The sequence below is a fragment of the Actinomycetospora lemnae genome (assembly GCF_028737315.1).
Lineage (GTDB): Bacteria > Actinomycetota > Actinomycetes > Mycobacteriales > Pseudonocardiaceae > Actinomycetospora > Actinomycetospora lemnae.
In genome coordinates this window covers 1-98,505 of record NZ_JAQZAO010000016.1, presented here as the reverse complement: position 1 = coordinate 98,505, position 98,505 = coordinate 1, and the positions used below count along the sequence as shown (strand labels likewise).

Sequence of the window (98,505 nt, the reverse complement as noted above, 5' to 3'; positions counted from 1 at the left end):
CTCAAAGAAACCCCACGACACCACACACACGCCACCAACGACGCAAGCATGATGCCGACGAGGACAAACACACCAAACATTCAGCACACTGTTGAGTTCTCAAAGGACAACCACACACGCCTCGCCGCGACCGATTCGGCCGGGTTCTTCGCGGTGATCCCACCCTACACGATCCACCGTGGTGGACCAGCCGGTAGGGCGACCTCCTAGCTTAGTTGTCCGCAGGGCCCGGGGGCAACCCCCGTCCTTGCGATGACCAGAACTCTACACACGCCGGAAACCCGCCCTGCACCGGGGGGTCGATCTGGGCGTCGTTGCTGGTCACGCCTGGTTCCCGACCCGAGGGCCCACGAAACCCCCGGTCAGGACCCCACGAGCTCCACGCCGGCGGTGTTGCGCTTGCCCCGGCGCACGACGAGCCAGCGGCCGTGGAGCAGGTCGGCGTCCGCCGGCTCCCAGTCCTCGGTCTCGATCTTCGTGTTGTTCACGTACGCGCCACCCTCGGCGACGGTCCGCCGCGCCGCGCCCCGGCTCGCGGACAGGCCGCTGCCCACGAGCAGGTCGACGATCGTCGGCTTCTCGGAGCGGGTCGCGGTGAACGACGGGATCTCGGCGACCGCCGCGGCGAGGGTCGAGGCGTCCAGCGCGGCGAGCTCCCCCCGACCGAACAGCGCCCGGCTGGCGGCCTCGGCCCGCTCGACCTCGTCCTCGCCGTGCACGAGCGCGGTCACCGAGCGGGCCAGCGCCCGCTGCGCCTCGCGGGCCTGCGGCTTCTCCTCGGTGAGGCGCTCGAGCTCGGTGATCTCGTCGTGGGACAGCCAGGTGAACGCGCGCAGGTAGGTGCCCACCATCGCGTCCTCGGCCTGGATCCAGAACTGGTAGAAGGCGTACGGGCTGGTCAGCTCGCGGTCGAGCCAGACGGTGCCGCTCTCGGTCTTGCCGAACTTGGTGCCGTCGGCCTTGGTGATCAGCGGTGTCCCGAGCGCGTGCAGCGACCGTCCCTCGACGCGGTGGACGAGGTCGGTGCCGGCCGTGAGGTTGCCCCACTGGTCGCTGCCGCCGGTCTGCAGCGTGCAGCCGTAGCGGCGGTACAGCTCGAGGAAGTCGTAGGACTGGAGCAGCTGGTAGGAGAACTCGGCGTAGCTGATGCCCTCGTCGGACTCCATGCGCCGGCTCACGGCCTCCTTGGCGAGCATCCGCCCGACCCGGAAGTGCTTGCCGACGTCGCGCAGGAAGTCCAGCGCCGAGAGGCCCTCGGTCCAGTCCAGGTTGTTGACCAGCAGCGCGGCGTTCGGGGCCCCGGAGGAGAAGTCGAGGAACGGGCGCAGCTGCGCGCCGAGCTTGTCCACCCAGCCGGCGACCACGTCGCGGTCGTTGAGGGTGCGCTCCGACGTCGGCTTCGGGTCTCCGATGAGGCCCGTCGCCCCGCCGACCAGCGCGATCGGGCGGTGACCCGCCTGCTGGAAGCGGGCGAGCGTCAGCCACTGCAGCAGGTGCCCGATGTGCGCGCTGGGGGCGGTGGGGTCGATCCCGGAATAGAGGGTGACCATGCCCGCGTCGAGGTCCCGGCGCAGCGCGTCGAGGTCGGTGCTCTGGGCGATGAGGCCCCGCCAGGCGAGGTCGTCGAGGATGTGCGGTCCGGTCACGCGTCCAGTCTGCCGAACCCGCTCACCAGTCCGGCCCGTCGGCCCGGGCACGCCCCGCCTTGTACGGCGTCACGGCCGGCGAGCCGGCGACCCAGAAGCGCCACGGCCGCTGCTGACCGGCGGCGACGCCGACCCGGGGGCCGGTGCGGATGTCGGCGTCGGGGACCCGCGCCCCCGCGAGCAGGCGCACCGGCGACGACGGGGAGAGCACGTCGACGCCGTTGGCCTCCCGGTCGAGCCCGAGCAGGGTGCACAGCCGTGCCGGCCCCCGCGCGAGCTCGGCGTCGCGCCCGCGGGCCGTCGGTCTGCGGACGTGCGCCGCCCCGACGTCGGACAGCACCTCCCCCGCGCGCAGCAGCACGGCGCCGGCGACGCCGTCGCGCAGGCAGACGACGTTCGCGCAGAAGTGCATGCCGTAGACGAAGTACACGTACAGGTGGCCGGCCGGGCCCCACATGACGGCGTTGCGGGCCGTCTGGCCGCGGTAGCAGTGCGAGCCCGGGTCGTCGGCGCCGCGGTAGGCCTCCACCTCGACGAGCCGGACCCGGACCTCGCCCTGCGGCGTGTCGGCGGCGATCTCGCACCCGAGCAGCCGCCGCGCCGCGGGCAGGACGTCGTCGGACAGCGCCGATCGGTCGAGCAGCATCGCCGGTGATCCTCCCCCAGCGGACCGGGCGGTCAGCGCGCGAGGTAGTCGACCGCCCGCACGGGCTCGGCCTCGTCGTACCCGACGGGCAGGTGCACACGGCCGGCCGTCGTCCGGAAGTAGACCTCCCAGGCGTGGAAGGCCAGGTAGGAGCGTTCGTCGTCCTGCATGACGGTGGCGTAGGCGCGGACGGCGCGGACGTAGCGCTCGTCGTTGTTGTACCGGCGCAGCGCCCGGTCGAGCCCGTTGGCGGTGGCGCCGCCGTTGGCGCGCAGGTAGTTGGCCGCGCCCAGGATCGCGTCGTGCGGGTCGGTGACGTCGCCGCCGAGGCCGTAGCTCGCCCAGGTCGCGGGCATGAACTGCATCGGGCCGCGCGCGCCGGCCTCGGAGTGCGAGGCGATGCGGCCCATGCGGCTCTCGACGAGGTTCACCGCCGCGAGCACCGTCCACGGCACCCCGAACCGCTCCTGCGCCTCGGCGTAGTGCGCCCGCAGCTGCTCGGGCGGCAGCGGAGCGGCGATGCGCCAGGCCGGGAGCATCTCGCCGGGCCCGCGCTTCGCCATGGCGAGCAGGTCGCGCCCGGCGCCGACGATGCGGCCGGTGGCCTCGGCGGTCTCCGGGGACAGCGCAGCGAGGACGGCCGGGAACCGCTCGGGGCGGAAGGCGAGCTCCTCGTAGGCGACCTGGGCCGTGCGCCCGGCCGCCGCGACGTCCTGCGGCGACCGCGCGGGGTCGGCGACGGTGCGCCGGGCCTCCTCGAGCACGGCGGCCAGGGCCACGGGGTCGGTCGGGACGCTCGGGCCGTGGGGGCCGATGGGGCCGGACGACGTCGACGGTGGCGGCGGCGACGGGGCCGACGGGGTGGCCGGCGTGCCCGCGGCAGCGGGGGGCGCGGGGCCGTCCGCGCAGCCGGCGAGGGCGGCCAGCAGCGCGACGACCACCACCCACCACCGGCCCCCGCGCACGAGGAATCAGCCTAGATGCCGGGAGATCCGCGCGGTGATCGAAGTACCGATACGGACGTTGAGTGTCTGCAACGGGACTTCGCTGACACGAGCGTCAGCGGCGCTCGATCGGGCGGCCGGCCCAGGCGTGGGCCTCGATCGTGGCAGCGAAGACGCGGTCGAGCTGCTCGGACACCCGCTTCGGGGCCGTGCCGCCGTGGGCGTCGCGCGAGGCGATCGAGCCGGCGACGGTGAGCACCGCGCGGACGTCCGGGGTCAGGGCCGGGTCGCACGCCGCGAGCTCGTCGTCGGTGAGCTCGTCCAGCCCGACCCCGCGCGCCTCGGCCGCCCGGACGCACGCCCCGGCCGCCGCGTGGGCCCGGCGGAACGGGACGCCCTCGCGCACCAGCCACTCGGCGAGGTCGGTGGCCAGCGTGAAGCCGGCCGGGGCGAGCTCGGCGAGGCGGTCGGTGTGGAAGGTCAGCGTCTTGATCATGCCAGCCATGGCCGGGAGCACCATCGCGAGCTGGGCCGCCGAGTCGAACAGCGGCTCCTTGTCCTCCTGCAGGTCCCGGTTGTAGGCCAGCGGGAGGGCCTTGAGCGTCGTCATCAGCCCCGCGAGGTTCCCGACCAGCCGCCCGGCCTTGCCGCGGGCCAGCTCGGCGACGTCGGGGTTCTTCTTCTGCGGCATGATCGACGACCCGGTCGACCAGGCGTCCGCGAGCGTCACGTACCCGAACTCGGCGGTCGCCCAGAGGATGACCTCCTCGGCGATCCGCGAGAGGTCCACCGCGATCTGGGCCAGCACGTACGCGCCCTCGGCGGCGAGGTCGCGGGACGCCGTGCCGTCGATGGAGTTGTCGACGGCGTCGACGAACCCGAGGTCGCGCGCCACCGCCGCGGGGTCGAGGCCCAGCGACGTCCCGGCGAGCGCCCCCGACCCGTAGGGCGAGTACGCCAGCCGCCGGTCGAGGTCGCGGCAGCGGCCGACGTCGCGCAGCAGGGCCTGGGCGTGCGCCGCGAGGTGGTGGGCCAGCAGCACCGGCTGGGCGTGCTGCAGGTGCGTGCGCCCCGGCATCGCGGCCTCGGGGTGGGCGTGGGCCTGGATGAGCAGCGCGTCGACCACGCCCGCCACGCCCCGCACGACCTCGCGCAGCTCGTCGCGCAGCCACATCCGCAGCTGCGTGGCGATCTGGTCGTTGCGCGAGCGCCCGGCCCGCAGACGCCCGCCGACGTCCTCGCCGACCCGCTCGATGAGGCCGCGCTCGAGGGCGGTGTGCACGTCCTCGTCGTCCTCGGCGGGCTGGAACGCCCCGGAGTCGACGTCGTCCGCGAGCCGGCGCAGCCCGTCGAGCATGGCCTCGAGCTGCTCGTCGGTGAGCAGCCCGGCGCCGTGGAGCACGCGGGCGTGGGCCCGGGACCCGGCGATGTCGTACGGCGCGAGCACCCAGTCGAACTGCGTCGACTGCGACAGCGCCGCCATCACCGCGTCCGGGCCCGACGCGAACCGCCCGCCCCAGAGGGCAGAGCCTTCCGGCATCAGCCCTGGTCTCCCCTGCTCAGATCACGCCGTGCGGCGATCTTCGACGGCAGACCCCAGAGCTGCACGAAGCCCTTGGCCAGCGACTGGTCGAACAGGTCGCCCTCGTCGTAGGTGGCGAGGTTGAAGTCGTAGAGCGACTGGGCGCTGCGCCGGCCCGTCGGGACCGCACGCCCGCCGTGCAGCGTCATCCGGATCTCGCCGGTGACGTGCTCCTGGGTGGTGTCGACGAACGCGTCGAGGCTGCGGCGCAGCGGCGAGAACCACAGGCCGTCGTAGACCAGCTCGCCCCAGCGCTGCTCGACCTGGCGCTTGAACCGCGCCTGCTCGCGCTCGACGGTGACGTTCTCCAGCTCCTGGTGCGCGGTGATGAGCGCGATGGCGCCCGGCGCCTCGTAGACCTCGCGGCTCTTGATGCCGACCAGGCGGTCCTCGACCATGTCGAGCCGCCCGATCCCCTGCGCGCCCGCGCGCTGGTTGAGCTGCTCGATGGCCTGCAGGACGGTCACGCGGGCGCCGTCGATCGTCACCGGCACGCCGGCCTCGAAGCCGACGACGACCTCGTCGGCGTCGCGCGGCTCGGCGGGGTTCGCGGTGTAGGCGTAGACGTCCTCGATCGGTCCGTTCCAGATGTCCTCGAGGAAGCCGGTCTCGACCGCGCGGCCCCAGACGTTCTGGTCGATCGAGTACGGCGAGCGCTTGCTGACGTCGATGGGCAGCGCGCGCTCCTCGGCCCACTGGATCGCCTTCTCGCGGGTCCAGGCGAAGTCGCGGACCGGGGCGATGACGTCGAGGTCCGGGGCCAGCGCGCCGACGCCGACCTCGAAGCGGACCTGGTCGTTGCCCTTGCCGGTGCAGCCGTGGGCGACGGTCGTCGCGCCGTGGGCGCGGGCGGCCTCGGCCAGGTGCTTGACGATCAGCGGCCGCGAGAGCGCCGAGACCAGCGGGTAGCGGTCCATGTAGAGCGCGTTGGCGCGCAGCGCCGGCAGGCAGTACTCCTCGGCGAACTCGTCGCGCGCGTCCGCGACCGCGGCCTCGACCGCGCCGCAGTCCAGGGCCCGCTTGCGGATGACCTCGAGGTCCTCCCCGCCCTGGCCCACGTCGACGGCGACCGCGACGACCTCGCGGCCGGTCTCCTCGGCGATCCAGCCGATGGCGACCGAGGTGTCGAGGCCCCCGGAGTACGCCAGCACGATCCGCTCGCTCACTGCTCTCTCTCTTCCTGCTCGTGCACGTTCGCATCAAATGGTCCGGCTCCGCTGCGCTGCGCGTCCGGAGTGGAGGACGACCGCCCTGTCGTCCGGGTGCCCAGGGTCCGCAGGCGGGCTGCGAGCCCGGCCCCGTCGAGGGGCTCGCGGGCGACGACGAGCACCGTGTCGTCACCGGCGATGGTGCCGACCACCTCGGCCAGCGCCGCCCGGTCCAGCGCGCTGGCGAGGTAGTGCGCGCCCCCGGGCGGGGTGCGCAGGACCGCGAGGTTGCCGGAGTGGTCGGCGGAGACCAGCAGCTCGGCGAGCAGCCGGGACAGTCTGTCGGTGCCGCCGGTGACGCCGCGCACCGGGCTCCCGTCGTCGGGGACGACGTAGCGCCCGACACCGCCGTCGGCGCCGCGCAGCTTCACCGCGCCCAGCTCGTCGAGGTCGCGCGAGAGCGTGGCCTGCGTGACCTCCACGCCCTCCGACGCGAGCAGCGCGGCCAGCTCGGCCTGGCTGTGGACCTCGCGCTCGGTGAGGAGCGCGACCACCCGGGCCTGCCGGGACGCCCGACTGGTGACGCCTTTCGCGGTCTCGGTCACGAGTGCTCCAGCAGCCACGTCAGCACCGCCTTCTGGGCGTGCAGGCGGTTCTCCGCCTCGTCCCACACCGCCGACGCGGGGCCGTCGATGACCCCGGCGGTGATCTCCTCGCCGCGGTGGGCGGGCAGGCAGTGCAGCACGGTGACGTCGGACGCCGCCCGCGCCACCGCCTCCTCGTCGAGGCGGAAGGGCTCGAGCATCGCGCGGTCGCGGCCGTCGGACTCCTGGCCCATCGAGGTCCAGGTGTCGGTGGCCAGCACGTCCGCGCCCGCGGCGGCCGCGGCGGGGTCGTCGGTGACGACGACCGAGCCGCCGGTCTCGGCGGCCCGCGTCCGCGCGTCGGAGACGACGGCCGGGTCGGGCGTGAAGCCCGCCGGCGCCCCGACCCGCACGTGCATGCCGGCGGTCGCCCCGCCGAGCAGCAGCGAGTGGGCCATGTTGTTGGCGCCGTCACCGAGGTAGGCGAGCACCTGGCCGGCGGTGCGGCCGCGGTGCTCGACGATCGTCTGCAGGTCGGCGAGGACCTGGCAGGGGTGGAAGCCGTCGGTCAGCGCGTTGACCACCGGCACGGTCGCGTACGCGGCCATCTCCTGGATGCGTTCCTCGGCGCCCGTGCGCCAGACGATGGCGTCGACGTAGCGCGAGAGCACCCGCGCGGTGTCGGCGATCGTCTCGCCGCGGCCCAGCTGGGCGGCCTGGCCGTCGATCATCACCGGGGTGCCGCCGAGCGCGGCGATGCCGACCTCGAACGACACCCGCGTGCGGGTCGAGGCCTTGTCGAACACGACCGCCACCGCCCGCGGGCCGTCCAGCGGGCGGAAGCGGAAGGGGTCGGCCTTCATCGTGGCCGCCAGCTCGAGCACCTCGGCCTGCTCGGCCGGGGTGAGGTCGTCGTCGCGCAGGAGGTGACGGACGCGGGTCCCCGTCGTCGTCACGAGCCCGCCGCCTCCGCGGCCGCGGCGCCCTGGTCGAGCACCTCGGGCAGGGCCGCGAGGAAACCGTCGACCTGCTCGTCGGTGACCACGACCGGCGGCGCGAGCCGGACGCGCTCCGGGACGGCGTTGTTGATCAGGTAACCGGCCTCGCGGCCCGCGGCGGCGACCTGGGTCGAGACCGGCTCGACGAGCGCGATCCCGATGAGGATGCCGACGGCGTCGACGTGGTCGACCAGGCCGTGGCCCAGGCCCTCGACCCGGCCGGCGACGTCCCGGCCCAGGGCGGTGGCGCGGTCGAGGAGCCCCTCGGACGCGATCGTGTCGAGCACGGCCAGGGCGGCCGCGCAGCACACGGGGTTGCCGCCGAAGGTCGTCCCGTGCTGGCCGGGGCCGAGGAGGTCGCCGGCCGCGCCGACGCCGATGCACGCCCCGATCGGCAGCCCGCCGCCCAGGCCCTTGGCCAGGGTGACGACGTCCGGGACGACGTCGGTGCGCTGGTGGGCGAACCAGTGCCCGGTGCGCCCGACCCCGGTCTGGACCTCGTCGAGCACCAGCAGGGCGCCGCGCTGGGTGGTGATGTCGCGGGCGGCACGCAGGTAGCCGTCGGCCGGGACGATGACGCCGGCCTCGCCCTGCATCGGCTCGAGGAACACCGCGGCCGTGTCGTCGTCGACGGCCGCGCGCAGCGCCTCGACGTCGCCGTAGGGCACGAACTCCACCCCGGGCACGAGCGGCTCGAACGGCGTGCGCTTGGCCGGCTGCCCGGTCAGCGAGAGCGCGCCCATGGTCCGGCCGTGGAACGCGTTCTCCGCGGCCACGACCTTGGTGCGGCCGGTGCGCCGGGTGATCTTGAACGCGGTCTCGTTGGCCTCGGCGCCCGAGTTGCAGAACAGCACCCGCCCCGGGTGGCCGAGCAGGTCCAGCAGGCGCTCGGCGAGCTCGACGGTCAACGGGTTGATGACGAGGTTCGAGGTGTGCCCGAGCGTCGCGACCTGCCGCGAGACCGCCTCGACCACGGCCGGGTGGGCGTGACCGAGCAGGTTGACCGCGATGCCCCCGAGCAGGTCGAGGTACTCGCGCCCGTCGGCGTCCCACACGCGGGCGCCCTCGCCGCGCACCAGGCTGATCGGCGGCGTGCCGTAGTTGTCCATCAGCGAGGCGCTCCAGCGTCGGCGGAGGTCCTCACCCGAGAGGGTCTGCGTCATGGTCAGGCCTCCTTCCCGTCGGCGTCGACGGTCGAGCTCCGCTTCGCTTCGTCTGCGGGGCCGACGACCATCGTCCCGACGCCGGCACTCGTGAACACCTCGAGCAGCACCGAGTGCGCCACCCGCCCGTCGATGACGTGCGCCCGCGGCACGCCGCCCTGCACCGCCCGCAGGCAGGCCTCCATCTTCGGGATCATGCCGCTGGAGAGGGACGGCAGCAGCGCCGCGAGCTCGACGTCGTCGATCTCCGAGCGCAGGCTCGAGCGGTCCGGCCAGTCGGTGTAGAGCCCCTCGACGTCGGTGAGGACGACGAGCTTGCGCGCGCCGAGCGCCTCGGCGAGCGCGGCCGCCGCGGTGTCCGCGTTGACGTTGTGCACGACGCCGTCGACGTCGGGGGCGACGGTCGAGACGACGGGGATGCGCCCGCCGGCGACGAGGTCGAGCACGGCCGCCGGGTTGACCTCGACGACGTCGCCGACGAGGCCGACGTCGACCTGCTCGCCGTCGACCGTCGCGGTGCGGCGCGCGGCGGTGAACAGGCGCGCGTCCTCGCCGGAGAGCCCGACGGCGTAGGGACCGTGGGCGTTGATCAGCCCGACGAGCTCGCGGCCGACCTGGCCGACGAGCACCATCCGGACGACGTCCATCGTCTCGGGCGTCGTGACCCGCAGGCCGCCGCGGAACTCGCCCTCCATGCCGAGCCGGCCGAGCATGCTCGTGATCTGCGGGCCGCCGCCGTGGACGACGACCGGGCGGATGCCGGCGAGGCGCAGGAAGACCATGTCCTCGGCGAACGCGCGGCGCAGCGCGTCGTCGGTCATGGCGTTGCCGCCGTACTTGACCACGACCACCGCGCCCTGGAAGCGCTGCAGCCACGGCAGCGCCTCGGCCAGGACACCGGCCTTGGCGGCGGCCTCGTGGTAGCGGTCCGGGACGTCGGCGGGGACGGGGATGGAGGTGAGGGTGAGGTCCTCGTCGGTGTCGGTCATGTGGGAGCCAAGATCATGATGAATACGCGCTGTTCTCCTCGACGTACGCGTGCGAGAGGTCCGTCGTCAGCACCGTGGCCCGGCCCTCACCGAGGCCGAGGTCGACCTCGACGGTGACCTCGGGGCCGGAGAGGTCGGCCTTGCTGCGGTCGCCGACCGCGGTCGCGGCCTCGCAGAGCAGCACGCCGTTGACGGTGACCGCGAGGCTCTCGGGCTCGACCTTCGCCTCGCTCGCCCCCACCGCAGCGACGATCCGGCCCCAGTTCGGGTCGGAGCCGAACAGCGCGGTCTTGACGAGGCTGTCGCGGGCGATCGCGCGGGCGCCGACCAGCGCGTCGTGGTCGTCGCGGGCGCCGGTGACGGTGACCGCGATCCGCTTGGTGACGCCCTCGGCGTCGGCCTGCAGGCCCGTGGCCAGCTCCGCGCAGACCTCGGTGACGACCTCGGTGAACGCGTCGGGATCCGCCTCGACGCCCGAGGCGCCGGAGGCCAGCAGCAGCACGGTGTCGTTGGTGCTGGTGGAGCCGTCGATGTCGAGGCGGTCGAAGGTCTGCGCGGTGGCCGTGCGCAGGGCGGCGTCGGCGGTGGCGGCGTCCACGATCGCGTCGGTCGTGACCACGACCAGCATCGTCGCGAGGCTCGGGGCCATCATCCCGGCGCCCTTGGCGAAGCCGCCGACCGTCCAGCCGTGACGGCTCGCGGCGGCCTGCTTGTCGACGGTGTCGGTGGTGAGCACGGCGGTGGCGGCGCGCGTGCCGGCCTCCTCGCCGTCGGCGAGCTCCTCCGCGGCCGCGTCCACCCCGGCCAGCAGCCTGTCGATCGGCAGGCGCTCGCCGATGAGGCCGGTGGAGCAGACGGCCACCTCGATCGCGCCGCAGCCGAGGACCTCGGCGACGTGCTCGGCGGTGCGGTGGGTGTCGCCGAAGCCGTCGGGCCCCGTGCAGGCGTTGGCGCCACCGGCGTTGAGCACCACCGCGCGCAGGTCCTGCTCGCGCAGCACCTGCTGCGACCACAGCACCGGCGCGGCCTTGACCTGGTTGCGCGTGAACACCCCGGCCGCGACTTGCTGGGGCCCGTCGTTGACGACGAGGGCGAGGTCCGGCCGCTCGCCGTGCGCGCGCAGGCCGGCGCGGACCCCGGCGGCCCGGAAGCCCCGGGGGGCGGTGACGCTCACGGGTGCAGTCCCGTCGTCGGGAGACCGAGGGTCTCGTCGAGGCCGAGGGCGAGGTTGACCGACTGGAAGGCGCCGCCGGCCGTGCCCTTGGTGAGGTTGTCGATGACGGCGGTGACGACGAGACGGCCGGCGTCGGGGTCGACGGTGACCTGGACCTGCACGCTGTTCGACCCCACGACCGACTTGGTCTGCGGCTGCACGCCGGCGGGGAGCAGGTGCACGAACGGCTCGGCGTCGTAGGCCTTGGCGTAGGCCTCGCGGGCCTGGTCCTCGGTGACGCCGTCGTCGGCCAGCGGGGCGCTCGCGACGGCGAGGATGCCGCGCGGCATGGGCGCGAGGACGGGCGTGAACGACACCCGCACGGGCTGCGCGCTCACGGTGCTGAGGTTCTGGGTGATCTCCGGGGTGTGCCGGTGCCCGCCGCCGACGCCGTACGCGGTGGCCGAGCCCATGACCTCGGCGCCCAGCAGGTGCGGTTTCGCGGCCTTGCCGGCGCCGGAGGTCCCGGAGAACGCGACGATGCTGACCTCGGGCTGCACCAGGCCGGCGGCGACGGCCGGGAACGCGGCCAGCGTGCTCGCCGTCGGGTAGCAGCCGGGGACGGCGATGCGCCGGCTCCCCCGCAGCGCGTCCCGGGTCCCGGGCAGCTCGGGCAGGCCGTAGGGCCACGCCCCGGCGTGCTCGCCGCCGTACCAGCGCTGCCAGGCGGCCGGGTCGGTGAGCCGGTGGTCGGCGCCGCAGTCGACGACGAGCGCGTCCGCCGGCAGCTGCGCCGCGAGCTCGGCCGAGCGCCCGTGGGGCAGCGCGAGGAAGACGGCGTCGTGCCCCGCGAGCTGCTCGGGCGTGGTCTCGCCGATCACACGATCGCCGAGCGAGGGCAGGTGGGGCTGGTGGGCACCCAGGGCGGTGCCGGCGGACTCCCCCGCCGTCACCGCCCCGATCTCGACCTCGGGATGGCCCAGGGCGAGCCGCAGCACCTCACCCCCGACGTACCCGCTGGCTCCGGCGACCGCGACGCGCATACGCATCACTATGCACGTTCACGGAAATCCATGCAAACGAGCGGTCAGTTCTCCCGCAGCGAGTGCCGGGGCTTCCTGGTGGACGGGTAGGGCGCGCGGGGGCCGTCGTCGGACGTGGGCCGGGGCGCCGACGGGAACGACGGGTGCGGCTCCCGGAACGAGCCCGAGGGCGCCGGCTCCCCGAAGGACAGCGACGGCGCGGGCTCGCGGAAGGGCTCCGACGGCACCGGCTCGCTGAACGGTCCGCTGGACGGCTCGCCGGACGGCTCGCTGAACGGCTCGCTGGACGGCTGTGACGGGTGCGGCTCGCGGACGCTCGGGAAGCCGCCGGACTGCGTCATCGCGATCTGCAGCGCCGGGATGCCCTGCGAGTCGGTGGCACTGCCGCTCGGGACGCGGGTCCCGGACGGGGGCGTCGAGGGCGTCGAGCGGGCCGGCGGCGCGGCGGGCGCCTGCCGGACCGCGGGCCGCGGCCCGGTCGCGGTCGGGTCGGCGCCCCAGGTGGGCACGACCGGGGTCGCCCCGGTCGGGAGGTCCGCCGGCTCGACCTGCCCGGCCGGCCCGGCCGGCCCGGCGGCGGGGGCGGCGTCCGCGACCCGCGGCGCCACCGTGGGCGGGGCGTCGGTGTCCGGCACGGGGGCGGCGTCGCGGCGTCCGACGGCGACGAGGTCGCGGCCGAGGAGCCCGGAGACGAGCCAGTCGAGGGCGATGCGCACGGTCCGGTCGGCGGTCGGCATGGCCCACAGGTGGTAGGCGCGGTGCAGCACGAACGCGGGCCACCCGGTCATGCGCAGCGGGCCGATCTGGGCCGCACCGCGCCGGCGGCCCAGACCGGCCACGGCGCCGGCGTTCTGGTGGCGGTAGCCGCGCAGCAGCCGGCCGGCGAGGAAGGCATCGACGTTGCGCGCGAGCAGCCGGGCCTGGCGCACGGCATGCTGCGCGGTCGGGGCGGTGGTCACCGGCTCGCCGTCGCGCGGGGCGGGCACGGTCACGTCGGGCACCGCGGCGCAGTCGCCGGCGGTGAACACGTGGGCGCGGTCGCGGACCTGCAGCGTCGTCGCGCAGCGCACCCGGCCGCGCGGGTCGAGGGGCAGGTCGGTGCGCTCGAGCAGCGGGTTCGGCACGGAGCCGGCTGCGACGACGATCGTGTCGGTCGCGAAGGTCGGCCCGCCGGCGAGCACGACGCGCCCGCCCTCGGCCGACGTGATCTTCGCGCCGACCCGGACCTCGATGCCGCGGCGCAGCAGCTGGGCGTGCACGCGGGCGGCGAGCGCCGGGCTCACCTCGGGCATGATCCGCCCGGCCGCCTCGAGGAGCACCCACTGGATCTCCTCGGCGATGTGCCCGGGCTGGTGCTTCGCGGCGCGGCGCGTCATGTCCTCGAGCTCACCGAGCACCTCGAGGCCCGCGAACCCGCCGCCGATCACCGTGAAGGTCAGCAGGCGCCGGCGCTCGCCCGGGTCGGTCGTCGACGACGCGGCGTCGAGGCGGGACAGGACGTGCTCACGCAGCGCGAGCGCGTCGGTGACCGAACGGAACGGCAGCGCCCGCTCGTCGAGACCCGGGATCGGCAGGCGCCGGGGTGACGTGCCGGGGGCGACGACGAGGACGTCGTAGCCGATCTCGCGGGTGCCCCCGTCGGGCAGGCTCACCACGGCGCGGCGGGAGGCGTCGTCGATCGCCGCGACCGAGCCGGTGATGACGTCGCAGCGGCGCAGCACCCGGCGCAGCGGCACGGTGAGGTGGCGCGGCTCGATGGCGCCGGCGGCCGCCTCGGGCAGGAACGGCTGGTAGGTCATGTGCGCCTGCGGGTCGACGACCGTGATGCCGGCGATGGCCGTCGACGCGTCGCCGGGGCCGAGGTGCCGCCCGCCGCGGGTCCCGCCGGGCAGGCGGGCCTGCAGCGCCCGCGCCGCGACGAGACCGGCGTAGCCGCCGCCGACGACCAGCACCCGGGCGCCGTCGGCGGCCGCGGCGGCGCTGCGGACGCGGAGCCGGAGGAGGAACACCACCGCCACGGCGCACAGGAACCCGCCGAGCGCCGCGGCGCCCCAGGCGGGCAGGGCGCCGAACACCCAGAACAGCGCGACGATGATCGGCCCGATGACCAGCAGCACGCCGCGTCCGACCACGAAGTCCGCGGTGGACCAGGTGCCACCGGCCTCCTCGGCCGGTTCCGGACCGGACGGTTCCTGCGGCTCGCCGGGCGCGCTGGACATGCGTGAGGGCTCCTCGCTGTGCGGGGTCGAGGGATGCCGGCCCGGGCGAGGGGGAGCCCCCGGGTCACGACCAGGTCACGGTACGGAGGCGGACGACCCCGCGGGGCGGAGCTGAGAACCCGGCGCGCCACCGGCCGTCGATCACGCCGCACGGCGCGGTCACCGGTCGAGCGATCCCCCGAACGGGTCAGTCACCGACCGCCGGGCTCTCAGCTCGACGACGAACGGTCCTCAGGGAAGGCGGGCGTGCGCCCGGGCGACGGCGGCCTCGGTGCGGGCGTCGAGGGTCCCGAACGGCGTGACCTCCAGGCGACCGCGGGGCGCCGTCCACGTCCCCACGATCCGTCCGCGGTGGACGATCGTCGGGCGGAACACCCCGTTGCCGCCGGGCACGATCCGGTCGAGCTCGTCGGGGGCGAGGACGTGACCGCGCTCGGCGTACCCGAGCACGAACTCGTCGAAGCCCGGCAGCAGGTGGACCCCGAGCGCGGCGCGGCGGTGGGCGGCGAGGCGGTCGGGCACGGCGGGGTCGAGCAGGTGCTCGGTGCCGTCGACGTCCATCGACGCCAGGTCGGGGCGGGCGAGCCCGATGCCGGTGTCGACGTCGGCCATGGGGATGCCGGTCCAGCGGGCGAAGTCGGTGCGCGTCGCGGGGCCGTGCGAGCGGAAGTACCGCCGTGCCCACTCCCCCAGCGCCTCGTCGCGCTCGAGCACCCGCGGCGACGGGATCCACCGCGCGACGTCGACGATCACCGGCTCGCCGTCCCGGGCCGAGCTCCGCTCCGCTGCGTCTCCCTGGTCGCGCAGCGGCCCGAAGCACAGCACGCCGGTGGACGCGAGCTCGGCGAGCAGGTGGTAGCCGCGCCCCTTGACCGGGTCGAGCCCTGCGGCCTCCCACGCGGCGAAGAGCTCCGCGCGCGTGGCCGGCACGGTGGCGAGGGCGAGCTCGCGGGCCCGGTCGACGTCGGCGTCGACGAGACCCAGCTCGCCGCGCCGCCGTACCGCCTGGGCCCGCGGCCGCGGCGTGCCGAGCGGCAGCATCCAGCCCAGGTCCTCGGCCGGCACGAGGTGCAGCGTCCCGCGCATCGGCCAGCTGCGGACGACGGCGCCGGCGTCGCACGCCGCGGTCACCGCCTCCCGGGAGCGCGACGCCGTGCGCAGCGCGAGCGACGTCAGCGCGCCCGGCAGATCCTGGGCCTGGACGGCGCCGAGGTGGCGGACGACGGCGGCGACGTCATCGGTCGTGGGCGCCACCAGCCCCAGCGCCACCAGCCGCAGCAGCCCGACCTCGGAGACGCGCCGACCGCTCACGGAGCGAGATGCTGCCGGAACCACGCCACGGCGTGGGCGTCGACCTCCGCGGCGTGCGGCGTCTGCGGCGCGGGCTCGAGCCCCGGCTCCTCGGCGAGCGCGTGGCCCATCCCGTCGACCACCACGACGTCGGCGGGCCCGGCCACCGCCTCCGCGAGGTCGCGGGCGGGCTCGAGGAAGGCGCTCGGGTCGTCCTCGGACCCGACGATCAGGCGCAGCGGCGTCGTGCCCAGCTCCGCGGCGCGGGCCGGGTAGTCCATGCGCGCGGCCACGGCGTCCGACTCCGGCGACCACCGGTAGTCGACCCCGAAGAGCGTGCCGAGCACCGAGACGACCGGCCGCAGCGCCACCATCGGGCTCACCGCGACGAGCGCCGCGACGTCCGACCGGCGCGTCGCCACCTCCAGCGCGACCCCCGCACCGGCCGAGCCGCCGAACAGCCCGAGCGGGCCCGTGATGCCGTACCGCTCACGCAACGCCGTCAGCGCCGCGTCGAACTCGTCGGCGGCCTGCGCGTTCACCGGCCCGTGCACGAGCAGCACCGCGTCCTCGTAGCCGCGGCGCATGACCTCGTCCATCCCGCCCTCGGGCAGCCGCGCGCCCATCATCGGCAGGCCGAGGTAGACCTTCCAGGCGTCGAGCCCGGCCAGCGGCAGCGCGGCGGCGAACGCGGCCTCGCTGCGCGGCGCGTCCATGAGGTGCCAGCCGACGACGACCGGCGCGTCCGTTCGACCCGACGGGTCGAGCCCCGCGCCGCTGCGTCTCCCGCCGCCCTCCGGCGGCACCACCACGCAGGGCACCCCGGCTGCGGTCCCGACCTCGGCGTTCGTGGCGATCACGGCGACTCCTCCCGGAACAAGCTGTACGGTGTCCAACTTACTGGACGCTGTACAGTTCGTCCATGCCCCGCTCCCCCGGTCAGCGTGCCGGACTGACGCACGAGGCGGTCCTCGCCGCGGCGCGGGAGGTGTTCGCCGAGCGCGGACTCGCCGGGCTGTCGATGCGCGCGGTCGCCGCCGAGCTGGGCGTCGCCCCGAACGCGCTGTACAGCCACGTGGCCGACAAGACGGCGCTGGTGGACGCGCTGCTCGACGACCAGCTCGCCGCGCTCGCTCCCCCGCCTCCGGACGCCGAGCCCCGCGACGGGCTGCGCGAGGTCATGCTCGCGACCTACGACCTGCTCGGCCGCCACCCCGACCTGGTGCCGCTCTACCTCGCGCGCCAGGGCGCCCGCGGCCCGCAGGCCCGGGCGCTGGGCGCGGCGATGACCGTGCTCCTCGGCCGGCTCGGCCTCGCGGAGGCGGAGGCCGGGCGGGTCGTGCGCGCGCTCATCGTCAGCACGCTGGGCTACGCGGCGCTCGCCACCGCCGACGACGCGAACCTCCGCCCACCCCAGCTGCGTGCCGACCTCGAGGTCACGCTCGACTGGCTGCTGCGCGGCGCGACCGCCTAACGCAGCCGGGCCCCGTGGCGCTCGGCGGCGGTGGCGACCGCGGCGTCGCGGCGCGCCGAGGCCTCCTCGAGGGTCAGCGTCCGGTCGGGGGCGCGCAGGCGCAGGGCGAAGGCCAGCGAGCGCTTGCCGTCGCCGACCTGCGGGCCGGTGTAGACGTCGAACAGGCGCACGTCCTCGACGAGGTCGCCGCCGCCGTCGCGCAGCGCCGTCATCACCGACGCGGCCGGGACGTCCTCGTCGAGCACCAGCGCGACGTCGAGCAGCACCGGCGGGAAGGACGACACCTCGGGCCGGGGCCGGTCCTCGACGAGCGGCAGCCGGTCGAGCTCGAGCTCCATCGCGCAGGTGCGCGTGGGCAGGCCGAGGGCCTCGATCACCTTGGGGTGCAGCTCGCCCGCGTGCCCGACGAGGGTGTCCCCGAACGTCAGCGCCGCGCAGCGGCCCGGGTGCCACGGGGCGTGCCTGTCCGCCGTCACGGTGAGCTCCGCCCCGTAGACGCGGCCCACGATCCGCGCGGCCTCGATCGCGTCGGCCCAGTCGGCCGCCCGCCCCGGGCCCCACCAGCCGGCACGCTCCCACGCCCCGGCGAGCACGGCGCCGACCCGCAGCGGCTGGCGCGGCAGGCCCGCGAGCACCGAGGCGATCGCCGCGTCGTCCGGCCGCGCGTCCACCGGCAGCACCGGTGCCGCCGGCGGCTCGTCGGGACCGGGCCGCACCACCTGGCCGACCTGGTAGAGCGCGAGGTCGCGCAGGCCGCGCGAGACGTTGCGGACCACCGCGTCGAGCAGCCCGGGCAGCAGCGTCGTCGCCATCAGCGAGCGGTCGGCGTCGAGCGGGTTGGCCAGACGCAGGGCGTTCCGGCGGTCGTCGTCGGCGTCGAGGCCGAACGCGTCGAACACCGTCGGCGGGATGAACGGCGAGGGCAGCACCTCGTCGTACCCGGCGTCGGCGAGCGCGCGGGACACCTGGCGGCGCCGGCGCTGGGCCAGCGTGAGGCCGGTGCCCGGGTGCGCCCTGGGCAGCTCGGACGGGATGCCGGCGTAGCCCTCGAGGCGCAGGACCTCCTCGACGAGGTCGGCCGGGCGCGTCAGGTCGGGGCGCCACGTCGGGGGCACCGCACGCAGCCCGGCGCTGCCGCCGTCCCCGGGGTCGGCGCCCGCGACCTCGACCTGGCAGCCGATCTGGGTCAGCCGCCGCACCACCGCACCGCGCTCGTACCGGGTGCCGGCGACGCGGTCGGGCAGGTCGAGGGCCATGGTCACGGGCTCGGGCGTCGGCACCCCGCCCTCGTCGGTGACGCCCGGGTCGACCGTCGCACCGCCGTAGTGGGCGAGCAGCCACGCCGCGCGGTCGGTCGCGGCGCGCGCCACGCCCGGGTCGACCTCGCGCTCGAAGCGCCGGGCCGCCTCGCTGGGCAGCCGGTGGCGGCGCGCGGCCCGCGCCACCGACGGCGCGTCCCACGTCGCGGCCTCGAGCAGCACGTCGGAGGTGGTCGGCCCGACCTCGGTGCTCGCGCCGCCCATGATGCCGGCGAGGCCGATCGGGCCGGAGTCGTCGGTGACCACGACGTCGTCGGGGTCGAGCACGCGCTGGGCGTCGTCGAGCGTCGTGATCTTCTCGTCCTGCGTGGCCCGCCGGACCACGACGTCGCCGCGCACAGTCGTCGCGTCGTAGGCGTGCATCGGCTGGCCGAGCTCGAGCATGACGTAGTTGGTGACGTCGACGGCCAGCGAGATCGGGCGCACCCCGCACAGCAGCAGCCGCCGGCGCATCCACCACGGCGACGGCGCGGTCGGGTCGAGGTCGGTGACGCGGCGGGCGACGAAGCGCCGGCACTGCGAGGACGGGTCGAGGCGCACCGGCCACGCCTCGCCCTCCGGGGCGGGCAGGTCGCGGCCGACGAGCGCCGGGTCGCCGTACGCGACGTCGAGCGCGCACGCGAGCTCGCGGGCGAGGCCGCGCACCGAGAGGCAGTAGCCGCGGTCGGGCGTGACGGCGATGTCGAGCACCGCGTCGTCGAGCCCGAGCAGCACGGCAGCGTCGTCGCCCGGGTCGGCGGTGCCGGGCGGCAGCACGAGGATGCCGCTGTGGTCGTCCCCGAGGCCCAGCTCGTCGAGCGCACAGATCATGCCGTCGGAGACGTGGCCGTAGGTCGTGCGCGCGGCGATGGTGAAGTCGCCGGGCAGCACCGCACCCGGCAGCGCGACGACGACGAGGTCGCCCTCGACGAAGTTGGTCGCCCCGCAGACGATCCCGCGGGTGCCGGAGTCCTCGTCGTGCTCACCGCCGACCTCCACGGTCGAGCTCCGCCGCGCTCCGCCTCCCACGTCGACCCGGCAGTAACGGATCGGCTTCTTGAACTCGGTGAGCTCCTCGATCGCGGCGACGCGACCGACGACGAGCGGGCCGGTCGAGGCCGGGATCGGGAGCACGTCCTCGACCTCGAGCCCGACGCGGATCAGGGCCTCGCCGACGGCCTCGGCCGTGACGGACTCCGCGGGCAGGTCGACGTGCTCGAGGAGCCACGAGACGGGGACGCGCACGAACGTGCCTTTCCGGTTGCGAGCGGCGGGCGGGGCCGGGGATCAGGGTTCGACGGCGAAGGCCGAGGTGAACCGCACGTCGCCCTCGACCATGTCGCGCATGTCGGGCAGGCCGTTGCGGAACATCAGGGTGCGCTCGAGGCCCATGCCGAAGGCGAACCCGGAGTAGACGTCGGGGTCGACGCCGCACGCGCGCAGGACGTTGGGGTCGACCATGCCGCAGCCGCCCCACTCGACCCAGCCCGCGCCGCCCTTCTTCTGCGGGAACCAGACGTCGGGCTCGGCCGACGGCTCGGTGAACGGGAAGTACGAGGGCCGCAGCCGGATCGTCGACTCCTCGCCGAACATCGCCCGCGCGAACGCGTCGAGCGTGCCCTTGAGGTGGGCCATGGTCAGGCCCTTGTCGATGGCCAGGCCCTCGATCTGGTGGAAGACCGGGGTGTGCGTCGCGTCGAGCTCGTCGGTGCGGAACGTCCGCCCGGGGCAGACGACGTAGACGGGCAGGTCGCGCTCGAGCAGCGCCCGGATCTGCACCGGCGAGGTGTGGGTGCGCAACACCTGCCGGGCCGCGGCGGGCTCGACGTGGAAGGTGTCCTGCATCGTGCGCGCCGGGTGGTCGGGCAGGAAGTTCAGCGCGTCGAAGTTGAACCACTCCGACTCGACCTCGGGACCCTCGGCCACCTCGTAGCCCATCCCGACGAAGATGTCGGCGATCCGCTCCGAGAGCTGTGTGAGCGGGTGCCGGCTGCCCCGCGGGTGCCGGTCGCCGGGCAGCGTGACGTCGACGGCCTCCTCGGCGAGCACCCGCTCGTCGCGCTCCGCGGACAGCACCGCGTGGCGCTCGTCGTACGCCGTCTGGATCGCGACGCGGACCTCGTTGACCCGCTTCCCCGACTCCGAGCGCGCCTGCGGGGGCAGCGCCCCGATCTCGCGCCGCGCGGTCAGCACCGGCGAGCGGTCGCCGAGGTGCGCGGGCTTCAGCGCGGTCAGCGCGTCGAGCGTCGTGGCCCCCGCGAACGCCGCGCTCGCGTCGGCGCGGGCGGCGTCGAGGGTCTCGGGGTCGAGCGCCGCGACCTGTTTGGGGTCGTAGAGGTCGTTGGTGCCGGACATCGAGGTCGTCTCGCTCCTGGGCTTCTCGGGTGCCTGCCGATGGTATCGGAGCAGGTCGAGCGCGTTCGGCTAGTGGTGCGCGCGGGCCGAGGCGTAGAGGCACACCGCGGCGGCCGTGGCGAGGTTGAGGCTCTCGGCGCGGCCGTGGATCGGGACGCGGACGCGGTGGTCGGCGAGCCGCGTCGTGTCGTCGTCCAGACCGTGGGCCTCGCTGCCGAACAGCCACGCCGTCGGCGCGGCGAGCAGCGGGTCGGCTGAGGCGTCGAGCACCGTCTCGCCGTCGCCGGCGGCCGCGAGCAGCGTCAGCCCGCGCTCGCGCAGCGCGGCCACGACGGCGTCGACGTCGCGGGCCACCGCGAGGGGCAGGTGGAACAGGCTCCCCATCGTCGCGCGCACGCACTTGCCGTTGTGCGGGTCGACCGGCTGGTTCCTGCTGTCCCCGGCGAGGACGACGGCGTCGGCGCCGGCGGCGTCGCTGGTGCGGATGACGGTGCCGGCGTTGCCGGGGTCGGCGACGCCGGCGAGGACCGTGACGAGCCGGGGGTGCTCGCCGAGGGCGGCGTCGAGCCCGACGGTGACCGTGGAGCACACGACGGCCACGCCCTGCGGGGTCACGGTGTCGGAGAGCCCGGCGGCCGCCTTCTCGGTGACGCGGGCGACCCGGACCCCGGCGGCGATCGCCCGGTCCTCCAGCGTGGGGTCACGGTCGGCGACGGCGTCGGTGAGGAAGAGGTCGTGCACGCGGCCGGGGCCTTCTTCAGCCCACGTCAGCGCGTCGTGCACCGGACGGACGCCCTCGACGAGGAACCGCCCGGCCTCGAGACGCGACGCGCGCCGCAGCAGCTTGCGGGCTGCTGCGACGCGCGGCGTGCGTTCGGTGAGGACTGCGGTCAGGCCGCGTCCTCGTTCTTCGCGTTCTTGTCCGCCGGCACCGCGGCCTTCGCGACCTCGACCAGCGCGGTGAACGCGGCCGGGTCCGAGACGGCGATCTCGGCGAGGTTCTTGCGGTCGACCTCGACGCCCGCGAGCTTGAGGCCCTGCATGAACCGGTTGTAGGTCATGTCGTTGGCGCGCGCGGCCGCGTTGATGCGGGTGATCCACAGCTGCCGGAAGTCGCCCTTGCGCTGCTTGCGGTCGCGGTAGGCGTACGTCAGCGAGTGGAGCGTCTGCTCCTTGGCCTTGCGGTAGAGCCGGGAGCGCTGGCCGCGGTAGCCGCTGGCCATCTCCAGGGTGGTGCGACGCTTCTTCTGCGCGTTGACCGCGCGCTTCACGCGTGCCACGTGGTCCTGCCTTCGATCAGATCAGGGAGCGGAGCGGATCCGGTCCGGATGGGGTCGAACGGTGGGGAGGCTCAGGCGCGGCCGAGCAGGCGGCGCATGCGCGAGCTGTCCTGCGGCGCGACCTCGTCGTTGCCGGAGAGCGCGCGGGTCTTGTGGCTGGACTTCTTCTCCAGCAGGTGGCGCTTGCCGGCCTTCTCGCGCAGCAGCTTGCCGCTCCCGGTCACCTTGATGCGCTTCTTGGCGCCGCTGTGCGTCTTGTTCTTCGGCATGTCCTGTCCTTGCTCCTCGTGCGGACCGACGTGCTCCGCCGGGGGTGGGCGACGCCCGTCCCGCCGTCGGGTGACGACGGTACGGGCGCCCGGGGGCCCGGCCGCACCCGGAGGGTGGGTGCGGCCGGTCGTGCAGCCAGCTCGGCCGCTCAGCCCGCCGGCTCGGGGGCCGGCTCCTGCTGCGCCTCCTGCTGGGGGCGCGGGGCCTTCTGCGGCTTCTTGTTCGGCGCCAGGACCATGGTCATGTTCCGGCCGTCCTGCTTCGGCGTCGCCTCGACGTAGCCGAGCTCGCCGACGTCCTCGGCGAGGCGCTGCAGGAGGCGGAAGCCCAGCTCCGGGCGCGACTGCTCGCGACCACGGAACATGATGGTGACCTTGACCTTGTGACCCTGCCCGAGGAAGCGGGTCACGTGACCCTTCTTCGTCTCGTAGTCGTGCGGGTCGATCTTCGGCCGGAGCTTCTGCTCCTTGATCACCGTCTGCTGCTGGTTGCGCCGCGACTCGCGGGCCTTCTGCGCGCTCTCGTACTTGAACTTGCCGTAGTCCATGAGCTTGCAGACCGGCGGGCGGGCCTGGGCGGCCACCTCGACCAGGTCGAGGTCGGCCTCGCGGGCCAGGCGCAGGGCGTCCTCGATCCGGACGATCCCGACCTGCTCGCCGTTGGGGCCGACCAGTCGCACCTCGGGAACGCGGATGCGCTCGTTGATGCGGGTCTCTGTGCTGATGAGCTCTCCTCGGGTCCGTGACACAGTCTCTGCGACCCGGCTGTCGGAGCCCCGATGGACGTCGGGCCCCGCGCCACGCGAGGTGGCGGCAGGGCCCACGGTCGACCGATCCACGTCCCCTCACGGCAACGCTGCCGCCGACGACGCTCACGCACCGCGACGGCCGGACCGGAACCCGCTCACCTGTGCGGTGGACGGGTGGGAGCCGGGGCTCCACTTGCCGCTCGGCGGACGCGCTGCACCCACCGAGCTGGTCGCTCTCGGCACAACGTACCACTGCCCCGCGGTGTTCCCGGTCGGCGGGCCCCGCACCTTCCTTGACGGGCCGGGCCGTCCGGCCACACTTCTCCCACGCCACGAGTCTCGTCCGCACCGGTCCGCGGGGGTCGCCATGTCCTCACTCGTCCACCTCCCCGGCGCCGGACGCCCGGTCGGGCCCGGCATTCGGATCAAGGTCGAGCCGGGCGACAACGAGGGCTTCGCGGTGTTCGAGTCGGTGCTGCCACCGGCCTGGGAGGGCCCGCCCCCGCACCGGCACCTCGCCGACGACGAGGCGTTCTACGTCCTCGAGGGCACGGTCGCCTTCCTGCTCGACGGCGTGTCGCACCACTGCGGCCCCGGCTCCGCGGTGTCGGTCCCGCGCGGTTCCGCGCACGCCTTCGCCAACCCCGGCAGCGAGCCCGCCCGGGTCCTGGTGATCACCACACCGGAGGCGACCCGCCTCGTCGAGGCCATCAACACGCTCGTCGAGCGCGACCCGGAACCGTCGCCCCAGATCGTCCGGGCCCTCTACCGCGCCCACCACACCGAGATCACGGGCTGAGCCGGGACGGCGCGTCACCCACCGACCGCGCGTCCGCCGGCTCGGCCTCCCGCTCGAGGAGGGCGAGGAAGCCGTCGCGGTCGACGTACATGGGCCAGTGCGACGTCGGGACGCGGACGACCCGGTCCGCGGACGCCGCCATGGCCTCCTGCGCGGGTGGCGGCATGGCGGCGTCGCGCTCGCAGAGCACGTAGGTGGCCGGGTGGGTGGGGTCCGGGGCCGTGGCGGCGTCGGAGAGCGCCGCGTTCGAGCTGAGGAGCCCCATCTGGTGGGCGTGCCACGGCGCCCACTCCTCCGGGGTCATCTCGGCGCAGAACGTCTGCCGGGTGACCTCGGCGTCGTCGACCGTGCCGAGGGCGAGGCCCGAGGGGTGGGCGACGGTCCACGACGGCAGCGCGCCCCCGAACAGGTCCCCCAGCGACCTGCCGCGCGCCGGTCGCGCGGCCGCCACGTACACCGACCTCGCCACGCGGGGATCGTCGGCGAGCTCGGTGAGCACCACGCCGCCGTAGGAGTGGCCGACGAGGATCACCGGGCCGTCGGAGGCGTCGGTGCTGTCGATCAGCCGCCGCACCTCGGCGACGTCGTCCCCGAGCCCGCCGAGGTCCTCGGGCGAGCGCCCGGTGCTCGGGAGCTCGGCGACGAGCGCCCGGTGCCCGGCCGCGGTGAGCCCCGCGGCGGTGTCGCCCCAGAAGGAGCCGTCCGTGAATCCCCCGTGCACCAGCACGAACGTCGCCATCTCGTCCTCCGTGTCCTCGGCGCCGTTGCCGGGGACACGGTGACGAACGGCGTTGCGCGGCCGTTGCGCCGCGCCGGACGTCCCGCCCCGAGGGGTCAGCCGGCCTTCTTCACCCGGCTCTTGCGGACCGGGCCGGCGTCCGGCGTGACCAGGCTCGCGAGGAACTGGCCCGTGTAGCTGCCCTCGACCGCCGCGACCTGCTCCGGCGTGCCCTGGGCGACGACGGTGCCGCCGTTGTTGCCGCCCTCCGGACCCATGTCGACGACCCAGTCCGACACCTTGATGACGTCGAGGTTGTGCTCGATGACGAGGACGGTGTTGCCCTTGTCGACCAGGCCGTTGATGACCCCGAGGAGCTTGCGGATGTCCTCGAAGTGCAGGCCCGTGGTCGGCTCGTCGAGGATGTAGATCGTCCGGCCCATCGAGCGCTTCTGCAGCTCCGAGGCCAGCTTGACGCGCTGCGCCTCGCCGCCGGACAGCGTCGGCGCCGGCTGGCCGAGGCGGACGTAGCCCAGCCCGACCTCGGTGAGCGTCTGCAGGTGGCGGTGGATCGCGCCGATCGGCTTGAAGAACTCCGCGGCCTCCTCGATCGGCATGTCGAGGACCTCGGCCACGTTCTTGCCCTTGTAGTGCACCTCGAGGGTCTCGCGGTTGTACCGCGCGCCCTTGCAGACCTCGCAGGGCACGTAGACGTCGGGCAGGAAGTTCATCTCGATCTTGATGGTGCCGTCGCCGGCGCACGCCTCGCAGCGCCCGCCCTTGACGTTGAACGAGAAGCGCCCGGGCCCGTAGCCACGCACCTTCGCCTCGTTGGTGCTGGCGAAGAGCTTGCGCATGTGGTCCCACACGCCGGTGTACGTGGCGGGGTTGGACCGGGGCGTGCGGCCGATCGGCGACTGGTCGACCCGCACGAGCTTGTCGAGGTGCTCGAGGCCCGTCACCCGCGTGTGCCGGCCCGGGACCTGGCGGGCGCCGTTGAGCTTGTTGGCCAGGACCGTCGCGAGGATGTCGTTGACCAGCGTCGACTTGCCCGACCCGGACACCCCGGTGATCGAGACCAGGCAGCCCAGCGGGAAGGACACGTCGACGTCGTGCAGGTTGTGCTCGCGGGCGCCGACGACGCTGACCTGGCGCTTCCTGTCGATCGGCCGGCGGATCTCCGGGACCGGGATCTGCTCGCGGCCCGAGAGGTAGGCGCCGGTGAGCGACTCCTCGCTCTTCTCGAGGCCCTCGACCGGCCCGGAGTAGACGACGCGGCCGCCGTGCTCGCCGGCGCCCGGGCCGATGTCGACGACCCAGTCCGACGCGCGGACGGTGTCCTCGTCGTGCTCGACGACGATGAGCGTGTTGCCGAGGTCGCGCAGCCGGGACAGCGTGTCGATCAGCCGCCGGTTGTCGCGCTGGTGGAGCCCGATCGACGGCTCGTCGAGGACGTAGAGCACGCCGACCAGCCCGGACCCGATCTGCGTCGCGAGGCGGATGCGCTGGGCCTCGCCGCCCGACAGCGTCGCCGCGGCGCGCGCCAGCGACAGGTAGTCGAGACCGACGTCGAGCAGGAAGCCCAGCCGGGCGTCGATCTCCTTGAGCACCGCGCCCGCGATGACCTGCTCGCGCGCGCCGAGGACGAGGCCCTTCATGAACTCCGCGCAGTCGGCCACCGAGAGCGCGGTGAGGTCGGCGATCGAGCGGTCGCCCAGCGTCTCGTGCCGCAGCGTCACCGCGAGGATCTCGGGCTTGAGCCGCGTCCCGCCGCAGGCCGGGCACGGGACGTCGCGCATGTAGCCCTCGTAGCGCTCACGGGCGCTGTCGGACTCCGCCTGGTCGAGCCGGCGCTCGAGGAAGGGCACGACGCCCTCGAACGACGCGTAGTACGAGCGCTCGCGGCCGTAGCGGTTGCGGTAGCGCACGTGCACCTGCTCGTCCGAGCCGTGCAGCACCGCCTTCTGCACCCGCGCCGGCAGCTTGCGCCACGGGGTGTCCATCCGAAACCCGACCTGCTCGGACAGCGCGGTGAGCAGGCGCGTGAAGTACTCCGCGGACTGGCCGATCGCCCACGGCGCGATGGCCCCGTCGGCGAGCGAGAGCTCGTCGTCGGGCACCAGCAGCTCGGGGTCGACCTCCTTCTTGATGCCCAGACCGGCACACGTCGGGCACGCGCCGTAGGGCGAGTTGAAGGAGAAGGCGCGGGGCTCGAGGTCGTCGACCTGGAGCTGGTGGCCGTTCGGGCAGGCCATGCGCTCGGAGAAGCGGCGCTCGCGGTCCGGGTCGTCGTCGGGGAGGTCGACGAAGTCGAGCACGAGGATGCCCTCGGCCAGGCGCAGCGCCGTCTCGACCGAGTCCGTCAGGCGCTGCTTGGCGCTCGACTTCACCGACAACCGGTCGACCACGACCGCGATGTCGTGCTTCTCCTGCTTCTTCAGCGTCGGCGGCTCGGACAGCGGATACACGGTGCCGTCGACGAGCACGCGGGAGTAGCCCTGGCCCTGGAGCTGGCTGAACAGGTCGACGTACTCGCCCTTGCGCCCGCGGATGACCGGCGCGAGCACCTGGAACCGGCGGCCCGGCTCCATCTCGAGCACCTGGTCGACGATCTGCTGCGGCGTCTGCTTCGAGATGACCTCGCCGCAGGTCGGGCAGTGGGGCGTGCCGGCGCGGGCGTAGAGCAGACGCAGGTAGTCGTAGACCTCGGTGATGGTGCCGACCGTCGAGCGCGGGTTGCGGCTGGTCGACTTCTGGTCGATCGACACCGCGGGCGAGAGGCCCTCGATGAAGTCGACGTCGGGCTTGTCCATCTGCCCGAGGAACTGGCGCGCGTACGCCGACAGCGACTCGACGTAGCGGCGCTGGCCCTCGGCGAAGATCGTGTCGAACGCCAGGCTCGACTTGCCCGAGCCCGACAGGCCGGTGAAGACGACCAGGCTGTCGCGGGGCAGGTCGAGATCGACGCCCGTGAGGTTGTGCTCACGAGCGCCCTGGACGACGAGACGATCGACCACGTGCGAGGCCTCCAGGCTCCGGGCGAGACGCGCCGGGGTGGGAACACGCGACGACGAATGTCTCTTCCCCCGGTCCTCTCCATGCTAGGAGCGACCCCCGACAACGGCCCTGCGGCCTCGGTGCCGCGCGACCGGTCGGGCTCCACGGGCGACGACCGGTCGGGCCATGTGGGTGGTCAGCTCGCCGGGTAGCGCCGGGCGTACCAGGTGGGCGGTTCGCCGAAGAGGTCGGTGAAGTCGCGGGAGAGGTGGCCCTGGTCGGCGTAGCCCAGCGTCGCGGCGAGGTCGGCCCAGTCGACCCGTCCCCCGGCCTCGAGGCGTGCGACGACCTCCTGGAGCCGGTAGCGTCGGATCACCCACTTCGGCCCCGGGCCCACGTGCTCGGCGAACAGCCGCTGCAGGGTCCGCATGCTCGTGCCCGCCGCCGCGGCGAGCCGGTCCACCCGCGCGACGGTCGGGTCGGCGGCGACGTGGGCGACGAGCTCGCCGGCCTCCCGCGCCGCGCGGGGCGGGCCCTCGGCGGGCAGGTGGGCGCGCAGCCACGCCGCCAGGTCCCCGGGGAAGCGCGGCTCGCCGGCCAGGCCCGGCACGTCCGCGGCGTCCAGCTCGCGGTCGACCAGCTCGGCCACGGGCCGCCCGGCGAGCGCCCGGAAGACCCCGGGCCGGAACGCCGCGCCCACCACCGACCCGCGCCCGGCCAGCTCGCGGACCAGGTGGCGGCTCCGTGGCCCGACGACCCGGGGCGGGAGATCGTCGATGACCGACACGTGCACCTGCGGCAACGGGACGATCTTCTGCCGGTAGGGCTCCGCGTACTCCCACGACGCGGTCCACAGCCGCTCGACCCAGGGCGCGAGGCCGGCGTCGGGCTCGTGCACGGCGATCGTCTGCGCGGTGCGCCAGTGCCCGCCGAGCTCGCGCGGGTCCCGCTCCGGCACCTGTCGCGTTCCTCCATGACCGGCGGGCGCGCGCTGGCTAGCGTCCCGTCCCGTGTTCCCCGACTTCACGCCCCGCCCGCACCTCGTCGTCGCCGCGGCCGCCCCGCACGAGAAGCTCGTCGCGACGGCCGCCGACCACCTCGACGCGCCCGTGCCCTGCGAGGACTGGACCGTGCGCGACCTCGTCGAGCACATGATGACCTGGACGCCCGTGCTCGCGGGGGCCGGCCGCGGGACCCCGCCCGAGCCCGGCACGCCGAGGGCCGTCGGTGACTGGCCCGCCGCCCTCGGCGCCGCGCGCGACGACCTCGTGGCCGTCTGGAGCGACCCGGCGTCGTGGGAGGGCACGACGACGATGACGAGCACGGAGCTGCCCGCCTCCGTCGTCGGCACCATGACGCTCTGCGAGCTGGTCCTGCACGCGTGGGACCTCGAGCGCGGGCTCGGCGAGCCGGTGAGCTGGGACGACGCGCTGCTCGAGGAGGTGCACGGCGCGCTCGAGGGTCTCACCCCGATGGGCCGCGGCATGGGCGCGTTCGGCCCGGCCGTGCACGTCCCGCCCGACGCGCCGCTGCTCGACCGGGTCGTCGCCCTCGCGGGCCGCGATCCGCTGTGGACGCCCTGACGCTCCCGTCGAGGGGCATCCTGGACGACATGGGCGGCATCGATCCCGCAGAGCTGAAGCGCCTCCGCGAGCGGCGGAGGTGGAGCTCGGACACCGACGTCGACGAGGCCCGGGCCGAGTGCGCCGCCAGCCGTGCCGGCCACCTCGCGGTGGTGATGACCGAGGACGGGCCGCCGCGCTGCGAGCACTGCGGCGAGATCCTCAGCCCGGACGCCCTGCGTCGGGCGGGCCACCGGCCCGAGCGGCGCTAGTCTTCCGCGCGTGGACCTCCTCGACGACTACACCGGCCACGTCGAGCCCGGCGGCCCCGCCGCGCGGCGCGACCTCCAGGACGTCTCGATCACCAAGGTGTCGGTCGGGCCGATGGACAACAACGCCTACCTGCTCGTCGACCGCGGCACCGGCGAGGCGCTGCTCATCGACGCCGCGAACGAGACCGAGCGCCTGCTCGACACCGTCGACACCGTGGCCGACCGCAGCAAGGTGACGAGCCTCGCGACCACCCACAAGCACTGGGACCACATCCAGTCGCTCGAGGACGCGGTCGCCGCCCTCTCCCCCACCACCTACGCCGGCGAGCGCGACGCCCCCGAGCTGCCCGTGGCGCCCGACCACACGGTGGGCGACGGCGACACCGTCGCGTTCGGCGGCTCCCAGGTGGAGATCATCCACCTCGACGGCCACACCCCCGGCTCGATCGCCCTGCTCTACCGCGACCCCGCCGGCTCCGGGCACCTCTTCACCGGCGACTCCCTCTTCCCCGGCGGGCCGGGCAAGACGGCGGGCCCGGACGAGTTCCGGTCCCTCATGGACGACCTCGAGGCCAAGGTGTTCGGGCAGCTGGGCGATGACACGGTCGTCTACCCGGGCCACGGTGACGACACGACGCTGGGCACCGAGCGGCCCAAGCTCGGGGAGTGGCGCGAACGGGGCTGGTGAGGCGGGCCGCTCCCGCCCGGTCGTGTCACTCGTTCAGCGCTGACGGTCGCTAACGCTGCGTCGTCCTGGTGCGATCGAGCGGGTACACGTCGTCACGGCCAGCTCGGGGGGCCCTTCATGACCAGCACGCAGGACCGCTCACCACGCGGGAGGACCCGGACGGTCCTGGGCATCGTGGCCGCGGTCGTCATCGTCGCCATCCTGCTGCTCGCCCTCGCGCTCACGGGTGTGGCGAGCAGCCTGTTCGCCCGGCAGGTCGACCGCGTCGTGCGCAACGACGTCGACGCCAGCGGACTCGTCGCGAGCCTCGCCACCTACCAGGACTCGTTCCGCGGCGGGACCCTCGCGGCCGGGCGGGTCGACCTCGGCGTGCAGATCGATCAGACCGCGATCAAGGGCGGCGACCCCGCGGCGCAGCCCGCGACGATCGTCCTGCGCTCCTACAGCTGCCCCGGCGCGAACAGCCCCGCGTCGCCGGCGCGCCTGACCATCACGGACGCGGACCCCGCGCACCTGCGGATCCGGCCGGCGAGCGAGGGCGGCGGCGTGGCGCTGACCGGTGCTTTCGAGATCACGGCCGTCCAGCCGATCGCGCCCGGCGTCCCCGAGTGCCGGATCGACCTCGCCGCGCGCTGATCTCTGCCGGACCGTGATCTCGCGACCGGTGCGCCCGGCCACCCGGACAGGCCAGGGTGGAGCCTCGTCGGCACACACGACGACGGGAGCGCGAGGATGCGCGAGGACATCTCTTTCGACGCCGAGGGCGTGACGCTGCGCGGGTGGTTCTACCGACCCGACGGCGACGCGGACGGCGGCCACCCCTGCGTGGTCATGGCCCACGGCTTCTCCGCCGTGAAGGAACAGCACCTCGACGACTACGCCGAGGTCTTCGCCGCCTCCGGGCTGGCGTGCGTGGTGTACGACAACCGCGGGTTCGGGGCCTCGGACGCGGCGCCGGGCAAGCCGCGCCAGGAGATCGACCCCTGGGAGCAGGTCCGCGACTACCAGCACGCGATCACCTACGCGCAGGGTCGCGACGACGTCGACGCGGACCGGATCGGCGTCTGGGGCTCGAGCTACTCGGGCGCCCACGCGTACGTGGTCGGCGCGATCGACCGGCGGGTCAAGGCGGTGTCCGGCCAGGTGCCGCTGGTGTCGGGTCGGCGGGCCTTCGAGTCGCTCGTGCGCATCGACCAGTGGGGCCCGACGTGGGAGGCGTTCGCCGCCGACCGTCTCGAACGCGCCCGCGGCGGTGAGCCCGCGATGATGCCGGTGGTCAGCGACGACCCGACCGCGCCGGCGGCCCTGCCGACCCCGGACTCGTACGAGTTCTTCACCCGCACGCAGTCCGATCGGGCACCGTCCTGGCGCAACGAGGTGACGCTGCGGTCGATCGAGCTCTTCCAGGGCTACGAGCCGGGTCGTTTCCTGCCGCTGATCTCACCGACGCCGCTGCAGATGGTCGTCGCGCCGCACGACCGGCTCGTCGCCGGCGAGGCCGCGGCGGCCGCCTACGAGAGCGCGGTGCACCCGAAGAAACTGGTCGTCGTGCCCGGCGGGCACTTCGACGCCTACACGGGCCCGGGCTTCGAGGTCAGCTCGTCGGCCGCCCGCGACTGGTTCGTCGAGCACCTGCACGTCGGCAAGGGGTGAGCCGCGCCGTCACGGCTCCACGTCCTCGTCCTCCCGGGGCAGGTGCACGACGACGACCTCCCCGGGGGTCAGGCGCACGCGCCGGCCCGTGATCTGCTGGGGTCGCAGGCGGATGGTCCAGGGGTGCGACCCGCGGGCCCACGGTGCCACCCGCCCCTCCGCGGAGCCGGTGGGGTCCTCGACGCCGTACCCGACGGCCGCGACGCTCCACCCCGTGCGCAGGGCCGGCTCGATCCGGTCCGCCTCGACGGTGAGCGGGCGCCCGGCGCGCACCGCGTCGAGCAGGGGCCCGTCGGCCACGCGGAACACGAGGTCGTCCCCGTCGACCCCGACGTTGACCAGCCGGACCTCGACGTGCCCGTCCGGCTCGGCCCAGGCCAGCCGCCCCACCGGGACCGTGCCCAACAACGCGCGGCACGCCGTCGCGTCGAGGACCTCCAGCCCGTCGTCGCCCGTGTCCATGCGCCGCTCCTCCGCCGGGGCTCCCGGTGGAGGACACCGTGACCGGGGCGCCGCCGCCAGGGCCGGTCGGCCCGCGCATCAGGTCACGATGGCGGACGCGGCGAGGAAGTAGATGACGATCGAGAGCAGGTCCTGGACGACGGTGGCGAGCGGTCCCGAGCCGAAGGCGGGGTCGCGGCCGAGGCGGTGCAGCAGCGAGGGCAGGGCCAGCGCCACGACGGTCGCGATCGACGACGCCGCGAACAGGGCCACCGCCACCGCGGCGGCCACCCGGGGGTCGCCCCACAGCACCAGGACGACGGGGAAGGTGACCGTCGCGAACAGGACCCCGAGCAGCGGACCGGTCACCGCCTCGCGGAGAGCGATCCTCCCCGTGCTCACCCCCGCGGCGAGACCCCTGATGACCAGCGCCTCCGTCTGCGTGCCCACCGCGTCGGCGAGGTAGACCACCCCGGGGAGGAAGAAGGCGATGAGGACCTGCTCCTCGAGCTGGTGCTCGAAGGCCCCGACGATGCCCGCCGCCACGAACGCGCCGACCAGGCCCAGGAGCAGCCACGGCAGCCGGTGCCACAACCGTCGCCCCACGCTCTCCAGCGCCGCCGACCGCGCCTCGGACGACGAGCCCAGGAACCCGCCGAGGCGGGCGACGTCCTCGTCGTGCTCGGCCAGGAGCACCGCCAGCAGCCGGTCCGGGGGGATCAGCCCGCGGAACCGCCCCGCCTCGTCCACGACGGGCAGCGCCGACTCCCCACGGTGCACCGCCCGCCACGCGGCCTGCTCCTGGTCGGTCGTCGGGGTGACCGTCGGCGGCTCGGCGTCCATGACGTCGCGCACCGGTGTGTCGGCGGCGGCCGCCAGCAGCCGCTCCAGGGTGACCAGCCCGACCAGCGTCCCGTCCGCGGCGCAGACCGCCACCGTCGACGCGGACTCGAACCGTCGCCCCCGCATCCCGTCGAGGACCTGCCGGCACCGCTCGTCCGGGGTGGTGACCGGCACGGCCGTCGAGGCGTGGGCGTCCGCCGTTCTCCCCGCGGTCCGTCCGACGGGGGCCGACGGCGTCGGGGCCACGTCGGTCCTCCGCGTCGGCACGGCCCCGGCGGCGTGCGGAGCGGCGTCCTCGGACATGCGGCGGTTCCTCTCTTGCGGGGCGCTCCCCATCCTCGTGACCCGCCGGACGACGCCCCAGGGCCGACCGGCTCCCGACCAGGGCCTCCGGTCCCGTCCCGGGCACGCTCAGGTCGCCGACCACCCCGTCCAGCGGCACACCTCGACCGTCACCGCCGGGCCCTCGGGCGGGTCCGCGCGGTGCTGGGGGTAGCGCTCCCCCAGCGCCGCGCGGACGCGGGCGAGCAGCGGCGCGTCGTCGGAGATGCTCGCCGTGCCGTCGGCGCGCACCCACCACAGGGTGCTCCAGTCGTCGTCGTAGTGGTCGGCGAGCAGCGAGACGGCGGGGTTGTCGTGGACGTTGCGCAGCCGTTTGAGGTCGCGGTGGCGCTTGGGCTTCTGGTCGACGGCCATGAGCACGGTGTCCTGCTCGACCGCGAACACCACGGGCACGAGGTGCGGCTGACCGTCGCCCGCGACCGTGGCCAGACGCGCGACGCGCGCCCCGGCGAACCGCTGGCGCGCGTCGTCGACGTCGAGCGTGGTCACTGGTCGACCAGCGTCGCCAGCTCGTCGAGCTCCTTGAGCACCGTGTCACGGTCGGCGGAGCTCACGCCGTAGATGGCCCGCTCGAGACCGATGCGGCGGTAGCCCTCGATCGCCTCCGAGGACGTCTCGGCGCCGAACAGCGACATCGGGATCGGGCCGCGCCCGGCGTCGGCGGCGCGCTGCTGGAGAGCGTTGGCGCGCTGCTCGAACTCGTCGATGTTGTCCGGCCCGACGCGCTGGGGCAGCCAGGCGTCGCCGAAGTCGAGGACCCGGTCCTCGACGCCCGGGCCCATGCCGCCGACGTAGACCGGGGGGTGCGGCTCCTGCAGCGGCTTCGGCCAGGCCCAGCTGCGTTCGATGTCCACGAACTCGCCGTGGAACTCGGCCTCCTCCTGCGTCCACAGCTCCTTCATGGCCTTGACCTGCTCGGCCATGAGACGCATGCGGGTCTTCGGGTCGGTGCCGTGGTCGGCCATCTCCTCGCGGTTCCACCCACCGCCGACGCCGAACAGGAAGCGCCCGCCGGACAGGCGGTCGAGGCTCGCGACCTCCTTGGCGGTGTGGATCGTGTCGCGCTGGATGACCAGGCAGATGCCCGTCGCGATCTTCAGCGTCGACGTCGCGGCCGCCGCGGCGGTGAGGGCGACGAACGGGTCGTAGGTGTGGATGTACATCCGCGGCAGGTCACCGCCGCCCGGGTACGGCGACTGCCGGCTCGTCGGGATGTGGCTGTGCTCGGGGAACCAGAGCGAGTCGAAGCCCCGGTCCTCCACCTCCTTGGCCAGCGTGGCCGGGTCGATGGCGTAGTCCGTCGGGAACATCATGATGCCGTGTGCGAGCGGGTCCACGCTCCAGACTTATCCCGTGGCCGGAGGCGGCACACTGGGCCCCGATGGAGTCCACACGCGTCGACCGCTGGCTCTGGGCGGTGCGGCTGACCAAGACCCGGGCGGACGCCGCCGAGGCCTGCCGGGGCGGTCACGTGCGCGTCAACGACACCCCGGCCAAGCCCGCGACGCCGGTGAAGCCGGGTGACACGGTGCGCACGCGCGTCTACGAGATCCCGCGGATCGTCGAGGTCGCCAAGGTCATCGACAAGCGCGTGGGGGCCCCGGTGGCCGTGACCTGCTACGTCGACCACACCCCGCCGCCCCCGCCGCCGGAGGAGCGCCCCGCCGCGGTCGCGGTGCGCGACCGCGGCGCCGGGCGTCCGACCAAGCGGGACCGCCGGATGATCGACGCGCTGCGGGAGCGCTCCGGCGAGGAGTGAGCGTCAGGGCGTCGGGGCCGGGGCCCCGATGTCGGCGGAGAACGACCGCGTCGTCAGCCCCCGGCCACCGATCCACGGCTCGAAGCCGGCCTGCACGCTCGTCATGTACCACTCGGGCTTCGCGACGCCGCGGCGCTGGGCGTCGGCGACGAACTGGTCCAGGGGCAGGTCGCGGACCTCGAGGGTCGGCTGCTGGCGCACGTAGCTGATGGTCGGCAGGTCGATCGCGCCGAGCCAGACGTCCCAGGTGGCGCCGGCGATGGTGACCTCGGCCTTCTTGCTGCCGATGGGCTGGACGCGCGGGGTGTTCTTCAGCCAGATCATCAGCTCGAGGCCGGTCGGGCGGCCGTTGCGCCGGGGCGTCGGGTCCATCCAGAGGTCGTAGGAGACGTTGTAGTCGCCGGTCGGGGGCACCGACACGGCCCAGGAGGAGCGCAGCCCGGCGAGCTCGGAGACCTTCCTCGGGAAGGGCGTGCCCTTCGTGCAGTTGCCGTAGTTGCAGCCCCACACCATCGACGGGTACGACGCCGGCCCGTTCTCCTTGCGGTGGTCGGCCGGGTCGACGACGAAGCCGGTGTCGAAGGCCGTGATGCACTGCGGGGTGTCCGCGCCCCAGAGGTTGTTCTGGGCCTCGTAGCGCCCGCCGGCCACCGGCGTCGACTCGGTCTTGCCGCAGACCCGCTTGCCCTCGACGCGGGGCGTCCCCGGGTCCGTGGCCAGCGCCGGGCTGCCCCCCACCAGCATCGCGAGCACGGCGAGGACCGCCACGACCACACCACTCGTCGCCCGCTTCCGACCGTCCATCCGCCGCCGCCCTCGTCGCTCGACCGTTCGTCGCGCTGAAACGTACGGTGAGCGTGTGGGTGACGGCAGGCCCTCTCCCTCGTTCGGGAGGATCAGATCCCGTTCCGGGTGAGCGAGAAGGCGTCGGTGGCGAGGCCCTCGCCGCCGATCCAGGGCTCGAAGCCCGCCTGGACGTTGGTGAGGAACCAGGTCGGCTCGACGACGCCGCGCCGCGTCGCCTCGGTGACGAACGCGCTGATCGGCAGGTCGATCACGGTCGTCGTCGGCTCCGTGCGCACGTAGGAGATGACCGGCGTGCCGTGGTTCTCGCCCGTCCAGACCTCCCAGTCCGCGCCGGCGATCCCGACCGTCGCGCGACGCGACCCGATCGGCTGGACGCGATCGGTGCGGTCGAGCCAGATCATCAGCTCGGCGCCGGTGTTGGCGCCGTCGCGGCGCGGGGTCGGGTCGAGCCAGACGTCGTAGGCGACGTTGAAGTCACCGCGGCGGGGCACGGTGACCGCCCAGCTCGAGCGCACGTCGCCGAGGTCGGCCAGGGGCAGCGGGTAGGGCGAGTCGCGGGTGCACGTGCCGTAGTTGCAGCCGACGACGATCGAGGGATAGGCGGCCGGCCCGGAGTCCTTGTCGTGACGCGCCGAGACGACGAAGCCGGTGTCGAACGCGGTGGTGCACTGGGGTGTGTCGGCGCCCCAGGCGTTGTTCTGGACCTCGTAGCGCCCGCCCGCGACGGGCACCGACTCGGTCTTGCCGCAGATGCGCGGGCCCTCCCGGGGACCCTCGGCGGGCAGGGGCGCGAGCACGCCGCGGGCCGGGTCGCCGGTGCCGGCCGGGGCGGCGGCGGCCGGGGTCGCGGGTGCCGTCGGCGGCTCGTCGGTCGTGCCGCACCCGGCGACCACGAGCGCGAGCGCGGCGAGGAGCGCGGCGACCAGGCGCCGCGACGGTGTGTCCCCCATACGGGCGAGGCTAGCGAGGCCCCCCGGACGCCCCGACGCGGGTCGCGAGCACCGCGTCGAGCCCCGTCCCGTGCGCGGCGAGGGCGTCGAGGACGTCGGCGGGCGGGGTCTCCCCACGGATCACGGCAGCGGCGAGGGCGGCGGCGGCCGGCGCGGTCTCGATGCCCGAGCCGCCCTGGCCGGCGTAGAGGTGCAGGCCGCGGTGCTCGGGGCGGTCGCCGATGACCAGCGCGCGGTCGGGGGCGAAGGTGCGCAGGCCCGTCCAGCTCGTCGCCACCGAGCGCAGGCCGAGGGTGGTGACGGCGTTGACGGTCTCCAGCGCGCGGGCGACGTCGAGCTCGTCGGGGCGCGGGTCCCCCGGCTCGGCGGGGGTCTCCTCGGACGGGGAGACGAGCAGGTGCTCGCCCTCGGGCTTGGCGTACCAGTGCTCGCCGACCGAGACGACGAACGGGTCGTCGCGCCGCACCGGCGCGCCGTCGGGGACGCGCACGACCGCAATGGTGCGCCGCAGCGGACGCAGGCCGACCGGGGCGACGCCGGCGAGGGCGAGCAGGGTGTCGGTCCACGCGCCGGCGGCGAGGACGACGGTGCCGGTGTCGAGGTGGTCGTGGTGCAGCGTCACCCGCCATCCCGAGCCGTGCGCTCGCAGCGCCGTCAGCGGCGTCCCGGTCCGGATCTCCCCGCCGCGGGCGCGCAGGAGCCGGCGGTAGTGCTGGTGCAGGCCGAGGGGGTCGGCGTCCTGGGCGTCCTCGACGACCCCGGCGGCGCGCAGGACGTCGCGGCGCAGCGCCGGCCAGCGGGCGATGGCGTCGTCGACGCCGAGCTCGTCGACCGCGTCGAGGGGCAGCAGCTCCTCGCGCAGCGTCCGTTCCTCCTCGTCGTCGTGCGCGACGTGGAGCACGGGGCGCGGGCGCAGGAACGGGTGCCCGGCCTCGTCGGCGAGCGCGGCGAAGCGGTCCTTCGACGCGGCGATCAGCGCCCGGGCGGGCGGCGCGCCGTGGCCGGGGATGTAGCTCGCGGCCGAGCGCCCGGTGGTGTGCCGGGCGAGCTCCGCCTCCCCCTCGACGAGCAGCACCGACGCGTCGCGGGCGAGCTCCGCCGCCACCGACATCCCGGCGATCCCGCCGCCGACGACGACGACCTCCGGCTCGCTCACGTCCGGAGGTCGAGCCCGAGGTCGAGGACCGGCGCGGAGTGGGTGAGGGCGCCGACCGCGAGGAAGTCGACGCCGGCGGCGGCGTGGGCGGCCGCGACGTCCAGGGTGAGGCCGCCCGAGACCTCGAGGCCGGTGCCCGGCGCCCGCGCGTCCCGGCGGGCGACCGCCTCGGCCGACCCGGCCGGGGTGAAGTTGTCGAGCAGGACCAGCTCGACACCCAGACCGAGCACCTCGTCGAGCTGGTCGAGCGAGTCGACCTCGACCTCGCAGGGCAGGTCGGGGGCCAGCCGGCGCGCCGCGGCGAGCGCGGCCGTGACCGAGCCCGCCGCCGCCACGTGGTTGTCCTTGATGAGGACCGCGTCGCCCAGCGACATGCGGTGGTTCACCCCGCCGCCGCAGCGCACCGCGTACTTCTGCAGCGCCCGCATCCCGGGGACGGTCTTGCGGGTGTCGCGGATGCGGGCGCGGGTGCCGGCGACGGCGTCGACCCAGGCCGCGGTGGCCGTCGCGACGCCCGAGAGCTGCGAGAGCAGGTTGAGCGCGGTCCGCTCGGCGGTCAGCAGGGTCCGCAGCGGCGCCCGGACGGCGAGGGCGACGTCGCCGGGGGCGAGGCGGTCGCCGTCGGCACGGGCGTCGAGCACTTCCAGCTCGGGCCCGCACACCCGCTCGAGCACCCGCACCGCGACGCCGACGCCCGCGAGCGTGCCGGCGGGGCGGGTGCGGAACTCGCCCACCGCGACCGCGCCCTCGGGCACGCACGCGGTCGTCGTGACGTCCGGGCCGTCGCGCAGGTCCTCGTCGAGGGCGCGGGTGACGACGGCGTCGACCTCGGTCGGGTCGAGGGTCGGCGGGAGGACGGTGGTCGTGGCGGTCATGCCGCACCTCCGTGGCGGGCGTCGGTGGTGCCGACGTGCAGGCGCTCCCCCTCGACGACCACGGTGGCCGAGGCGCGCTGCCAGTGGTCGTCGGTGAGCGGGTGGTCGGCGCGGACGTGGCAGCCGCGGGTCTCGGTGCGCGACCCGGCGGCGGCGAGCAGCGCGTGGGCGGCGAGGGTCAGCGCGGCGTCCTCGACGTCGGCGCGGGTCCGCGGCACGCGCAGGGTGCTCGCGGCCTCGACGGCGTCCGACGCCGCGGCGAGGCCGGCGGCGTCACGGCCGATCGCCGCCCCGCGGGTCATCGCGGCCTGCAGGGCGGCGCGGTCGGCGACCGGGAGGGGCACCGAGGTGGGCAGGGTCGGCGCGGCGAGGCGTCGCGGCCCGGCGAGGGCGCGGGCGACGTCGTCGGCCGCGCGCCGGCCCATGACGAGGCCCTCGAGCAGGCTGTTCGAGGCGAGCCGGTTGGCGCCGTGCAGGCCGGTGCGGGCGACCTCCCCGGCGGCCCAGAGCCCGGGCACGCCCGTGCGGCCGTGGGTGTCGGTGACGACGCCGCCGCAGGCGTAGTGGGCGGCCGGGCGGACCGGGATCGGGTCGCGGGCGAGGTCGACGCCGATCGCGGCGCACGCGGCGGCGACGGTCGGGAAGCGCGCGGCGACGTCGGGGACACCGGTGGCGTCGAGCCAGACGTGCTCGGCCCCGAGCTCGCCGAGCCGCCGGGTGATCGCGGCGGCGACGACGTCGCGGGGCGCGAGGTCGCCGAGCGGGTGCACGCCGGCGGTCACCGAGTGCCCGCTGGTGTCCCGCAGGACGGCGCCCTCGCCGCGCAGCGCCTCGGTGACCAGCGGCGCGCGGCCCTTCCCGTCGGCGCCCACGTACAGCGCGGTGGGGTGGAACTGCACGAACTCGACGTCGGCGAGCGACGCCCCGGCGCGCAGGGCCAGCGCCCAGCCGTCGGCGGTGGCGACGGCGGGGTTCGTGGTCGTCTCGTAGAGCGCGCCGACGCCCCCGGTGGCGAGCAGGACCGCGGGCGCGGCGAGGACGCCCGCGCGCCCCTCCTCGTCGCGGACCTCGAGGCCCTCGACGGCGCCGTCGGGGCCGGTGAGCACGGCCGAGGCGGCGTGGCCGGGCAGCACGACGAGCTCCGCGCGCCGTGTCGCCGCGAGCAGTGCGCGCTCGACCTCGGCGCCGGTCGCGTCGCCGCCGGCGTGGACCACCCGCAGCGCCGAGTGCCCGCCCTCGCGGGTGCGTGCCAGGGCGCCGGGCGGGCCGTCGAACACCGCGCCCTCGCCCCGCAGGTCGGCGACGGCCGCGGGCCCGGCGGCGAGGATCGCGCCCGCGGCGGCGGGGTCGACGAGCCCGCCGCCGGCGGCGAGGGTGTCGGCGAGGTGGGCCGCGACCGAGTCACCGGCCCTCTCGGACACACCGTCGCCCAGCACCACGGCGATGCCGCCCTGGGCCCAGCGGGTGCTCCCGGCGTCGGGCGCGTCCTTGGTGACGACGACGACCCGCAGCCCGGCCCGGCGCGCGGCGAGCGCGGCGGTCAGCCCGGCGACGCCGGAGCCGACGACGACCAGGTCGGCGGCGGTCTCCCACGGACCGGCGGTCACTCCCCGCCCCCGGGCTGCCCGATCGCGATCATCCGCTGGACGGCGCCGCGGGCCCGGGCGGCGGTCGCGGCGTCGACGTGCACCTCGTCGCGCCCCTCGCGCAGCGCCCGCGTCAGCGCGCCCGGCGTGATCATCTTCATGTAGCCGCAGGCGGCGCGGTCGTTGACGGCGCGGAAGTCGACGTCCGGGTTGGCGCGGCGCAGCTGGTGGAGCATGCCGACCTCGGTGGCGACGAGGACGCTCCGCTTCGTCGTGTTCTTGGCGGCGTCGAGCATCCCGCCGGTCGAGAGGATGTGGACCTGCTCGGCGGGCACCGCGCCCGCCCCGGCGAGGTAGAGCGCGCTGGTGGCGCAGCCGCACTCGGGGTGCACGAACAGGTCGGCGTCGGGGTCGGCCTGGGCCTGCGCGGTGAGCTCGGCGCCGTTGATGCCGGCGTGGACGTGGCACTCGCCGGCCCAGATGTGCAGGTTCTGCCGGCCGGTGACGCGCTTGACGTGGGCGCCGAGGAACTGGTCGGGCAGGAAGAGGACCTCGCGGTCGGCGGGGATGCTCTCGACCACCTCGACGGCGTTGGACGACGTGCAGCAGACGTCGGTCTCGGCCTTCACCGCGGCGGTGGTGTTGACGTAGCTGACGACGACCGCGCCCGGGTGCTCGGCCTTCCAGGCGCGCAGCTCGTCGGCGGTGATCGAGTCGGCGAGGCTGCAGCCGGCGCGCGCGTCCGGGATGAGGACCGTCTTCTCCGGGGCGAGGATCTTCGCGGTCTCGGCCATGAAGTGGACGCCGCAGAAGACGATCGTGCTCGCGTCGCTGGCCGCGGCGATCCGGGAGAGCGCGAGCGAGTCGCCGGTGTGGTCGGCGACGTCCTGGATCTCGGGGCGCTGGTAGTTGTGCGCGAGCACCACGGCGTCGCGCTCCCGGGCCAGCCGGCGGACCTCCTCGGCCCACCCGGGACCCGCGGCCAGGGGCTCGACGAGGTCGGTGGGCGGGGCGTGGTGGGCCGTGTCGTCCGCCGGGTCGTCCGCCGGCTCCGCGGTCGTGTCCGTGGCACTGAGGACGGTCATCGCCGTCTCCTCCCCCGGCGGCCGCGTCGTCGTCGGCACGGTCCGGTTCCCTCGGCTGGTTTTCGCCTCCTGGTCGAAAACGTGGCCGACGGTACCCCCGCGTCCCGGGCCGACGCCAGCCCTCGGTCACGCGGGGTGGCGAGCACCACGGCCGAGATACCAGCGAAGTGCCGTTACGGACGTTGAGTGTCCGCAACGGCACTTCGCTGCGACCCCCTACGATCACGCTCCGTGGACGACGGCGGCGCGGGCGGCGAACCGGGGACGTTCGCGCACGACGTGCTGGCGGTGGTCCTGCGGATCACCGAGGCGGTGCCGAGCGTCCTGCTGTGGCAGCGCGCGCGGGAGCCGCACCTCGGGCGCTGGGCCCTGCCCGGCGGGCGGCTGGGGGCCGACGAGGACGTCGAGGCGTCGGTGCGCCGGCACCTGGCCGAGAAGGTCGACCTCGCCGAGGTGGCGCACGTCGAGCAGCTCGGCGTGTTCTCCGACCCCCACCGCGGCCCGCCCCCGCGCCGCGTCGCGACGGCGTTCCTCGGGCTCGTGCCCACCGACGCCGACCCCGCCGTCCCCGACGACACCGCCTGGCACCGCGTCGACCGCCTGCCCGCGACGGCCTTCGACCACGGCGCGATCACCCGCGACGGCCTCGACCGCCTGCGCGCCAAGCTCTCCTACACGAACATCGGCTTCGCGCTCGCGCCCGACGCGTTCACGGTCTCCGAGCTGCGCGACCTCTACGCCGCCGCGCTCGGGCACCGCGTCTCGGCGACCAACCTGCAGCGCGTCCTCACCCGCCGCGGGGTGCTCGTCCCCACCGGCGCCACCGCCGCACCCGGACCCGCCGGCGGGCGGCCGGCCGCGGTGTTCCGGTTCTCCGAGCACGTGCTGCGCGTGACCGACCCGTTCGCCGCGCTGCGCCCACCGGGCGACACGGGCTGACGAGGGGGTTCGCGTCCACCCGGCGGGGTACGCCTCGGGGTCGTAGCGTGGGCCTCGTGGTCGAGACGCTGCCTCTGTTCCCGTTGGGGACCGTGCTGCTGCCGGGCGCGTCGCTGCCACTGCACATCTTCGAGCCGCGCTACCGGCAGCTGACCATCGACCTGGTCACCGGCACGATCCCCGGCAAGCAGTTCGGCGTCGTCGCCGTGCGCGAGGGGTGGAGCCCGGACGACGGCCGCGACGGCCTGCACGACGTCGGGTGCACCGCGACGCTGCGCGAGGTCCGCCGCCTGCCCGACGGCCGCTTCGACATCCAGACCACCGGCGACCGGCGCTTCCGGCTCCTCGAGGTCGACGACCGCGCGGCGCCCTACCTCGTCGGGAAGGTCGAGTGGCTGCCCGACGACGAGGGCGACGAGGAGACCGATCTCGCGCCGCTCGCGATGGCCGCCCGCGCCGCGCACCGCCGCTACTGCGCTACCGCCTGGCGCCAGCAGGGCGGCGGCGACGGCGAGCTGCCCGCGGAGCTCACCGAGGAGCCGGCGCCCGACGTCGCCGGCCCCGAGCTCGCCCACATCCTCGCCGGCGACTGCCTGCTCCCCCTCGCCGACCGCCAGGAGCTGCTCGAGGAGACCTGCCCGATGGAGCGCCTGCAGCTCGTCCGGCGGTCGATGACCCGCGAGGCGGTCCTGCTCGGCGAGCTGCGCGCGGTGTGGGCGCCGTCGGTGAAGTACGCCGTCGAGCACAGCCTCAACTAGGCGGCGGGGTCGGCCCCCGAGCCGCCGGTCAGGAGCCGAGCACCCGCCGGAACGCCTCGGCCGCCGGGTCGACGAGCCCGGCCGGCGCCGTCTCGTCGGTGACGTGGGCCTGCTCGGGGTCGCCGGGGCCGTAGACGATCACGTCGGCCCCGCCCAGCGCCGAGGCGAGGACGCTCGCGTCGGTGAAGTAGGTGGCGTACCGCGGCTCCCCGCCGCCCAGCAGCTCGACGGCCCGCGCCACCCGCGCCGGGTCGGTGTCGATGAGCGGCAGCTCGACGAGGCGCTCGCTCTCGACCGGCGTCCCGGCCAGCTCGACGACGGTCGCCTCGGCCGCGTCGGCGGTGTCGCCGGGCACGAGGCGCAGGTCGACGGTGAGCGCGGCGCGGTCCGGGACGACGTTGGGCTGGACGCCCGCGCGCATCATCCCGACGTTGGCGGTGGTCGCGCCGTGCGTCGCGCTGGTCGGCCAGGCGTCGTGCTCGTGGATCCGGACGGCGGCGCGGGCGAGGTCGACCAGCGCGTTGTGCCCGAGGTCGGGGCGCGAGCCGTGCGCCGGGACCCCGCGGGCGTGCAGCACCAGCCAGAGCACGCCCTTGTGCCCGAGCACCACGCGGTTCGCGGTCGGCTCGGCCACCAGCAGCGTGCCCGAGGGCCGCAGCGCGCCGGCCGGGATCTCGCGGGCGCCCTCGCAGCCGGTCTCCTCGCCGAAGGTCAGGACGACCTGCACCCCGGAGCCGCCGGCGCGCACGTGCTCGGCGGCCGCGACGACCGCGGCGGCCACCCCGGCCTTCATGTCGCTCGACCCCCGCCCGCGCAGGCGCCCGTCGACGACGTCGCCGGCCAGCGGGTCGAACGACCACACCGCCTCGTCGGCGGGGACCGTGTCGAGATGCCCGGTGAGCGTCACCGGGGTCTCCTCGCCGTGGTGGGCGACGAGGTTCGCGCGCCCCGGCCGCGTCTCGTGGATCGCGACGGTCAGCCCGGCGTCCTCCAGGCGGTTCGCCAACAGGTCCGCGGCGACCCGCTCCCCGTCGCCGCGGGTGTCGAGGCGCACCAGCTCGCACGCCAGGTCGAGAGCCGTCACGCGTCCCTCCCCATGTCCTCGTGGCCGTCGACGATCGCGGCCAGCACGTAGGCCAGCGCCGCGCCCAGGCCCGCGACCAGCGCGATCCACCACGGCCCCGGCGACGGCGGCAGGCTCGTCAGCACCGCGGGCACCGGCGCGCCGGGGATGCCGGCGGTGCCGAGCGCGGCGGGGTCGACGAGCACCGGCACCGGCGACGCCGCCCACGCCAGCATCGCGCCGACGCGCCCGCACAGCCAGCCGCCGAGCAGCGCACCGGCCACCAGCGCCACGAGCACGACCGGGCCGCGACGGTGGCGGCGGCGCCACGCCACGGCCCCGGCGATGACGCCGTACGACGCCACGAGCAGCAGGTGGATCGCGACGGCGTCGAAGGCGTGGTCGGCCTCCCCCGCGGGTGACCCGCTGCCCCCGCCGGGCAGGGCGACGACGTGCACGACCGGCGCGAGCAGGGCCCACAGCGCGCCGAGCGGGAGCCCGACCACCGCGAGGATCGCTCCCAGGCGCAGGGCGGCGGGCACGTCGCCGCGCAGCTCGCCCCGCTCCAGCCGGCCCGAGGGCTCGGTGGGGAGGAAGTCGTCGCTGAGGGCGGTCATGTCGGCCGTCTGCCGGTCATCGCCGGAAGCCGTGCGTGCCCGCCGACTCCCCGTGCCGGCTGCACCGCGCGGTCCAGCCCACGGGGTCGACCTGCACGACCATGCGGCGCGCGCACACCGGGCAGTGCCGCGGCGGGTCCACGGTGGCGAGCCGGCGGTCGCAGGCCGTGTGGTCCGCGGCCGCCTGCTCCCGCCCGCACCACGCACAGAAGGGCCGCTCGACGGTCTCGTCGACGGCGCCGGCTCCGCTGCGCTGCGGGTCGCGGGGGTCGGCGGGCGGCTCCACGACGGCGCTCACAACGTGTCGTTCAGGGCCTTGATCGGCATCTTGAGGGTCTCGAGCATGTCGAGGTCCTGCTCGGCCGGGCGCCCGAGGTTCGTCAGGTAGTTGCCGACGATGATCGCGTTGACCCCGCCGAGCATGCCCTGCTCCGCGCCGAGGTCGCCGAGGGTGAGCTCGCGGCCGCCGGCGAAGCGCAGCACCGTGCGCGGCAGGGCCAGGCGGAAGGCCGCCACGGTCATCAGCGCGTCGGCACCCTGGGGCACCTCGAGGTGCGCGAAGGGGGTGCCGGGGTTGGGGATGAGGAAGTTCAGCGGGACCTCGTCGGGCTCGAGCTCGGCGAGCTGCACCGCGAACTCGGCGCGCTGCTCGAGCGTCTCGCCCATGCCGACGATGCCGCCGCAGCAGACCTCCATGCCCGCCGCGCGCACCATCTGCAGCGTCTCCCAGCGCTCCTCCCAGGAGTGCGTGGTGACGACCTCCGGGAAGTGGCTGCGGGCGGTCTCGAGGTTGTGGTTGTAGCGGTGCACGCCCATCGCGGCGAGCTCGTCGACCTGCTCCTGGGTCAGCATCCCCAGCGAGCAGGCGACGTTGATGTCGACCTCGGCGCGGATCGCGGCGATGCCCGCGCGCACCTGCTCCATGAGCTTGGCGTCGGGTCCGCGCACCGCGGCGACGATGCAGAACTCGGTGGCCCCGGTCTTGGCGGTCTGCTTGGCCGCCTCCACCAGCCGGTCGACGTCGAGCCACGCCGCGCGCACCGGGGAGTCGAAGAGGCCGGACTGCGAGCAGAAGTGGCAGTCCTCGGGGCAGCCGCCGGTCTTCAGCGAGACGATGCCCTCGACCTCGACCTCCGGACCGCACCAGCGCATCCGCACCTCGTGGGCGAGCGCGAGCGCCTCGGACAGGCGGTCGGTCGGCAGCTGCAGGACGGCCAGGACCTGCTCCTGCGAGAGGCCCTCCCCGCGCTCGAGCACCTGCTCGCGGGCCACGGCGAGGATGTCGCCGGTCTCCTCCGCGGTGGTGCTGGGATCGACGGCCGTCACGCACGGCTCCCTTCATCGGGCTTCGGTCGGGCTCGCCGCAGTGTGCCTCACGGTGCGCGCCCGGGGGACCACCCACCGCCGAGGACGGGACCGAGGCCACAGCGCGCGGCCGCGTGGAGGTCCTCGGGGCTCGCCGTCCCGAGGCCCGCGGGCAGCACGCCGAGCAGCGGGGCGCCGGTCACGGCCGGCAGGTCGTCGAGGTTGGTCCGCTCGGCGAGGTCGGGGTGCTCCGGGTACGCGCCGACGACGGTGCCGGCGAGCACGATCCCGCGCCGGGCCAGCGCCTCGGCGGTGAGCGCGGCGGTGTTGAGCACGCCGAGCCCGGCGCTCGCGACGAGCACGACCGGCGCCGCGAGGCCCGCGGCGACGTCGGCGAGCGTCTGGGGCGGGTGCGTCGTGTCGCCGTCGTCGAGCCGCACCAGCAGGCCGCCCGCACCCTCGACGACGACGAGGTCGGCGTCCTGTTCCCGCACCGCGTCGACCACCTGCGCGGCCGTCACCGGCGGCATCCCCGCCCGCCGCGCGGCGGTCGCCGGCGCGAGGGGCTCGGGGTAGCGGGCGAGCTCGACGAGGGCGACGGGACCGGCCAGCCGCGCCACCGCCGCGAGGTCCCCGTCCTCCCCCGGCGCGACGCCGGTCTGGGCCGGCTTCACGACCGTCACCCGCTCCCCCGCCGCGCGGGCCAGCGCGGCGATCGCCGCGACCACCACCGTCTTGCCGACGTCGGTGCCGGTGCCGGTGACGACGAGGATCCGCACGGCGGGCGAGGGTAGCCCCGTCGGCGGGCCGGGTCAGACGGTCGTCAGTACGCGCACCGCGCGCTGCCCGGCGTCCTCGTGCACGGCGGCGCACGTGCAGAACGGCCGCAGGTGCGAGAGCAGGTCGCCGGTGGACGCCGTGCCGGACCGTGGCGGGCCGATGACCTCGGCGAACAGCTGGCCGGGTCGGGCGCGGACCTCCAGGGTGAGGCCGGCCGCGACGTCGCCGCGACAGCCGAGCACCGCCGCCTCGTGCACCGCGAGCACCGCGGCGCGGACCGCGTCGCCCTCCAGCCCGACCCGCGCCGCGACCTCGGCGACGCAGCGGCGCAGCTCGGCGAGGTCGCCGGTGCCGTCGACGCCGAGCCGCGCCGCCACCGTGCCCCAGAGGTCGGCGGGCACCGGGTCGGACGTCGCGGGCGGGCGGTAGCCGGGGTTGTCGACGCGTCCCGCCGGCCCGGCGAGGTGCGGGTGCGTGCGGCGGGCCACCGCGACGAGCTCGGGGTCGGCGTCGCGGCGGCAGCAGCAGATCAGGGTCAGCGGCAGGTCGCGGCGCACGGCGTTCAGCCCGTCCTCGCCGACGCCGCACGCCGGCACCGGCATCGCCCCGGGGTACTGACCCAGCACGGTGGTGCGCCGGCCCGGCCGGACCCACCTCCGCGCGGCCCCGAGGAAGCCGGGGTCCGACGGCGGGAGCACCGACGACGGCGGCGGGAACGTCACGCGCGCGGCGTCCTCGCCGAGGGCCTCGCGGAAGGCGCGCACGGTGGCACGGTCGACGACGAGGAGCACCTCGTCGCCGTCGGCCACCGCCCGGCGCACCTCGGCGAGCGCGCCGGACACGAGGTCGTCGGGACCGTCGTGGAGCAGCGCGAGGTGGACCAGGCCGCTCTCCTCCTCGCCCCCGGCCGTCACGGCGCGTCCCCGCTCTCGCGCACCGAGGCGGGCCGGCCCACGGCGTCGAACAGCCGGCGCAGGAAGCGCGAGCCGCCGTGCAGGACCACGTGCTGGCCCGCCGGCGCGGACCGGGCCGCGAGCATGAGGATCTCGGCGCAGGCGACGTCCATGAAGTCGACGGCCGACAGGTCGAGGTGCAGGTCGGGGCCGGTCTCGTGGGCGCGCGCGGCGCGCAGGGCGCCGTGCACCGCGGCCCCGAAGCGGCGGGCCACGTGCGCGTCGAGGTCGCCGCTCGGTCGCCACCGCCCGCAGGCGATGCTCGCCGACCAGACGTCGTCGACGAGGTCGCGGTGGTGCACCGCGACCGTCTCCCAGATCGCGGCCTCGTCCTCGTCCGGGACGCTGAGCTGACAGAGCGTGCGGACCGGGCCCTCGTCGGCGAGGACGTCGAACCCGCCCTCCCAGGCGGTGTACGCGGCGAGGACGGCGTCGTCGGCCAGCGGGAGCCCCGGGCTCTCCTGCGTCAGCGCGACGGTGGGCCAGGCGTCCTCGAAGGCGCGGGCCACCTCGTCGCGGAACAGCGCCGTCACGCCCTCGGCCGTCACCCCCGTGCGTTCGACGACGGTCGGCAGGTCGAGGAACTCCATCTGGCCCGTCGCGAGCGCGTCCCGGGCGCCCCGCGGTCCGGCGGGTCCGGCGATCCAGTGCTGGTCGGGGCGCTGGCCGGCCGGGAGCCAGCCCTTGTAGAGGACCTTCGCCCCGAGCGCCAGCTCGCGCTCGATCCATGAGGCGGTGCCACGACGGCCGTGCTCGACGCCCGCGGCAACGAGCAGCGTGTGCCGGGACCGGACCTCGTGGAGGCCGGGGTCCGCACGCAGGAGTGTCGCCACGCGCCCTCCCTCCGGCCGTCCTCGCCCCGGCTCGCGCCGAGCGACACCACGAGTACCCCGAAACCACGATTCGTGAACCTTTCGACCACGCTGCGTATTTCAGGGGAACGTGGACACGCCCGCCCGGGGGTGCCCGAGGCCCACGAGGGGAATCACCGCTCGGCCGTCCGGGCTAGGCGGGGGCGACGATCGGGCCGAGCACCTTGTGCAGCACCTGGTCGACGAGCGCGAGGTCGTCGGCGGTGAGGTCGGCCCGCGCGGTGAGGCGCAGCCGCGAGGTGCCCGGCGGCACCGAGGGCGGGCGGAAGCAGCCGGCGCGCAGCCCGTGCTCGGCGCAGCTCGCCGCGGCGCCGAGGGCCACCGCGGGGTCGCCGAGCACGACGGGCACCATCGCCGCGGTCGGCGCCGGCACGTCGAGCCCGGGCGCCGCGGCCCGCGCGGACGCCGCCACCGAGGCCGCGGCGGCGTGCAGGGCGGCGACCCGGTCGGGCTCGCCGCGCACGATCTCCAGCGCGGCGAGCGCCGCACCCGCGGCGGCCGGAGCGAGGCCGGTGTCGAAGATGAACGGCCGGGCGGTGTCGACGAGGTGCTCGACCACCGCCCGCGCGGCGAGCACCACCCCGCCCTGGCTGCCCAGCGACTTCGACAGTGTCGCGGTCAGCACCACGTCCGCCGCGCCGGCCAGGCCCGCCTCGGTGAGCGTGCCGCGGCCACCGGGCCCGCGGACGCCCAGCCCGTGCGCGTCGTCGACGAGCAGCACGGCGTCGCGCGCGCGGCACACCGCGTGCAGCTCCGCGAGCGGCGCGATCCCGCCGTCGACGCTGTCCACGCCGTCGACGACGACGAGCGCGCGGGGCTCCTCCCGCGCCGCGAGGACCTGGTCGACGACCGCGGGGTCGGTGCACCGGGCCACCTCGACCCGGGCGCGCGAGAGCCGCGCGGCGTCGACCAGCGAGGCGTGCGCGGCGACGTCGGAGACCACGAGCGCGCCCCGGCCCGACAGCGCCGTCACGGCACCCAGGTTCGCGGTGTAGCCCGAGGAGAAGACGAGGGCGGCGGCGCTGCCGGTGAAGTCGGCGAGGGCCTCCTCGAGCTCGCCGTGCAGCCGCGTCGACCCCGTGACCAGCCGCGACCCCGTGGAGCCGGCGCCCCACGCGCGCAGCGCGTCCACCCCCGCGTCGACGACGCGCGGGTCGCGGGCGAGGCCGAGGTAGTCGTTGGAGGCGAGGTCGACGACGGGGTCGGCGACATCCCGCGGGCGCAGCGTGCGCCGCAGCCCCGCCTCCGCGCGCGACGCCGCCGTCTGCTCCAGCCACGCACCCAGCCAGCCCACGGCGGCCACCCTACGGTGACCGGATGCGCCTCGAGACGCTCCTGCCGCTGGGGAAGGTCGACCCGGGCCTGCGGACCCCGGACACCCCGCTGGACCTCGCGACCGTCGCGCGGGACGCCGCGATGCTCGAGGAGCTGGGCTACGGCGGCCTGGCGGTCGAGGAGACCAAGGACGACCCCTTCGTCGTGCTCGCCCTCGCCGCGACCGCCACGTCGACGCTGCGGACCGGCACCGCGGTGACCATCGCGTTCCCGCGCAGCCCGACGGTCATGGCGCTGCAGGCCTGGACGCAGCAGAAGCTCTCCGGCGGGCGGTTCACGCTCGGCCTCGGGACGCAGGTGCGCGGGCACATCCGCCGGCGCTACGGGGTGGCGTGGCACCCGCCGGCGCCGTGGATGCGCGACTACGTGCGGGCGATGCGCGCGGTGTGGGCGACCTGGCAGACCGGCGCGCCGCTGGACCACCACGGCGAGCACTACGACCTCGACCTCATGGTGCCGCTGTTCGACGCCGGGCCGATCGAGCACCCCGACATCCCGATCCACCTCGCGGCGGTGAACACGAACATGTGCGCGGTGGCGGGCGAGGTCGCCGACGGCGTGCGCCCGCACCCGGTGTGCACGCCGTCGTACATCCGCGAGGTGATGCTGCCCGCGGTCCGCCGGGGCGCGGCACGCGGCGGGCGCCCGCTCGACGGGTTCCGGGTGGCGATGAAGCCGCTGGTGGCCTCGGCGCGCACGGAGTCCGAGCTGGTGCCGAAGGTCCGCGACGCCCGCGCCCGCATCTCCTTCTACGCCTCGACGCCCGGCTACCGCGCGGCGTTCGAGCACCTCGGCCTGGGCGACCTCGCGAACGAGGCCAAGGAGCTGTCGAAGGCCCAGCGCTGGGAGGACCTCCCGGCGATGATCGACGACGAGACGCTGCACCGGTTCGCGGTGATCGGCACGTACGACGAGATCGGCGAGCGGCTGCTCGAGCGCTACCGCGACGTGGTCACCGACGTCGAGTTCTCCGTGGCCGTCCGGGACGACGCCGACCGCGCGACCCTGCGCGACCTCGCCGCGACGATCCAGGCCGCCGACGACGCCCCGGCCCGCGCGACGATCACCGGTACGTGAGCAGTTGGCACGCCTATAGCCGTGCCAACTGCTCACGTAGGGGTCAGGACGGGTCGACCGCCGGGACGGGGATCGCCGAGGTCGCGGGGTCGCCGGGGGTGCCGGAGGCGCCGGGGGTGCCGGACGCGCCGGCGCCGAGGCGGTCGCGCGAGGCCGGGACGAAGCGGTCCTCGTCCAGCACCGACATGCGCGCGGTGGCGATGTCGAAGTACAGCCCCACCAGCCGCACGCGCCCGGCCGCCAGCGCCCGCGCCACCGCGGGGTGCTCGCGCAGCCGCTCGAGCTGGACGGCGACGTTGACCATCGCGAGCTGGTCGACGTCCGACGCCCCGCGCGCCGCGGCCTGCGTCGCCACGGGGTGACCGGCGCGCCACCGCGCGACGCTCTCGCCGGCACCGTCGAGCCAGCGCCCGAGCACGCCGTCGCCGCCGGTCCCGCGCAGCGCGGCGGTCATCGCCCCACAGCCCGAGTGCCCGCAGACCACGAGCGTCGGCACCTCGAGGACGTCGAGCGCGTACTCCACCGACGCCGCCACCGAGGTGTCCCCGCCGACCGGCGCCAGGTTGCCGACGTTGCGGACGGTGAACAGGTCGCCGGGCCCGCTCGAGGTGATCACGTTCGGCACGACCCGCGAGTCCGAGCAGGTCAGGAAGAACGCGTACGGCGCCTGCCGGTCGGCGAGGTCGGACAGGTACGGCGCGACCAGCCCGGCCGCCCGGCGGTGGTACTCGCGCAGCCCGGTGAGGATGGGGTCGTCGACCTCGTCCTCGTGCCCGTGGCCGGCACCGTGCCCGTACGTCGCGTCGTGTCCCGCCTGCCACACCGACCACGGCGACAGGAACCGCGGCACCGGCCCGGGACGCCGGTCGCCGGGCCCGCCGTTCGACGCCGCGCGCCGGTCGAGCAGGCCCATCGTCCCGACCTCGTCCACGCGCACGTGCCCGCCGCCCTGCTCGTGGCGCTCGATCCACTCCGAGAGGTGGTCGTAGGCGGCGTGGTCGAGGTAGTCGGTGACGAGGTCGACCACGACCGGCGCGCCGGCCGGCACCTGGCCGAGGCGGCGGGCCAGGCGCGGGATCGACGGGAAGCACAGGGCGCCCTCGACGACGACGTGCCACGGGCGCGCGCCGCCGAGCCGGTCGTCGGGGTCCGCGGCTGTCGAGCTGGGCGGCTCCTGGACCTCGATCGACGCCCACACCACGCGGCGCAGCACCAGCAGCAGGGCGAGCACGAGCCCCGCGACCACGCCGGTGAGCAGGTCGGTGAGCACGACGCCGGCGATCGTCACGAGGTACACCGGCAGCTCGCCGTGGCGGTGCAGCTCGCGCATGTGGGCGAGCTTGACCAGCCGCGCGCCGATCACCACGAGCAGCCCGGCCAGCACGGCCATCGGGATCTGCTCGACGAGCCCCAGCAGCGCCACCGAGAACACGACGATCCACACGCCGTGCAGCACCGCCGAGACGCGGCTCCTCGCGCCCGCCGCGACGTTGGTCGAGCTGCGCACGATGACGCCGGTGATCGGCAGGCCGCCGAGCAGGCCCGAGAGGGTGTTGCCCGCGCCCTGGCCGATGAGCTCGCGGTCGAGATCGGACCTGGGGCCGGTGTGCATCCGGTCGACGGCCACCGCGGAGAGCAGGCTCTCGACGCTGGCGATGATCGCGATCGTCAGCACGCCGACCGCGAACGCGCCCCACTGACCGTCAGGCAGCACCGGTGGCGTGACGGCGTCGAGCAGCGAGCCGCCGATCTCCACCCGCTCCACCGGCAGCGCGAGCGCCGCGGCGACGACGGTGACGAGGACGACGGCGAGCAGCGGCGCCGGGATGCCGCGCACCCAGCCCGGCAGGGACCGGGGCAGCCGCGGCCAGGCCAGGAGGATCGCGATGACGGCCAGGCCGAGGACCGCCGCGGGGCCGTGCAGGCCCAGGAGCTGCCCGGGCAGGGCGAGGACGTTGGCGATCGCGTCGTCCTGCTGCTCGCCGCCGAGGACGACGTGCAGCTGGCCGAGCACGATGACGACGCCGATGCCGGCGAGCATCCCGTGCACGACGGCCGGGGAGATCGCGAGCGCGGCGCGCCCGGTCCGCGTCAGGCCGAAGAGCACCTGCAGCACACCGGCGGCGACCGTGATCGCGCAGGTGACGCCCCAGCCGAAGCGGCCGACGAGGTCGGCGACGACGACGGTGAGGCCGGCCGCGGGCCCGCTGACCTGCAGCACGGAGCCGCCGAGCGCGCCCGCGACGATGCCGCCGACCGCGGCGGCGATCAGCCCCGCGGTCAGGGGCGCGTCCGAGGCCACCGCGATGCCCAGCGAGAGGGGCACGGCGACGAGGAAGACGACGAGGGAGGCGGGGACGTCGGCGCGCAGCTTCTCGCGCCAGGTCGGGGTGTCGCGGTCGGGGACGGGATCGCCCGCGGGGTCCGCGGGCACGGCGGTCGCTCCGGTGGTCATGGGTCCTCCGTCGGGGGGCCGTGGACCGGCCCGGCGGGGGGTGATCGGCGACGATCACCGGGGATCTCTGCAGCGTCGGGGGACGCCCACGACGCCGCCGGCGACCACCTCGTCGTGGTCACCCGGCGTCACCACCGCGACGTCGTCGCGACGGGCCGGGGCGCTGTCGATCACTCTGCCCTACCGGCGGGACACCCCTGCCCGCCGCGGCGAGTTGATCGTCACCGAGCGTTCCGATCAGACCGGGTCGAGCGGTACCCGCGGTACCACGACCGAGTGTGACCCAGCCTCGAGCTGGACATCCCGGTCGGCACCGCCACGCTCGGTCCGTACCGGGACGCGCGTGCTGCTACTCCGGCCGAGTGGATTCGGGCGAATCGGGCGATCGGGGAAGGCACGTCACACCGCCTCACGCCCGTCTCATCGCCGTCTCACACGCCCGTCACGCTGCGTTCACACTGCGGGCCACGCCGCGCTCAGGCGACCCGGGCCGCGGCGACCATGGCGCCGCCGATCCGCAGGACGTCGTCGGCCGGCGTCACGTAGGGCGGCATGGCGTAGACGAGGTCCCGGAACGGGCGCAGCCAGACCCCGTGCTCCTCGGCGGCGGCCTGCGCGGCGGGCACGTCGACGGGGTGGTCGAGCTGGACCACCCCGATGCCGCCCAGCACCCGCACGTCGCGGACCCCGGGGACATCCCGCGCCGGGGCGAGGGACTCGCGCAGGCCGGCGCCCAGCGCCGCGACCTCGCCCGCCCAGTCGCGACGCAGCAGCTCGTCGACGCTCGCCGCCGCGACGGTCGCGGCGAGCGGGTTGGCCATGAACGTCGGCCCGTGCATGAGGCCCCCGGCCTCGCCCGCGCTGATCGCGGTGGCGACCGCCGGCGTGCACAGGGCGGCGGCCATCGTCAGGTAGCCGCCGGTCAGGGCCTTGCCCAGGCACATGACGTCCGGGGCGACCCCGGCCTGCTCGGCGGCGAAGAGCGTGCCGGTGCGCCCGAACCCGGTGGCGATCTCGTCGAACACCAGCACGAGGTCGTGGGCGTCGGCGATCTCCCGCAGCGCCCGCAGGTGCCGGGGGTCGTGGAAGCGCATCCCGCCCGCCCCCTGGACCACCGGCTCGACGACGATCCCGGCGACCTCGTCGGCGTGGGCGTCGGCCACCGCGCGCAGGTGCTCGTCGTAGGCCGGGTCGTAGGTCGACGGCGGGCGGTCGGCGAACACCTGCTGCGGCAGGAACCCGCTCCACGCCGCGTGCATCCCGCCCTCGGGGTCGCAGACGCTCATCGCGCCGAAGGTGTCGCCGTGGTAGCCGCCGCGCCAGGTCATCATCCGCGTGCGCCCGGGGCGGCCGCGGGCGCGCTGGTACTGCAGGCACATCTTCAGCGCGACCTCGATCGACACCGACCCCGAGTCGGCGAGGAACACGTGTTCCAGCGGCTCCGGGGTCAGCGCGACCAGCCGCTCGGCGAGCGCCACCGCCGGGTCGTGCGTCAGGCCGCCGAACATCACGTGGCTCATGGCGCCGGTCGCCCGCGTCACGGCCTCGTCGAGCGCCGGGTGCCGGTAGCCGTGCACGGCCGCCCACCACGACGACATGCCGTCGACGAGCTCGCGGCCGTCGTCGAGCGTGAGCCGCACGCCCCGCGCCGAGCGCACCACCAGTGGGTCGGTCCGCCCCGGCATCGGGCCGTAGGGGTGCCAGACGTGCGCCCGGTCGCGTTCCCGCAGCGTCGGGGCGGGCGGCAGGGGCGCGGTCTCCGGCGACGTCATCCGCGCACCGTAACGGCGCAGCGGGACAGGAGCCCTAGGATCGGCCGTGATGTCCACCCTCGACGAGAGCGCCCCCGACGCGCGGCCGGACCCGTTCTCCCGGCGCCGCGAGGTGGCCGCCACCAGCGCGCGCTCGCTGCTGGTCACGGTGCTCGGCGAGCTCGTGCTGCCCCGCGGCGCGCCGGTGTGGACGCAGACCGTCGTCGACGTCCTGGGCCTCGTCGGGGTCGAGGAGAAGTCGGCCCGCCAGGCCCTCGCCCGCACGGCCGCCGACGGGATGCTCGTCTCGGAGCGGGTCGGCCGTCGGGTGCGCTGGGACCTCACGCCCTGGGGCCGCGACCTGCTCACCGAGGGCGCCGCCCGCATCTACGCGCACGGCCGCACGCGCACGGCGTGGGACGGGCGCTGGCTCGTGGTCGTCGCGAGCGTCCCCGAGCAGCAGCGCGCCCGGCGCCACCGCCTGCGCACCCGCCTGGCGTGGGCCGGGCTCGGCTCCCCCGCGGCCGGGATGTGGGTCTCCCCCGACCCGGACCGGGTCGACGAGGTCCGCGAGGTGCTCGCCGAGCACGGGCCGGCCGACGCCCACGTCGTCACCGGCGAGTACCACGGCGAGCTCACGGCCGGGGAGCTCGCGGCGCGTGCCTGGGACCTCGGCGACCTCGAGGCCCGCTACGAGGAGTTCGTCGACCGCTTCGCCGCCCTCGAGCCCGTCGAGGACCCCGCGACGCTCGCGGCGCAGGTCCGCCTCGTCGACGCGTGGCGCCGCTTCCCGTTCCTCGACCCCGGGCTCCCCGACGCCCTGCTGCCCTCGCCGTGGGTCGGGCACCGGGCGGCCGAGGTGTTCCACGGCCGCCACACCGCCTGGGCCGACGGCGCGCTGCGCGCCGCGACGGAGCTGGGTCTCTAGCGCCGGGCGAGCTCGCCTCGGCGCCTCGTCGACCCGCACGCCGCCGCAACGGCCGTCGGCCCAGGGGTGATCAGGCGCTGGTCACTGGATCCAGATGGTCTTCGCGTTGACGAACGACTGCGGCCCGAAGCTCGCGAGCTCGCGGCCGTACCCGGAGTTCTTCGCGCCGCCGAACGGCACCTCGGGCGTCGACTCGGTGATCTTGTTGATGTAGACCATGCCCGACTCGACCTCGGTGGCGAAGCGCATCTTCTCGTCCTCGTCGGACGTCCAGGCGCTGCCGCCGAGGCCGAAGTCGGAGTCGTTGGCGATGCGGATCGCGTCGTCGGCGTCGGTGGCGCGGAAGACCAGCGCCACCGGCCCGAAGAGCTCCTCCTTGTAGGCCCGCGCCTCCTTCGGGATGTCGGTGAGCACCGTCGGCGGGTACCAGTTGCCCGGCTTGTCGAGCCGCTCGCCGCCGGTCAGCAGGCGGGCCCCGGCCTTGATCGAGTCCTGCACCTGCTCGTCGAGGTCGGTGACCCCGTTGCCCTGCGACATCGGCCCGAGGTCGGTGTTCTCGTCCATCGGGTCGCCGATCGTCAGCGACTCCATCTTCGCCACGAGCTTCTGCGTGAAGTCGTCGGCGATGTCCTGGTGGACGATGAAGCGCTTGGCGTTGATGCAGCTCTGGCCGTTGTTGAGCATGCGGCTGGACACGGCGGCGTCGACGACCGCGTCGAGGTCGTCCACCGACGGCATGACGATGAACGGGTCGCTGCCGCCGAGCTCGAGCACGCTGGTCTTGACGTTCTGGCCGGCGCGGGCCCCGACCTCACGGCCGGCGGGCTCGCTGCCGGTCAGCGTCACGGCGCGCACGCGGGGGTCGTCGATGATGCCCTCGATCACCGAGGAGCCGACGAGCAGCGTCTGGAAGGCACCCTCGGGGAAGCCGGCCCGGTTGAGCACGTCCTCGATGGCCATGGCGACCTGCGGCACGTTCGACGCGTGCTTGAGCAGGCCGACGTTGCCGGCCATGAGCGCGGGCGCGGCGAAGCGCAGGACCTGCCAGAACGGGAAGTTCCACGGCATGATCGCGAGCACCGGACCCAGCGGCTGGTACCGGGTGAAGATGCGCGCGTTCTCGGGGGCGTTCTTCGGCTTCGGCCACTCGACGTCGGCGAGGTCCTCGGCGGCGTGGTCGGCGTACCAGCGGCAGCCCAGCGAGCACTTGGCGATCTCGGCCTTCGCCGCGGCGAAGGTCTTGCCCATCTCGAGGGTGGCGAGCTCGGCGAGGCGGTCGGTCTCGGCATCGAAGATGTCGGCCGCCGCGCGCAGCCAGCCGGCGCGCTGCTCGAACGTCGTGTCCCGGTAGCTCTGGAACGTGTCCCAGGCGCGCTGGAGCTTCTCCTCCAGCTGCTGCTCGGTGAGGGAATCGAACTCCTTGACGGTCTCCCCCGTGGCGGGGTTCGTCGTTGCGATGGCCATGCTCTCGTCTACCCCACTCGGCGGGCCGGGCAATCGGCGCTCGGCACGGGGTCGGTGGTCACCGAGCGCGCCGCCCGCGCGGCGCAGCGCTCCGCCCGGGCGAGGCCCAGCGCCGCCACCGCCGCGACCGCGCCGGCGGCCGCGAGGAGCACCCACCCGCCCCGCAGCAGCCCGATCTCGTCCGGACGCCCGGTCGTGGCCGTCCCGATCACCGAGACCAGCAGCGCGACGCCGAGCACCGAGCCCACCTGGCGGGCGGTCGTGATCAGCGACGAGCCGCTGCCCCACCGGTGGGCGGGCAGCGCGACGCCGACGACCGACGAGAGCGTGGGCAGCACCAGCCCGACCCCGAGGCCGGTCGCGAGCTGGCCGGGCAGCATGCCGACCGCGTAGTCCGGGGTGGCGTCGAGCCGCAGCGCCCACCACGTCGGACCGGCCGCGAACAGCAGCGCGCCCACGGCCGCGACCGGCCCGATCCCGATGCGTGCGGTGAGGTGGCCCGACAGGCGCGACACCCCGACGACCACCAACGGCCCCACCGCCAGCGCGAGCCCGGCGGCCGGCGCGGACCAGCCCCAGGTCGCGGTCAGGTAGAGGACGTTGACGACGAGCATGCCGGCGAAGCCGGTCGAGAACGCCAGCATCGCGAGCGCGGCGAGCCCGACCACCGGCGTGCGCAGCACCGCCAGGTCCAGGGCCGGCACCGGGTGGCGCCGCGAGCGCAGCACCACGCCGCCGAGGGCGAGGACCGCCACGATCACGCCCGCGACCACGGGCGCCGCGCGCCACCCGAGGTCGGCCACGCGGACCAGCGCGAAGGCGAGCGCCCCGACCCCGACGACGAGGCCCACGGCGCCGAGGACGTCGGGCCGGCCCGACCCCGTGGGCGTGGTGCTCGGCAGCGCCCGCAGGCCCGCGACCAGGGCCAGCAGCCCGACGGGCACGTTGACGAGGAAGACCCAGTGCCAGGACGCCTCGACGAGCAGCCCGCCGAGCGGGGGCCCGAGGGCGGCCGCGATCGCGCCGATCGAGGCCCAGGCGCCGACCGCGTGGGCCCGGCGGTCGGCGGGGAAGGCGGTGAGCAGCAGCGACAGCGACGTCGGCGTCACCAGCGCCGCGCCCAGCGCCTGCACGGCCCGCGCCGCCACGAGCAGCGCGACCGAGGGCGCGACCGCGCAGGCCGCCGAGGCGAGCGTGAACACCGCGAGTCCGACGAGGAAGACCCGGCGGTGCCCGGCGCGGTCGGCGAGCCGCCCGGCGAGCGCCAGGAACGCGGCGAAGACGACCGTGTAGCCGTTGAGGACCCAGGACAGCGCGCCGAGGTCGGTGCCGGGGAAGTCGGCGCGGATGTCGGGGAAGGCGATGTTGACGATGAAGAGGTCGAGGCTGGAGAGGAACGCCGCGGCCGAGGTGATGAGCAGGACGGTGCGGGGGCTGGTGGTCCCCGTGCCGGTCGTCCCGGTCGTGCTCACGCGCGACTCCTCCCGCCGGGGCCCGGACGGATCACTCGGTTGCGGACCGATCGGTCCGTCACGTCCGTGACCGTACACCGGAGGTCCCGGTCGGCGTCAGACCCGCGTCGGCGGCTCCGCCAGCCCCGGGTACACCGCGAGGGCGTTGCCGCCGAGCAGCCGGTCGGTCAGGTCGTCACCGAGACCGAGCTCGCGGATCGCGGCGATGTTGCGGGCGGGGTCGGCGGACGGTGCGTCGGTCCCGAAGATGCACTTCGCCGCGACGCGATCGAACCCGAAGCGCTCGTAGTACACGGGCAGCTTGCGCGGCGGCAGGCCGGCGACGTCGAGCCACACGTCCTCGCGGGTCAGGGCCAGCGAGGCCGCGGCCTCGTAGCTCCACCCGCGGCCGCCGTGGGCGAGGACGAGGCGCAGGCCCGGGAAGTCGCGCAGCACGTCGTCGAGCAGCACCGGGTCACCGTGGCGGGCCGTGGCGCCCGGGAAGTTCGACGGGCCGGTGTGCACGATCACCGGCACCCCGCGCTCGAGGCACCGGGCGTACGCCGGGTAGAGCTGGGCGTCGTTGGGCGCGATCCCCGCGTGGACGGGGTGGACCTTGAGCGCCACGGCGCCGAGGTCGAGCTGCCGGTCGAGCTCGGCGGCCACCGGGTGGTGGACGTGCGGGTTGACGTTGGCGACGATCCGGAACCGCTCGGCGTCGGCGTCGACCAGCGGCAGCATGTCCTCGATCGTCTGCCAGCCCGTGGCCTTCGGCGAGTACTCGCAGAACAGCAGCACCCGGTCGACGCCGGCACCCGCGAACAGCGCCGAGACCTTCTCGGGGATCGCGGCGCCGTCGCTGTCGTAGCAGGCCGACCACGCCTCCTCCGGCCCGGCCGGGCCGATCCACTGCTTCCACGGCACCTTGAGCCGCTCGAGGTGGGCGACGTGGACGTGGGCGTCGACGATCACGGCGACAGTGTCCCGCAGGTCCCGGCGACCCGCGTCGGCGCCGACCGGTGCGCTAGTCGAAGAGGTCCGGGTCGGTGCGGACGATCTCGTCCCAGATCGGCTGGAACGCGAACCAGCCGGCGTACGGCGTGCCGGTCTGCTCGGCGGTGAACTTCGCGTTCGCGTGGTCGATCTGCGTGGGCGTGCCGGCGGCCTCGGCGAGGAGCTGGGCCTGGCAGTTGCGCTCGGTGTTGATGAACCACCACGCGGCCTCGGCGACGGTGTCGCCGACGGTGAAGATGCCGTGGTTCTGGTGGAAGACCATCCGGCGGCCCGTCAGCCCCGTCGCCAGCGCGCGGCCGACCTCGGGGTCGAGCACGACGGCGCCGCGGCCCTCGGTGACGACGCCGTGGTTCTCGTAGAGCGTGCAGGCGTCCTGGGTGATCGGGTCGAGCGGGCGGGCCAGCGACGACCACGCCTTGCCGTACACCGAGTGCGCGTGCGCGGCGGCCACGACCTCCGGGTGCGCGTGGTGCACGGCCGAGTGGATGACGAACCCGGCCTGGTTCACCGGCTTGTTCCCGTGCACGACCTCGCCGTCGTGGCTGACGGCGATGAGGTCGGAGACCCGGATGTGCCGGAAGCTCATCCCGAACGGGTTGACCCAGAACATGTGCGGGTCCTCGGGGTCGCGCACCGTGATGTGGCCCGCGATCCCCTCCCCGAACCCGAACCGGCCGAAGACACGGAACGCGCCGGCGAGCTGCTGCTTGCGGTGCAGCCGCTCCTCCGCGCTCGTCGCGAACGTCGGCGGCTGGGGCATCCGGATGCCCTCCTGCGACGGTCGGAAGCCCGACATCTCGGTCTCGGGGCTGGGCGTGTCCTGCGTGGGGGCGGCCATGCCTCGACCGTGCGCCGCGTCACGTCCCGGGGTCAAGGGGATCGTGACGAGCCGGCGAGCGGGACGAAGCGGGCCAGCTTCCCGGTCCGCGGATCGCGGTCGAGCGCCGCGCGGCTCGTCACGTCGACCTCCGGGCGGGGCAGCCCGGCGGCGGCGAGCGCGTCGGCGAGCCGCTCGGCGAGGACGTCCTCGTCGACGTGGACGCCGGGCTGCGCGGGGACGAGCGTGACGGCGATCCCGGCCGGGGTCTGGTGCACCTGGTACTCCGCGACGTCCGGGCTCCGGACCAGCACCGACCGGACGACGTGCGGGTGCAGCGTCGCCCCCGGGTAGCGGAAGACCTCGTCGCTGCGTCCGCGCACCCTCGCGCGCAGGTGGCCGTCGCCCTGCGGTGCGGCGGTCAGCACGTCGGTGAGCTCGTAGCGGATCAGCGGCTGGAGGTGGTTCTCCAGGTTCGTGACGAGCACCGCCGCCGAGGGGGTCCCGGGCGGCACCGGCCGGTGGCGCTCGTCGACCAGCTCCACGATGCACCCGTCCTCGGCGAACACGAGGTCCTCGTCGTCCGGGGCGCTCGTGCCCACGAGGCCCTCGGTCGAGCCGAAGGTGTTGACGATCGGCACGCCGAAGCCCTCGTGGATGGCGGCGCGCAGCTCGGGGGTCAGGGTCTCGCTCGTGCTCGTCACCATCATCGGCCGGATGCGCAGGCGACCCGCCCGCTGCTCCGCGGCGAGGCGCGCGAGCACCGAGGGATAGCCGTAGAGGAGGGGCGCCTGCAGCGCGTTGAGGCGGTCCACGATGTCGGGCAGCGGTGCGGTGGCCGGGACGGGCAGGAAGTGGAACGGCAGCGGGCCGCCGGCGAGGTGGGTGGCGCCGCCGGTCGGGTGCACCGCCGACCCGGCCGCCACGATCGCGATCGGCAGCCCACCCGGGGGCGGGCCTCCCATCTGCTCGATCCGGGCGACGAGGTCGCGGCACAGCGACCCGACGAACTGGACCACGGCGGGGACGTCGAGCACGAACACCCCGCGTCGTCCCGAGCTGCCGCCCGAGGCGAAGGCCACGTACTCGTCGAGGATCGGCCGGGGCTCGGTGCCGGTGCCCGCGAGGGTGGCCTCGACCAGGTCGCCGGTCACCCGGCGATCGGTGACCACCTCGTCGAACCGGTCCACCACGTCGGCCTTCGTCATCGTCGGGAGCGCCGACAGGTCGCGCGGATCGACGCGGTCCGGGTCGACGCCCGCCAGCCGCCGGGCGTGGAACGGCGAGCGTTCGGCCGCGTCCGCGAGGAGGGCGCGCAGCCGGGCGCGCTGGTGGGCGACGACCTCCTCCCGGTCCCACGCCGTCCGGGCGATCAGCTCGGGCAGCGCGGCCACGACGGCGGGCTGCACGTGGTCGCGGTAGGCGGTGAGCCGGGACGGCGGGGCGGTGGTGGCGGCCATGGCGTTTCCTCGGGCGGGTGTCCTACAGGGGTTCGACGAACCGGGAGACGAGATCGACCACGACGTCGAGCTCCAGCCGGGCGGTACCGGCGGCGCGCTCGAGCTCGCGGCCGGCGTCGAGGCAGAAGATCAGCTCGGCGAGCGTCCGCGGCGGGTGGGACGGCACGAGGCCGCCCCGCTCCAGGACGGTCGCCACGGCGGCGCCGAACTCCTCCAGGGCGCGCACGTGCAGCGCGGCGTAGCGGGCGTTGAGCTCGGCGTCGCGCGCCGCGGCCACCCGGAACTCGATGACCAGCTGCGTCCAGCCGCCGCCCTCCTCCGAGCGCCGCGCGTTCGCCAGCAGCAGCGCGCGCAGGCCCTCGAGCCCGGCCTGCCCCGCCGCGAGGTCCTCGTTCTCCGCGGCCCGTTCGGCGATGCGCTGCTCGAGGAGGGCGAGGAACAGCTCGGCCTTGCCCGCGAACTGCGAGTACACGACGCCCTTGGAGAAGCCGGCCTCCTCGGCGATCACGTCGAGGCGGGCACCGGCGTAGCCGCGCGCGAGGAAGACCCGCCGCGCCGCCGCGAGCACCAGCTCGCGGTTGCGCTCGGTCTGCTCCGCGCGCGTCATCCGGGTCGTCACGGATTCATCGAATACCCGAGGTATTCGAGTGTCAACGGTATCCGGATACCATCGGTATCACGGTTGGGCTGCGGTCTCCCACAGCCCGATGACGTTGCCCTCGGTGTCGCGGAAGTAGGCGGCGAAGCCCATGTCGCCCACGGGTTGCTTGGCGGAGAGCACCGTGCCGCCGTAGGTGCTGACGTGCTCGAGGGTCTCGTCGATGTCGCCGACGTCGACGACGATCACCGGGCTGCGGGGCTCGTCGTCGCCGCGGCGGAACATGCCGCCGTTGATGTAGCCGGGCCCCTCGGGAGTCCCGTCCTCGGTGACCGGCCCGCTGAGGGCGATCGTGTAGTCCATCCCCGGCATGTCCTGCAGCGTCCAGCGGAACACCGCCCCGTAGAACGCCCGCGCCCGCTCGCCGTCGTCGAACGGGATCTCGAAGTGGACCACCCGACCGCTCATGACCCTGTCCCTCCCGGTGCCTGCCGAGCCCGGACCGCTCGGCCCAGGCAGCTCAACCCAGGCAGCTCAACCCAGGCAGCTCAGCCCAGGCAGCGTGGCCCGAGCAACGCCTTGAGGTCACCCATCAGCGCGCCCGAGTTCTGGACCTTCAGCCCGTCGTCGAGCCGCAGCACGTGGCTCGCCCCGTTGGCGGCGAGCAGCGTCAGGTGGACCTCGCTCGGGCCCGGGTGCGCGACCAGGACCTCCTTGAGCTTGCCGACGCGCTCGGGCGTGCAGCGCGCGCTCTCGATGACGACCTTGACCGGCGCGCCGCCGACACCCCCGGACAGGTCGGGCACCGCGAGGTCCTCGACGAACAGGCTCACCCGGTCGTCCCGCTTGTTGACCTTGCCCTTGACCAGCACGATCGCGTCCTCGGCGACGTCGATCGACACCGCGGCGTAGGTGCGCGGGAAGAACAGCACCTCGATGCCGCCCGCGAGGTCCTCGATCTGCGCCGAGGCCCAGGGCTCGCCCTTCTTGTTCACCCGTCGGGTGACGCTGGCGAGGATGCCGCCGACCGTCACCGTGGCGCCCTCGGCGACGTCGCCCTCGAGGATCTTGGTGATCGGGGTGTCGGCGCGGCTCGCGAGCACCTGCTCGATGCCGTTGAGCGGGTGGCCGGAGACGTAGAGCCCGAGCATCTCCCGCTCGAGGGCGAGCCGGTGCTTGGGCTCCCACTCGCCCTCGGGCACCTTGACGTCGAACATGCCGGTCGTGTCGGCGCTGTCCTCCTCGGGGCCGTCGAAGCTCCCGAACAGGTCGAACTGGCCGTCGGCCTCGGCCTTCTTCGTCGTCATCACCGCGTCGACGGCCTCGGCGTGCACCAGCGCGAGGCCCTTGCGGGGGTGGCCCAGCGAGTCGAAGGCGCCGGCCTTGATCAGCGACTCGACCGTCTTCTTGTTGCAGACCTGCTGCGGGACCTTGCGCAGGAAGTCGGAGAAGTCGGTGAACCCGCCCTTCTCGCGGCGGGTCTCGACGATCGCGTCGACGACGTTGGTGCCGACGTTGCGGATGGCGCCCAGGCCGAAGCGGATGTCGTCGCCGACCGGGGCGAAGTCGCGCACCGAGTCGTTGACGTCGGGCGGGAGCACCGTGATACCGATCTTGCGGCACTCGGCGAGGTAGACCGCCGCCTTGTCCTTGTCGTCGCGCACGCTGGTGAGCAGCGCGGCCATGTACTCGGCGGGGTAGTTCGCCTTGAGGTAGGCCGTCCAGTAGGAGACGAGCCCGTAGCCCGCGGTGTGGGCGCGGTTGAAGGCGTAGTCGGAGAACGGGACGAGGATGTCCCACAGCGTCTGGATCGCCTGCTGCGAGTAGCCGTTGGCCTTCATGCCCTCGGAGAAGGGCACGAACTCCTTGTCGAGGATCTCCTTCTTCTTCTTGCCCATCGCGCGGCGGAGCAGGTCGGCGGTGCCGAGCGAGTAGCCCGCGAGCTTCTGGGCGATCGCCATGACCTGTTCCTGGTAGACGATCAGACCGAAGGTCTCGCCCAGGATCTCGGCCAGCGGCTCCGCCAGCTCCGGGTGGATCGGCTTGACCTCCTGCCGGCCGTTCTTGCGGTCGGCGTAGTCGTTGTGCGCGTTGGCGCCCATCGGGCCGGGCCGGTAGAGCGCGAGGACAGCGGAGATGTCCTCGAACGTGGTCGGCTCCATGCGGCGCAGCAGGTCGCGCATCGGGCCGCCGTCGAGCTGGAAGACGCCGAGCGTGTCGCCGCGGGCCAGCAGCTTGTAGGCCTCGGGGTCGTCGAGCGCGAGGTTGTCGAGATCCAGCGCCGGCTTGCCGTTGAGCGTGATGTTGTGCAGCGCGTCGTCGATGACCGTGAGGTTGCGCAGCCCCAGGAAGTCCATCTTCAGCAGCCCGAGCGTCTCGCAGACGCCCATGTCGAACTGCGTGATGATCGCCCCGTCGGCCTCGCGGCGCTGGATCGGGATGACGTCGATGAGCGGCGTCGACGACATGATCACGCCGGCGGCGTGGACGCCCCACTGGCGCTTGAGGCCCTCGAGGTCGCGCGCGGTGTCGACGATCTCCTTGACCTGCGGGTCCGCCTCGTAGAGGGCGCGGACCTCGGTGGCCTCCGAGTAGCGCTTGTGGCTCGGGTCGAAGATGCCCGAGAGCGGGATGTCCTTGCCCATCACGGCCGGGGGCATCGCTTTCGAGATGCGGTCGGCCACCGCGTAGCCCGGCTGGCCGTAGAGCACCCGCGCCGAGTCCTTGATCGCGGCCTTCGCCTTGATCGTGGAGTAGGTGATGATCTGGGCGATCCGGTCCTCGCCGTACTTCTCGGTGACGTACCGGATCATCTCGCCGCGCCGGCGCTCGTCGAAGTCGAGGTCGATGTCGGGCATCGACTTGCGCTCGGGGTTGAGGAACCGCTCGAAGATCAGGTTGTGCTTGACCGGGTCGAGGTCGGTGATGCCCAGCGCGTAGGCGATGAGACAGCCGGCGGCCGACCCGCGACCCGGGCCGACGCGGATGCCGACCGACTTCGCGTGCTGCACGAGGTCGGCCGTCACCAGGAAGTAGCCGGGGTAGCCCTTCTGCACGATGACGTCGATCTCGTAGGCGGCCTGCTTGCGGTGGCCCTCGGGGACCTGCCCGCCGAACCGCTGGTTGAGGCCCCGCTCGACCTCCTTGACCAGCCACGACGCCTCGGTCTCGCCCTCGGGCACCGGCGCGCCGGGCATGAGGTCGCGGCCCTCGACGAACTCGACGTTCACCCGCTCGGCGATCGCCAGCGTGTTGTCGCAGGCCTCGGGGAACACGCCGTCCCACTGGGCGCGCATCTCCTGCGCGCTCTTGAGGTAGAAGTCCTGCGCGTCGAACCGGAAGCGGTTCGGGTCGTTCATCGTCTTGCCGGTCTGCACGCACAGCAGCACCTCGTGCGGCTTCGCGTCCTTGGCGTACGTGTAGTGCAGGTCGTTGGTCGCGAGGCCGGGCAGGTCGAGCTTCTTCTTGAGGTCGTAGAGGTCGTCGCGGACCCGGCGCTCGATCTCGATGCCGTGGTCCATGAGCTCGCAGAAGAAGTTGTCCGCGCCGAAGATGTCGCGGTAGTCGCTCGCGGCCTGGCACGCGCCGTCGAAGTCGTCCTGCTGCAGGTAGCGCGCCACCTCGCCCGACGGGCAGCCCGTGGTGGCGATGATCCCCTTGCCGTAGGTCTCGAGCAGCTCGCGGTCCATGCGCGGCTTGTAGTAGTACCCCTCGAGGCTGGCGAGGCTCGAGAGCCGGAAGAGGTTGTGCATCCCCTCCGTGTTCTCGGCCAGCAGCGTCATGTGGGTGTACATCTGGCCCGGGTTGTCGTCGCTGATGACCTGCCCGCCGAGCGTGGCGCGCTTGCGCTCGTGCCGGCTGCCCGGCGCGAGGTAGCCCTCCATGCCGATGATCGGCTTCACCCCGTGGGCCTGCGACTTCTTCCAGAACTCGTAGGCGCCGAAGGTGTTGCCGTGGTCGGTCATCGCCAGGGCGGGCATGCCCATCCGCGCGGCCTCGGCGAACAGGTCGTCCAGCCGCGCGGCACCGTCGAGCATCGAGAACTCGGTGTGCGTGTGGAGGTGGACGAACGAGTCGCCGGTCACGTCGCGGGACCTCCCTGGGGCGCCGGGCACGGGGTGCCGTCGACCGGCCCCGGGGTGCGGGACGTGGTCGGCGGGAGCCACCCCAGCGTAGACGCGGCCCCCGACAGCGCCGCCCCTCCCCGAGGCCCACGATCGTCGTCGCTGCTCACCTCCGCCGGCCCGGCGTGTCGCCCGGATCCGGGCTCGTCACAGGCGTCACAGACGTCCCAGGGGTTCGGCCCGCGAGGTCGTCGAGCCACCGGTCGTCCCCACTCCCCCCGACGGCCACGACGGCCGCCAGGAGCCAGATCCGCGCGACCAGGACGTCGTCGGGGACCCGCAGGAAGTGCGTGCGCAGGGCCTCCCCCGCGGGCGGCCCGAGCACGCGGACGGCGTCGTCGACGGCGGGGCCCCGTTCGTCGAGGGTCCCGGCGACCCAGGCGGCCGCCCGGGCCGGCAGGTCCGTCTGCGGGTACCGCCGCCGGGCCTTGGCGAGCCAGGCACCGACGACGACGCCGACGAGGATGCGGTCGCCCCGGGCGACGAGGGCGCGGGCGGCCCCGGGGTCCCGCTGCTCGACCGTGGCCACCACCGCCTCGCGCAGGGCGACCTGCAGCAGGCCGACGACGTCGGGCAGGTCGTCCTCCTCGTCGTCGTCGTCCTCGTCCTCGTCGTCGTCCCAGAGCTCGAGGTCGTCGTCCCAGAGCTCGAGGTCGTCATCCCCGAGGTCGTCGTCGAACGCGTGGGGGAAGTGCTCGAGGAGCTCGCAGTCGCTCAGCATCGGCGCCGCGACCCGCCCGATCGCCGCGTCCCGGGAGCGCGCGTCGCGGGGGCGCGCCTCGCGGGGTGGGCGCGTCAGGACCGGCCCGCGGCGCCGCCTCCGCCGTGCCTCGACCGCCGCCCGCCGCCGACCCTCGTGCCTGCGCCCGCCCATGGCTCCTCCTCGCGTCGTCCCGAGGGGGAGCATGCGCTCGACCCCCGACAGTGCCGGGGCGCGCGGAGATCATGAGCGCGCGGTGCACCTTCGGCACCGCCGCGACGGCCCGCCGGCTACAGCAGCCCGGCCCCCGCCAGCGCCGCGCGGACGACCTCGCGCTCGTGCTCGTCGGCCTCGACGAGCGGGAGGCGCAGGCCGCCGGCCCGGTGGCCGAGGAGCTCGAGCGCCGCCTTGACCGGGATGGGGTTGGTGGTGACTCCGAGCGCGTCGAAGACCGGCTTGAGCGACGCCTCGATCTCGGCGCGCTGGTCGGGCTCGTCGACCATGCGGCGCATCTGGTCGCCGACGACGTGGCTGGCGACGAGGATGCCGCCGCAGCCGCCCATCTCGAGCACCGAGCCGAACAGGTCGTCGTTGCCGGCGTAGATGCCGAGGCCGTCGACGGGCGCGAGGTTGGCGTTGTTGGCCTGCTTGACGTAGTCGATCCGCTCGATCTGCGCGAGCTCGGCGAGCAGGTCGTTCGGCAGGTCGATGACCACGCGCGAGGGGATGTTGTAGAGCACGACGGGCTTGTCGGTGGCCCGGGCGACCTCGCCGTAGTGCGCGAGCACCCCGCGCCGGTTCGGCTTGTTGTAGTACGGGGTGACCGACAGGATCGCGTCCGCGCCCAGCTCGGTGGCCCGCTCGGTCATCTCGCAGGCGTGGCGGGTGTCGTTCGAGCCGGTGGAGGCGACGATCGTGGCGCCCGCGGGCCGGTGCTCGACCGCGAGCTCGACCAGGCGCAGGTGCTCCTCGGTGGACAGCGTCGACGCCTCGCCCGTCGTCCCGCACACCACGAGGCCGTCGGAGCCGTGGGCGTACAGGTGCCCCATGAGGTCGACGAACGCCTTCTCGTCGACCGAGCCGTCGGCGGCGAAGGGGGTCACGATGGCGGTGAGGACGGCTCCGAGGCTCATGACCTCAGGTTGCCCCACGGGAGTGCGCGAGGTCCATGCCGGGGGTCTGGCCGGGGTCGGGCCGGGGTCGGGCCGGGGTCAGGCCGGGTCGGGCCCGTCGACGTTCACCGTCGGCGGGCCGTCGCCCGCGCGGCCGATGACGGCCGTGGAGCGCTCGCCCGTGGGGTTGGACTCGCGGTGCACGGTGTGCGGCGGCACCCGCAGGAAGTCGCCGGGCCCGGCCTCGACGGCATCGGCGCCACCGGGGCCGAACTCCAGGCGCATGGCGCCGCGGACCACGTAGAGGCTGGTCTCGTGGTCGCCGTGGTGGTGCCAGCCGGACGAGGCGCCGGGCTCGGTGTGCACGAGCCCGGCCCACAGCGACCCGCCCTCGGGCCGCCGGCCCTCGAACGCGACCTCGCGCCGCATCCCGGGCGTCGGGTCGCCCTCGGTCAGCTCGTCGCCGTGGAAGACCTCGACCGGTTCGCTGCTCACGCCGACAGCGTGTCAGACGGGACTCAGACCAGACCCAGCTTCTGGACCGCCTCGCGCTCCTCGGCCAGCTCGTTCACCGACGCGTCGATGCGCTCGCGGGAGAAGTCGCTGATCTCCAGGCCCTGGACGATCTCGAACTTCCCGTTCGACGCCGTCACCGGGAACGACGACACGAGGCCCTCGGGCACGCCGTAGGAGCCGTCGGAGACGATCGCCGCCGAGGTCCAGTCGTTCGCCCGGGTGCCGTTGACCCAGGTGTACACGTGGTCGATCGCCGCCGCGGCCGCCGACGCCGCCGACGAGGCGCCGCGCACCTCGATGATCTCGGCGCCGCGCTTGGCCACGCGCGGGATGAACTCGTCGGTCAGCCAGGACCGGTCGACCTCGTCACCGATCGGCTTGCCGTCGATCTCGGTGTAGGTGACGTCCGGGTACTGGCTGGCCGAGTGGTTGCCCCAGATCGTGACCTTGGAGACCGAGCCGACCCGCACCCCGTACTTGGTGGCGAGCTGGCCGAGGGCGCGGTTGTGGTCCAGCCGGGTCATCGCGGTGAAGCGGTCCGCCGGGACGTCGGAGTTCGACCGCGCGATCAGCGCGTTGGTGTTGGCCGGGTTGCCGACGACGAGCACCCGGACGTCGTCCGCCGCGCCGTTGAGCGCCTGGCCCTGGGGCTTGAAGATGCCGCCGTTGGCCTCGAGCAGGTCGGCGCGCTCCATGCCCTTGGTGCGGGGCCGGGCGCCGACGAGCAGAGCGACGTTGGTGCCGTCGAAGGCCTGGTCCGCATCGTCGTAGACGTCGATGCCGTCGAGCAGCTCGAACGCCGAGTCGTTGAGCTCGAGCGCCGTGCCCTCGGCCGCCTTCACCGCGTCCGGGATCTCCAGCAACTTGAGCCGGACCGGCACGCCCTCGCCGAGCAGGTCGCCGGCAGCGATGCGGAAGAGCAGCGCGTAGCCGATCTGTCCGGCCGCGCCGGTGACGGTGACGTTGACGGGGGTGGGCGCCATGCCTTCGCTCCTGCTCTCTGTCGTTTCCCGGTGGGGACGGGCCTCTGCGGTCCGGCAGCCTTGCACGTCGGCCCCGGCCCTGCGCACTCAGCCCGGGTCGTCGCCGACGACGATCTGCCCGCGGCGCTGCGCGAGGTACCGGAAGGCGAGCCCGAGCGTGACGAACACGCGGTTGCGGTTGCCCAGCAGCGCGAAGATGTGCACGAACATCCACACGAGCCACGCGAGCACGCCGACGAGCTTGGGGCCGTGGGCGATGTCGGCGACGGCCGAGGCCCGCCCGATCGTCGCCATCGTGCCCTTGTCCTTGTACCGGAACCGCTCGGTCGGCTCGCCCGCGAGCAGCCGCATGATCGTGCGGCCGGCGTGCTGCCCGGTCTGGATGGCCGGCTGCGCGAGCTGCGGCAGCGGGTCGTCGTCGATGACGCCGATGTCGCCCACCGCGAAGATCTCGGGGTGCTCGGGGACACGCAGGTCGCCGCCGACGACGATGCGCCCGCCACGGCCCTGCCTGAGCCCCCAGCTCTTCACCCGCTCGTGGGCCGCGACCCCCGTCGCCCAGACGGTCATGTGCGCGTCGAGCTCCGTGCCGTCGGCGAGCAGCACCGAGTCGGGCCGGACCTCCTTGACCGCGGCCTCGAGGCGCAGCTCCACGCCGCGCCGGCGCAGCTGCTCGGCGGCGTACTCACGCAGCCGGGGCGCGAAGGGCGGGAGGACCTTGTCGGTCATCTCGACCAGCACCACGTGGACCTCGTTCGGGTCCAGCTCCGGGTACCGGTCGGGCAGCACGGTGTTGCGCAGCTCCGCGAGCGTGCCGGCCATCTCGACGCCGGTGGCGCCGCCGCCGACGACGACCACCGAAGCGCCGCGGGCCTCGCCCGTCGCCGCGATGTGGTCGAGGTAGCTGGTCATGTGGTCCCGCACGGCCAGCGCCTCGGCGCGCGTGTAGATCGGGAAAGCGTGCTCGGCGGCGCCGGGGACGCCGAAGTAGTTCGTGGTCACGCCGTTGGCGATGATCAGGTAGTCGTAGCGCAGGTCCGGCCCGACGTCGAGGGAGACGGTGCGGGTCTCCGGGTCGATCGTCGTCACCTCGCCCTTGCGGAAGGACGCGCCGGTGTGGGACGCGAAACCGCGGGCCCCGTAGGTGATGTCGCCGGGGTTCAGCGCACCCGTCGCCACCTGGTAGAGCAGCGGCTGGAAGGTGCTGTAGCTGTGCCGGTCGACGAGCGTCACGCGGACCGGGGCCTTGCGCAGGCTGCGCACCGCGGCGAGGCCCGCGAAGCCCGCACCGAGGACGACGACGTGCGGCCGCGTATCGACATCCGTGATCGACCTCCCCGGCTCGTGCCGGGGCGACGGATCGGCGGTCATGGCTGCCGCCCTCCTCTCGCGGGGTGCCCGTCGGTGCTGGCCGTGACGATTCAGGCCCACTCCGACGAACGGTTCACTCTGGCTCTACCCGTCATGGTCCTCCGCCACGCCGTGCCGATCCGCCCGTCGGCGCTCCGTCTCCTGTCGGCCCGCTCACAGACACGCCGGGTCACCGTCAGGGCGGCGGGACCGGCCCGTCGTCGGGCACCGGACCGACGACGTCGGTCTGCTCGGGCAGCAGCGGCGACACCGCGAGCGCCCCGACCCGCGCGCCGGCGGGCGCCACCTCGACCGCCCGCACCCCCGGCCGGGCCGCGAGCGCCGGCGCCGCCGCGGGGTCGATCTCGACGACGAGCGCGAGGACGCACGCGCACCCCGCCGCCAGCCGCGCCGACTCCGTGGCCGCGATCGCCGCGGCGCGTCCCGACGACGACCGGGCCTGCTCCCCCGCCCGGTTCGCGGCCTGGGCCTCGGCCAGGCGCAGGGCGGCGGCGGGGTCGACGGCGCCCGAGTCGTCGAGCCGGATCTGGCGCAGCGCGGTCTGCACCCGCGGCAGGGGCACGCGCAGGACGACCTCGCGCGCCGGCACGCCCTCGATCGCCGCGGCGGCCGCCGCCACGTCCTGCTCTCCGGCCAGCGTGACCAGCGCGGGGCGCGGGCCGGGCGGGCCGGGCGGCGGCACGCGGGTCCGGTCGAGGTAGCCGGCGACGGTCTCGCCCGGCGTCGGTCCGAGCCGGGTGGCGTCGGTGCTGCCGGGGACGCCGCCGGGGCCGGGACGGCTCGCCGACCCGGCCGCCCAGGCCGTCAGCAGGACGACGACGAGGACGACGGCGAGCACGATCGCGACGGTCGGCCGGCGGAGGCGCGGCGCGTCGTGCTCCTCGTCGGGTTCCTCGGGTGTGCTCAGCTCGCCGCCCGGAGCGTCTCGAGGGCCTGCGCGAGGTCGGGCGGGGGCTCGCTGGTGAACTCGACCCAGCGGCCGTCGGCCGGGTGGTGGAAGCCCAGGCGGTGGGCGTGCAGCCACTGGCGCGTCAGGCCGACGGTGCGCGCGAGCACGGGGTCGGCGCCGTAGGTGATGTCGCCGACGCACGGGTGGCGCACCGCGGAGAAGTGCACGCGGATCTGGTGGGTGCGCCCGGTCTCGAGCTCGACCTCGAGCAGCGAGGCGGCCCGGAACGCCTCGAGCGTGCGGTAGTGCGTGACGCTCGGGCGTCCGTCGCGCACGACCGCGAACTTCCAGTCCTGCTTGGGGTGACGGTCGATCGGCGCGTCGATCGTGCCCTCGCTGGGGTCGGGGTGGCCCTGGACGACGGCGAGGTAGACCTTGGCCACCGTCCGCTCGCGGAAGGCCTGCTTGAGCACGGAGTACGCGCGCTCAGACTTGGCCACCACCATCACCCCGGTGGTGCCGGCGTCGAGGCGGTGGACGACGCCCTGGCGCTCGGCGGCGCCGCTGGTGGCGATGCGGATCCCGAGGGCGGCGAGCCCCGCGACGACGGTCGGGCCGGACCAGCCGGGGCTCGGGTGCACGGCGACGCCGACGGGCTTGTCGACGACGACGATCTCCTCGTCCTCGTGCAGCACGACCAGGCCCTCGACGGCCTCGGCCGTGACGACCGGCGTCGCCTCGGCGGGCTCGGGCAGCTCGACCTCGAGCCAGGCGCCGGCGACCAACCGGTCGGACTTGCCCACCACCGACCCGTCCACGCGCACCGCGCCCCCCGCGGCGAGCTCGGCGACGACCGTGCGCGACAGGCCGAGCATGCGGGCGAGGCCCGCGTCGAGACGCATCCCGTCCAGGCCGTCGGGCACGGGCAGGGTCCGCAGGCTCACGCGCGCTCCCCCGCCTCGTCGCCCGATCCGTGCGTCCCGCCGGCCCGCGTGCCGTCCAGGTCGCGACCGAGCAGGGCGAGCAGCACGAGCGTGACGCCGCCGACGGTGATCGCCGAGTCGGCCACGTTGAACACGGGGAACCAGCCGACCGACACGAAGTCGACGACGTGGCCCTGCAGCGGACCGGGACCGCGGAAGAAGCGGTCGACGAGGTTGCCGAGCGCGCCGCCGAGCACCAGCCCGAGCGCGATCGCCCACCCCCGCGAGCGCAGCCGGCGCGCGAACCGCGCGATGCCGATGACGACCGCGAGCGCCACCAGCGTCAGCACCCACGTCAGGCCCGTGGCCAGCGAGAACGCGGCGCCGGGGTTGCGGACGAGCGTGAAGGAGACGATGTCGCCGACCAGCGGCACCCGCTCGCCGTCCTGCAGCCACGACACCATGACGACCTTCGTGACGAGATCGAGGACCACGATCGTCGCCGTGATCGCCACCAGCATCCCGATGCGCTTCGGGGGCTGGTCCCCCGGCGCCTCGGGCGCGCTGTCCGGCTCGGTCGCTGCGCTGCTCACCGGTCCATCGTCCCAGGACCCGTCCCGCCCCCCGGCGGGGTGCCGCGCCGGCCCCGCGTGCCGCCGTCGTCACGCCCACCGCGCAGGTCCGGCGTGCCGCCGGTGTCGCCGCGCCACCGGGCCAGGCGCCCGGACCGGTCGACCGAGCGCAGCCGCTGCTCGGCGGCGTCGCGCGCGGTCTCGGTGGTGACGACGAGCAGCTGGTCGCCCTCCTGCAGCCGGCTCTCGCCCTGCGGGGTGAAGCTCGCACCGTCGCGGACGACGAGGCTCAGCCCGGAGCCCTCGGGCAGGCGCAGCTCGCGGACGTAGACCCCGTGCAGCCGCGAGCCGACGGGCACGGTCATCTGCAGGAGGTCGGCGCGCAGGGTGTCGAGGGGCGCGGCGTCGACCTCGATCTCCTCGACGCGCGAGTCGCCCGCCAGCCCGAGGCGCCGGGCCACCAGCGGCAGCGTCGTGCCCTGGACGAGGACGAGCACGACGACGAGCACGAACACCGCGTCGACGAGGGACTGGGCGCCGGGCACGCCCTCGGTGAGCGGGATGAGGGCGAGCACGATCGGCACGGCACCGCGCAGGCCGGCCCACGACAGGAAGGCCTGCTCGCGCCAGGACACCCGGAAGCCGACGGACGCGGCGGCCACCGACAGCGGCCGCGCCGCGACCACGAGGACCGCGCCCGCGATCAGGGCCGGCACCACGGCGTCGACGAGTCGCCCGGGCGAGACGAAGAGCCCGAGGAGCACGAACAGCCCGATCTGGGCGAGCCAGCCCAGGCCCTCGGCGAACGAGCGGGAGCCCTCGCGGTGGGGCAGCGTCGAGTTGCCGAGGACGAGCGCGGCCACGTAGGTCGCGAGCAGGCCCGACGCGTGCAGCAGCTGGGCCGAGGCGAACGCGAGGATGCAGACCGCGAGCGTGGCCAGCGGGTAGAGCCCGGTCGCGGGCAGCGCCGCGCGCCGCAGGCCGAGGGCGCCGAGCCGCCCGAGCGCGCCGCCGAGCAGACCGCCGAGGACCAGCTCGTAGACGACGAGCAGCGGGTCGAGCCAGCTCAGCGCGGCCGTCGAGGACAGGATGACGACGGCGAGGAAGACGGGCGCGTCGTTGAGGCCGGACTCGAGCTCGAGGGCGCCGGTCAGCCGCCCGGGCAGGCCGAGGTTGCGCAGCACGCTGAACACCGCCGCCGCGTCGGTCGACGACAGGACCGCGCCCCACAGGAACGCGATGCGCAGGTCGAGCCCGAGCAGCGCCCACAGCGCGAGCCCGGTGACGCCGATGCTGACCGCCACGGCGACCGTCGAGAGCGCGAGCCCGAGCCCGAGGGCCGGGCGGACCGTGGTCCAGCGGGTGGACAAGCCGCCGTCGGCAAGGATCAGCACGAGCGCGGCGACCCCGAGGGCCTGGGTGAGCGCGGCGTCGTCGAACCGGATGCCCACCCCGGACTCGCCCAGCGCCACCCCGATCGCGAGGTAGATCAGCAGCGAGGGCAGGCCGACGCGCGTGGAGACCCGCACCGCGAGCACGGAGACGAGCACCACGCCCGCACCGATCCCGAGCAGGAGGGGCAGCTGGTCCACGCGTCGTTCCCCCTCCTCTCGCGGAGGGGACGACAGTAGCGAGCAGGCGAGGCCCTGACCGGCCCGGATCTCCGGTCGGTGAGGCGGTTCACCGCCGCGGGGGCGATCTCCGGGTCGATCTTCGCGCTGATCTCCGGGCTGGTCTCGCCGGCCCGGCGGCGGTCAGCGGCGGCTGTCGGCGCTCGCGCCCGTCAGCGACGCCACCGGCGTGCACCACGAGCAGCCCGTGAACCCGAGCTCGACCGCCTCCGACGCCGGCAGCGGGATGACCTCGCGGCCGTAGAGGTAGCTGCACCGGCCCAGGTGGAACAGGGGCTCCTCGTCGATGACGAGGACCTCCTCGTCGATACCGGCCACCGCCTGGCGGGCCGCGTCGTCGACGACCTCCTCCTCCGGCTGGGCGGCCGGCGGCGGGGGCGGCGGGGCCGCGCCGGGCGGCGGGCCGCCCGGGGGACGGCCGCCGGGACCACCCTGGCTCGCGGGACCGCTCTGGCCGACGGGACTGCCGGGACCGCCGGGCCCACCCGGGCCACCGGGATCGCCCTGGCCCATCGGGGGCTGGCCACCCTGACCCGCAGTGTGGCCGGGAGCCTGGCCGACCGGCGGACGGCCGGGAACGCCGTTCGCGCCGGCCGCCGTGGCCGCACCGGCCGCAGCACCGGCGCCGGGCGCTTCCCCGTCGGCCGAGGCCCGGCGCGCCCGGGAGATGTCGTTCATGTCGATGCGCGTGGTCGCCGCGTCGTCGCCTCCGCCCGGACGGCCCGCGGGCGCGCCGGACGGCGGGGCGCCGGGTGCACCAGCCCTCGGGGCGGACGCACCGACCGCCGTGGTCGACGGCCCACCGAGACGGGCCTCGGCCGGCGTCCCCGGCAGCGGCAGCATCCCGAGCACGCGCGCCCCCGACGGGGCGCCCGGCACCCGGGACGGCTCGGCGCCGGCGCGGGCGGTCGTGGTGGCCCAGCGGGCCGACGGGCCCGAGCGGCCGGCCGGACCCTGCTGGCCGGCCGGGGCCTGCTGCCCGGCCTGGCCCTGCTGACCGGCCGGACCCTGCCGGCCCGGCGCACCCGGTCGCACGCCGGGTCCCGACGACCCCGGGCCCGAGGACCCGGAGCCGGCCGCCGCGACGGCACCGGCGACGCCCGCCGCGCCGGCGGCACCGGCGAGCCCGGCCGCGGCGGCGCCGGAACGCTCGCCACCCGGTCGCTCACGCCCGTCGCGCTCGGCGGTCCCGGCCTGTCCGGCCTGACTGCCCGGGGGCACGTCTCGCTCCTGGGGACCGCTCGCCGGGGCCTGGGCACCGTCCTGCCCGCGGTGACCGTCCGCCCCGCGCCCGGCCCCGGCGGCACCGGCCGCCTCGGACCCCGGACGGTCCGGCGGACCCTGCTGACCGAGACCCTGCGGACCGGCGGGGGTGCCGGCGTACTGCGGGCCGCTCTGCGGTCCCGCGCCCTGGCCGCCGGGCCCGCCCGCGGGCACCGGGCCGGAGCCCGGGGTAACCGACGTCGGCGCCGCCGCCTCCGAGGAGCCCTGTCCCGGGCCCGAGGAGTGCACGCCCGGGGCGAACCCGGAGGGCGACGAGGTCGACGCGGTCGACGCCGCCGGGGCCGCGGGCGCGGTGGACCCTCGGCGGCCGTCACGCTCACGCCGACGCCGGCGGACGACGTCGGCGATGAGGAGCGCGGCCGCGAGCACGCTGGCGACCACCGAGCCCCAGGCCCAGGTGGCCACCGAGGTGACCACCGCGACCACGAGGAGCCCGAAGGCCACCAGCACGCAGAGCAGGACGAGGAGCAGCACGATCGGACCCCCGACTCAGGGCCACGAGCCCGCGCGCCTCCTGGCGCGCGGGCCGGCGGCGGCCGTCAGCTGCCGGCTTCGGCTCGCGAGCCGTAGCCGCTGGTCGCGTACCCGCCGCTGCCGTTGCGCCCGTTGTCCGGCGCCGCGGAGCCCCGGCCGTCGAGGTCGCGCAGCTGCGACTCGAGGTAGGTCTTCAGGCGGGTGCGGTACTCGCGCTCGAAGGTGCGCAGCTCGTCGATCTTCTTCTCGAGCCCGCCCTTCTGCTGCTCGATGAGGCTGATCGTCTCGTTGTGCTTGCGCTGGGCGTCGCGCTCGAGGGTGGACGCCTTGTCGCGCGCCTGCCGCTCGAGCGTCTCGGCGCGGGTGCGCGCGTCGTTGAGCATGGTCTCGGCCCGGGTGCGGGCCTCGTTGACCATGCTGTCCGACTTGGTGCGCGCCTCGGAGAGGAGCTGCTCGGACTTGGTGCGCGCGTCGGCGAGCATCCCGTCGGCCTCGGACTTGGCCTCGGCGGTCAGCCGGTCGGCCATCTCCTGGGCCAGGCCCAGGACCTTGGCGGCCTGGACGTGGTGGTCGCCACCGCCGGTGTTGCCACCACCCTGCTGCTCCGACACCCCGAACGGCGGCGGCACGACGGCCTGCTGCGTCGGAGGCATCGGCGGCTGCTGGGGCTGCTGCGGCGGCATCGGCTGCTGCACCGTGCGCGGCGCGTCCTCGACGGGCCGGCTCGGCGGCGGGGCGGAGACCTGTGTGGCCGGTCCGGAGCTGCTCTGGGCGGCGCTCGCCTTGCTGCGCGCGTCGTCCAGGTCGGCGTGCGCCGACGAGAGCTGCTGCTCCAGCTGCTCGACCTGCTCACGGAGGTCGTTGTTCTCCTCCAGCAGACGACCGAGCTCGGCCTCGACGAGGTCGAGGAACGCGTCGACCTCGTCCTCGTTGTAGCCCCTCTTACCGATCGGCGGCTTGCTGAACGCGACGTTGTGGACGTCGGCGGGGGTCAGCGGCATCGGATCTCCTCAAGCACTCCTCGGCTGCGGAACCCCAGGTACCTCGGGCTCTTCGAGCTCCGCCACCCGCAGAGTATGACCTCCGCGAGCGACAGAACCATAATGGACGGGTCCAGTGACGCGCTGCCCTCGCCGCTCGAATGGTGACGCAGAGCCACGGACGGCCGGTGGAAAACCCACAGACCTACCGATTCCCGGGTCGGGCGGCGATCCGCCGGTCGGGTCGTGACGGTCCGTGTCCCTCTACGTGCGGTGACAGGAGGGCCGCGCGAGATGGCCGGGCTCTCCGTCACGACGAGGGCACGCTCGGCGCACGGGACGGGCCATCTGGCGCGCCACGGGCCACGTCGCCCGTTCGGCCGCGTGGCGCGCCGGGACGCGCGGATGTCGGCACCGTACTCACTGATCGCCACCACGCCCACCGTCCTCAGGCCCGCGACCGTGAGCGGGGCGACAGCGCCCCGGCGTCAGGAGGAGCTGGCGTAGTTGCTCTCGGCCAGCTTGCGACGGTCCGCGTCGGAGACCTCGACGTTCGGCGGTGAGAGCAAGAACACGCGGTTGGTGACCTTCTCGATCGACCCGCGCAGGGCGAACGCGAGGCCGGCCGCGAAGTCGACGAGCCGCTTGGCGGCGGCGTCGTCCATCTCGGTCAGGTTCATGATCACCGGGATGCCGTCGCGGTAGCGCTCGCCGATCAGCCGCGCCTCGTTGTAGCTCTTCGGCTGCAGCGAGGTGATCTCGGTCGGCCCGCTCTGCGGGTCGGGCTCCGGCTCGGGCTTCGGAGCCGCCCGCACCGTGGCCGTCGGGGCCGCGCTCGCCACCGGCGTCGGGGCCGCGGCGAGCGGGGTCGGCGGCGGGGTGGCGGACGAGGCACCCGCCGCGGACCCGGTCGACGCCGCGCCGGTCGACGAGGTGGACGTCGGCGAGGAGAGCGACGGCGGCGTGCGGTGGGTCGTCGGGCGCACCGAGGTGTGGCTGGGGCCGGTGTTCGCGGCCCAGCTGCGCCCGCGGCCGGCGCGGGGCACCGACTCGGTGGCCGCCTCGTCGTCGCGGCGGCTCTCGGTGTGCTCGGGGTCGCGGGGGCGGGGCGTGCGACGCTCGCGGGAGTCCTCGTAGCGGTCGGCACGGTCGGCACGGTCGAACCGGTCGTAGCGGTCGTCGCGATCCGCCCGGTCGGCACGGTCCTCCGTGCGCCCACGCCCGTACCACCCGCTGTCGTAGCCGTCGCCGCGGCTGTCGTAGCGGTCGTCGTACCGGTCGTCGTAGCGATCGGCCCCGTAGCGGTGGCGGTCGCCGGAGTGGCGCTCGGCCGGCCGGCGGTCACGGGCGTCGTAACGGTCGTCGTCGTACCCGTCGTACTCGTCCAGCTCGTCGGCCGGGACCATGCCGAAGTACGCCTTCACCCGGTGCAGAGTGGTCATGGCCTCTCCCTGTCCGACGAGACTCCGCACCATCCGGCCCGTGAGTCACATCCGTGTCGTTCACTCACACGGAACGCTAGCTACCGTCGGCCGAGCAGCGCCGTTCCGACACGCACGCACGTCGACCCGTACGCGACAGCGGCCTCGAGATCCCCGGACATCCCCGCGGACAGTGTCGTCGCGCGCGGGTGCGTCGCGCGTACCCGCGCGGCGACGTCCGACACCGTGGCGAACGCCTCCTCCGGCGTGACGTCCTGCGGGGCCACGGTCATCACGCCGCCGAGGTGCAGGTGCGCGCACCCGGCCACGCGGTCGGCGAGCCCGGGGACCTCGGCGACGGGCGCGCCGCCGCGGCTCGGGTCGGCGTCGACGCTGACCTGGACGAGCACCTCGAGCGGTCCCTGCCGCTCCCCCGCGTCCACCGCCCTCGCCGCCGCGGACTCGAGCGCGTCGACCAGGCGCGCGGAGTCGACGGAGTCCACGGCGTGCGCCCACCGCACGAGGCTGCGGGCCTTGTTGCGCTGCAGGCGCCCGACGACGTGCCAGCGCGGCGCGGCGTCGGGACGCAGGTCGGCGAGCTCGGCGGCCTTCGCCGCCCCCTCCTGCTCCTTGTTCTCCCCGAACGCGTCCAGACCGAGGTCGGTGAGCAGGGCGACGTCGGACGCGGGCCAGGTCTTGGTGACCGCGAGGAGCCCGACCTCGGCGGGGTCGCGCCCGGCCGCCCGCGCGGCGTCTGCCACCCGCGCGCGGACCGCGGCGAGCGCGTCGGCGAGCTCCGCCCGGCGCGCCTCCTCGTCGGACGGCCCGGATCGTGACGACGCGGACACCGTCACGGCCGCGCGTACTCCCACCACGTCACGCCGGCGAGGCGTCCGGTCGGCTGGGCGCGTCGGTGGCTGAAGAGCTGGTCGTCCTCGAACGTGCAGCGGGCGTCGACGTCCACGCGCGTGATGCCGAGGTCGCCGAGGCGCCGGCGCAGGCCTGCCCGCAGGTCCAGCGACGGGGTGCCGATCCGCGTCGTGCCGGCGCTGCCGGGCAGGACGGCCTCGACCTCGTCGCGCATCGCCGCGGGCACCTCGTAACAGAGGCCGCAGATCGCCGGTCCGAGCAGCACCTCGACCCGCGGCGTCTCGGCGCCGAGCTCGGCCATCGCCTCGAGGGTGCGCTCGAGGATCCCGGCCTCGGCGCCGCGCCGACCCGCGTGGGCGGCCGCGACCACCCCGGCCGCCGGGTCGGCGAGCAGGACGGGCACGCAGTCGGCGACGACGACGGCGAGGGCCAGGCGGGGCCGGTCGGTGACCAGCGCGTCGGCCGTGGGCGTCTCGCCGCCCGCCGCGGTGACGGTGACGACGTCGGTGCCGTGCACCTGGTGCATCCACACCACGCGCTCCGGCCCGAGGCCGATCCCGTCGCCGAGGCGGCGGCGGTTCGCGGCCACGGCGGCCGGGTCGTCACCGACGTGGTCGCCGAGGTTGAACCGGTCGTAGGGCGGCGCCGACCGGCCCCCGGCCCGGGTCGTCAGGACGCGCCGGACGCGGACCGACGGGCCCGCGTCGGGCGCGGCGGAGGATCGGGAGCCGGAAGGGACAGCTGGTCCGACGGTCCGGCTCCGCTCCGCTGCACGTCCCACGTCCTCAGCGTCTCATGAACGACGGGACGTCGACCTCGTCCTCGTCCGCGCTCCGGGCGGCGGGGGCCTCCGGGGTGGGGGCGGCCGGGGACGACGCCGCGCCCTCGGTGCTCGTGGCCTCGGCGCCGGCGGGCCCGGCCGGGGCGGCGGGGGCCGCCGGACCGGTCGCGGGCGCCCCGGGCGCCGGGCGCTCCACCGCACTGCGGTCGACGGCCGGGGCGGCCGGGATGGTCGGCGCCGCGGAGACGGCCGGGGTGGGGCCGCCGACGTTCGCCGCGCTGTTGCCGTGGCCGTTCCCGGCGCCGTTCGGGCCCGGACGCTGGACCTGGCCGGCCTGGGCCGACACGGTCGAGCTCGCCGAGGCGGAGCCGAGCGCCTGGGGCTCGAGCTTCTTGTGGGTCGGCGTGCCGGAGTCGAAGCCCGCGGCGATGACGGTGACGCGCACCTCGTCGCCGAGCGAGTCGTCGATGACCGTCCCGAAGATGATGTTCGCCTCGGGGTGTGCGGCCTCCTGGACCAGCGAGGCGGCCTCGTTGATCTCGAACAGGCCGAGGTCGGAGCCGCCGGCGATCGAGAGCAGCACGCCGTACGCCCCGTCCATGCTGGCCTCGAGCAGCGGCGAGTTGATGGCCTTGCCGGCCGCCTCCACCGAGCGGTTCTCGCCGCGGGAGGAGCCGATGCCCATCAGGGCGCTGCCCGCCCCGGACATGACGCTCTTGACGTCGGCGAAGTCGAGGTTGATCAGACCGGGCGTGGTGATGAGGTCGGTGATGCCCTGGACACCGGAGAGCAGCACCTCGTCCGCGCTGCGGAAGGCGTCCATGAGCGAGAGGCCCACGTCGCCGAGCTGCAGGAGCCGGTCGTTGGGGATGACGATGAGCGTGTCGCACTCGTTGCGCAGCTCGGTGATGCCGTTCTCGGCCTGCGTCGCGCGGCGCTTGCCCTCGAAGTTGAAGGGGCGGGTGACGACGCCGATGGTCAGCGCGCCGAGCTTGCGGGCGATGCTCGCGACCACCGGGGCGCCGCCGGTGCCCGTGCCGCCGCCCTCGCCCGCGGTCACGAAGACCATGTCGGCCCCCTTGAGGACCTCCTCGATCTCCTCGCGGTGGTCCTCGGCGGCGCGGCGGCCCACGTCGGGGGCCGCGCCCGCGCCCAGCCCGCGGGTGAGCTCGCGGCCGACGTCGAGCTTGACGTCGGCGTCGGACATGAGGAGCGCCTGCGCGTCGGTGTTCACCGCGATGAACTCGACGCCCTTGAGGCCGACCTCGATCATGCGGTTGACGGCGTTGACGCCGCCACCACCGATGCCGACCACCTTGATCACGGCCAGGTAGTTGTGCGGGGGCGTCATGCGATCCGCCTTTCGTGCTGGGTCTGGCGACGGTCGTCGTCCGGGTCCGGCGTGTCGCCGAACCCTCGACCTCTGGTGGAGGTCTACGGTGAGGGATCCCTGTGCGACGGGTGCACGGTAGGCAGGCGGAGCAGCGCATTTCCACGAGGCGCGCCGGGCGTGTCCCGACCTCGGGGCACCCGTTCGCCGGGTGGTCGTCACCCAGGCGCGAAGTCTCGACCAGCGCTGGAGGGTCAGCGGACGACGGCGAGGTCCGGGGTGGAGACGTCGTAGACCGTGCCGGGCCGGGTGAGCAGGGCGGCGAGCACCGCGGCCTTGCGCTCGTTGTCCGCATCGGCGCCCCAGCGGACCTCGCGGCCCCCGGTGAGCACGAACCCGACGTCGTACGGGCCGTTCGCGCGCACCTCGAGGACCTCGGCGCGCAGCGACGTCGGCAGGGCGACGACGACGTCGGCGGCCGCGCGCGTCCCCGGGTCCTCGGGCGAGGGCAGGATCCCGGGCGGGAGCGTCAGTGCCGGGACGCCCTCCGGGCGCGCGGGCATCGTGCGGTAGCCGAACCCGGTGGCGTCGACCAGCACGACCCCGCCGCCCGGCGCCGGGGTGGCGAGCACCGGCTCGCGCTCGGCGACGGTGACGACGAGGGTGCCGGGCCAGTCGCGGGACACGTCCACCGACGCCGTGCGGGGCAGGGTGCGCACGCGCTCGGCCACCTCGTCGCCGTCGAGCCAGAGCAGCGAGGTGCCGGGGCCGATCGCCGCGGCGGTGCGCACGGCCTCGACCTGGTCGGGCGCGGCGCCGACGACCTGGACGTCGCGGACGTCGAGCACCGGCGAGAACACCGTCAGCCACACCAGCGCGGCGAGCACCAGCACACCCACGACCACGCCCGCCCAGACGCCGCGGCGGCGCCGGGCCGTGGCGGCGACCGGCGGCCGCGGCCGGCGGGTCCGCACCGGTGAGCCCGCGGCCGGGCCTTCTGGACGCGCGCCGGCGGCCCCGGTGCGGCGCTCCGCGCGGGCGCTCGACGACCCCCGTCCCGCCCGGCCCGACCGGCTCGCCCGGCCGCTGCGGCCGGCACGTCCGGTGGGTCGGGCGGAGCCGGTCACCGTGACCCGGCTCCCGGGCTGTCGGGCTGCTCGGACGACTGCTCGGCCGCCTGGGCCACGCGGCGCTCGAGCTCGCTGAGCACCTCGGGGCCGAGGACGGTGATGTCGCCGGCGCCCATCGTCACGACGAGGTCGCCGGGGCGGGCGAGATCGGCGAGCAGCGCCGGCACCTGGCCCCACGAGGGCTCGTAGTGCACGTTCTCGGGCGGCAGCGTGAGCTGGCGGGCGATGAGCTCGCCGTTGACGCCGGGCTCGGGCTGCTCGCGGGCGCCGTAGACGTCGAGCACGACGACCTCGTCGGCGAGCGAGAGCGCCGCGCCGAACTCGGCGGCGAAGTCGCGGGTGCGGGAGTACAGGTGCGGCTGGAAGGCGACGATGAGGCGCCCGTGCTCCCCCAGCACCGGGCGGGCGGCCCGGAGCTGCGCGGCGACCTTGGTGGGCGCGTGGGCGTAGTCGTCGTACACCCGCACCCCGGCCGCGGTGCCGCGGTACTCGAAGCGCCGGCGCACCCCGTCGAACCCGGCGAGCCCGGCGAGCAGGCCGTCGAGCGGCGCGCCGAGGTCGAGGCCCGCGAGGAGGGCCGCGCAGGCGTTGAGGGCCTGGTGCTCGCCGGGGACGCCGAGGCGCAGCTCGTGCTCCCGGCCCGCGAGCGCGAACCGCAGCACCCCGGCCGAGCCCTCGGCGCGGTAGTCGAGCACGCGCAGGTCCCCGTCGCCCGTGGCGGCGCGGCCGTAGCGGCGCACGCGGACACCGCCCGCCGCGGCGCGGTCGCCCAGCGCGGCGGCGCCCGGGTCGTCGGCGCACACCACCAGCGCGCCGCCCGGCTCGACGCGCGCGGCGAAGGCGTCGAAGACGGCCATGTAGGCCTCGGCGGTGCCGTGGTGGTCGAGGTGGTCGGGCTCGACGTTGGTGACGATCGCGACGGCCGGCGAGTAGGCGAGGAACGAGCCGTCGCTCTCGTCGGCCTCGGCCACGAAGACGTCCCCGACCCCGTGGTGGGCGCTCGAACCGGAGGCGAGCAGGTCGCCGCCGATCATGAACGACGGGTCCTCGCCGCACGCCTGCAGCGCCACGACGAGCATCGAGGTGGTCGACGTCTTGCCGGCGCTGCCCGAGACGCAGGCGGCCCGGTGGTCGGCCATGAGCTCCGCGAGCACCGACGAGCGGTGCAGCACCGGGATGCCGCGCGCGGCGGCCTCGAGGAGCTCGGGGTTGTCCGGGTCGGCCTGGTGCACGGCCTTCGTCGTCACCAGCGCGGTCGGGCCGCCGGGCAGCAGGTCGAGGTTGTGCGCGTCGTGGCCGACGGTCACCTCGGCGCCGAGCGTGCGCAGCGCCAGCACCGCGCGCGAGTCCTTGGCGTCGGACCCCGACACCATCGCCCCGCGCGCCAGCAGGATCCGCGCGATGCCGCTCATGGCGGCGCCGCCGGCCCCGATGAAGTGCACCCGCGAGAGCAGTCGGGGCAAGGGCGGCACGACGGAGTCCGCCCCGACGCGCTGCTCCTGCTCCACCTGCTCGGTCATGCCCGCCTCCCGCTCGCGGCCGCGGGACGACCCGCCCCGGCCGCCACCTCCAGCACCGTCTGCGCCAGTGTCTCGTCCGCCCCCGCGTGCCCCGAACGCCGGGCCGCCGCCGCGGTCTCCGCCAGCCGGTCGGGGTGGGTCGCGAGGTCCGTGACCAGCGACGCGACCCGCTCGCCGGTCAGCTCCGCATCCGGCACCAGCACCCCACCCCCGGCGTCGACGACGGGCCGCGCGTTGAGCGCCTGCTCGCCGTTGCCGTGCGGCAGCGGCACGTAGATCGCGGGCAGGCCGACCGTCGAGACCTCGGCGACCGTCATCGCGCCGGCCCGGCACAGGGCGACGTCCGCGGCGGCGTAGGCGAGGTCCATCCGCTCGAGGTAGGGCACGGGGACGTAGCCGGGCGCCTCGACGGTGGGCTCGTGCTTCGGCCCGTGCGCGTGGAGCACCCACACCCCGGCCGCGGTGAGCGCGGGGACCGCGGCGGCGACGGCCTCGTTGAGCGAGCGGGCCCCCTGCGAGCCGCCGAACACGAGCAGCACCGGCGCCTGCGGGTCGAGCCCGAAGTGCTCGCGGGCCTGCGCGCGCAGGCCGGCGCGGTCGAGGTCGGCGATGGCGCGGCGCAGCGGGATGCCGATGACGCGCGCGCCGGCGAGCCCGCTGCCCGGCACGGCGGCGACGACCTCGCGCGCGAACCGCGCCCCGACCTTGTTCGCGATCCCCGCCCGCGCGTTCGCCTCGTGCACGACGATCGGCAGGCGCATCGAGGCCGCGGCCAGGTACGCGGGCAGGGCGACGTAGCCGCCGAACCCGACGACGACGTCCGCGCGCACCTCGCGCAGCACCTTCCGCGTGCGGTGCACCGAGCGCACCACCCGGTAGGGCAGGCGGGCGAGGTCGGCGCCGGGCTTGCGGGGCAGCGGCACCGGCGGGATCAGCTCCAGCGGATAGCCGCGCGCCGGGATCAGGCGGGTGTCCAGGCCCTTCTCCGTGCCCAGGGCCGTGATCCGCGCGTCGGGACGCAGGCGGCGTACGGCGTCGGCGGTGGCGAGGGCGGGCTCCACGTGGCCCGCGCTGCCACCGCCGGCCACGACCACGGAGAGCGGGTTGTCCATCCCCCCATCGTCCGGGTCCCGCGGACGGCCGTTCATCGGCCCCCTCCTCGCTGGCTCCGGTGCGGCGCCGGGCGGGACGCCACCTCCGGCTCGGGCAGGCGCAGCGCCCGCGCGAGCCGGCCCTGCCCGTGGGCGCGCAGCACCCGGGCGGCCTCGGGCTCGTGGCGCGCGAAGTTGGCGAGCAGGCCCCCCGAGAGCAGGGCGAGAGCGAGCGACGTGCCGCCCGAGGACACGAGCGGCAGCGGGATGCCGGTGACGGGCAGCAGGCCGACCACGTAGCCGATGTTGATGCAGGCCTGGGCCACCAGCCACACCGTCAGCGTCGCCGCGACCACGCGGATCCACGGGTCGGCGCTGCGCGCGGCGATCCGCAGGCCGACGTAGGCGAGCGTGGCGAACAGGGCGATGACCGCGCCGGCGCCGACGAACCCGAGCTCCTCGCCGATGATCGCGAAGATGAAGTCGTTGTCGGCGTTGGGCAGGTAGTCCCACTTCGCGCGGCCCTGCCCCAGCCCCGCCCCGAACAGCCCGCCGTCGGCGAGCGAGTAGAGCGCCTGGCGGGCCTGGTAGGCCGGGCCGAGGGGGTCGGCGGCCTCCGGGTTGAGGAACGCGGTGATGCGGCTCTGCCGGTAGGTGGCGACGACACCGAGCACCACCGCGGCGACGACCCCGCTGGACACGATGAACGCCATCAGCCCCAGCGGCGCGCACGCGAACCACAGCAGCGCGAACACGATGATCATCAACGACACCGTGGTGCCGAGGTCGGGCTGGAGGAGCACCAGCACGAGGACCAGCAGCGACACGGGCAACAGCGGCATGAGCGCGGCCCGCCAGGTCCGCGGGTGCGGGCGGTGGCGCACGAGGACGTGGGCGCCCCACAGGGCGAGCGCGATCTTCGTCAGCTCCGAGGGCTGCAGCGACAGCCCGGCCACCCGGAACCAGCTGCGGGACCCGTTGACCATCGCCCCCAGACCCGGCACGAGCACGAGCACGAGCAGGACGAGGCAGCCGGCGAGCAGCCACGGGCTCGCCGCGCGCAGCCGGCGCGGCGGCACCCGCACGCCCAGCCAGAACAGGCCCAGGCCGATCAGCGCGAACACGGCCTGGCGGAAGAACACGCCGTACGACGACCCGCCCGCCGCGTAGGAGGACACCGCCGACGCCGAGAGCACCATGACCAGGCCCAGTGCGGTGAGCAGCCCGAACACCGCGAGCACGAGGTGCAGCGAGGTCAGCGGGCGCTCGAGCCACTGGTGCAGGGCGCTGCGGGTCGCGGCGAGGACCCCCGGACGCCCGCCCCGCCCCAGCCCGCCCCGTCCCGACCCGCGCGATCCGTTCGGTCCCCGCCGGGTCGGCGCGCTCACGCCGCGCCGCCGCCGGTGGTGTCGGGCGTGTCCGGCGGGCCGTCGGGCACCGTCGCCGCGCCGTGCGGGCCGACCCCGCCCGCGACCGCGCGCGCCGCGGCCGCGAAGGCGTCACCGCGCGCCGCGTAGTCGCGGAACATGTCCATCGACGCCGCCGCGGGCGCGAGCAGCACGGTGTCGCCCGGCCGGGCCAGCTCCGCCGCGGCGCGCGCCGCCCGGAGCATGCCCTCGTCCCCGGTGTCGTCCATGCCGCCATCGTCGCCCCCGCCCACGTCCCGGACGGGGACATCCGGGGCGTGTCGCGCGACCGCGGCGGCCACCTGGGCGCGGTCGCGGCCCAGGACCACGACCCCCGCCAGCCGCCCGCGGTGCGCGACGACCACGTCGGCGACGTCGGCGCCCTTGAGCAGCCCGCCCGCGACCCACACGACGTGGTCGTGCGCGGCGAGCGACGCGGCGGCGGCGTGCGGGTTCGTGGCCTTCGAGTCGTCGACCCACCGGACCCCGCCGGCCTCGGCGACGACGGCGCCCCGGTGCGCGCCCGGCGCGACGGCCCGCAGGCCCGCGGCGACGGCCTCCGGCGGCACCCCGTGGGCGCGGGCCAGGGCGGCGGCGGCCAGCGCGTTCGCCTCGCCGGGCGGGCCGGGCGGGGCGATGTCGACGACGTCGGCGAGCCCGGTGCCGTGCCGGTCCCCCGCGTCCCCGAAGGCCCGGTCGACGAGCACGCCGTCGACGATCCCCAGCTCGCCCGCCGCGGGCCGCCCGCGCGTGAAGCCGACGTGCACCGGGGCCGGCGCGGCCACGAGCAGGCCCGCCGCCGCGCGGTCGTCGATCCCGGCGACGGCGACCTGCCCGCGCAGCACCCGGGCCTTCGCGGCGGCGTAGGCGGCCATCGTCCCGTGCCAGTCGAGGTGGTCCTCGGCGAGGTTGAGCACGGCCCCCGCGTACGGGCGCACCGACGGCGACCACTCCAGCTGGAAGCTCGAGAGCTCCACGGCCAGCACCCGGTGCCCGGCGCGCAGCGCGTCGACGACCGGCAGGCCGATGTTGCCGCAGGCGACGGTGTCCTCCCCCGCCGCGCGCAGGATCGCCTCGAGCATCGACGTCGTCGTGGTCTTGCCGTTGGTCCCGGTGACCGCGAGCCAGCGCGGCGGGCCGTCCGGACACACCGCCGGGTCCTCGCCCAGCCACCACGCGAGCTCGGGCTCACCGACCATCGGCACACCGGCCGCGCGGGCCGCGCGCGCGAGCGGGGCGTCGGTGCGGAAGCCGGGGCTGGTGACGACGAGGTCGACCCCGTCCGGCAGCACGTCCAGGTCCCGCGTGCGGACGACGTCCCGGTCGCCCAGCGCGTCGAGCTGGGCCTGGTCGCCGTCGCCGACGGTCACCCGGGCGCCCAGCTCGAGCAGCACGTCGACGACCGAGACCCCCGTGCGGCGCGCCCCGGCGACCAGGACGTGCCGGTCGCGCCACCTCGTCATGGGTCCGGCTCCCCCATCGGCGTGCTCCCCTGACCGCTCCGCGTGCCGCTAACCACCCGACGCCGCCAACCACTCGCTGTAGAACAGCCCCAGGCCCAGGGCGCAGCAGATCGCCGCGAGCAGCCAGAACCTGATGATCACCGTCGTCTCGGCCCAGCCGGCGAGCTCGAAGTGGTGGTGGAACGGCGCCATGCGGAACGGTCGCCGTCGCGTGGTCCGGAAGACCGCGACCTGGATGACCACCGACAGGGCCTCGACCACGAACACACCGCCGAGCACGACGAGCAGCAGCTCGGTGCGCGTGACCATCGCCAGGCCGGCGAACAGCCCGCCGAGCGCGAGCGAGCCCGTGTCGCCCATGAAGATCCGGGCGGGCGCGGCGTTCCACCACAGGAACCCGATGCACGCCCCCATGGCCGCGGCGGCCACGAGCGTGATGTCGAGCGGATCCCGGACCTGGTAGCAGCCCGCCTCGATCTGCACGCCGCAGGCGTTGCGGAACTGCCAGAACGAGACGATGAGGTACGTCGCGAGCACCATCGCCGACGTCCCCGCCGCGAGGCCGTCGAGCCCGTCGGTGAGGTTCACGGCGTTCGAGGCGGCCGTGACGATGAGGTAGCAGAACAGCACGAACCCCACCGCGCCGAAGCCGACGACGGCGATGTCGCGGACGAACGAGAGGTTCGTCGAGACCGGTCTGAGCCCTTGTTCGTCGGGGAACTGCAACGCGAGCACCGCGAAGGCCACGGCGCTGACGAACTGGCCGACGAGCTTCGCGGTCTTGTTCAGGCCCAGGTTGCGCTGCCGGCGGATCTTGATGAAGTCGTCGAGGAAACCGACGACCCCCAGCGCCGTCATCAGCATCAGCACCAGCAGGCCCGACGCCGAGATCGCGACGTCGCCGACCAGGTGCGCGGCGAGGTAGCCGATCCACACCGCCGCGAGGATGGCGACGCCGCCCATGGTCGGCGTCCCGCGCTTGCCGCGGTGGCTCTGCGGCCCCTCCTCGCGGATCTCCTGGCCGAACCCCTGCCGGATGAACAGCCGGATCACGTACGGGGTCAGGAGGATCGACACGGCCAGCGCGACCCCCGCCGCCACCAGCACGCCCCTCATGGAGCTCCTCCCCCGTCTGCGGTCGGTGCCGACCCAGCGTCCACGAGCACGTCCGCGACGCGCTCCAGACCCGCCGACCGGGAGGCCTTGATGAGCACCACGTCACCCGGCGCCACGCCCGCGCGGACGAGCTCGGCGGCGGCCGCGGCGTCGGGCACGAGCTGCGAGTCCACGCCCGCCGAGGACGCCGCCTCGTGCAGGGGACGCGCCGCGTCACCCACGACCACGAGGCGCGCCACACCGGTGCGGGCGACCTCGCGGCCGATCTCACTGTGCGCGCGGGCGGTGTCGTCGCCGAGCTCGGCCATGACGCCGAGGACCGCGGTGTGCCGCCCGCCCATCGCGCCCAGGGTGGCCAGCGCGGCGCGCATCGACTCGGGGTTCGCGTTGTAGGCGTCGTTGAGCACGCGCACGCCGTCGGGGCGCTCGGTGAGCTCCATCCGCCAGCGCGAGCGCGGCGCGGCCGTGCCGAGGCGCTCGGCGACGGTCGCGACGTCCATGCCGGCCTCGATCGCGATCGCGGCGGCGGCGAGGGCGTTGTCGACGTGGTGGGCGCCGTGCAGGCCCAGGCGCACCGGGGCCTCGCCGACCGGCGTGACCAGGCGGAACGTCGCGCGCCCGGCGTCGTCGATGACCACGTCGGCCGCGCGGACGTCGGCCGCCGGCGCGCGACCGGTGTGCACGACCCGGGCGACGGTGCGCTCGCGCATGGCCGCGACCACGGGGTCGTCGGCGCCGAGGACCGCGACGCCGTTCTCGGGGAGGGCCTCCACCAGCTCGCCCTTGGCCTGCGCGATGGCCTCGCGGGAGCCGAACTCGCCGAGGTGCGCGGAGCCGACGTTGAGCACCGCCCCGATCCGCGGTGGCGCCACGCGGCACAGCGCGGCGACGTGCCCGCGGTTGCGGGCCGACAGCTCGAGGACGAGGTGGCGGGTCGAGCGCGTGGCGCGCAGCGCGGTCCACGGGTGGCCGAGCTCGTTGTTGAACGACCCGGGCGGGGCGACGGTCTCGCCGAGCCCCTCGAGCAGGTGCGCGGTGAGGTCCTTGGTCGACGTCTTGCCCGACGAGCCGGTGATCCCGACGACGAGCAGCCCGTCGGCGGTGAGGACGTCGACGACGTGGCGGGCGAGCAGGGCCAGCCCGGCGAGCACCCCGGCGCCCGCCCCGCCGGCGTCCGCAGCGAGGACGTAGGAGCCGGAGACCTCGTGCACGGACGGCACGATGACCGCCGGGGCGTCGACCTCCCGGGCGGCGAGCACGCCGGCCGCGCCCGCCCGCACCGCGGCGTCGACGAAGTCGTGGCCGTCGACGCGCTCGCCGGGCAGGGCGACGAAGAGCCCGCCGGCGGTGACCGCGCGGCTGTCGAACTCGACGGTGCCGGTGACGCGCTCGTCGCCGGTGGCGCGGTGGAGCCGCCCGCCGGTGGCGCGGGCGACCTCGGCGAGGGTCAGCTCGATCACGTCGGACCACCGGCGCGCAGCGCCCGCTCGAGCTCCTCGACGTCGGAGAACGGGAGCTTCTCGTCGCCGACCTGCTGCCCGGTCTCGTGTCCCTTGCCCGCGACGACGACCACGTCGCCCGGCCGCGCGGCGGCGACGGCGGCGCCGATGGCCTCGCGCCGGTCGCCGATCTCGTCCACGGCGGCGTCCGCGACCTCGCGCGCGCCCTCGAGTACCGCGGCGCGGATGGCGGCCGGGTCCTCGGTGCGCGGGTTGTCGTCGGTGACCCAGAGGTGGTCGGAGAGCTGGGCGGCCAGCCGGCCCATCACCGGGCGCTTGGCGCGGTCGCGGTCGCCGCCGCACCCGAGCACGGTGAGCACCCGGCCCTCGGTCTGCGCGCGCAGCGTCTCGAGCAGCGCGGCCACCGCGGCGGGCTTGTGCGCGTAGTCGACGACCGCCAGGAACGGCTGCCCCGCCTCGACCCGCTGCATGCGCCCGGGCACCCGGACCTCGGCGAGCCCCCGGACGAGGACCTCGGGGTCGTGGCCGGCGGCGCGCCCGCACGCGAGGGCGAGCAGGGCGTTGGTGACGTTGAAGGCGCCGGGCAGGCGCAGCGCCGCGGGCAGCACGAGGCCGTCGGGGCCGTGGACGGTGAAGCGCTGGGTGCCGTCGGGCAGCGCGACGACGTCCTCGGCGCGCCAGTCGGCATCGGGCGCGCCGACCGTCACGGTGTGCTCGCGGACCAGGCGGCGGCCCCACGGCGAGTCGACGCAGACCACCTCGGCCGCCGAGCGCCCGTCGAACAGCTTCGCCTTGGCGGCGAAGTAGTCCTCCATGTCGGCGTGGAAGTCGAGGTGCTCGGCCGAGAGGTTGGTGAACGCGCCGACCGCGAACCGGGTGCCCGCGACCCGCCCGAGCGCGAGGGCGTGGCTGGAGACCTCCATGGCCACGTGCGTCGCGCCCTCGTCGGCCATGCGGGCGAGCAGGGCCTGCAGGTCGGGCGCCTCGGGCGTCGTGAAGGCGCTGGGCAGACGACGCCCGGCGAGGCGGGTCTCGACCGTGCCGATGAGCCCGGTGCGCGCGCCGGCCGCCGCGAGCGCGGCCTCGAGCAGGTAGACGGTCGTCGTCTTGCCGCTGGTCCCGGTCACGCCGAGGACGTCGAGGCGCGTCGAGGGGTCGCCGTAGACGCGCGCCGCGGCCGGCCCGATCGCGCCGCGCGGGTCGGCGTGGACGAGGACGGGCACGCCGGCCGCGCGCAGGGCGGGGCGGGCGGCGCCGTCGGTGTCGGTGAGGACCGCCGCGGCGCCGCGCTCGAGGGCCTGGTCGGCGAAGTCGGCGCCGTGCGCGCGGGACCCGGGCAGGGCCGCGAACAGGTCGCCCGGGCGCACCTCGTGGGCCCGCAGCGTCGCGCCGGTGACGCGCACGCCGGCGTCGCCGACGATCTCCACCGGGGCCTGCTCGGCCAGCGCCTCGGCGATGCGGGCGGCCACCTCGGTGATCACCACCGGGACCGTCCGCGCGGGGCGCAGGGGACCGCGGTCGTCCTCGCCCGAGCCGGCGTCGACGGCCCGCCCCCGGACGGGTCCGGCGGCGTCGTCGGTGGTCCTCGGCGGTGCGGCGGGCACGAGCGCGAAGGCTACTCACCGTCCCCGCACCCACTCCGCAGGCCCTGTGGCCTGCGGCGCCCGGTGTCAGGGCAGCGTGAGCGGCACCTGACGCGGCGGCGCGGTCGACACCGGCACCGCGCCGTGCTGGGCGAGGTAGGCGCCGATCTCGTGGAACAGCGGTGCCGCGGAGTCGCCGCCCGGCGGCCGGTCGAGCATGAGCGCGACGACGTAGCGCGGGTCCTGCGCGGGGAACATGCCGGCGAAGGTGATCCAGTAGTTCGACTGCGAGTAGCAGCCGCAGCCCGGGTCGACCTGCTGGGCGGTCCCCGTCTTGCCGGCGACCGGGTAGCCGGGGATCGCGGCCTGCGGCCCGGTGCCGCGGTTGCCGCCGCGGCCGTCCTGGGTGACCGACTGCAGCATGTCGCGCATCGTCCGGGCCGTCTCAGGGCTCATCGCCCGCACACCCTCGGGCACCGCCGACGGGATGCGGACCCCGTCGGCGCCGACCTCGGCCTCGACCAGCCGCGGCGGCACGCGCACGCCGTCGTTGGCCACCGCCTGGTACATGCTCGCCATCTGCAGGGTCGTCATCGACAGGCCCTGACCGATCGGCAGGTTGCCGAACGTCGAGCCCGACCAGTCCTCGCGCGCCGGCACCGACCCCGGGCTCTCGCCGGGCAGCTCGATGCCGGTGCGGGTGCCGACGCCGAGCGCCCGCAGCATGGCGGCGAAGCGGTCGGGGCCGACGCGCTGCGCGGTCATCAGGGTGCCGACGTTCGACGAGCGCCCGAGCACCCCGTTCAGCGTGAGGTTGATCGTGCCGTGGGACCAGGCGTCGCCGATGGTGCGGTCGGCGACGCGGATGCTGCCGGGGACCTGGAGCACGTCCTCGGGACGCGCGACGCCCGCCTCGATCGCGGCGGCCATCGTCACGAGCTTGTTGACCGACCCCGGCTCGAACGGGCTCGTCACCGACGGGTTGGACAGCTGCGCGCCTGGGGCGCCGGGCGCAGCCGGGTTGAACCCGCCCGAGTTGGCCATCGAGAGGACCTGGCCGGTCCGCGCGTCGAGGACCACCGCGCTGCCGCTGCGGGCGCCGACGCGCGCGGTGTAGTCGCGCAGGCGCTGCTCGACGGCGTACTGCAGGTCGGTGTCGAGGGTGAGGACGACGTCGCGCCCCGCCTGCGCCGGCTGCTCGGCGCGCGTCGTGCCGGGGATGACGGCGTCGCTGCCCTCGGCGGTGTCGACGACGCGGAAGCCGTCGGTGCCGGCGAGGGTGGTGTCGAGCGCGCTCTCCAGGCCGATGGAACCGCGGATCTTCTGACGGTCCATGTTCCACGACGCGCTGCCGACGACGGTGGCCGCGACGTCGCCCGCCGGGTACTGCCGCGACTCGCGGTCCTCCTCGGCGATCTCCGGGAACGCCTCGCGGACCTGGCGCGCGGCGCCCGGGTCGACCAGCGGGGCCAGCACGACGTAGCTGCGGTCCGAGGTCAGGGCGGCGAAGATCGGGCCGGGGTCGAGGCCGAGGATGCGGCCCATGCCGACGGCGATCGTCGACTTGCGCTGGTCGGGCGTCGGCGAGCCCGGCTGGGAGCGGACCGCCGGGTCGTTCCAGTCCTGGGTGATCCGGCGCGGGTTGGCGACGAGCGCCTTCGCCTCGACGCTGAACGCGAGCGGGGTGCCGTAGCGGTCGAGGATCGCGCCGCGCTCGGCGGGCACGTTGAGGCGCGTGGTGCGCTGCTGCGCGGCGTCGGCGGAGAGCTCCCCCGCCCGCAGGCCCTGGACCTCGACCAGCTTGAGGGTGCACAGCAGCAGGACGGCCACGAGGATCACGCGGCCGACCCGCAGGCGCCGGCGCGGGTCCGGCGGGCGGGACGCGGGACGACGGGCGGGACGGCGCGGCGGGGGCGGCGGCGGGTCCGGACGCCGGCCACCCGGAGCCCGACCGCGCGGCGCGCGCGCCGGCGGGCGGCTCAGGGTGCCCGCGCTGCGGGGCATCAGCGACCGGCCTCGGTGACCGCGGCGTCGTCCTGCGGGGTCTCGCCGTCCTGGTCCTGCTGGGCCTGGTCGGCCGGGGTCTGCTCGGTCCGGGCCTGCGTCTGCTGCTGACCGTTCGGCACCGCCACGAGCCGGTCCTCGGCCGCCGCCGCGCCGGCGGGGGCCGGGGCCTGCTGACCGTCGGTGGCGGCCTGGGCGCCGGTGGTGCCGGTGGTGCCGGTGGTGCCGGGCGCGCCGGGCGTCTCCGTGGCGGGCGGGGCCGGCGCCGCCGGGGTGGGCGCGGGCGGGGCGATCGGCTCGGCGGGGCGGGGGTCGCCGATCACCTGGGACGTCCCGTCGGGCGCGACCAGGAGGACCGCCGGCTCCCCGGCCGGCACCATGCCCTGGGCGCGCGCGGCCGCGGCGAGCGCGGGCGCCGACTGCGCGGCCTCGACGTCGCGGTGCAGGCGCTCGGACTGCTCGGAGAGGTCGCGCGCCACCTGGCGGGCCTCGTCGAGGCGGTAGGAGTCGGCGGCCGCGGCCGTCGAGAGCCACAGCGTCGCCACCAGGCCGCCGGTGAGCAGCACCATGATCAGGAGCACGAACGGGGCGGTGCCCGACGACGAGGGCTGGGTGGGGGTGGTCGCCTTCGTCGTGGTGGTCGTGCCCGGGCGCGGCGTGCTCGCCGTCGACCGGCGCGCCGGGGCACCGGGCCCGGGGGTGCTGCGGGTGCCCGTCCTGGTGCGGGGCTCCGACAGGGTCGCCGTGCTCATGCTGCCCTCCGCACCGTCGTCGCGGCAGTCCTGCTGTGGGTCACGCCGCCTCCCGCACTCGCTCCGCGGCCCGGAGCCGCACCGACGCCGCACGGGGGTTCGCGGCGATCTCGTCGTCGTCGGCCTTCTCGGCGCCGCGGGTGAGCAGGCGCAGGTCGGGCTCGTCCTCGGGGCGCACCACCGGCATGTCCGGCGGCGCCTTGGATCGGCTGTGCTCGGTGAGCACCCGCTTGACGATCCGGTCCTCGAGGGACTGGTAGGACATGACGACCAGCCGGCCGCCCACCGCGAGCGCGCGCACCGCCGCCGGGACGGCCGCGGCCACCGCGTCGAGCTCGCCGTTGACCTCCACCCGCAGCGCCTGGAACGTGCGCTTCGCCGGGTGGCCGCCCGTGCGGCGGGCCGCGGCCGGGATGGCGGCCTCGAGGAGGGCGACGAGCTCCGCGCTGGTGCGCAACGGAGCCCGCCGCCGGGCACGCACGACGGCCTCGACGATGCGCCGGGCCGCTCGCTCCTCGCCGTAGTCGTGGAGCACCCGGATCAGGTCGCCGGGTGCGTAGGTGTTGAGGACGTCGGCGGCCGTCGGACCCGTCGACGGGTCCATCCGCATGTCCAGGGGCGCGTCGCGGGCGTAGGAGAAGCCGCGCTCGTCCTCGTCGAGCTGCATCGAGGAGACGCCGAGGTCGAACAGGACGCCCTGGACGCGCTCGCGGCCGAGGTCGTCGAGCACCTCGGGCAGCGCGTCGAAGACGGCGTGCACGAGGTGCGTCCGGTCGGCGTAGGGAGCGAGACGCGTTCGGGCAAGTCGCAGAGCCGACTCGTCTCTATCAACACCTACAAGAGTGAGTCTCGAGTGCCGAGAAAGGAGCGCGGCGGAGTGACCGGCAGCCCCCAGGGTGGCGTCGACGAGCACGGCGTCGCGGTCGGCGAGGGCCGGCTCGAACAGGGCGAGGACGCGGTCGAGCATGACCGGGACGTGCCGCTGGCCGTCGGCGCCGCGCGCCTCCGACCCCGCCCCGTGCTCGTCCACCGACGCCTCCACACCGACTCGTCGACCGGGCCGGACGGCCCGTCGTGTGCTCGGACCGCGAACCGGTCGCGGTCCGTGTCCTCCAGGGTCCGGTGCCGTCACGTCCCGGCCCGCAGATCGACGGACCTGGCGCCGGGGAAGGTGCGCCAGGGCCGTCGCCCTGCGGACCGAGGCCTCACGGCACCGGACCGTGCGCCCCGTGGGGGCGCCGCCTGTTCGCTTGTCGTCGGTGCGGTCGGCGTCAGAAGACGCCGGGCAGCACTTCCTGCTGGGCCTGCGCGTAGCTGTCCTCGTGGGCGTCCTGGTACTGCTGCCACCGGGCGCTGTCCCAGATCTCGAGGCGGCTGACCGCCCCGATGACCGTGCACTCACGGTCCAGCCCGGCGTAGCGACGCAGTTCGGCCGCGATCGGGATGCGGCCCTGGGAGTCGGGGCGCTGCTCGTCGGTGCCGGCGAACAGGTAGCGCTGGTACGCGCGCACCCGCTCGTCGGTGAACGGCGCCTCGGCCACCTTGCGGGCCATCTGCTCGAACTCGTCGCGGGGGAACACGTAGAGGCAGTGGTCCTGGCCCTTCGTGATCATCAACCCCCCTGCGAGCTCGTCCCGGAACTTCGCGGGCAGGGTCAACCTGCCCTTGTCGTCCAACCGCGGGGTGTGGGTGCCGAGGAACACGGCCTCCACCTCCCCGGTGAGGCCCCGTTCGCCCCACTGCTCACCACCATACCCCACCTTGCCCCACAGCCAAACCATCCGGCGGGCGTGGTGAGCCCCGTTCGAGGGAGTCGTGCCTGGTCAGCGCCGGTGGGGCGAGGTGGGGGAGCTCGGGGCGACGATGACGCGCGAGAGGTGCTCAGGGCTCGCCGACACGCCGTCCGAGCCCTCGCGGGGTGGTGCCGGGGCGGTGCGGGGGCGGTGCCGGGGCGGTGCGAGCAGGGCGAACGGGCGGCCGGGGGCCCGGTGGGGCGAGGTGGGGCGGCCCGGTGGGGCG

Annotated in this window: 91 protein-coding genes; 12 read left to right on the top strand and 79 right to left on the bottom strand. The window is 75.3% G+C overall.

The genetic code is table 11. The features are described from left to right. Positions 1–362 precede the first annotated feature (362 nt). The 14 genes from tyrS to PGB27_RS26390 form a co-directional block, all read right to left on the bottom strand. Complete coding sequence (gene tyrS, locus PGB27_RS26455; RefSeq protein WP_274203432.1) at positions 363–1,646, bottom strand: tyrosine--tRNA ligase; 1,284 nt, start codon at positions 1,644–1,646, stop codon at positions 363–365. A 22-nt stretch (positions 1,647–1,668) separates the two neighbouring features. Further along, positions 1,669–2,292, bottom strand: coding sequence for a DNA-3-methyladenine glycosylase (locus tag PGB27_RS26450; protein ID WP_274203431.1), 624 nt, complete (start codon positions 2,290–2,292; stop codon positions 1,669–1,671). Between the two features lie 32 nt (positions 2,293–2,324). Further along, positions 2,325–3,257: a lytic transglycosylase domain-containing protein gene (locus tag PGB27_RS26445; RefSeq protein WP_274203430.1), complete on the bottom strand. Its 933-nt coding sequence runs from the start codon at positions 3,255–3,257 to the stop codon at positions 2,325–2,327. 94 nt (positions 3,258–3,351) lie between these two features. Then, complete coding sequence (gene argH / locus PGB27_RS26440; RefSeq protein WP_274203429.1) at positions 3,352–4,776, bottom strand: argininosuccinate lyase; 1,425 nt, start codon at positions 4,774–4,776, stop codon at positions 3,352–3,354. Next, complete coding sequence (locus tag PGB27_RS26435; RefSeq protein WP_274203428.1) at positions 4,776–5,984, bottom strand: argininosuccinate synthase; 1,209 nt, start codon at positions 5,982–5,984, stop codon at positions 4,776–4,778. The genes argH and PGB27_RS26435 overlap by 1 nt, the downstream gene beginning before the upstream one ends. After that, positions 5,981–6,571 (bottom strand): arginine repressor, encoded by a 591-nt coding sequence (locus PGB27_RS26430; protein WP_274203427.1) that lies wholly within the window; start codon positions 6,569–6,571, stop codon positions 5,981–5,983. The genes PGB27_RS26435 and PGB27_RS26430 overlap by 4 nt, the downstream gene beginning before the upstream one ends. Beyond that, complete coding sequence (argF, locus tag PGB27_RS26425; protein WP_274203426.1) at positions 6,568–7,506, bottom strand: ornithine carbamoyltransferase; 939 nt, start codon at positions 7,504–7,506, stop codon at positions 6,568–6,570. The genes PGB27_RS26430 and argF overlap by 4 nt, the downstream gene beginning before the upstream one ends. Beyond that, a complete protein-coding gene (locus tag PGB27_RS26420) occupies positions 7,503–8,711 on the bottom strand; it encodes an acetylornithine transaminase (RefSeq protein WP_274203425.1) in 1,209 nt (402 codons plus the stop codon). The genes argF and PGB27_RS26420 overlap by 4 nt, the downstream gene beginning before the upstream one ends. A 2-nt stretch (positions 8,712–8,713) precedes the next feature. Further along, positions 8,714–9,700: an acetylglutamate kinase gene (argB, locus tag PGB27_RS26415; RefSeq protein ID WP_274203424.1), complete on the bottom strand. Its 987-nt coding sequence runs from the start codon at positions 9,698–9,700 to the stop codon at positions 8,714–8,716. Between the two features lie 13 nt (positions 9,701–9,713). Next, positions 9,714–10,874: a bifunctional glutamate N-acetyltransferase/amino-acid acetyltransferase ArgJ gene (argJ, locus tag PGB27_RS26410; protein WP_274203423.1), complete on the bottom strand. Its 1,161-nt coding sequence runs from the start codon at positions 10,872–10,874 to the stop codon at positions 9,714–9,716. Then, positions 10,871–11,902, bottom strand: a complete 1,032-nt coding sequence (argC, locus tag PGB27_RS26405) for an N-acetyl-gamma-glutamyl-phosphate reductase (protein ID WP_274203422.1) — start codon at positions 11,900–11,902, stop codon at positions 10,871–10,873. The genes argJ and argC overlap by 4 nt, the downstream gene beginning before the upstream one ends. Positions 11,903–11,940: 38 nt before the next feature. Then, the gene (locus PGB27_RS26400; protein ID WP_274203421.1) at positions 11,941–14,115 is read right to left on the bottom strand and encodes an NAD(P)/FAD-dependent oxidoreductase; all 2,175 of its coding nucleotides are present in this window, start codon (positions 14,113–14,115) and stop codon (positions 11,941–11,943) included. Between the two features lie 231 nt (positions 14,116–14,346). Then, positions 14,347–15,426: a winged helix DNA-binding domain-containing protein gene (locus tag PGB27_RS26395; protein WP_274203420.1), complete on the bottom strand. Its 1,080-nt coding sequence runs from the start codon at positions 15,424–15,426 to the stop codon at positions 14,347–14,349. Continuing rightward, positions 15,423–16,265, bottom strand: a complete 843-nt coding sequence (locus tag PGB27_RS26390; protein WP_274203419.1) for an alpha/beta hydrolase — start codon at positions 16,263–16,265, stop codon at positions 15,423–15,425. The genes PGB27_RS26395 and PGB27_RS26390 overlap by 4 nt, the downstream gene beginning before the upstream one ends. Positions 16,266–16,327: 62 nt before the next feature. Here PGB27_RS26390 and PGB27_RS26385 point away from each other — a divergent pair, with 62 nt between their 5' ends. Beyond that, positions 16,328–16,879, top strand: coding sequence for a TetR/AcrR family transcriptional regulator (locus PGB27_RS26385; protein WP_274203418.1), 552 nt, complete (start codon positions 16,328–16,330; stop codon positions 16,877–16,879). Here the strand turns inward: PGB27_RS26385 and pheT are convergent. The 6 genes from pheT to infC form a co-directional block, all read right to left on the bottom strand. Beyond that, on the bottom strand, positions 16,876–19,422 hold the full coding sequence (pheT, locus tag PGB27_RS26380; RefSeq protein WP_274203417.1) for a phenylalanine--tRNA ligase subunit beta: 2,547 nt from the start codon (positions 19,420–19,422) through the stop codon (positions 16,876–16,878). The two genes, PGB27_RS26385 and pheT, sit on opposite strands and share 4 nt — an antisense overlap. A gap of 42 nt (positions 19,423–19,464) precedes the next feature. Continuing rightward, the gene (gene pheS, locus PGB27_RS26375; protein ID WP_274203416.1) at positions 19,465–20,532 is read right to left on the bottom strand and encodes a phenylalanine--tRNA ligase subunit alpha; all 1,068 of its coding nucleotides are present in this window, start codon (positions 20,530–20,532) and stop codon (positions 19,465–19,467) included. 69 nt (positions 20,533–20,601) lie between these two features. Next, positions 20,602–21,426 (bottom strand): TrmH family RNA methyltransferase, encoded by an 825-nt coding sequence (locus PGB27_RS26370; protein WP_274203439.1) that lies wholly within the window; start codon positions 21,424–21,426, stop codon positions 20,602–20,604. After that, entirely contained in the window at positions 21,423–21,812 is a 390-nt protein-coding gene (gene rplT, locus PGB27_RS26365) for a 50S ribosomal protein L20 (protein ID WP_274203415.1), read from the bottom strand. The genes PGB27_RS26370 and rplT overlap by 4 nt, the downstream gene beginning before the upstream one ends. 71 nt (positions 21,813–21,883) lie before the next feature. Continuing rightward, positions 21,884–22,081: a 50S ribosomal protein L35 gene (gene rpmI / locus PGB27_RS26360; protein WP_274203414.1), complete on the bottom strand. Its 198-nt coding sequence runs from the start codon at positions 22,079–22,081 to the stop codon at positions 21,884–21,886. A 149-nt stretch (positions 22,082–22,230) separates the two neighbouring features. Next, positions 22,231–22,830, bottom strand: a complete 600-nt coding sequence (infC, locus tag PGB27_RS26355; protein WP_274203413.1) for a translation initiation factor IF-3 — start codon at positions 22,828–22,830, stop codon at positions 22,231–22,233. 367 nt (positions 22,831–23,197) lie between these two features. Here infC and PGB27_RS26350 point away from each other — a divergent pair, with 367 nt between their 5' ends. Then, positions 23,198–23,629 (top strand): cupin domain-containing protein, encoded by a 432-nt coding sequence (locus PGB27_RS26350; protein WP_274203412.1) that lies wholly within the window; start codon positions 23,198–23,200, stop codon positions 23,627–23,629. Here PGB27_RS26350 and PGB27_RS26345 read toward each other — a convergent pair. The 3 genes from PGB27_RS26345 to PGB27_RS26335 form a co-directional block, all read right to left on the bottom strand. Continuing rightward, positions 23,619–24,368 carry an alpha/beta fold hydrolase gene (locus PGB27_RS26345; protein WP_274203411.1) on the bottom strand — a complete coding sequence of 250 codons (750 nt, stop codon included), beginning with the start codon at positions 24,366–24,368 and terminating at the stop codon, positions 23,619–23,621. The two genes, PGB27_RS26350 and PGB27_RS26345, sit on opposite strands and share 11 nt — an antisense overlap. A 95-nt stretch (positions 24,369–24,463) precedes the next feature. Further along, positions 24,464–27,364: an excinuclease ABC subunit UvrA gene (gene uvrA / locus PGB27_RS26340; protein ID WP_274203410.1), complete on the bottom strand. Its 2,901-nt coding sequence runs from the start codon at positions 27,362–27,364 to the stop codon at positions 24,464–24,466. Positions 27,365–27,540: 176 nt separating this feature from the next. Continuing rightward, a complete protein-coding gene (locus PGB27_RS26335) occupies positions 27,541–28,302 on the bottom strand; it encodes an AraC family transcriptional regulator (RefSeq protein WP_274203409.1) in 762 nt (253 codons plus the stop codon). A gap of 52 nt (positions 28,303–28,354) precedes the next feature. On the opposite strand from PGB27_RS26335, the gene PGB27_RS26330 reads away from it, so the two are divergent. From PGB27_RS26330 to PGB27_RS26310, 5 genes are all read left to right on the top strand, one after another. Then, positions 28,355–28,927 (top strand): TIGR03086 family metal-binding protein, encoded by a 573-nt coding sequence (locus PGB27_RS26330; RefSeq protein ID WP_274203408.1) that lies wholly within the window; start codon positions 28,355–28,357, stop codon positions 28,925–28,927. Positions 28,928–28,956: 29 nt separating this feature from the next. Further along, entirely contained in the window at positions 28,957–29,178 is a 222-nt protein-coding gene (locus PGB27_RS26325; RefSeq protein WP_274203407.1) for a hypothetical protein, read from the top strand. Positions 29,179–29,188: 10 nt separating this feature from the next. Next, a complete protein-coding gene (locus PGB27_RS26320) occupies positions 29,189–29,866 on the top strand; it encodes an MBL fold metallo-hydrolase (protein ID WP_274203406.1) in 678 nt (225 codons plus the stop codon). A gap of 117 nt (positions 29,867–29,983) precedes the next feature. Continuing rightward, positions 29,984–30,502, top strand: coding sequence for a hypothetical protein (locus tag PGB27_RS26315; RefSeq protein WP_274203405.1), 519 nt, complete (start codon positions 29,984–29,986; stop codon positions 30,500–30,502). A gap of 96 nt (positions 30,503–30,598) precedes the next feature. Then, positions 30,599–31,519 (top strand): alpha/beta hydrolase, encoded by a 921-nt coding sequence (locus PGB27_RS26310; protein WP_274203404.1) that lies wholly within the window; start codon positions 30,599–30,601, stop codon positions 31,517–31,519. 9 nt (positions 31,520–31,528) lie between these two features. Here PGB27_RS26310 and PGB27_RS26305 read toward each other — a convergent pair whose 3' ends face one another. From PGB27_RS26305 to PGB27_RS26290, 4 genes are all read right to left on the bottom strand, one after another. Further along, complete coding sequence (locus PGB27_RS26305; RefSeq protein WP_274203403.1) at positions 31,529–31,981, bottom strand: pyridoxamine 5'-phosphate oxidase family protein; 453 nt, start codon at positions 31,979–31,981, stop codon at positions 31,529–31,531. Between the two features lie 78 nt (positions 31,982–32,059). After that, positions 32,060–33,106 carry a magnesium transporter gene (locus PGB27_RS26300; RefSeq protein WP_274203402.1) on the bottom strand — a complete coding sequence of 349 codons (1,047 nt, stop codon included), beginning with the start codon at positions 33,104–33,106 and terminating at the stop codon, positions 32,060–32,062. A 108-nt stretch (positions 33,107–33,214) separates the two neighbouring features. Then, entirely contained in the window at positions 33,215–33,634 is a 420-nt protein-coding gene (locus PGB27_RS26295; RefSeq protein ID WP_274203401.1) for a TIGR03668 family PPOX class F420-dependent oxidoreductase, read from the bottom strand. After that, on the bottom strand, positions 33,631–34,458 hold the full coding sequence (locus PGB27_RS26290) for an LLM class F420-dependent oxidoreductase (protein WP_408630128.1): 828 nt from the start codon (positions 34,456–34,458) through the stop codon (positions 33,631–33,633). Before PGB27_RS26290 ends, PGB27_RS26295 begins: the two co-directional genes overlap by 4 nt. Positions 34,459–34,526: 68 nt before the next feature. Here PGB27_RS26290 and PGB27_RS26285 point away from each other — a divergent pair, with 68 nt between their 5' ends. Next, entirely contained in the window at positions 34,527–34,904 is a 378-nt protein-coding gene (locus tag PGB27_RS26285; protein ID WP_274203399.1) for an RNA-binding S4 domain-containing protein, read from the top strand. A 3-nt stretch (positions 34,905–34,907) separates the two neighbouring features. Here PGB27_RS26285 and PGB27_RS26280 read toward each other — a convergent pair whose 3' ends face one another. The 6 genes from PGB27_RS26280 to nadA form a co-directional block, all read right to left on the bottom strand. After that, positions 34,908–35,672, bottom strand: a complete 765-nt coding sequence (locus PGB27_RS26280) for a GH12 family glycosyl hydrolase domain-containing protein (RefSeq protein ID WP_274203398.1) — start codon at positions 35,670–35,672, stop codon at positions 34,908–34,910. A 128-nt stretch (positions 35,673–35,800) separates the two neighbouring features. Further along, complete coding sequence (locus PGB27_RS26275) at positions 35,801–36,661, bottom strand: GH12 family glycosyl hydrolase domain-containing protein (protein WP_274203397.1); 861 nt, start codon at positions 36,659–36,661, stop codon at positions 35,801–35,803. A 10-nt stretch (positions 36,662–36,671) separates the two neighbouring features. Continuing rightward, a complete protein-coding gene (locus tag PGB27_RS26270) occupies positions 36,672–37,817 on the bottom strand; it encodes an NAD(P)/FAD-dependent oxidoreductase (protein WP_274203396.1) in 1,146 nt (381 codons plus the stop codon). After that, positions 37,814–38,692, bottom strand: a complete 879-nt coding sequence (gene nadC, locus PGB27_RS26265; RefSeq protein ID WP_274203395.1) for a carboxylating nicotinate-nucleotide diphosphorylase — start codon at positions 38,690–38,692, stop codon at positions 37,814–37,816. Before nadC ends, PGB27_RS26270 begins: the two co-directional genes overlap by 4 nt. Then, on the bottom strand, positions 38,689–40,299 hold the full coding sequence (locus PGB27_RS26260) for an L-aspartate oxidase (RefSeq protein ID WP_274203394.1): 1,611 nt from the start codon (positions 40,297–40,299) through the stop codon (positions 38,689–38,691). Before PGB27_RS26260 ends, nadC begins: the two co-directional genes overlap by 4 nt. Then, positions 40,296–41,363, bottom strand: coding sequence for a quinolinate synthase NadA (gene nadA / locus PGB27_RS26255; protein ID WP_274203393.1), 1,068 nt, complete (start codon positions 41,361–41,363; stop codon positions 40,296–40,298). The genes PGB27_RS26260 and nadA overlap by 4 nt, the downstream gene beginning before the upstream one ends. Before the next feature lie 279 nt (positions 41,364–41,642). Here nadA and PGB27_RS26250 point away from each other — a divergent pair, with 279 nt between their 5' ends. Both PGB27_RS26250 and PGB27_RS26245 read left to right on the top strand, forming a co-directional pair. Beyond that, positions 41,643–42,302, top strand: coding sequence for an NUDIX hydrolase (locus PGB27_RS26250; protein ID WP_274203438.1), 660 nt, complete (start codon positions 41,643–41,645; stop codon positions 42,300–42,302). Positions 42,303–42,349: 47 nt separating this feature from the next. After that, positions 42,350–43,060: an LON peptidase substrate-binding domain-containing protein gene (locus PGB27_RS26245; RefSeq protein WP_408630125.1), complete on the top strand. Its 711-nt coding sequence runs from the start codon at positions 42,350–42,352 to the stop codon at positions 43,058–43,060. A 28-nt stretch (positions 43,061–43,088) separates the two neighbouring features. Here PGB27_RS26245 and PGB27_RS26240 read toward each other — a convergent pair whose 3' ends face one another. From PGB27_RS26240 to PGB27_RS26205, 8 genes are all read right to left on the bottom strand, one after another. After that, a complete protein-coding gene (locus PGB27_RS26240) occupies positions 43,089–44,144 on the bottom strand; it encodes a M20 family metallopeptidase (protein ID WP_274203391.1) in 1,056 nt (351 codons plus the stop codon). Then, positions 44,141–44,740 carry a DUF2567 domain-containing protein gene (locus PGB27_RS26235; RefSeq protein WP_274203390.1) on the bottom strand — a complete coding sequence of 200 codons (600 nt, stop codon included), beginning with the start codon at positions 44,738–44,740 and terminating at the stop codon, positions 44,141–44,143. Before PGB27_RS26235 ends, PGB27_RS26240 begins: the two co-directional genes overlap by 4 nt. Positions 44,741–44,756: 16 nt before the next feature. Then, positions 44,757–45,038, bottom strand: a complete 282-nt coding sequence (gene bsaP / locus PGB27_RS26230) for a biotin synthase auxiliary protein BsaP (protein ID WP_274203440.1) — start codon at positions 45,036–45,038, stop codon at positions 44,757–44,759. After that, positions 45,035–46,066 carry a biotin synthase BioB gene (gene bioB / locus PGB27_RS26225; protein ID WP_274203389.1) on the bottom strand — a complete coding sequence of 344 codons (1,032 nt, stop codon included), beginning with the start codon at positions 46,064–46,066 and terminating at the stop codon, positions 45,035–45,037. Before bioB ends, bsaP begins: the two co-directional genes overlap by 4 nt. A 47-nt stretch (positions 46,067–46,113) precedes the next feature. After that, positions 46,114–46,824, bottom strand: coding sequence for a dethiobiotin synthase (gene bioD / locus PGB27_RS26220; protein ID WP_274203388.1), 711 nt, complete (start codon positions 46,822–46,824; stop codon positions 46,114–46,116). Between the two features lie 33 nt (positions 46,825–46,857). Next, positions 46,858–47,739: a P-loop NTPase family protein gene (locus PGB27_RS26215; RefSeq protein ID WP_274203387.1), complete on the bottom strand. Its 882-nt coding sequence runs from the start codon at positions 47,737–47,739 to the stop codon at positions 46,858–46,860. Continuing rightward, on the bottom strand, positions 47,736–48,611 hold the full coding sequence (locus PGB27_RS26210) for an STAS domain-containing protein (RefSeq protein ID WP_274203386.1): 876 nt from the start codon (positions 48,609–48,611) through the stop codon (positions 47,736–47,738). The genes PGB27_RS26215 and PGB27_RS26210 overlap by 4 nt, the downstream gene beginning before the upstream one ends. A 172-nt stretch (positions 48,612–48,783) precedes the next feature. After that, positions 48,784–49,944, bottom strand: coding sequence for an 8-amino-7-oxononanoate synthase (locus PGB27_RS26205; RefSeq protein ID WP_408630124.1), 1,161 nt, complete (start codon positions 49,942–49,944; stop codon positions 48,784–48,786). 23 nt (positions 49,945–49,967) lie between these two features. Here PGB27_RS26205 and PGB27_RS26200 point away from each other — a divergent pair, with 23 nt between their 5' ends. Further along, on the top strand, positions 49,968–51,062 hold the full coding sequence (locus PGB27_RS26200) for a TIGR03617 family F420-dependent LLM class oxidoreductase (protein WP_274203385.1): 1,095 nt from the start codon (positions 49,968–49,970) through the stop codon (positions 51,060–51,062). A 43-nt stretch (positions 51,063–51,105) separates the two neighbouring features. Here the strand turns inward: PGB27_RS26200 and PGB27_RS26195 are convergent, their stop codons facing one another. Together PGB27_RS26195 and PGB27_RS26190 are read right to left on the bottom strand one after the other, a co-directional pair. Next, on the bottom strand, positions 51,106–53,517 hold the full coding sequence (locus tag PGB27_RS26195) for a bifunctional SulP family inorganic anion transporter/carbonic anhydrase (protein ID WP_274203384.1): 2,412 nt from the start codon (positions 53,515–53,517) through the stop codon (positions 51,106–51,108). Between the two features lie 476 nt (positions 53,518–53,993). Then, entirely contained in the window at positions 53,994–55,289 is a 1,296-nt protein-coding gene (locus PGB27_RS26190) for an adenosylmethionine--8-amino-7-oxononanoate transaminase (protein ID WP_274203383.1), read from the bottom strand. A 49-nt stretch (positions 55,290–55,338) separates the two neighbouring features. Here PGB27_RS26190 and PGB27_RS26185 point away from each other — a divergent pair, with 49 nt between their 5' ends. Continuing rightward, positions 55,339–56,196, top strand: a complete 858-nt coding sequence (locus tag PGB27_RS26185; protein WP_274203382.1) for a PaaX family transcriptional regulator — start codon at positions 55,339–55,341, stop codon at positions 56,194–56,196. A gap of 81 nt (positions 56,197–56,277) precedes the next feature. Here PGB27_RS26185 and PGB27_RS26180 read toward each other — a convergent pair whose 3' ends face one another. The 36 genes from PGB27_RS26180 to PGB27_RS26005 form a co-directional block, all read right to left on the bottom strand. After that, complete coding sequence (locus PGB27_RS26180) at positions 56,278–57,660, bottom strand: NAD-dependent succinate-semialdehyde dehydrogenase (RefSeq protein ID WP_274203381.1); 1,383 nt, start codon at positions 57,658–57,660, stop codon at positions 56,278–56,280. A gap of 8 nt (positions 57,661–57,668) precedes the next feature. Continuing rightward, positions 57,669–59,132 (bottom strand): DHA2 family efflux MFS transporter permease subunit, encoded by a 1,464-nt coding sequence (locus tag PGB27_RS26175; protein WP_274203380.1) that lies wholly within the window; start codon positions 59,130–59,132, stop codon positions 57,669–57,671. Between the two features lie 96 nt (positions 59,133–59,228). Then, positions 59,229–60,083 (bottom strand): amidohydrolase family protein, encoded by an 855-nt coding sequence (locus PGB27_RS26170; protein WP_274203379.1) that lies wholly within the window; start codon positions 60,081–60,083, stop codon positions 59,229–59,231. A 52-nt stretch (positions 60,084–60,135) separates the two neighbouring features. Next, positions 60,136–60,963 carry a class II aldolase/adducin family protein gene (locus tag PGB27_RS26165; RefSeq protein ID WP_274203378.1) on the bottom strand — a complete coding sequence of 276 codons (828 nt, stop codon included), beginning with the start codon at positions 60,961–60,963 and terminating at the stop codon, positions 60,136–60,138. Positions 60,964–60,995: 32 nt separating this feature from the next. Next, complete coding sequence (locus tag PGB27_RS26160) at positions 60,996–62,402, bottom strand: phenylacetate--CoA ligase family protein (RefSeq protein ID WP_274203377.1); 1,407 nt, start codon at positions 62,400–62,402, stop codon at positions 60,996–60,998. 22 nt (positions 62,403–62,424) lie between these two features. Further along, positions 62,425–63,021: a TetR/AcrR family transcriptional regulator gene (locus PGB27_RS26155; protein WP_274203376.1), complete on the bottom strand. Its 597-nt coding sequence runs from the start codon at positions 63,019–63,021 to the stop codon at positions 62,425–62,427. A gap of 57 nt (positions 63,022–63,078) precedes the next feature. Further along, complete coding sequence (locus PGB27_RS26150) at positions 63,079–63,468, bottom strand: VOC family protein (protein ID WP_274203375.1); 390 nt, start codon at positions 63,466–63,468, stop codon at positions 63,079–63,081. Between the two features lie 80 nt (positions 63,469–63,548). After that, positions 63,549–67,085, bottom strand: coding sequence for a DNA polymerase III subunit alpha (gene dnaE, locus PGB27_RS26145; RefSeq protein WP_274203374.1), 3,537 nt, complete (start codon positions 67,083–67,085; stop codon positions 63,549–63,551). A gap of 145 nt (positions 67,086–67,230) precedes the next feature. Further along, positions 67,231–67,998 carry a hypothetical protein gene (locus tag PGB27_RS26140; protein ID WP_274203373.1) on the bottom strand — a complete coding sequence of 256 codons (768 nt, stop codon included), beginning with the start codon at positions 67,996–67,998 and terminating at the stop codon, positions 67,231–67,233. Between the two features lie 116 nt (positions 67,999–68,114). Beyond that, positions 68,115–68,957: a 4-hydroxy-tetrahydrodipicolinate synthase gene (gene dapA, locus PGB27_RS26135; RefSeq protein ID WP_274203372.1), complete on the bottom strand. Its 843-nt coding sequence runs from the start codon at positions 68,955–68,957 to the stop codon at positions 68,115–68,117. A 78-nt stretch (positions 68,958–69,035) separates the two neighbouring features. Next, positions 69,036–69,431 (bottom strand): cupin domain-containing protein, encoded by a 396-nt coding sequence (locus tag PGB27_RS26130; protein ID WP_274203371.1) that lies wholly within the window; start codon positions 69,429–69,431, stop codon positions 69,036–69,038. A 23-nt stretch (positions 69,432–69,454) separates the two neighbouring features. Beyond that, entirely contained in the window at positions 69,455–70,435 is a 981-nt protein-coding gene (locus tag PGB27_RS26125; protein WP_274203370.1) for a malate dehydrogenase, read from the bottom strand. 87 nt (positions 70,436–70,522) lie between these two features. Then, complete coding sequence (locus PGB27_RS26120; RefSeq protein WP_274203369.1) at positions 70,523–71,806, bottom strand: NAD(P)/FAD-dependent oxidoreductase; 1,284 nt, start codon at positions 71,804–71,806, stop codon at positions 70,523–70,525. Between the two features lie 175 nt (positions 71,807–71,981). Then, positions 71,982–72,644 (bottom strand): hypothetical protein, encoded by a 663-nt coding sequence (locus PGB27_RS26115; RefSeq protein ID WP_274203368.1) that lies wholly within the window; start codon positions 72,642–72,644, stop codon positions 71,982–71,984. Positions 72,645–72,709: 65 nt separating this feature from the next. Next, positions 72,710–73,639, bottom strand: a complete 930-nt coding sequence (locus PGB27_RS26110) for an RluA family pseudouridine synthase (protein WP_274203367.1) — start codon at positions 73,637–73,639, stop codon at positions 72,710–72,712. Then, positions 73,636–74,211: a signal peptidase II gene (gene lspA, locus PGB27_RS26105; protein ID WP_274203366.1), complete on the bottom strand. Its 576-nt coding sequence runs from the start codon at positions 74,209–74,211 to the stop codon at positions 73,636–73,638. The genes PGB27_RS26110 and lspA overlap by 4 nt, the downstream gene beginning before the upstream one ends. After that, positions 74,208–75,782 carry a potassium/proton antiporter gene (locus PGB27_RS26100; RefSeq protein WP_274203365.1) on the bottom strand — a complete coding sequence of 525 codons (1,575 nt, stop codon included), beginning with the start codon at positions 75,780–75,782 and terminating at the stop codon, positions 74,208–74,210. Before PGB27_RS26100 ends, lspA begins: the two co-directional genes overlap by 4 nt. 162 nt (positions 75,783–75,944) lie before the next feature. Then, positions 75,945–77,579 (bottom strand): hypothetical protein, encoded by a 1,635-nt coding sequence (locus PGB27_RS26095; RefSeq protein WP_274203364.1) that lies wholly within the window; start codon positions 77,577–77,579, stop codon positions 75,945–75,947. A gap of 65 nt (positions 77,580–77,644) precedes the next feature. Continuing rightward, positions 77,645–78,580: a DivIVA-like cell division protein Wag31 gene (gene wag31, locus PGB27_RS26090; RefSeq protein ID WP_274203363.1), complete on the bottom strand. Its 936-nt coding sequence runs from the start codon at positions 78,578–78,580 to the stop codon at positions 77,645–77,647. 467 nt (positions 78,581–79,047) lie between these two features. Further along, the gene (locus PGB27_RS29555) at positions 79,048–79,605 is read right to left on the bottom strand and encodes a cell division protein SepF (RefSeq protein WP_456298484.1); all 558 of its coding nucleotides are present in this window, start codon (positions 79,603–79,605) and stop codon (positions 79,048–79,050) included. A gap of 476 nt (positions 79,606–80,081) precedes the next feature. Beyond that, the gene (locus PGB27_RS26080; protein ID WP_408630122.1) at positions 80,082–80,834 is read right to left on the bottom strand and encodes a YggS family pyridoxal phosphate-dependent enzyme; all 753 of its coding nucleotides are present in this window, start codon (positions 80,832–80,834) and stop codon (positions 80,082–80,084) included. Further along, positions 80,831–81,523 (bottom strand): peptidoglycan editing factor PgeF, encoded by a 693-nt coding sequence (gene pgeF / locus PGB27_RS26075; RefSeq protein WP_274203435.1) that lies wholly within the window; start codon positions 81,521–81,523, stop codon positions 80,831–80,833. The genes PGB27_RS26080 and pgeF overlap by 4 nt, the downstream gene beginning before the upstream one ends. Before the next feature lie 112 nt (positions 81,524–81,635). Continuing rightward, positions 81,636–82,982 carry a cell division protein FtsZ gene (gene ftsZ, locus PGB27_RS26070; protein WP_274203362.1) on the bottom strand — a complete coding sequence of 449 codons (1,347 nt, stop codon included), beginning with the start codon at positions 82,980–82,982 and terminating at the stop codon, positions 81,636–81,638. A gap of 233 nt (positions 82,983–83,215) precedes the next feature. Further along, positions 83,216–83,935 carry a cell division protein FtsQ/DivIB gene (locus tag PGB27_RS26065; RefSeq protein ID WP_274203361.1) on the bottom strand — a complete coding sequence of 240 codons (720 nt, stop codon included), beginning with the start codon at positions 83,933–83,935 and terminating at the stop codon, positions 83,216–83,218. Positions 83,936–84,084: 149 nt separating this feature from the next. Further along, positions 84,085–85,503 carry a UDP-N-acetylmuramate--L-alanine ligase gene (gene murC / locus PGB27_RS26060; protein ID WP_408630127.1) on the bottom strand — a complete coding sequence of 473 codons (1,419 nt, stop codon included), beginning with the start codon at positions 85,501–85,503 and terminating at the stop codon, positions 84,085–84,087. A 104-nt stretch (positions 85,504–85,607) separates the two neighbouring features. Next, the gene (gene murG / locus PGB27_RS26055; RefSeq protein ID WP_274203359.1) at positions 85,608–86,723 is read right to left on the bottom strand and encodes an undecaprenyldiphospho-muramoylpentapeptide beta-N-acetylglucosaminyltransferase; all 1,116 of its coding nucleotides are present in this window, start codon (positions 86,721–86,723) and stop codon (positions 85,608–85,610) included. A 32-nt stretch (positions 86,724–86,755) separates the two neighbouring features. After that, a complete protein-coding gene (gene ftsW, locus PGB27_RS26050) occupies positions 86,756–88,090 on the bottom strand; it encodes a putative lipid II flippase FtsW (RefSeq protein ID WP_274203358.1) in 1,335 nt (444 codons plus the stop codon). Next, on the bottom strand, positions 88,087–89,571 hold the full coding sequence (murD, locus tag PGB27_RS26045; RefSeq protein WP_274203357.1) for a UDP-N-acetylmuramoyl-L-alanine--D-glutamate ligase: 1,485 nt from the start codon (positions 89,569–89,571) through the stop codon (positions 88,087–88,089). Before murD ends, ftsW begins: the two co-directional genes overlap by 4 nt. Before the next feature lie 48 nt (positions 89,572–89,619). Next, a complete protein-coding gene (gene mraY, locus PGB27_RS26040; RefSeq protein WP_274203356.1) occupies positions 89,620–90,687 on the bottom strand; it encodes a phospho-N-acetylmuramoyl-pentapeptide-transferase in 1,068 nt (355 codons plus the stop codon). Then, on the bottom strand, positions 90,684–92,147 hold the full coding sequence (locus PGB27_RS26035) for a UDP-N-acetylmuramoyl-tripeptide--D-alanyl-D-alanine ligase (RefSeq protein ID WP_274203355.1): 1,464 nt from the start codon (positions 92,145–92,147) through the stop codon (positions 90,684–90,686). The genes mraY and PGB27_RS26035 overlap by 4 nt, the downstream gene beginning before the upstream one ends. Beyond that, positions 92,144–93,604, bottom strand: coding sequence for a UDP-N-acetylmuramoyl-L-alanyl-D-glutamate--2,6-diaminopimelate ligase (locus tag PGB27_RS26030; protein ID WP_408630126.1), 1,461 nt, complete (start codon positions 93,602–93,604; stop codon positions 92,144–92,146). The genes PGB27_RS26035 and PGB27_RS26030 overlap by 4 nt, the downstream gene beginning before the upstream one ends. Before the next feature lie 213 nt (positions 93,605–93,817). Further along, on the bottom strand, positions 93,818–95,569 hold the full coding sequence (locus PGB27_RS26025) for a peptidoglycan D,D-transpeptidase FtsI family protein (RefSeq protein ID WP_274203354.1): 1,752 nt from the start codon (positions 95,567–95,569) through the stop codon (positions 93,818–93,820). Between the two features lie 164 nt (positions 95,570–95,733). Beyond that, entirely contained in the window at positions 95,734–96,486 is a 753-nt protein-coding gene (locus PGB27_RS26020; RefSeq protein ID WP_274203353.1) for a hypothetical protein, read from the bottom strand. A gap of 40 nt (positions 96,487–96,526) precedes the next feature. Then, positions 96,527–97,516 (bottom strand): 16S rRNA (cytosine(1402)-N(4))-methyltransferase RsmH, encoded by a 990-nt coding sequence (gene rsmH, locus PGB27_RS26015; RefSeq protein ID WP_274203352.1) that lies wholly within the window; start codon positions 97,514–97,516, stop codon positions 96,527–96,529. Positions 97,517–97,757: 241 nt separating this feature from the next. Further along, entirely contained in the window at positions 97,758–98,189 is a 432-nt protein-coding gene (gene mraZ / locus PGB27_RS26010; RefSeq protein ID WP_274203433.1) for a division/cell wall cluster transcriptional repressor MraZ, read from the bottom strand. A gap of 120 nt (positions 98,190–98,309) precedes the next feature. Next, the coding region (locus PGB27_RS26005; protein ID WP_274203351.1) for a hypothetical protein at positions 98,310–98,505 on the bottom strand (196 nt) is incomplete at its 5' end.

Coding starts and splice junctions, on each gene's coding strand:
- PGB27_RS26450 (WP_274203431.1), bottom strand. CDS start 2,292: ATGCTGCTCGACCGATCGGCGCTGTCCGACGACGTCCTGCCCGCGGCG.
- argH (WP_274203429.1), bottom strand. CDS start 4,776: ATGCCGGAAGGCTCTGCCCTCTGGGGCGGGCGGTTCGCGTCGGGCCCG.
- PGB27_RS26420 (WP_274203425.1), bottom strand. CDS start 8,711: ATGACGCAGACCCTCTCGGGTGAGGACCTCCGCCGACGCTGGAGCGCC.
- argB (WP_274203424.1), bottom strand. CDS start 9,700: ATGACCGACACCGACGAGGACCTCACCCTCACCTCCATCCCCGTCCCC.
- argC (WP_274203422.1), bottom strand. CDS start 11,902: ATGCGTATGCGCGTCGCGGTCGCCGGAGCCAGCGGGTACGTCGGGGGT.
- PGB27_RS26400 (WP_274203421.1), bottom strand. CDS start 14,115: ATGTCCAGCGCGCCCGGCGAGCCGCAGGAACCGTCCGGTCCGGAACCG.
- PGB27_RS26385 (WP_274203418.1), top strand. CDS start 16,328: ATGCCCCGCTCCCCCGGTCAGCGTGCCGGACTGACGCACGAGGCGGTC.
- pheS (WP_274203416.1), bottom strand. CDS start 20,532: ATGTCCGGCACCAACGACCTCTACGACCCCAAACAGGTCGCGGCGCTC.
- rpmI (WP_274203414.1), bottom strand. CDS start 22,081: ATGCCGAAGAACAAGACGCACAGCGGCGCCAAGAAGCGCATCAAGGTG.
- PGB27_RS26350 (WP_274203412.1), top strand. CDS start 23,198: ATGTCCTCACTCGTCCACCTCCCCGGCGCCGGACGCCCGGTCGGGCCC.
- PGB27_RS26345 (WP_274203411.1), bottom strand. CDS start 24,368: ATGGCGACGTTCGTGCTGGTGCACGGGGGATTCACGGACGGCTCCTTC.
- PGB27_RS26325 (WP_274203407.1), top strand. CDS start 28,957: ATGGGCGGCATCGATCCCGCAGAGCTGAAGCGCCTCCGCGAGCGGCGG.
- PGB27_RS26315 (WP_274203405.1), top strand. CDS start 29,984: ATGACCAGCACGCAGGACCGCTCACCACGCGGGAGGACCCGGACGGTC.
- PGB27_RS26310 (WP_274203404.1), top strand. CDS start 30,599: ATGCGCGAGGACATCTCTTTCGACGCCGAGGGCGTGACGCTGCGCGGG.
- PGB27_RS26305 (WP_274203403.1), bottom strand. CDS start 31,981: ATGGACACGGGCGACGACGGGCTGGAGGTCCTCGACGCGACGGCGTGC.
- PGB27_RS26300 (WP_274203402.1), bottom strand. CDS start 33,106: ATGTCCGAGGACGCCGCTCCGCACGCCGCCGGGGCCGTGCCGACGCGG.
- PGB27_RS26290 (WP_408630128.1), bottom strand. CDS start 34,458: ATGATGTTCCCGACGGACTACGCCATCGACCCGGCCACGCTGGCCAAG.
- PGB27_RS26285 (WP_274203399.1), top strand. CDS start 34,527: ATGGAGTCCACACGCGTCGACCGCTGGCTCTGGGCGGTGCGGCTGACC.
- PGB27_RS26275 (WP_274203397.1), bottom strand. CDS start 36,661: ATGGGGGACACACCGTCGCGGCGCCTGGTCGCCGCGCTCCTCGCCGCG.
- nadC (WP_274203395.1), bottom strand. CDS start 38,692: ATGACCGCCACGACCACCGTCCTCCCGCCGACCCTCGACCCGACCGAG.
- nadA (WP_274203393.1), bottom strand. CDS start 41,363: ATGACCGTCCTCAGTGCCACGGACACGACCGCGGAGCCGGCGGACGAC.
- PGB27_RS26235 (WP_274203390.1), bottom strand. CDS start 44,740: ATGACCGCCCTCAGCGACGACTTCCTCCCCACCGAGCCCTCGGGCCGG.
- PGB27_RS26200 (WP_274203385.1), top strand. CDS start 49,968: ATGCGCCTCGAGACGCTCCTGCCGCTGGGGAAGGTCGACCCGGGCCTG.
- PGB27_RS26195 (WP_274203384.1), bottom strand. CDS start 53,517: ATGACCACCGGAGCGACCGCCGTGCCCGCGGACCCCGCGGGCGATCCC.
- PGB27_RS26190 (WP_274203383.1), bottom strand. CDS start 55,289: ATGACGTCGCCGGAGACCGCGCCCCTGCCGCCCGCCCCGACGCTGCGG.
- PGB27_RS26185 (WP_274203382.1), top strand. CDS start 55,339: ATGTCCACCCTCGACGAGAGCGCCCCCGACGCGCGGCCGGACCCGTTC.
- PGB27_RS26180 (WP_274203381.1), bottom strand. CDS start 57,660: ATGGCCATCGCAACGACGAACCCCGCCACGGGGGAGACCGTCAAGGAG.
- PGB27_RS26165 (WP_274203378.1), bottom strand. CDS start 60,963: ATGGCCGCCCCCACGCAGGACACGCCCAGCCCCGAGACCGAGATGTCG.
- PGB27_RS26160 (WP_274203377.1), bottom strand. CDS start 62,402: ATGGCCGCCACCACCGCCCCGCCGTCCCGGCTCACCGCCTACCGCGAC.
- PGB27_RS26150 (WP_274203375.1), bottom strand. CDS start 63,468: ATGAGCGGTCGGGTGGTCCACTTCGAGATCCCGTTCGACGACGGCGAG.
- PGB27_RS26140 (WP_274203373.1), bottom strand. CDS start 67,998: ATGGGCGGGCGCAGGCACGAGGGTCGGCGGCGGGCGGCGGTCGAGGCA.
- dapA (WP_274203372.1), bottom strand. CDS start 68,957: ATGAGCCTCGGAGCCGTCCTCACCGCCATCGTGACCCCCTTCGCCGCC.
- PGB27_RS26125 (WP_274203370.1), bottom strand. CDS start 70,435: ATGGCGCCCACCCCCGTCAACGTCACCGTCACCGGCGCGGCCGGACAG.
- PGB27_RS26120 (WP_274203369.1), bottom strand. CDS start 71,806: ATGACCGCCGATCCGTCGCCCCGGCACGAGCCGGGGAGGTCGATCACG.
- wag31 (WP_274203363.1), bottom strand. CDS start 78,580: ATGCCGCTGACCCCCGCCGACGTCCACAACGTCGCGTTCAGCAAGCCG.
- ftsZ (WP_274203362.1), bottom strand. CDS start 82,982: ATGACGCCCCCGCACAACTACCTGGCCGTGATCAAGGTGGTCGGCATC.
- murC (WP_408630127.1), bottom strand. CDS start 85,503: ATGAGCGGCATCGCGCGGATCCTGCTGGCGCGCGGGGCGATGGTGTCG.
- murG (WP_274203359.1), bottom strand. CDS start 86,723: ATGGACAACCCGCTCTCCGTGGTCGTGGCCGGCGGTGGCAGCGCGGGC.
- murD (WP_274203357.1), bottom strand. CDS start 89,571: ATGACGAGGTGGCGCGACCGGCACGTCCTGGTCGCCGGGGCGCGCCGC.
- mraY (WP_274203356.1), bottom strand. CDS start 90,687: ATGAGGGGCGTGCTGGTGGCGGCGGGGGTCGCGCTGGCCGTGTCGATC.
- PGB27_RS26020 (WP_274203353.1), bottom strand. CDS start 96,486: ATGAGCACGGCGACCCTGTCGGAGCCCCGCACCAGGACGGGCACCCGC.